This is a genomic window from Comamonas denitrificans (genome assembly GCF_017368815.1).
In the GTDB taxonomy this organism is placed as follows: domain Bacteria; phylum Pseudomonadota; class Gammaproteobacteria; order Burkholderiales; family Burkholderiaceae_C; genus Comamonas; species Comamonas denitrificans.
In genome coordinates this window covers 1-112,032 of sequence record NZ_JAFNME010000007.1, presented here as the reverse complement: position 1 = coordinate 112,032, position 112,032 = coordinate 1, and the positions used below count along the sequence as shown (strand labels likewise).

Genomic DNA, 112,032 nt, shown 5'->3' with positions numbered 1-112,032 from the left:
CGTCATCGACGATAAGCCGGGTTTCCTTGCCGGGTGGGTACATCGGGACGTGGCGGCACGGATTGGTGCCGTCAGGGCGCAGCCCCCACACTTCGGCCAGGTTGAACATCTTGCGCAGCACGCCGAAGGTGCGGTTGGCCTCGGCCTGCTTGTAGGCCAGCTTCTTCATCAGCGCGGCCACGTCCGGGCGCTTCACGTCCTGCACCTTCATCCGGCCCATGATCGGGATGATGCAGCGGTCAATGACGCCCTGATAGCCGCGCTGCGTGCTGGGCTTGTTGCGCTGCTTGGAGTAGTCCTCCATGAAGGTGTGGCAAAACTCCTTCATGGTCGGTGCCTTGCGGGCCGCGTTCTTGGCCGCGCTGGGATCGCCACCCTTGCGCACCTCGGCCAGCCATTCCTGCGCCATCGTGCGCGCCTGATCGACCGTCAGTTCCCCGTACTGGCCCAGCGCTGGCTTGCGGCGCTCGCCGGCATTCGTGCGGTACTGGAGCATGAACACCTTGCGGCCCGCTGGGGTGATCTTGCACAGGAAGCCGGGCACCACGGTATCCCGCAGTTCGATGGCCTTGTCTTGGGGTTGTGCCGCATCGACTGCGGACTTGGTGAGCTTGATCTTCGCCATGATGACTCCTCGGAAAGCCCGGTTTCCAAGAGCCGCATGGGAGCCACGCGAGGGGAAGCCGGGTCAAGTTTCGGAAAGCACCGGCATATGTTGAACTCGCCTAAGTGATTGATAAACCTGCTGTATCGAACCTTGGCGTAGTCCAGCGAATTGCGGTACTGGAGTCATCGTGAAACAAAAAAAGGCCGCTTCCATCAAGCGGCCTTTTTTAAATTTTTTACTTTATTGATAGCAGCTTGCGCTTAATCAATCAGTAAAACTTCAACGCGTCGTGCTTTATCGTTACTGCCATTGGCCAGAGTGTGCTCTGGTTTTACAAGCTCTAGCAACGCCTCGTCCACCCCCAATTTCAGCAACAGATCGCGCACAGCCACCGCGCGGCGTTTGGCCAGTTCGACATTCAACGCCGCATCGCCAGTGGCATCATGAAAGCCAGAAATGCGTATCCGCTGGCCCGCTTTGGCCCCTTCCAGCACGGTGGCCAAGGCTTCTTGCGCTCCAGGGGCCACGTCAGTTTTGCCCTTGGCAAAAAAGAACTTCACCTTATTGCCATCCACGCGCACGGCCGCTTGCTCGGTCAGCACCACGGCCGCCGGGGCCAGGGCAGCGGGCTCCAGCGGGGCGGGGGTCGCATCGACTGCGGCCGCTGTGGCAGAGGCAGGCACGGTGGTGGCCACCGCCAGCCCACTGCGCTGGGCCGCAAAGCCGACCACACTGGCAACTACCGCAGCCACCAAGGTAAACACCAAACCCAGGGCAAAGCGTTGTTGATCATCCCCATTGGCCGCCGGCATAAAAGCACTCCTTGAATAAAAATCGTGGGGCGCATTGTAGTAAAACACCTTGGTCGATTCTTCAAGATTTTTTGCACTCCGGTGCGTATTTCAGCAGCGCCCCTGCGCTGCGCCCAGGACCTTTTGCTGTATGTCTGACCTTCCCCACACCATCGCCCAGTTGCGCAAAAGTTATGGCCGCGCTGAATTAAATGAAGCCAGCACACCGGCCAATCCCTTAGAACTGTTTGCGCAATGGCTGCAAGAAGCCATCAACGCCCAGCTGCCCGAGCCCAATGCCATGACCCTGGCCACCGTGAGCAGTGCCATGCGCCCGAGCACGCGGGTGGTGCTGATCAAAGGTTTTGATGCGCGGGGCATCGTCTGGTACACCAATTACCAAAGCCGCAAAGCCCAAGAGCTGGCGGCAACCCCCTTTGCCGCGCTGCAATTTCATTGGGTTGAGCTAGAGCGTGTGGTGCGCATCGAAGGGCGCGTGGAAAAGGTCAGCGCCGAAGAAAGCGATGCTTACTTTCACAGCCGCCCCTTGGATTCGCGCATTGGTGCTTGGGCCAGCCCGCAAAGCCAGGTGATTGCCGGGCGCAGCGTGCTGGTCACCAACGCGGCCAAATACGGGGCGCAATTTTTGCTCAACCCTCCGCGCCCGCCACATTGGGGCGGCTACCGCCTGGTGCCCGAGCAATGGGAGTTTTGGCAAGGGCGCAAAAGCCGTTTGCATGACCGTTTGCGCTACCGCCCCGAGGAGAGCGCCCCTGCCGATGCCTGGGTGCGCGAGCGCCTGGCACCCTAGGCTTTAGGCTTTACTTGATCGACTGCAAGATGGTGCGAAAGTGCGGGTGCTCGCAATCGCGCAGCCACTCAAACAGCACCATTTCGGTGGTGACCAACTCAGCGCCCGCCCCTGCCAGGCGGTCAAATGCCGCATCGCGGTTGCGCTCGGTGCGCGAGCTGCAGGCATCGGTGACCACCCAGACATCCATTTCCTCGGTCAGTAAATCCAGCGCGGTTTGCAGCAGGCAGACATGGGTTTCACAGCCGGCCAGCACAATCGTGGGGCGCTCTGGTTCGGCCACTTCAGGTTTGCGCAAATGCTTGGGCAGGCTGCGGGCATTGCCCCCTGCTGGGCGAGCCGGTGGGCGCAAGGTGTCAAGCAATTCTGGGGTGGCCGCGCTGAAGCTCATCTTGTGCAGCGTTTTATCGGCCAGGGCCGCCAGAGCCGGCACATTGCCGCCCAGTTTCAACGGGTTTTGCTCGGTCGCCCAAATTGGCACCTCCAGCAGCCGCGCGGCTTGGGCCAAGCGCAAAGCGTTGGCCACCACCTGCTCGCCATCGCGCATGGCGGGCATCAGTTTTTCTTGGTAATCGACCAGCACCAACTGGCATTCATCCACATCCAAGAGCATTGCGATTTCCTTTTTAATTCACACGAGAAAGCTGGCATTTTTACCTTTTTTACTGGCTTCAAATGCTTCGCCTGAAAAAACAAACGTGTTACCCTTGCGGGATGCCTTTTTCACGCTGCCTTTTTGCCCTTACCCTGTTTGTCAGCTCAGCGCTCCAAGCGCAAACAGCACCCAGTCCGGACAACGCCGCATTAGTGCAAGCGTTTTCCTATGCGCTGGACGATGTGAGTACCTTTTCCGTACCGTCGGCGGCACTGGAGCTGGATACCGAGGCCTTGTCCATCACCGCCACACCCTCCCCTTCGGCAAGCAGCAACGCCGGTGATGCCGCCGAGCACGACTGGCTCCCCCAGATTACCCATGCTGGCGAGACTGTGGCCCACAACACCAAGCAGCTGATCAGCACCGCCATCCAATTCATGGGGGTCCCCTACCGCCGTGGTGGCAGCAATGCGGCCTCTGGCTTTGATTGCAGCGGCTTTGTGCGCAACGTGTATGCCGATGCCCTGGGCTTGGTGCTGCCACGCGTAGCCCGTGACCAAGCCAATGCCACCAAAAAGATTGAAAAGAAAGAATTGCGCCCCGGTGACCTGGTCTTTTTCAACACCATGCGCCGCACCTTCAGCCATGTCGGTATTTATCTGGGCGAAGGCAAGTTCATCCACTCCCCCCGCTCGGGCGCCAAGGTGCGCATTGAGAGCATGAATACCAAATACTGGAGCGCCCGCTTCAACGGTGCCCGCCGCGTGGCATCGGTAGCCAGCTTGAGCAGCACGGGTGCTGCCAATTACTCTTTGGCCCCTTAAGGAAAGCCTGCTTGCTGCCCGCTTTGAGCGTCACTTTCAAGCTTCTTGCCCCGTGCTTTTCATAGAAAAAGGCCTGCTCCACTCGGGCAGGCTTTTGAATTGACTCCTTATGCCCACCTCCGAAAAAGACCCTTCCAAAATCAACGTCGTGCGCTGGGCCATCGGTCTGCCCGTCGGTTTTTTTGCCGTGTTGATGCTCATCAGCAAGCTCTTGTTTACCACCTCCCCGGACACCGAGGCCCAGTGGATCGAGCGGGAAACCATTCGCCAATGCTGGAAAGAGTTGGAGCGCAAACCCGAAGACGACAAACCCAAGCACTTTGCTGGCAAAGAAGATTGCGAGCGGCTGGAGTTTGACTTCAAGGCCCGCTGGAATACCAATCCCTAATTACAGGATTACAACAAGGCCGCAACCGCCTGGGGCTGCAACTGCGCTTGCAGCTTGACCACATGGCCAATGATGATGAGCGCCGGGGCCTTGATATTTTCATCTTTGGCCAGTTGCGGCAGGTTCGCGACGGTGCCGGTCACGCAGCGCTGCTCGGGCAGGCTGGCTTTTTCGACCAACGCGGCCGGCGTATCTCCCGGCAAACCATGGGCCAGCAACTCGCGGCAAATGATGGGCAAGGTGCCAATGCCCATGTAAATCACCACCGTTTGGCGCGGGCGCGACAGGGCTTGCCAATCCAAGGCCACTTCGTTGGCCCCGCGCAAATGCCCCGTGGCCAGCACCAGGGTGGCCGAATAATCGCGGTGGGTCAGCGGAATGCCAGCACAAGCGCCCGCGCCTTGGGCAGCGGTAATACCGGGAACGACCTCAAAGGGAATGTCTTGCTCGGCCAGCACCTGGGCTTCTTCGCCGCCACGGCCAAAGATATAGCCATCGCCGCCTTTTAAGCGCACCAGATCGTGCCCGGCCTGGGCCAGGCGCACCATCAGATCAATGATGCTTTCCTGCGCCAGCGTGTGGTGCGAGGCCACTTTGCCCACATAAATCATCTCAGCCCCGGCGGGCACCAGCGCCAGCACATCTTTGCTGACCAGGTTGTCGTACAGCACCATCGTTGCCTGCTCCAGGGCGCGGGCCGCACGCACTGTGAGTAAATCGACGGCCCCCGGGCCGGCACCCACGAGCGTGACCTTGCCAGGGCGGCAGCCGTCTCCAACCGGGGTGAACCAGCGAGCTTGTTCGACGAAATCCATGTTCTTCCTTCATCAGTCATTGGTGGCGCTGCAACGCATTGTTCGAGGATTGGCGCAAAGCGTCCTTAAACCAGTTTAAGGATTATTCCCTATTGCCACGGCACGATTGTGGCTATGGATTGAACGCCTGAAGGACTGGTCATGACCAAGCATTTTTTTACGCGCTGGCCCTGGGGGCTGATCGCCACCCTGACCGCTGCCACGGTCAGCGCACAGCCCGTGCCAACACCCGCAGCGGCCCCGTTGATCCCTGCCCAGCGCATCGAGGCCCTGACCCACATGGTGCGCCAAGACTGTGGCTCCTGCCATGGCATGCGCTTAACGGGCGGCCTGGGCCCGGCCCTGACCGCTGAGGCATTAACCGCCAAACCCCCTGAATACCTGCAAGCCGTGATTTTGCATGGCATCCCTGGCACGCCCATGCCGCCCTGGAGCGCCATGCTCACCGCGCCCGAGGCGCAATGGATTGCGCAGCAATTGTTCCAAGGTTTTCCACTTGAGAAGTTAGAGAAATAAGGAGTCCCGCCCCATGTCCACATTGCACCGCCGCGCTTTACTTTCGCTGACTGCCGGGGCCGGCCTGTTGGCCGCTGGCTGCGCCAACACCACCAGCACGGCCACCACCCCTGCTGCCCCAGCCCTGCAAGGCACGGGCGACTTGGGCGTGGTGATTGAACGCGCCCTGGGCGCACTCACGCTGGTCAATACCTCCACGCGCCAAGCCATTGGCCGGGTCGAGGGTTTGGGAGACTTATCGCACGCATCCGTCGTATTTTCGCGCGATGGCCGCTATGCTTTTGTTTTTGGCCGCGATGGTGCCGCCACCCGCGTAGACATCCTGGCGCAAAAAATCACCCACCGCGTGATGCAGGCGGGCAACTCGATCGGTGGGGCCATCAGCGACGATGGCCGCTTGGTTGTGGCGCAAAACTACACCCCCGGTGGCATCAAGGTGTTTGATGCCGCCACGCTGGAGCTGTTGGCCGATGTGCCCGCCACCATGCCCAATGGCCAGCGCTCGCGCGTCGTTGGACTGGCCGATTTGCCGCAGCGGCGCTTTGTTTACAGCCTGTTTGATGCCGGGGCAATTTGCATTGCCGATTGCAGCGATCCGCGCCAGCCCAAAGTGACCACCCTGCCCAATATTGGCAAGCAGCCCTACGATGCCCTGCTCTCGCCCAATGGCCGCACCTACATTGCCGGCCTCTTTGGCGAAGATGGCCTGGCCATGGTCGATATGTGGGCACCCAAGCTGCAAGTGCGCCGCATTCTGGGCGGCTACGGGCGCGGCGAGCAACCGCTGCCGGTGTACAAAATGCCCCATTTGCGTGGCTGGGCCATTGCGGGCCAGCACGCCTATCTGCCCGCTGTGGGCCGGCACGAGGTGTTGGTGGTCGATACCACCACCTGGGAAGAAGTGGGCCGCATCCCCGTGGCCGGGCAACCCGTGTTTGTCATGGCCCGCCCGGATGGCCGCCAGGTGTGGGTGAATTTTTCGGTGCCCGATTACCACCGCGTGCAAGTCATCGACACCCCCAGCCAAACCATCATCGACACCCTGGAGCCGGGCAAAGCCGTGCTGCACATGGAGTTCACCCCCCGGGGCGAATCGGTGTGGATCAGCTGCCGCGACAGCCACCAGGTGCAGGTGTATGACACCCACACCCGCCAACTGCAGGCCAGCTTAAAAGTGGATGCGCCCAGCGGCATCTTCTTTACCGCCCGCGCCCAGCGCATGGGGTTTTAGGTGGTCAAGGCCATGCAGCACCCCCACAGCCCCACCGAGCTGGCCCTGCTCAACCACTGGCAGCGCGGCTTTCCCCTGGTTGATGCACCCTTTGCCACCATTGCCGCGCAAGAAGGCATGCCCCCGGCGCAGGTGCTGGCCACCTACGCCCAGCTGCAGCAGCGCGGGTCACTCAGCCGCATTGGCGCAGTTTTTGCCCCCGGCGCTGGCGGCGCATCGCTGCTGGCGGCCATGGCCGTGCCACCGCAGCAGCTGGAGGCCGTGGCTGCCATCGTCTCCCGCTTTGCCGGGGTCAATCACAACTACGAGCGCGAGCACCGGGTAAACCTGTGGTTTGTCGCCACCGGCAGCGATGCCGACCAGGTGGAGCAGCTGCTGCAAAGCATCGAGGCCGCCACCGCCCTGCCCGTGCTGCGCCTGCCCATGCTGCGCCCGTACCGCATCGACACCGGGTTTGACCTGCGCCAGGCGCAATCCACCACCAGCGGGGCCACCCACTGGGCCCCGGCCCCTATCGCTGCGCACGATAAGCCACTGGCCGCCCTGGCCGAGCAGGGCCTGCCTTTGGTCGATGCGCCTTTTGCCATGTGGGCCAAGGCCTTGCATACCGATGTCGATGCCGTGCTGCAGCGCCTACAAGCCTGGCTTGATGCCGGGCTGATGAGCCGCTTTGGCGTGGTCGTGCGCCACCACGAGCTGGGTTTTTCGGCCAACGCCATGACGGTGTTTGACGTGCCTGCCGCCCAGGTCGATGCCTGCGGGCTGGCCCTGGCCCAGGTGCCGGGGGTGACCCTGGCCTACCAGCGCAGCCGCGCCCCAGGGTGGGATTTCAACCTCTACTGCATGGTGCATGGGCGCGACCGTGCGGCGGTGCTGCACACCGTGGAGCACGCCATTGCCCACGCTGGCTTAAGCGGACTGCCCCGGGCCACCTTGTTCTCTTTGCGCCGCTTCAAGCAAACCGGGGGGCAACGGTTTAGCGCATCAAATACTAAATTGATAGCTGTTGCCGCTGATTAAATAAAGACTTGAAAGCACTTTATGCCTGAAAACATCCAATCCATTGCGGCACTAGCTGCGGAAGATGCCTTATTGATCAACCACCTGCACGGCGGTTTTCCTTTGGATGAGCGCCCCTTTGCCACCGTTGGGGCGCAACTGGGCTGGAGCGAAGAGCGCGTCATCGAGCGCCTGCACCAGCTGCTGGCGCGGGGCGTGCTCACCCGCTTTGGCCCCCTGTTCCAAATCGAACGCGCTGGGGGCCAGTTTGTGCTGGCAGCGATTGCCGTGCCCGAAGAGCGCTTTGATGTAGTCAATACTGTGGTCAATAGCTTCCCCGAGGTGGCGCACAACTACCGCCGCACCCACCGCTTGAATATGTGGTTTGTGGTGGCCGCCGAAACCCCGGCGCTGGCGCAAACCGCCATTGCGCGCATTGAAGAAGCCGTGGGCCTGCCCGTGTACGCCTTCCCCAAGGAAGAAGAATATTTTGTCGAGCTGCGCCTGCCCGCCCAGGCCAGCCAAGGAGCGCCCCATGGCCTTGACTGATTTTGACCGCGCCCTGATTGCCGCCACCCAAGGCGGCCTGCCCCTGGTGGCCCGCCCCTACGAGGCCGTTGGCGCGATGCTGGGCGTGAGTGGCGAACAGGTGCGCCAGCGCCTCTCCAGCATGCTGGACAGCGGCCTGATTCGCCGCATCGGCGCCGTGCCCAACCACTACCGCCTGGGCTACACCGCCAACGGCATGAGCGTGTGGGATGTCGAAGATGACCAAGTGCAAGCCCTGGGCCAGCGCATTGCCAAGCTGCCCGGTGTCTCGCACTGCTACCGCCGCCCGCGCCACCTGCCCGAGTGGCCGTACAACCTGTTTGCCATGCTGCACGGCACCAGCCGCGCAGCGGTAGAGCAGCAGGCCCAAGAGCTGGCCGCCATCTTGGGCGCTGCCTGCCGGGGCCACGACATTTTGTACTCCACCGCGATTTTGAAAAAAACCGGCCTGCGCTTGAAAAACTAAGCCACCACAAAGGAACCCTGCCCATGTTTCGTATCAGCCAATACATGCGCGAACTGGCGCACGCCGAGCAAACCGGCCACTACCCCGAGGTGCGCGAGCGCAAAGCCCGCGGCCCGGTGGTGATCTGGAACCTCATTCGCCGCTGCAACCTCACCTGCAAGCACTGCTACGCCCTGTCGGCCGACCACGATTACGTGGGCGAACTGACCCTGCCCGAAGTTTTTACCGTGATGGACGATTTAAAGGGCTTTGGCGTGCCCGCGCTGATTTTGTCCGGCGGCGAGCCACTCTTGCGGCCGGATATTTTTGAAATTTCCGCCCAGGCGCGAAAACTGGGCTTTTACACCGGCCTCTCGACCAACGGCACGCTGATTGACCGCCCGCTGGCCCAGCGCATCGCCCAGGAAGGCTTTGACTACGTAGGCATCAGCCTGGACGGCCTGAAACCCACGCACGATAAATTTCGCCGCCTGGACGGGGCCTTTGACCGCAGCCTGGCCGCCGTGCGCTTTTTGGCTGAATTTGGCGTGAAGGTGGGCCTGCGCTTCACCATGACGGCCATGAACGCCCACGACCTGCCCAACCTGCTGCAGTTGATGAAGGACGAAGGGGCGAACAAGTTCTACTTCTCGCACCTGAACTACGCCGGGCGCGGCAACATCCACCGCGATAAGGATGCCCACCACCTGGCAACACGCGATGCCATGAACCTGCTGTTTGACCGCGCCTGGGCGGATGCGCAGGCCGGCTGCATGGACGATTACGTCAGCGGCAACAACGATGCCGACGGCCCCTTCTTGCTGCACTGGGTGCGCCAGCACCTGCCGCAATGGGAAAGCGCCCTGACCGAGCGCCTGACCCGCTGGGGCGGCAACGCCAGCGGGCAAATGGTGGCCAATATCGACAACCTGGGCCACGTCCACCCCGACACCATGTGGTGGCACCACGACCTGGGCTGCGTGCGCGATCGGCCTTTCTCGGCCATCTGGAACGACACCTCCGACCCGCTCATGGCCGGGCTCAAGCAACACCCCCGCCCGGTGCAAGGCCGCTGCGCCGGGTGCAAGTACCTGGCCATTTGCAACGGCAACACCCGCGTGCGGGCACAGCAACTCACGGGCAACCCCTGGTTTGAAGACCCGGGCTGCTATTTGACCGATGACGAAGTGGGCGCGGCCAGCACCCCGTTGGAAGTGCCCGCAAAAACCAAAGCTTTCAATAGCATTCGCCGCAGTAAAGAGGCTGAAAATGCATAACATTTTGCAAAAATACCCAACAATTATAAGCGCAGCGTGCTTCTTTTTTGCAAGCAATGTGTTTGCACAAACACTGCCGACGGCCCCCACGCCGCCAAGCATCAACGCCGCTGCGCTGTACCAACAGCATTGCGCCAGCTGCCACGGTGAGCAGCGCACGGGCTTAATGGGCCCAGCCCTGTTGCCTGAAAGCCTGGAACGCACCCGCGCCCCCGAAGTGCTGCGCGTAATCAAAGAGGGCCGCCAGGCCACGCAGATGATGGGCTTTGGCGACCTGCTCTCGGGCGCTGAAATCCAGGCCCTGGCCGACTGGATTCGCACCCCGGTGGTGCCCGCCCCGCGCTGGACAGCGGCCGACATCACCGCCTCGCGCATCGCCACCCCCTTGCCCGCCGGAACGCCCAACACGCCGCTGTGGCAGGCCGATCCGATGAATTTGTTCGTCGTGGTGGAAGGCGGTGACCACCACATTTCCCTGCTCGATGGCGACAAGTTTGAAGTCATCAAGCGCTTTCCAAGCCGCTTTGCCCTGCACGGCGGGCCCAAATTCACCCAGGACGGGCGTTACGTGTTTTTTGGCTCGCGCGACGGCTGGATTACCAAGTACGACCTGTACCGCCTGCAGGTGGTGGCCGAGGTGCGCGCGGGCCTGAATATGCGCAACGTGGCCGTCAGTGCCGATGGCCAGTGGGTTATGGCGGCCAACTACCTGCCGCACACCCTGGCGCTGTTTGATGCCGATTTGAATCTGGTGAAAACCTACGACGCGGCCACCCAGGACGGCACAAGCAGCTCGCGCGCCTCGGCGGTGTACGACGCGACACCGCGCAACAGCTTTGTCGTGGCCCTGAAAGACATCCCGGAAATCTGGGAAATCTCGTACGACAAAAACGCCGAACCCATCTACGACGGCCTGGTGCACGACTACAAAATGAAAGAAGGCATCAGCAAACCGGGCTTTTTGAACGTGCGCCGCACCCCCCTGACCGAGCCGCTGGACGACTTCTTTTTCGACCAAAGCTACCAGCACGCCCTGGGAGCGACTCGCCCGCGCAAGGGCGATGGCAAGCCCAGCGCCCAGGTGGTAAACCTCAATGCCCGCGTCAAAGTGGCCGACCTGCCCATTGCCGGCATGCCGCATTTGGGCTCGGGCATCACCTTTGCTTATAAAGACACCACCGTGCTGGCCAGCCCCAACCTGGGCGGTGGGGCGATTGATGTGATCGACATGAAAAACTGGCAAACCGTGCGCACCATCCCCACGCCGGGGGCCGGCTTTTTCATGCGCAGCCATGAAAACACGCCCTACGCCTGGACCGATTCGATGATGAGCCCCACGGCCAAAGACACGCTGACCATCATCGACAAACGCACGCTGGAGCCCGTCGCCCAGGTGCGCGAGCCGGGCAAGACGCTGGCGCACATCGAATTCACCAAAGATGGCCGCTACGCCTTGGCCAGTGTGTGGGAAATGGATGGCGCTATCATTGTTTTAGATGCTCGCAGCTTTAAGGAGGTTAAGCGTCTGCCCATGGTCAAGCCCGTGGGGAAATACAACGTATGGAACAAAATCTCGCGCAGCGAGGGAACCTCGCACTAGCTGACAACGCACAGCTAAAAACATCGACAAAAAATCACCCTTCCCAAACCGCCGCCCCCCCCATGGCGGCGGCCACCTTGCCGGGAGACTTTGTTATCTGGCTGCTGGTGCTGCTGGAGATGACGACCTTTGCCATCCTCTTCATGGGATTTGCCGGTGCCAAGCTGGCCCAGCCCGAGGTGTTTGCCGCCGGACAGGCCAAGCTGGCCCTGTGGTCGGGGGCGGTCAATACGGTGCTGCTGGTCAGTGCCAGCGCCTGCGCTGCGTGGGCGCTGCATGCGGTGCGCACCCAGCGCAACCGCCAAGGCAGCCACTGGCTGCTGGGGGCGCTGGCTTTGGGTATCGGCTTTTTGGTGGTCAAAAGCATTGAATATTGGCAAAAGTGGCAGCTGGGCCTGGACTTTGCCAACAACACTTTTGACATGCTGTACGTGATGCTCACCGGCTTTCACTTCCTGCATGCCCTGGTCGGTTGCGTGCTGTTTGCCCTAGTGTGGGCCCCGACGCGCAGTGGCAAATACACGCCCGACAACTGCAGCACCCTTGAGACGGTGACCGTCTTTTGGCACATGGTCGATTTGCTGTGGATGATTTTGTTTCCGCTGGTGTACGTACTTCGCTAGCTCTTAGATCGTGAACACGTTCTTAAATTTATAGTCTTTTGCAGGAATTGCACCATGACCGATTTACGCCTGAACATCATCTGGAGCATCTTGCTCAGCGCCACCGCCCTCACCTGGTGGCTGGGCGAGGGCCAGGCCGATGGCCAATCGGCGCTGGTCACGGCGGGCATCGTGCTCAGCCTGTCGGTGGTCAAGGGCTGGTGCATCATTCAAGACTTCATGGAGCTGCGCCACGGCCCGCGCCTGTGGCGTTACCTGATGCTGGCCTGGATCATCGCCATGGCGGTGTTGCTTTTTGCGGCCTCTTTTTGGTACAGCGTGCGCGGCTAATGTGATGTTTTCTTGACTAAGTTCAAGGTTTTTCCTTTCTTAAAAGATGAAGATCAGAGTGTTCTTTTTAAGAAGGAGGGCTTGCACATGAGCCAAACACACAGCGGGTTTACCAAACAAATGGCCCGCAACATGTTCTTCGGAGGCACGGTCTTTTTCGGGCTGGTGTTCGCCGGGTTGATCTTTGACAGCGAACGGCGTATTCCAGAACGCTCCAACGCGCAAAACATCACCGAATCGGTGGTGCGCGGCAAGCACGTCTGGGAGACGAACAACTGCATCGGCTGCCACTCGCTGCTGGGTGAAGGGGCGTACTTTGCCCCTGAGCTGGGCAACGTGTACAAGCGCCGTGGCCCGGACTTCATCAAAACCTGGATTCGCGATATGTCCCCCTCGGGCGTACCGGGTCGCCGCCAGATGCCGCAGTTCAACCTGACCGAGCAGCAGCTGGACGACATGGTCGAGTTCTTGAAGTGGACCGGTGAGATCAACACCGAAAACTGGCCACCCAACATCGAAGGCTAAGCCAGGGAGCAACAACTATGACAAACCAAGTCTTGAAATACAAAAGCCAATCGGTCGCCAAGCTGTACTTCATCGGCGCCATGGCACTGTTTGCCGGCCAAATCATTTTTGGCATCACCCTGGGGTTGCAATACCTGATTGGGGATTTGTTCTTCCCCTACATCCCCTTCAACATCGCCCGCATGGTGCACACCAACTTACTGATTGTGTGGCTGTTGTTTGGCTTCATGGGCGCGGCCTACTACATGGTCCCGGAAGAGGCCGAGACCGAGCTGTACAGCCCCAAGCTGGCGATTGCGCTGTTTTGGATCTTCCTGATCGCAGGCGCGGCCACCATCCTGGGCTACCTGCTGGTGCCCTATGCACGCTTGGCCGAAGCCACGGGCAATAACATCCTGGCCACCATGGGACGGGAGTTCTTAGAGCAACCGCTGCCCACCAAGGTGGGGATCGTGGTGGTGGCCTTGGGCTTTTTGTTCAACATCAGCATGACCGTGCTCAAAGGCCGCAAAACCAGCATCTCCACCGTGCTGCTGATGGGGCTGTGGGGCCTGGCCATCTTCTTCCTGTTCAGCTTCGTGAACCCGGAAAACCTGGTGCGCGACAAGATGTACTGGTGGTTTGTGGTGCACCTGTGGGTTGAAGGCGTGTGGGAGCTGATCCTGGCCTCGCTGCTGGCCTACGTGCTGGTGAAAACCACGGGCGTGGACCGTGAAGTGATCGACAAGTGGATGTACTTGATCATCGCCTTTGCGCTGATGTCCGGCCTGCTCGGTACGGGCCACCACTACTTCTTCATCGGCATGCCTGGCTACTGGCTGTGGATCGGTTCGGTGTTCTCCGCCTTGGAGCCCATCCCCTTCTTCCTGCTGGTGCTGTTTGCCTACAACATGGTCGCGCAGCGCCGCCGCAACCACCCCAACCAGGCCGCCATTTTGTGGGCCAAGGGCACGGCGGTGGTGGGCTTCTTGGGTGCCGGTGTATGGGGCTTTATGCACACGCTCGCCCCGGTGAACTACTACACCCACGCCACCCAGCTGACCGCTGCCCACGGCCACTTGGCTTTCTACGGTGCGTATGTGCTGGTGGTGATCACCATCATCAGCTACGCCATGCCCCACCTGCGTGGTCGCCTGGCCAACAGCCCTGAAGCCCAATCCATGGAGAAAAAAAGCTTCTGGGTAATGACCATCGGCATGTGCGTCATGGTGCTGGCCCTGACCATCGCCGGGGTCATGCAATCCTACCTGCAGCGCTGGCTGCCTGAAGGCCAGGCCCTGTCCTACATGGCCACCCAAGACGAGCTGCGCGGTTACTACTGGCTGCGGGTCGTGGGCGGCGTGGTCTTCCTGATCGGCCAGTTCATGTACTTCGCCAGCTTCTTTATCGGTGGCAAACACGTCGAAAGCCACGCCGATGCCATGGCTTTGAAAGCTGCTTAAGCCTTAAAACCCTCGCAATTACGGAGAACCCACCCCATGGACCACAGCGATAGCCGCCACCTGCAGGCCCAGCAACAGACCCCCTACTACGCCGAACAAGGCGGCGAAGCGGCCCTGTTTGCCCATGCTTTCGAGCAAAAACTGCCGGTGCTCATCAAAGGGCCCACGGGGTGTGGCAAAACCCGTTTTGTCGAACACATGGCCGCCCGACTGGGCCGCCCGCTCATCACGGTGAGCTGCCATGACGATCTATCGGCCTCTGACCTGGTCGGTCGCCACCTATTAACCGATGGTGGCACCGTCTGGTCCGACGGCCCCTTAACCCGCGCCGTGCGCCAAGGCGCCATCTGCTACCTGGACGAGGTGGTCGAAGCGCGCAAAGACACCACCGTCGTGCTGCACCCGCTGGCCGACGACCGCCGCGTGCTGCCCATTGAGCGCACCGGTGAACAAATTAGTGCGGCCCCTGGCTTCATGCTGGTGGTCAGCTTCAACCCTGGCTACCAAAACGTGCTCAAAAGCCTGAAACCCAGCACACGCCAGCGGTTCATCGCCCTCAATTTCAACTACCCCGCCCCCGAGGTGGAGCTGCGCATCGTCGCGCACGAAGCCGGGGTCGATACCCTCACCGCCCAAAAACTGGTGGGCCTGGCCCAAGCCCTGCGCCGCCTGACCGAGCAAGACCTGGAAGAAACCGTCAGCACCCGCCTGCTGGTCATGGCCGGGCGCTTGGTGGCCAGCGGCATTGCCCTGCCCACCGCTTGCCAGGCCGCCGTGATCGATGCCCTGACCGATGATGCCGAGACCGCCGCCGCCCTGGCCGAAGTGGCCGCCGCCGTGTTGGGCGAAGCCTCGGCACCGTAATTTAAAAAATAAATAGCTGTTTGCGCTTATTTAACAAAGAATTCAAGATCAAAAACCTTGAATTTCTTATATACAAAGCGCTAACAGCTATTTTTTATGAGGAAAAAGCAGCATGGAAGAATGGGTTGGCATTCAATGGCACCGCTTCATCACCCGCGCCGCCGATGGCCGTGACAACCCCGGTGCCGTGCGCCTGGAAGCCGTGCAGCGCAGCATCGGCCTGATGTTTCGCGCCGGCGGCGGTGCCCAGGCCGTACGTTTGGCCCCAGCCAACACCACCCGCGTACACAACCAACGCAGCCTGCTGCAACGCATTGCCGGCAGCGCCACCCACGCCTACTTGGGCCAATGGCAGCCCGATGTGCTCTCGCTGCCCCCGGCCATCAGCGTGTTTAGCGATGCCCAGCAAAACCGCGCCCTGTACCTGTGGCTGGCCGCACTGGCCGCACAAACCCAAGCCAGCAGCGATTGGCTCACCAGCCAAATGCAGGCCACCCAGGCGGCACTGCAAACCTTTCCGGGCCTGACGAAAAACTACCACGCCCTGCGCCAGGCCCAGCTGGCCCAGCGCCCTGCCCTGGCCCGCCTCAAAGGCCGCGCCGCCCAGGCCGAGCACGCCGTGCAATGCGCCCTGCGTGGCGACGCGCTGCCCAAGGATCGCCCACTCGATCTTCACCAGGCCGATGTGGCCCCGGTGTGGTTGTGGCTCACCCAGCCGCCGCTGGCCGCCGAAGCCACCCGCAACATCAAAGACCAAGATGGTCAGCAAAATAACACGCAAAACTTAAGCGCCAACGACCGCCGCCGCCGCGCCGCCCAGGCCATCAAGGATGAACGCAACGAAGCGCCCTTCATCATGATGTTCCGCGCCGAATCGTTTATGTCGTGGACTGAATTTACCAAGGTCAATCGTGCTGACGACGATGACGATGACGGCAACCAGCTCAACGCCGCCAACAATATGGACGAACTGGCCATTGCCCCGGATGGCCAGTCCAGCGCCTCGCGCGTCAAGTTTGACCTCGATTTGCCCAGCGCTGCCCACGACGACCTGCCCCTGGGCCCCGGCCTGAAATACCCCGAATGGGATTTCAAGCGCCAGGCCCTGGTGCCCGAGCACTGCAGCGTGCAAATCTACACCGCCCGCGATGCCGAACCCGCCACCCCGCCCGTGGCCCTGCGCACCACCGCCCGGCGCATGCGCCGGCGCTTGGAGGCGCTGCGGGCCGACCCAGGCCGCGTGCGCGGGCAAACCGAAGGCGACGACATCGACCTGGATGCCTGGATTCGCTACCAGGCCGACCAGGGCCCACGCAGCAGCACCCCCCCCGTTTTTCAGCGGCGCGTGCGCACCGAGCGCAGCTTGGCCACCGTGCTGCTGGCCGACTTGTCGCTGTCCACCGATGCCCACGTGAATGACACCACCCGGGTGATTGAAGTAATTCGCGATGCGCTCTACGTGTTTGGTGAAGCGCTGCACGCCTGCGGCGACCCGTTTGCCATGCTGGGTTTTTCCTCGGTGCGCCGCACCAAGGTGCGCATCAACCACCTGAAAAACTTTGATGAAGCGTGGGACAAGGCCTGCATTGCCCGCATCCACGCCATCCGCCCCGGCTACTACACCCGCATGGGCGCGGCCATCCGCCACGCCACAGCGCAACTGAGCCAGCGCGGCGAGCACCAACGCCTGCTGCTCATCCTGACCGACGGCAAACCCAACGACCTGGACGTGTACGAAGGCCGCTACGGCCTGGAAGACACCCGCCAAGCCGTGCGCGAAGCCCGCCAAGCGGGCCTGACCCCGTTTTGCGTGACCATTGATGCCGATGCGCACGACTACCTGCCGCACCTGTTTGGCTCGCAAGGCTACGCCCTGGTCCACCGACCACAAGATTTGGTGCGCCGCCTGGCGGGGGCCTATGCCGGTTTAACGCGCTAAAGCAAGATCGTGACCAAGCCCTTCGCTGGTAAACTTGACTGCTATCAATTTTTAGTCTTTGGTTTGTGTCATGGATCTGCAGCAGTTCGATATTCCCCGTTACTTGGCCAATTTACCGCTGTTCGAAGAAATCGCCCCCGCCGATTTGCAGCGCTTGGCCCAGGGGTGTCGGTTGCGCAATTTCTCCCGTGGGGAAAACATTTTTAGCGTCGGCATGCCTTGCGAGGAATTTCACGTCACCGTCACTGGCCAAGTGAAACTGTTCGCCCTCTCGCCCAGCGGCCAAGAAAAAGTCATTGAACTGGCCGGCCCCGGCATCAGCTTTGCCGAAGCGCTGGTGTTCACCGGCAAGCCCTACATCATCAATGCCCAGGCCTTGAGTGAATCCATCGTGTTAAGCGTGGGCAAAGCGGCCGTGGTGCGCGAGATTGAAGACGACCCGCGCTTTGCCATGCACATGCTGGCGGGCATCTCGCGGCGGCTGCATGGGCTGGTGCACGATGTGCAGGCCTACTCGCTGCACAACGGCATGCAGCGCGTGATTGGCTATTTGCTGCACCCGCTGGAAGAAAATCCGGCCACCAGCACCGCACTCAAAGTATCGCTGCCGGTGAGCAAAGCCACCATCGCCTCGCGCCTGTCCATCACGCCAGAATACTTCTCGCGCGTGCTGCACGAGCTGGAAAGCGCCGGCCTGATCCGCGTGGACAAGCGCGAAATTCACATTCCCAACGCCGCCCGCCTGGCCAGCCACTGCGCTTAATCGAGTACCCCCGCGCTGCGCAAAAGCTGCGCCGTCTCAAACAGTGGCAAGCCCATGATGCCGCTGTAACTGCCCTCGATATGGGCAATAAACGCCGCCGCCGCCCCTTGAATGCCGTACGCCCCGGCTTTGCCCATGGGCTCACCACTGGCCACATAGGCGCTGATTTGTGCGGGAGTGAGCGGGGCAAACTGCACCTGGGAAATCGACAGCGCCGCCCAGCGCCCGGCCCCCGATGCCACGGCCACCGCGGTAAACACCTGGTGGGATTGGCCCGACAGCTGCGCCAGCATCTGCGCGGCATCGGCCCCGTTGTGGGGTTTGCCCAAAATCACCCCCTCCAAGGCCACGGTGGTGTCGGCACACACAATCGCCCCAGGCGGCAAACCACGCTGGGCGTGGCGCTGCACGGCCGCTTCAAGCTTCAAGCGGGTGACGCGTTGTACGTAATCCACGGGCGCTTCGCCTGGCAAGGCCAGCTCCAGGGCTTCGGCATCTTCCTGCGGCCCGGGCAAGAGCAGCGCATGGGCCACGCCAATTTGCGTGAGCAACTGGCTGCGCCGTGGGCTTTGGGAGGCGAGGTAAATCAAAGAATGCATAGCAGGTGCCGCTGAAACAAAGGCCGTTTCAAGCAATTTAAATGATGAAACCCACTGGTGGCAAGCGCAACGCGCTCTATTTAATTGGGTTTTTATTCGCGGTGGTAGGGGTGCCCGGCGTTCACCGACCAAGCGCGGTAGAGCTGCTCAATCAGCAGCACCCGCACCATGGCGTGCGGCAAGGTCAGGTCGGACAAGCGGATGCGCTCATGCGCAGCTTGCTTGAACTGGGGATCCAGCCCATCGGGCCCACCGATGATGAGGGCCACATCGTCCCCCTCGAGTTGCCAGTTTTTCAGCCGCTGCGCCAAGGCCGTGGTGCGCAGGGCCGTGCCGTGCTCGTCCAGCACCACGGTGCGGCTGCCCCGGGGGATGGCCGCTTCAATGCGCTTGCGCTCAGCGGCATACAGCGTGGCCAGGGTTTTGGAGCCGCGCGGCTCGGTCTTGACGGTTTTGAGCTCGACTTTGAGCTCCGGCGGAAACCGCTTGGCGTAATCATCGTAGGCCGTCTGCGCCCAATCGGGCACATGCTGGCCCACCGCCACAATCAACACACGCATGGGAACAAAGCCGCAGACAAGCGAGACGGCATCGCCAACTTAGACTTTCTTGGCGGCGGCGGCTTTGCGCACCGCACCGGGCTTTTTGGCCGCACCCCGGGCTGTGGTGGGCTTGACGACCACGGTCTTGATGGCCGCCTCGGCCTTGGGTGCCGCAGGCTTGCGGGCCGGGGCTTTTTTGACTGCGGCGGCCGCGCCACCGGCGACCTTGGTGGTCGTCATGGGCTTTTTCGCCGGGGCTTTTTTGGCGGCGCTGGCACTGGTAGTGGCACTGCTAGCGCTGCGGGTGCTGGCCGCACGCGGTTTGGTGGTGCTGGCTTTGGGTTCGGCTGCGGTTGTGCTGGCCGTTTTACGCACGCTGGGTTTTTTGGCGGGAGTGGCGGCCGGGGCTTCTTGGCTGGCATCTTCCGAGGCGGTGCGTTTGGAAACTTTGGCCCCGCCCAGTTTGACGCGCACGGGCTTTTCGCCCCAAATCTCTTCCAAGCGGTAGTACTGGCGAATGGCCGGTTGCATGATGTGCACCACCGCCTGGTTGCAATCGACAATGATCCATTCGCCGCTGGCTTCACCCTCGTGGCGCGGGGTGGCAAAACCGGCTTTTTTCACGGCATCGCGCACGCTGCTGGCAATGGCTTTGGTTTGGCGATTGGAGGTGCCGGTGGCCACAATTACGCGCTCAAACAGCGGGGATAAATGCTCGGTGTCGAACACCTGAATGTCTTGGGCCTTGACATCCTCCAGCCCATCGATGATGGCGCGTTGGAGTTTGGTCAGGTCTTTTTTAACGGCGGTGTTGGAAGTGGAGCTCATCAGGACGGGCAAATCGAAGTAAAGTAAAAAATGCCCCGACCGTTACAACAGCGGGGCAACAAAGGCAATTTCAAAAATTATAGGTTTAAGCGCTAATCCAGTCCCGGCGCACTAGGTATTTGGTGAGCAGCTCGGCTTCGGGGCTGCCCGGCGGGTCTTGGCGCTGGTAGCTCCAGTTGGCGTGCAAGGGCATGGACAACAAAATCGATTCGGTACGGCCGCCCGATTGCAGGCCAAAGTGCGTGCCCCGGTCCCACACCAAATTAAATTCGACGTAGCGGCCTCGGCGGTAGCGCTGAAAATCCACCTGCGCTTGCGTGTACGGCAGGGCCTGGCGTTTTTCGACAATGGGCAGGTAGGCCCCTAAAAACGCATCACCCACGCTTTGCAGCATGGCAAAGCTGTGCGCCTGGCCCAGCTCGGCAAAGTCATCAAAAAAGATGCCGCCAATGCCGCGCTGCTCTTGCCGATGTTTTAAATAGAAGTACTCATCGCACCAGGTCTTGAATCTTGGGTATAGATCAGCACCAAAAGGCGCTAAAGCATTACGGCAAGCGCTATGGAAATGTTGAGCATCTTCGTCAAACCCATACACCGGCGTTAAATCCATGCCGCCGCCAAACCAGCAAACAGCTTCTTGCCCTGCTGGCTGGGCAGAGATCATGCGCACATTCATGTGTACGGTGGGCACCAAAGGATTGACCGGGTGAAACACCAGCGACACGCCCATGGCCTCAAAGGGCGCACCGGCCAACTCGGGGCGGTGCTGGGTGGCCGAAGGCGGCAGCTGCGGCCCGCGCACGTGGGAAAAGCCGCAACCGGCCCGCTCCCAAATGCGGCCACCTTCCAAGATTTTGGTGATGCCATCGCCTTGCAGGCGCTCCTGCGGCCCCTTGGTCCAGGCATCGCGCACAAAGCGGGCTCCTTGCGGGCCTTCCACCTGCTCCAAAGCGCTGGTGATGCACTCTTGCAGGCCCAGGAGGTAATTGCGCACGCTGCTGCTGTCCACTGCCGTCATAGGGGCTGCCTTGTTTAGCTTTTGATAGCGCGATGGCCAATGTCGCGGCGGTATTGCATGCCATCGAAATGGATGCCCCGGGCCACGTCGTACACCCGCTGCTGGGCCTGGCGCACGCTGTCGGCCAGGGCAGTGACGCACAGGACGCGCCCGCCGCTGGTGCGGGGCTTGCCCTCGGCATCAAGCTCGCTGCCAGCGTGAAACACCATGGCATCGTCCGCTTCGGCCGGCAGGCCGCTGATCAGGTCGCCTTTGCGCGGCGACTCGGGGTAGCCTGCAGCGGCCATGACCACGCCCAGCGCGGTGCGCCGATCCCATTCCAGTTCGACCTGGTCCAAGCGCCCGTCGGTAGCCGCCAGCAGCACATCGACAAAGTCGGTTTTCAGGCGCATCAGAATGGGCTGGGTTTCCGGGTCGCCCATGCGGGTGTTGAATTCCAGCGTTTTGGGCTGGCCCTGGCCATCAATCATCAGCCCGGCGTACAAAAAGCCGGTGAACGGCACGCCGTCTTTTTCCATGCCGCGCACGGTGGGCAGGATGATTTCGCGCATGGCACGGCCATAGACATCGGCGGTAACCACCGGCGCGGGCGAATACGCGCCCATGCCGCCGGTATTGGGGCCTTCATCGCCGTCTTTCAGGCGCTTGTGGTCCTGGCTGGTGGCCAGGGCGCAGACGTTTTTACCATCGACCAGCACGATGAAGCTGGCTTCTTCGCCAGCAAGAAATTCCTCAATCACCACGCGGGCACCGCCCTCGTTGTGCTGCACGCCAAATTTGTTATCGACCAGCATGAAATCGACCGCAGCGTGGGCTTCCTCCAGCGTCATGGCGACCACCACACCCTTGCCGGCGGCCAGACCATCGGCCTTGATGACGATGGGAGCGCCCAGTTTGTCGATGTAGGCGTGCGCCGCCACCGGGTCGGTGAAGGTGTCGTAAGCAGCGGTGGGAATGCCATGGCGCTGCATAAACGCTTTGGAAAACGCTTTGGAGCTTTCCAGCTGCGCGGCGGCCTTGGTGGGCCCAAAAATCTTCAGGCCATGGGCGCGAAATTCATCGACCACCCCGGCGGCCAAGGGCGCTTCGGGGCCGACCACGGCCAGGCCGATTTTCTCGGCCTGCGCCCATTCGCGCAGAGCCACGGGGTCGGTGATGGGCAGGTTTTCGAGCTTGCCGCCGGCCAAGGCGGTGCCGCCATTGCCAGGGGCCACAAACACCTTGGTCGCTTTGGGCGACTGGGCCAACTTCCACGCCAGGGCGTGCTCGCGGCCACCGCCGCCAATAACGAGTATTTTCATAATTCTGCGTTGTGATAGACGTTTTGCACGTCGTCCAGGTCTTCCAGCACGTCGAGCAGCTTTTGCATGCGCTCGGCATCGTCGCCTTCCAGGGCGATGGTGTTTTCGGCGCGCATGGTGACCTCGGCCATTTCGGGGGTCAGACCTGCCGCTTGCAGCGCGTTTTTGACCGCCTCAAAGTCGCCGGGGGCGGTCAGCACCTCGATGGCGCCTTCTTCGTCGGTAATCACGTCTTCGGCCCCGGCTTCCAGGGCGATTTCCATCACCTGGTCTTCGTTGGTGCCGGGGGCAAAAATCAATTGGCCCTGGTGCTTGAACTGAAAGGCCACCGAGCCTTCGGTGCCCATGTTGCCGCCGTGCTTGTTAAAAGCATGGCGCACTTCAGCGACGGTGCGCACGCGGTTGTCGGTCATGGTGTCCACAATGATGGCCGCGCCGCCGATGCCGTAGCCCTCGTAGCGGATTTCTTCGTACACCACGCCTTCAAGGTTGCCGGTGGCTTTGTCGATATTGCGCTTGATATTGTCAGCCGGCATATTGGCCGCTTTGGCCTTCTCAACGGCCAAACGCAGGCGCGGATTGGCATCCAAATCGCCGCCGCCTTGGCGGGCTGCCACCATGATTTCACGAATAATGCGCGTCCAAATCCGGCCACGCTTTTCATCCTGGCGGCCTTTGCGGTGCTGGATGTTGGCCCATTTACTGTGTCCTGCCACAAGAATTCCTTTTATGTTGGTTTAATCTCGGGAACCTAAGATTCTACCTTTTGACTTGAAGCCCCCGAGAGGAAACCCCAATATGCCCACCCCTTTGTCGCTTTTGCCCATCGCCCAGAATGCCCAAGGCGCGTGTGCCTTGCATTTGTCGCTGGCCAATCGCCATGGTTTGATCACCGGTGCCACCGGAACGGGCAAAACCGTGACCCTGCAAAAAATGGCCGAAAGTCTGTCGCTGGCGGGCGTGCCCGTGTTCATGGCCGACATCAAGGGCGACCTGACCGGCATCAGCCAAAGCGGCAGCATTGGCGAAAAAATGGCCCGCATTCTGACCGAGCGCGGTATTGAAGTGCCCCCAGCGGTTGCCTGCCCCGCTCAGTTGTGGGATGTGTTTGGCCAGCAAGGCCACCCGGTGCGGGCCACTATTTCAGACATGGGCCCCCAGCTCATTGGCCGCATGCTGGGTTTGAATGACACGCAAATGGGGGTGCTCAACATCGTCTTTAAAGTGGCCGACGACAACGGCCTGCTGCTGCTGGATTTAAAAGACCTGCGCGCCATGCTGCAGTACGTGGGCGACAACGCCAAACAGTTCACAACCGACTACGGCAATGTCTCGGCCGCCAGCGTCGGGGCCATCCAGCGCGGCCTGCTGCAATTGGAAACCCAGGGCGGGGAGCAGTTTTTTGGCGAACCCATGCTCAACATCGACGACCTGATGCAAACCGACCCCCAGGGCCGGGGCATGGTCAATATCCTGGCCGCCGACCAGCTGATGCAATCGCCGCGCCTGTATTCGACCTTTTTGCTGTGGCTGCTCTCCGAGCTGTACGAGCGCCTGCCCGAGGTGGGCGACCTTGAAAAGCCGAAGCTGGCTTTTTTCTTTGACGAAGCCCACCTGCTGTTCAACGATGCGCCCAAGGTGCTGGTCGAGCGCATCGAGCTGGTGGTGCGCCTGATCCGCTCCAAGGGCGTGGGCGTGTACTTTGTCACCCAAGTGCCCACCGACATACCCGACAGTGTGCTTGCCCAACTGGGCAACCGCGTGCAGCACGCCCTGCGTGCCTTTACGCCCAAAGACCAAAAAGCCGTCAAAGCCACCGCCCAGACCATGCGCCCCAACCCGGCGCTCAATATTGAGGCTGCTATTACAGAACTAGCAGTTGGCGAGGCGTTGGTAAGCTTTTTGGATGAAAAAGGCCGCCCAAGCGTTACCCAGCGTGCGTACGTAGCTCCTCCTGGCAGCCAAATCGGCCCGATTGCCGATGCTCAGCGCCAAGCGCTGCTGACCAACTCGTTGGTGGCGGGGGTGTATGAAACGCCGCTGGACCGCGAATCGGCCTTTGAAATTTTGCGCGACCGCGCCAACGCGGCGGCCCAGCAAAGCGCCCAGGCACAAGAGGCTTCATCGGGCCTTGGCGGCGTACTGAACGACTTTTTGTTTGGCAGCACCGGCCCGCGCGGCGGCAAAAAAGACGGGCTGCTGCAAAGCGTGGCCAAGTCCCAGGCCCGCTCCATCGCCAACAAAGCCGCTGGCCAACTGCTGCGCGGCGTGCTGGGCAGCTTGCTGGGCGGGAAAAAATAGCCCTTCCTTGCGCCATCTCACCCCAGGTGACAGCACAGCGGCAGATCCGCTTTTAGAATCAGCCGGTTTGCGGGTGCTGCCCGCCCAGGTTTTTCCGAATTTTTTCACGATTATTTTTTCACGAGACACCCATGAGCTTGCCTTTAAACAGTCTGGTCGATGCCACCCAAGACACCTTGGCCCACACCCGCTACAACATGGTGGAGCAGCAAATCCGCCCTTGGAACGTCAGCGACAACACCGTTTTAGAAGTGCTGCACAGCCTGCGCCGTGAAGACTTTGTGCCCCCTGCGCACTACCAAAAAGCCTTTATGGACATCGAAATCCCCCTGCGCGACGATGCCTTTGCCATCGAGCGCGGCCATTGCATGCTGGCCCCAAAGATTGATGCCCGCATGGCCAACGACCTGCAACTACAGCCCCATGAGCGCGTGCTGGAGATCGGCACCGGCTCGGGCTACATGGCCGCCCTGCTCTCGCGCCTGTGCCAGGATGTGACCACGCTGGAAATTGACCCCGAACTGGCCGAAACCGCCCGCGAAAACCTGGCCACTGCCGAATGCCACAACGTCACCGTGCGCGTGGCCGATGGCAGCCAAGACAGCTTGAGCGATGGCCCGTTTGATGCCATCGTCTTGAGCGGCTCTGTGGCCCAAATCCCCGAAAAACTGCTGGCCCACCTCAAAGACGGGGGCCGCCTGATCGCCATCGTTGGCGACCTGCCCATGATGCGCGTGACCATCGTGCGCAAGCAAGGCGGGCAACTGACCACCACCACCCCCTGGGACACCGTCGCCCCGCGCCTGCAAGGCTTTGCGGACAAGTCCAAATTCGTGTTCTAAGCACGTTTTCAACGCACTGCGATCGGCCCCGGCATGTTTTACCAAGTTCGGCCCAAGCAAATGGACAGTTGGCTGGCCCAATTTGCCGGCCAGGCCCCATTACCCCTGGTGCTGGATGTGCGCGAGCCATGGGAATGCGAGGTCGTGCGCCTGCCTGAAGATGCCCGCTTTGCGCAAGCCTTCATCCCCATGGGCGACATCCCCGCCCGCTGGCAAGACGCACTCGACCCCCAACGCCCCATTGCCTGCCTGTGCCACCACGGTGCCCGCAGCATGCGGGTGGCGGCTTATTTGGCCCAGCAAGGCTTTGCGCATGTGGCCAACATCACCGGCGGTATTGATGCCTGGGCGCACGAGTGCGACCCCAGCATCGGCTACTACTAGCCCCCACGCCCCCTCCATCCACCCATCATGAATGAAGCACGAGCCGCTTGTGCGCCATCATTTTTGGTAAAAATCACTAAAAAATTCATGCGAATACAGCGCAAAACGCTATGCCTTTTGATTGTTCTGGGCCTCAGCTATAGCGTTAGCGCCCAGGCCCAAAGCCTGCTGGATGCGGCCCAAAGCGCCTTGGCCCACGATGCCCGCTGGCAAGCCCAAACCCTCGCCACCCAAGCGGCCGCCCACCGCAGCGCCCAGGGCCGCGCCTTGTTGCTACCGCAAATTGGCCTGCAAGCAGGCACCCAGCACAGCGACAGTGAAGTGCGCCTGAGCACCCCGCAGGGCCAGCAAACGCACCACTTGCCCGCCTGGGAGCGCAGTGCCGGCATTGCCCTGAGCCAGCCGCTGTACCGCCCCGCCAACCTGGCCCAATACCGCCAAGGCCAGCACGCCCTGGAGCTGGCCCAGGCCCAGGAAGCGGCCGCTGGGCAAAGCCTGTTGCTGCAAGTGGCCCAGGCCTATGTGAACGTCTTGCAAGCGCACGATGTATTGCAAGTGCAAACCACCCTGCGCCACACCGTGACCGAGCAAGCCGCCCTGGCCCAGCGCAATTTTGATGTGGGCCTGGTCACCATCACCGATGTGCGCGAGGCCCAAGCCCGCCTCGATGCCGTGCAAGCCCAATGGCTGGCCGCCCGCAACGAGGTGGACATGCACACCCTGGCGCTGCAAAAACTAACCGGCTGGGCCGCCCCCCAACCCTGGCGATTGCCCCCCACAGCCACCCTGCCCACGGTCACCAGCCAGCAGCGCGATGCCTGGCTGGCCGACCTGCCCAGCACCCACCCTGTGCTGCGCCAAGCCGAAAAAGCCCGCACCGTGGCCCAGTTAGAAGTCACCAAAGCCCAGGCGGGGCACTTGCCCACTGTCGATTTGCAAGCCAGCTACGGCCAGCAGCGCAACCCCGATGGCAGCTTGACCCAAGCGCTGCCGCACCGCACCACCGTTGGCACCATCGGTGTCAGCCTGCAACTGCCTTTGTTTGCCGGTTTTGCCACCCAAAACCGCCTGCGCGAAGCCACCACCTTGGCCGCCAAAACCCAGGCCGATTACGAAGAGGCCCAGCGCAGCCTGGAGCTGGCGGTGCGCCAAGCCTTCCTTGGCTGGCAATCGGCCCAAGAGCAAAGCGCAGCCCTGGCCACTGCCGTCACCTCGGCCAACACCGCTTTGCAAGCCACCCAAACGGGCTACGCAGTGGGGGTGCGCATCAATGCCGACGTGCTGGCCGCCCAAACCCAAGCTGCCAATGCCCAAAAAGACTGGCTGCAAGCCCGCTACCGGGTGGTGCTGGGCTATCTGCAGCTGCGCCATGCGGCAGGGGTGTTGAATTTGGACGATCTGGGCCAGGTCAGCGCCTTGTTTGCCGCTGCTGGCTAAGAACGTGTTCACGATCTAAGTTTGGTTTTTTAGCCTCTTAGCCTCTTACCGCCGCCGCGCCAGGCTTTTTTGCGCCAAAGCGCGCCGCTGCAGCGATGGGCTGCTGCTGCGCAAAGCGGGCGCATCTGGCAGCGGGCGCTGCTGCAGCTGAATTTTTAATTCCTCGATGCGTTCGTTGGCCAGGTGCAGGCTGTGCTGCGTGGTTGCCAAAACGCTTTGCGCCGCCAGGGCTTCGGTCTCCAGCTGCGCTTGGCGGCTGCGCATTTCGGCCACCAGCGCTTGGGCATCCTGGGCGGCCTGTTGCTGCTGTTTTTTCAGTTTTTCCACCTCTTGGCGGCTGCGGTCCAGCTCGCCCAGCCAGCGCTTTTCATTGCCAGAAAACTGCTCGGCCAAGCGCTGACGCTCTTGCGCCGCCGCTTCCAACGCCGTGCTGTGCTGGCGCCGCTCGGCATCGCGCTGTTGTTGCAGCTCGTCCCACTCCTGGCGCTGGGCTGTTAATTGGGCCTCGCGCTGCTCCAGCTGCTGCTGCATGGCCGCCAGGCGCTCCGACAAATCGGCCTGCTGGTCTTGCGCGAGTTTTAACGCCGCGTCCAAGCCCTGTTTTTGCTGCTGCAAGTTCAGCTCCCCTTGCTCCAAGCGCGCCTCACGCGCGGCCAGGGCCTCTTGGGCCTGCGCCAGCGCCGTGTGTTGATCTTGCAGCGCCGTTTGGGCAGCCACTTGCGCCTGTTTGAGCGCGGCTTGCCACAAAGCCAGCGCTGCCTCTTGCACCACCTGGGGCAAGAGGGCATCGCCTTGCGCTTCATTTTCTGCAGCACTCAAGCGTTGCCCCAAGCGGCCAAACCAGCTTTCCAGCATGGGCCCCACGGTATTGGGCGAGCCCCGCCCCATGTGCTGGCGCACGCGCTCAATGGTGGGACGCTCGCCCTGCAGCAGCACGGCATCGGCCGCGGCCCAAACATCTTGCTCTTGCACGCCACGGGTGGTTTTGGGGGTGATGTACGACATAGTGGATAATTTACTTTTGATAAGTGAAGCTTATCGTTAATTATAAGCCAAATTTATTAAATAACATTTGTATTACATATTATTTCATACAAACAAATGCAAAAAAAACACTATTCCTCGGAAAACGACAAAAACAAACCGATTTCGGGCCATTCGCCTGGGGCTTCACATGCCAAAACGCCGCTTGCCCAGCCCGAGCGCCTGGGGGCGGCATTCGAGAGCGCTGCGCCCACCGCTCGCGCGCCTTCGGCCTTGAGCAGCCTGAGCCAGGCCACCTTGCTTGCCCTGCAAGACCTGCTGCGCCAGGGCGAAGCGGAAAACACCCTGCGCAGCTACGCCAGCGCCATGCGCTACTGGGCCGGGTGGATGCAGCTGCGGCTGGGGCAGACCATTGCCCTGCCCTTGTCGATGGAGGTGGTGTTGCAATTCATCGCCGACCACGCCCCACGCCAAACATCGACGGGCGTGCGCGGGGAGCTGCCGCCCGAAGTCGATGCCGCCCTGGTGCAATCGGGCTGCAAGGCCAAACTGGGGCCACTGGCGCACACCACCTTGGTGCATCGGCTGGCGGTGCTCTCCAAAGCGCACCAAAGCCGCAACCTGCCCAATCCCTGCCAAGACCCCCGGGTGCGCGAAGTGCTCTCCCGCGCCCGCAAAACCTATGCGCGGCAAGGTGGGCGGGTGCAAAAAAAAGCAGCCTTGACCAAGGATGTGCTCCAGCAACTGCTGGCCACGTGTGACGACAGCTTGGTGGGCCTGCGCGATCGGGCGCTGCTGCTGTTTGCCTGGAGCAGCGGGGGCCGCCGCCGCTCAGAAGTGGCGCAGGCCGATATGCGGTTTTTGCGGCGCTTGGCACCGGGGCAGTTTGTGTATGAACTGCTGGTGAGCAAAACCAACCAAACCGGCCGCGCTACGCCTGACAGCAACAAGCCCGTGCTGGGCGCGGCCGGCGCGGCCCTGGAGGCCTGGCTGGCGGCCAGCGCGATTACTGAAGGGGCGATTTTTCGGCGCATCCGCAAAGGCGGTCACCTGGATACCAGCGCGAAAGCGGCGGCGGGCTTAAGCCCTGCGGCGGTGCGTTTGATCGTGCAAGAGCGCTGCCGCCTGGCCGGGGTGGAGGGCGATTTTTCCGCGCACTCCCTGCGCTCGGGCTTTGTGACGGAGGCGGGGCGGCGCAACATTCCCCTGGCCCAAACCATGGCGCTCACTGGCCACCAAAGCGTGCCTACCGTGCTGGGCTACTTCCGCGCCGAGGCGGCTATCCACAATCCGGCGGCTTATTTAATGGAAGAGGAAGAGAGCGGGAAAGACTGAATAAGTCAATAAGTGAAGCTGCTTGCGATTGAATTGCGCTAATTTCAGATTAAATAGATGATAAATCTTTATAAATAAAGCGTAACAAGCACCTTTATTTATAGCGTCGCCCGAAACGCATCGCTGGCCGCCGCCGCCTGCTCCAGCCGCCGGGCGATGCTGCCGCACACCAGGTCGCACAGCGCATCGACCGAATCATCCGCCAGCCGGTAGTACACGCTGGTGCCGCGCCCCTCGCGGCTGACCATGCCTTGTTTGGTCATGAGCGACAGATGGCGCGAGATATTGGCCGCCGTGTAGCCGCAGGCCTGGGCCAGCTCGCCCACGTTGTATTCGCGCTGGCGCAGCAGATTCAAGATCTGCAGGCGCGTGGGCTCGGCCAGCACTTGGAAATAGGCGGCAACTTGCTCCAAAGCTTGGGGGGGAAGGTCTTTTTTCATAACAGCAGCTATTTACAAATCAAAAGCACACGGGCCGGCACGGGCTACCACGGGCCCAGGGGTGGCAAAGCCAATAAAGCATGATACATTGTTGCTTATTTAATTGATTGCTTAAATAAGTAATAAAGGAATTGCTATGACCACCGTCTCTGCTCCTTTCCAACAGCGCCGGTTGTGCGCTCTGGGTGCGATCGCCCTGGCTGCGGCTGGCAGCCTGGGCGGCACAGCGTGGGCGCAACAACCCCGTCCACCGGCAAGCGCTTTGGCTTACCACACTGTGGCGGCGGCCACGCAAGCGGGCTGGCACAGCCACGAGGCCCAGGTCGAGGCGGTGCGCGATGCCCTGCTCTCGGCCCAAGTGCCTGGGGCCATTGTGGCGGTGCAGGTGCAGGCGGGGGATGCGGTGAAAAAGGGCCAGCCCCTGCTCAAAATTGATGGCCGCATGGCCCAGCAAGGCGCTGTGGCCAGCCAGGCCCAAGTCAGCGCCGCCCAGGCCCAACTGCACGTGGCCCGCAAAGAGTACGAGCGCCAGCAGCAGCTGTTTGCCAAACACTACATCAGCCAGGCCGCCCTAGACAGCGCCCAGGCCCAATGGCAGGCCGCTCAGGCGCAAGTCAAAGCATTGCAGGCCCAAGCCGGTGTGGCGGCCACGCAATCGGGCTTGCACACCATCACGGCCCCGTTTGACGGCATCGTGGCCCGCGTGCCGGTCACCGTGGGCGATATGGCCCTGCCCGGCACGCCCTTGATCGCGCTGTACGACCCCAGCGCCTTGCGCATTACGGCCCAGCTTGCCAACGCCCCCGCCCAGGCCCTGCGCCAGGCCGACGAAGTGCAGATTGAGTTGCCCAGCGCCGCACAGCGCTTGCGCCTTGCGGCCACGCAAGTGCAGGTGCTGCCCAGCGCCGATCCGCTGACCCACACGGTGACGGTGCGGGTGGCCTTGCCAGCGGATGCCACCAAACTTGTGCCCGGCCTGTTTGCCCGCCTGTGGGTGCCTGCCACGGCCCCCAGCGCGTCCGCAGACGGCGCTGCGGCACGCCTGCCCGTATGGATTCCGACCCAGGCCGTGGTGCGCCGCGCCGAGATGACCGGGGTGTATGTGCAAGCGACCAACGGCCAGCCGCAGCTGCGCCAGGTGCGCCTGGGGCCCGTGCAAGGCGACCAGATCGAGGTATTAAGCGGTCTGCGCCCCGGTGACCAGGTGGCCCTGGAGCCGCAAAAAGCCGCAAAGGGGCACTGATATGAAGCCAACACCTGCCACCATGGGCCTTTCCGGGCGCATTGCCGCCGCCTTCCAAAGTGCCCAAATCACCCCATTGCTGGCCCTGCTGGCCCTGCTGCTGGGCCTGTTTGCCGTGCTGGTCACCCCGCGCGAGGAAGAACCGCAGATCGACGTGACCATGGCCAACGTCATCGTGCCCTTCCCCGGTGCGTCGGTGCGCGATGTCGAGCAAATGATTGCCACGCCCGCCGAGCAGGTGCTGGCGCAAATGCTGGGCGTAGAGCATGTGATGAGCGTCTCGCGCCCCGGCATGGCGGTGCTGACGGTGCAATTTGCGGTGGGCGTGCCACGCACCGAGGCGTTGGTGCGCCTGCACGACACCCTGCGCAGCAACGCCGACTGGCTGCCGCGCGGCCTGGGGGCGCAAGAGCCCATCATCCGCCCCAAGGGCATTGACGATGTGCCGGTGGTCACCCTCACCCTGTACAGCGATGCCCCAGACAGCGGCCCCTTTGCCCTGGAGCGCGTGGCGCACAGCATCGAGGCCGAGCTGATGCGCGTGCCCGGTGCCCGCACCGTGACCACCCTCGGCGGCCCCGGCCGCGCCGTGCTGGTAGAACTGGATGCGGCCCGCATGGCCAGCAGCGCCATCACGGTGGACGATGTGCGCGCTGCCTTGCAATCGGCCAACCAGGGCCTGCCGCTGGGTGAGTTGCTGGGCGGCAACCAATCCGTCACGCTCGAGGCCGGGCCGCTGCTGGCCAGCGCCCAGGAGGTGGCCGACATCATGGTCGGCGCGCGCCAGGGCAAGCCGGTTTTTCTGAAAGACATCGCCACTGTGACCGATGGCCCCCGGCCTGCGCAGCGCTATGTCTGGCATGGGCAGGTGAGCGCTGGCCAAGCCACCGAATATCCGGCCGTCACCCTGGCGGTAACGAAAAAAGCCGGGGCCAACGCCATCGACGTGGCCCAGGCCGTGATGCAGCGCGTGGAAGAGCTGCGCAACACCGTCATCCCCGCTGAGGTGCAAGTGGCCGAAACACGCGACTACGGTGCCACGGCCAACGACAAGGCGCAAAAACTGATCCAGAAACTGCTGTTTGCCACCGCCAGCGTGGTGGCCCTGGTGTTTTTTGCCCTGGGCCGGCGCGAGGCGCTGATCGTTGGCGTGGCCGTGGGGCTGACGCTGGCGGCCACCTTGTTTGCCTCGTGGGCCTGGGGCTTTACGCTGAACCGCGTGTCGCTGTTTGCGCTGATTTTTTCGATTGGCATCCTGGTCGATGACGCGATTGTGGTGGTCGAAAACATCCACCGCCACCAGGCCCTGTACCCGGACAAAACCCTGCTGCAGCTCATCCCCGGTGCGGTCGATGAGGTGGGCGAGCCCACCATTTTGGCCACCTTCACCGTGATTGCCGCGCTGCTGCCCATGGCCTTTGTCAGCGGGCTGATGGGGCCGTACATGGCCCCCATCCCCATCAACGCCAGCATGGGCATGGTGATTTCGCTGGCCGTGGCGTTTACCGTCACGCCCTGGCTGGCGCGGTTGTGGATGAAAAACCATAGCGCCACCAACATATCCAGCAACGCGCAAAGCGGTATTTCAGCCAAAATCACGCCGCTGTTTGAGCGCATCTTTACCCCGCTGCTGGATGAACACACAGGGCGGCGCAACCGCCGCCTGCTGGGGCTGGCGGTGGTGGGCCTGATCGCACTGTCAATGCTGCTGCCGGTGCTGGGCTGGGTGCAACTGAAGATGCTGCCGTTTGACAACAAATCCGAATTTCAAGTCATCGTCGATATGCCCGCCGGCACCCCGCCCGAGGCCACCGCCGCCGTGCTGCACGAGCTGGCCGCCCACCTGGCCACCGTGCCGGAGGTGACCAACTACCAAGCCTACGCTGGCACGGCCGGGCCGATCAACTTCAACGGCCTGGTGCGCCAATACGACCTGCGCAGCGGCGGCGAGGTGAGCGACATCCAGGTAAACCTGAAAGACAAACACGAGCGCCAAGACCAAAGCCACGCCATCGCCATGCGCGAGCGCCCGGCGCTGCAAGCCATTGGCGCACGGTTTGGTGCCAATGTGAAAGTGGTCGAAGTGCCGCCCGGCCCGCCGGTGCTCTCGCCCATCGTGGCCGAAATCTACGGCCCTGAGGCCGAAGGCCGCCGCCAGGTGGCGCAGGCTGTGCGCCAGGCGCTTGCACAAACCACTGGCATTGTTGATCTGGACGATTCGGCCATTGCCAACGCGCCGCGCCAGCTGGTGCTGGTTGATCGCGCCAAAGCCATGCAAATGGAGGTGCCGCAAGCGGCCATCGTCAGCGCCCTGCACGCCGGTTTGATGGGCGAAGCGGCCACCTGGCTGCGCGATGCCCACAGCAAATACCCCACCCCCGTGCTGCTGCAACTGCCGCCAGAGCGCCACGGCGACCTGCCGGCCCTGCTGCAACTGCCAGTGCGCACCGCCGATGGCCGCACGGTGGCCATTGGCGAACTGGTCACCGTGACCGACACCCTGCGCGAGCAGCCCATCTACCACAAGGATTTGCTGCCCATGAACCTGGTGGTGGCCGACATGGCCGGCAAGGTCGATAGCCCGCTGTACGGCATGTTTGCCGCCCGCAGTGCAATTGCCACCATCGTTGCGCCCGATGGTGCGGGGCTGGAGGAATACTTCATCCGCCAGCCCAGCGACCCGTACCGGGGCTACGCCATCAAATGGGATGGCGAGTGGCAAATCACCTACGAGACCTTCCGCGACATGGGCGCCGCCTACGCCGTGGGGCTGCTGCTGATCTACCTGCTGGTGGTGGCGCACTTTGCCTCGTACCTCACGCCGCTGATCATCATGGCCCCCATTCCGCTGACCATCATCGGGGTCATGCCCGGCCACGCCCTGCTGGGGGCGCAATACACCGCCACCAGCATGATCGGCATGATTGCGCTGGCCGGCATCATCGTGCGCAACTCCATCTTGCTGGTGGACTTCATCCGCCTGCAGGTACAAGCCGGGCAAGACTTTAAGCAGGCCATCGTGCAATCGGCCATCACCCGCGCCCAGCCCATTGTGCTGACCGGGCTGGCGGCCATGCTGGGGGCGTTTTTCATCCTGGACGACCCCATCTTCAACGGCCTGGCGATCTCGCTGATCTTTGGCATCGCCGTCTCCACCGTGCTGACGCTGGTCGTCATCCCCCTGCTGTACTACATCGCCTACCGCCACCGCCTGGACGTGGTGCGCGGCCCGGCAGCTTCGCCAGCTGCCCCCTCGCAAGGAGCCGTTGAATGACTACGCTAACCATAGCTGCAAGCGCTTTACCCACAAGGGCTAAACACCGATTTCTTGTAAAACTTCACCCACTGGCTGTTGCCCTGACCGCTACCGCCTGCGCCCTGCTGACCGCCCTGCCAGCCCAGGCCACCGATTTGCTGCACGCCTGGCAGGCCGCACAAACCCACGACCCCCAATGGCTGGCCGCCCAGGCCGCCCACGGCAGCGCCCAGCCCCTGCGCCAGCAGGCCAAGGCGCTGTGGCGGCCCAGCCTGGGACTGAGCGCCAGCGCCGGGCGCGGCTATGGCGAAACGCAGATGCAAGGGGCGCAATTTTCCGCGCCCGGCATGGGCACCAGCAGCGGGGTGGACTTTGGCACCTCGGTCACCCACGGCAACGCCACCCAGATTGCGCTGCAGGCCAGCCAGCCCCTGTACAACCCCGAACGCCGCGCCCAGCAGCAGCAACTGAACGCCAGCGCCGACATTGGTGACCTGCAATGGCAAGCGGCCCGGCAGGCGGCCATGCTGCGCACCGCCCAGCAGTACCTGGACCTGGCCGTGGCGCAAGAAGCCCTGCGCGTGCTGGAGCAGCAACTGGCCGCCATCAACCGCACCCTGGCCGAAGCACAAGAGCGCTTTGACCTGGGGGCCGCCCCCATCACCGCCGTCCACGAAGCCCGCGCCCAGCAGGCCCAGCTACAAGCGCAGCACCTGGCCGCGCAAACCACGCTGGACGTGCAGCGCCGCCAGCTGCACGACACCACCGGCCTGCCAGCGGCCGACCTGGCCCCGCACCTGCCCGTCACCATCGCCCCCCTGGGCCAAGCGCTGGCGTGGTGGCAAGAGCATGCGGCCGCGCACAACTTCAGCATCCGCCTGCAGCAACGCGCCGTGGAGGCCGCCCAAGCCGAAGCCAGCAAGCACCGTGCCAGCGCCGCGCCCAAGCTCGACCTGGTCGCCCAGGCGCAGCAGCAGCGCCTATCGGGCCGGGGCGACTTTGGCCGCCACGCCCGCAACAAAGACACCCAGGCCCTGGTCGGCGTGCAGCTGACCGTGCCGCTGTACACCGGCGGCTACCGCTCGGCCAAGGCCGACGAAACCCAGGCCCAGGCCCAAGCCGCCCAGGCGCAACTGGCCGCCACGCAAACCCTGGTGGCCCAGCAAGTTCACGCCGCCTGGCTGGGCGAGCAAACCGGTGTGCAGCAAGTGCGCGCCCTGGAAGCGGCCCTGCAGGCCAGCGCCGCCCGCCAAGAAGCCACCCGCATTGGCCAAGCCACCGGCGAGCGCACCGTGCTGGATGTGCTGCACGCCGACAACGACCACGCCGCCGCCACCTTGGCCCTGGCCCAGGCCCGCAGCCGCCTGCTGCTGGCGCAATTGCAACTGGCCCAACTGGCAGGCACCTTGGATGAGGCCGCACTGCAGCAAGCCAACCAGGCGTTTGCACAGGCGCCAAAGCCATAAATGCATAGCTGCTTGCGCTGGATGCACAAGGAAATAAAGGATAAAAATAAAAAAACGCCCGTATAACGGGCGTTAAGCGCTATCTTTTAAGCGAGTCGCTTAGCGAATCAGCGGCACCCCTGTTTTGGACTGAATCTCTTCAAACGTCACATCCGGGGCCAGCTCGACCAGCTTCAAGCCTTCAGGGGTCACATCCATCACCCCCAGATCGGTAATGATGCGATCGACCACGCCTTTGCCGGTCAAGGGCAAGGTGCATTCGGGCAGGATTTTCAAATCCGTGGTGCCGTCTTTTTTGCGGGCCACATGCTCCATCAGCACGATCACGCGCTTGACTCCGGCCACCAAATCCATCGCGCCGCCCATGCCCTTGACCATCTTGCCCGGAATCATCCAGTTGGCCAGGTCACCGCTGGCGGTGACCTGCATGGCACCCAGAATAGACAGGTTGATCTTGCCGCCGCGAATCATGGCAAACGACTGGTCAGACCCAAAAATCGCCGAACCCGGCAAGGTGGTCACGGTCTGCTTGCCCGCGTTGATCAGGTCGGCATCAACCTGCTCTTCGGTGGGAAAGGGGCCAATGCCCAGCATGCCGTTTTCCGATTGCAGCCACACCTCTTTATCGCCCGTGTGGTTGGCCACCAGGGTCGGAATGCCGATGCCTAAGTTCACGTAAAAACCGTCTTCCAGTTCCTGCGCCGCACGCGCGGCCATTTGGTCTTGCGTCCAAGGCATATCAGTCTCCTTTTTTCTCGGTCAGGGTGCGTTTTTCGATGCGCTTTTCCGGGTTGGGGTTGTGCACGATGCGGTGTACATAAATGCCCGGCAGGTGAATATCGTCCGGCGCAATTTCGCCCACTTCCACAACTTCTTCCACTTCCACAATGCACACCTTGCCAGCGGTGGCCGCAGCGGGGTTGAAGTTACGCGCCGTCAGGCGAAATTGCAGGTTGCCGCTTTTGTCGGCACGGTAGGCCTTGACCAGCGACACATCGGTGACGATGGAGCGCTCCATCACATAGGTTTCGCCATCAAATTCTCGTAGCTCTTTGCCCTCTGCCACCAAGGTTCCTACGCCAGTTTTGGTGAAAAATGCCGGAATGCCTGCGCCACCTGCTCTTAATTTTTCTGCCAGCGTTCCTTGGGGGGTAAATTCCAACTCGAGTTCGCCGGCCAGAAACTGGCGCTCAAACTCTTTGTTTTCCCCCACATACGAGCTGACCATCTTCTTGATCTGGCGTGTCTCCAGCAGCTTGCCCAGGCCAAAACCATCCACACCGGCGTTGTTGGACACCACGGTGAGGTTTTTCACCCCGCTGTCGCGCAGGGCATCAATCAGCGCTTCGGGAATCCCGCACAAGCCAAAACCACCAACGGCCAACAACTGGCCATCGGCAACCACCCCTTGCAGCGCAGCGGCGGCGCTTGGATAGAGTTTTTTCACATTGCCTCCTTTGTTTGAACGAATGTCGCGTACGATACTACGTAATAAGCTACGTAGTATTTCCTAGCGAACTACCCTAGCACCTGCAAAGGCACTATTTATGACCTCTTTGAATTTGGATTACCGCCTGGCCTTTGAAATGGCCCCGGTGGGCTTGGTGATATCGCGCGATCGACGCATGATCAATTGCAATCAGCGCCTGTGTGAAATGTTTTGCGCATCCCCAGAATTGCTGATTGGCCAGTCCTTTTCACTGCTCTACCCCAGCTTGGAAGAGTACGAGCGCCAAGGCCAGCGCATGGCCCCGATTCTCAATGCCAAAGGTTTCTACAGCGACAACCGCATCATGAAACGTGCCAATGGCGAGACTTTTTGGTGCCATGTCACCGGTCGCGCGCTGGATCGCTGCAACCCCCATGCCAGCGGCATCTGGAGTTTTGAGGATTTAAGCCAGCAACGCCCCGTCAAGGCCGACCTGACCAGCCGCGAACGCGAAGTGGCCGCCCGCCTGCTCGACGGCATGACCTCCAAGGAAATTGGTCGCGTGCTGGGCATCAGCCACCGCACCGTAGAAATTTACCGTGCCCGTTTGATGCGCAAGTACGGGGCCAATACCACCGCCGATTTGGTGCACAAATTGGTGGGGGCAAGTTAAATCCACAAGCCAACGACGCTGCGGCCACGCAACAAGGGTTTATCCGAATAAATTGTCAGTAACGGGTAAGAATATTTACTCTTATGCTTGACGTTTCCGTAAACGTCAATTCAACCGCCATGACCACACCTGCTTCGCTCGGCCCCGCCCGCTACCCTTTTCCGGCCCTGGAAAATTTGCCGGAAGACATCCGCACGCGTATTTTGGAAATACAGGAAAAAGCCGGTTTCATTCCCAATGTTTTCCTCGGCCTGGCCCGCCGCCCGGCGGAATGGCGGGCATTTTTTGCCTACCATGATGCCCTCATGGCCAAAGAAGAAGGCAATTTGACCAAAGGCGAGCGCGAAATGATCGTCACCGCCACCAGCAGCGTCAATCAATGCTTGTACTGCGTGGTCGCCCACGGGGCGGTCTTGCGGATTTACGAAAAAAATCCCCTGATTGCCGACCAATTGGCGGTCAATTACCGCACGGCCGACATCACCCCACGCCAAAAAGCCATGCTCGACTTTGCCATGAAGGTCAATCAACGCAGCTACGAAATCAACGATGCGGATTTCGCCACCCTGCACGCCCATGGGTTTGACGACGAAGATATTTGGGACATTGCGGCCATTACCGCCTTCTTTGGCCTGTCCAACCGCTTGGTCAGTGCCACCGGCATGCAACCCAACCCCGAGTTCTACCTGATGGGCCGCATTCCCCGCGAGAAAACGCGCTAAGCCACACCACTAGGAAAGCACCCAAAGACTTGAGCGCGACCCAAGGGCATAGAATGCGCGGCAATTTTCGGCAATACAATAGAACGATCGTTCTATTTTTCCAACTTCAAGAGACATCCCTATGACCCACGAAGAAATCCTGGCCCAGTACGGCCCCCGCGAAGCCATGGAGTACGACATCGTCATCGTCGGCGGCGGGCCCGCTGGCCTATCGACAGCCATACGCCTCAAACAACTGGCGGCAGAAAAAGGCCAGGATGTCTCGGTCGTCGTGCTGGAAAAAGGTGCTGATGCGGGAGCCCATACCCTCTCTGGCGCCATCATGGACCCGCAGGCCCTGAGCGAGCTGATCCCCGACTGGAAGGCCAAGGGCGCGCCCCTGAACCAGCCCGTCACCCAAGATGCCATGGTTTTCCTGAGTGAGAACTCCTCGCTGCGCACCCCCAACTGGCTGCTGCCCCAGTGCTTTCACAACGAGGGCAATTACATCGTGCGCCTGGGCTTTGTCACCAAGTGGCTGGCCGAGCAGGCCGAAGCGCTGGGCGTAGAAATTTTCCCCGGCTTTGCCGCTGCCGAAGTGCTGTTCAACGACAACGGCAGCATCAAAGGCGTGGCCACCGGCAACATGGGCATTGGCAAGGATGGCGAGCCCACGGCTGAATTTCAGCTGGGCATGGAGCTGCACGGCAAGTACACCATCTTTGCCGAAGGGGCCCGTGGCCACCTGGGCAAGCAGTTGATCGCCCACTTCAAGCTCGATGCTGGCAAAGACCCGCAGGCCTACGGCATCGGCATCAAGGAGCTGTGGGAGATTGACCCGGCCCGCCACAAGCCGGGCACCGTGGTACACACCGCTGGCTGGCCGCTGCAGTCCGACACCTACGGCGGCGGCTTCCTGTACCACCTGGAGGACAACCTGGTCACCCTGGGCTTTATCACCGGGCTGGATTACGCCAACCCGTACATCTCGCCCTTTGAAGAGATGCAGCGCTGGAAAACCCACCAAAACATCCGCTGGTACCTTGAAGGCGATGAGTCCAAAGGCATCAAGTCGGCCAAGCGCCTGTCCTACGGGGCCCGGGCAATTACGGCGGGCGGTATTCTGAGCCTGCCCAAGTTTGTCTTCCCCGGTGGGGCGTTGGTCGGCTGCGAGGCCGGGTTCCTCAATGTCAGCCGCATCAAGGGCAGCCACGCCGCCATCAAGACCGGCATGATGGCCGCCGAAGCCGCCTACGAAGCGATTGTGGCTGGCCGCCAGGGCGACACCCTCACCGCCTACGAAACCGCGTTTGAAAACAGCTGGCTGTACGATGAACTGTACAAGGCACGCAACTTCAAAGCCTGGTTCAAAAAAGGCCTGTCCACTGCCACACTGATGAACGGCCTGGAGCAATTTCTGCTCAAGGGCAACATCCCCTGGACGCTGCACCGCGACAAGCCCGATCACCTGTACTTGAAACCTGCAGCCGAGTGCAAACCCATTGAGTACCCCAAGCCCGATGGCAAGCTGACGTTTGACCGCCTCTCCAGCGTCTTTATCAGCAGCACCAACCACAGCGAAGACCAGCCAGCGCACCTGACCTTGAAAGATGCCAGCGTGCCGGTGAACGTCAATCTGGCCAAGTACGCTGGTCCCGAAAGCCGCTACTGCCCGGCCGGGGTGTACGAGTTTGTGGACGATGAGGCCCGCCAAGGTGCCAAGCGCCTGCAGATCAACGCGCAAAACTGCGTGCACTGCAAGACCTGCGACATCAAAGACCCGACGCAAAACATCACCTGGGTCACGCCTGAAGGCGGCGGTGGGCCAACCTACGCAGGCATGTAAACCTGCGCAAAATTCATATTTCCTGCAAAAAATAGTCTATTTAATAGGCTATTTTTCATGAAAACGCACTTTTTCTAAATAAAAAAGCACGTTCGCTTGTTTTAAAGCAGGCGACGTGCAATGCACCTTTTGCCCTCGTGCAAACCCTGGGATTTCAAGCTTTTTGGCCACATTGGCTGACTTAGACTTGCCCCACCTCAAATTTACCCCCGGTAACTTTTTATTTTTCTACTGCTTCGCTGGAGACCACTTTATGCAACTCAAAGCCCTAGCATCTGCTGTCGCCCTGTCCCTGTTGAGCCTGAGCGCAGCGCACGCTGCCGAAGAAAAATCCGTGGCTGTCACCGCCATCGTGGAGCACCCCGCCCTGGATGCCGTGCGCGACGGCGTGCAAGCCGCCCTGAAGGACGCTGGCTACGAGGCAGGCAAAAACCTCAAGTGGCAGTACCAAAGCGCCCAGGGCAACACCGGCACCGCTGCACAAATTGCCCGCAAGTTCATCGGTGACAAGCCCGATGCGATTGTTGCCATCGCCACCCCTTCGGCCCAGGCCGCTGTGGCCGCAACGAAAAACGTGCCGGTGGTGTTCTCCGCGGTAACCGATCCGGTGGCCGCGAAACTGGTACCGGGCTGGGAGGCTTCCAAAATCAACGTGACCGGCGTATCGGACTTGCTGGTACTGGAAAAACAAATTGCATTGATCAAGGAAGTGGTGCCAACCGCCAAGCGCGTAGGCATGGTGTACAACCCCGGCGAAGCGAACTCGGTCGTGGTCGTCAAACAACTGCAAAAGCTGTTGCCTGAAGCGGGCCTGACCCTGGTTGAAGCCGCTGCCCCGCGCACCGTGGACGTGGGCAGCGCCGCCCGCAGCCTAGTAGGCAAGGTGGACGTGATTTATACAAATACGGACAACAACGTGGTGTCCGCCTACGAATCGCTGGTCAAGGTGGGCCAGGAAGCGAAGATTCCCCTGATCGCCTCGGACACCGATTCGGTCAAGCGCGGCGCGATTGCCGCCCTGGGCATCAACTACCGCGATTTGGGCGAGCAAACTGGCCGCATGGTGGTGCGCATTCTGAAGGGCGAGAAGCCCGGCGATATCAAGCCCGAAACCAGTGACAAGCTGGAGTTGTTCGTCAATCCCGGCGCGGCAGAGCAGCAAGGCGTGAAATTGCCCCAGGCACTGGTGGACAAAGCCGCCCAAGTCGTGCAGTAAGCGCTGCGGTGCAGACAACAGGCAGGTGCCAGTAGCGGCCCCTGCCTTTTTTCGTTCTTTTTTCCACTCCCCTTCTCACCCTTTCGATGGTGGCTCTCCCATGTCTTTGTTTTCCCTGCTTGGTGCTATTGAGATCGGCTTGATTTTTGCCTTGGTCGCGCTGGGCGTTTACATCTCTTTTCGCTTGCTGCGCTTTCCCGACTTAACCGTCGATGGCAGCTTCCCCCTGGGGGGGGCCGTCTGCGCTGTCATGATCGTTGCCGGTTTTAACCCGTGGATCGCCACCTTGGGGGCCACCCTGGCCGGGGCTGCCGCCGGGCTGGTAACGGGCTGGCTCAACGTCAAACTCAAAATCATGGATCTGCTGGCCTCGATCCTGATGATGACGGCGCTGTACTCCATCAATCTGCGCGTCATGAACGGCCCCAACGTGCCCCTGATTGCCGAACCCACCCTGTTCACCCAACTGCAGCCCGACAGCATGGCCGATTACGTACTGCGCCCCCTGGTGCTGCTGGTGATTGTGGTGCTGGCCAAACTGTTGCTGGACTGGTTTTTCGCCACCGAGCGCGGCCTGGCCATTCGCGCCACCGGCTCCAACGCCCGCATGGCCCGTGCCCAGGGCATCAACACCGGGGCGATGGTGCTACTGGGCATGGCCATCTCCAACGCGCTGGTGGGGCTGGCCGGTGCCTTGTTCGTGCAAACCCAGGGCGGGGCCGATATTTCGATGGGCATCGGCACCATCGTGATCGGTCTGGCTGCCGTGATCGTGGGCGAGTCCATCCTGCCGTCGCGGCGCATTATTTGGGCCACGCTGGCGGTGGTGCTGGGGGCCATCGTGTACCGCTTCTTTATCGCTGCGGCGCTCAACAGCGACTTTATTGGCCTGAAGGCGCAAGACCTGAACCTGATCACCGCCGTGCTGGTCACGCTGGCGCTGGTGCTGCCTCAGCTCAAGCGCAAACTCAACGCCCGCGTCTCGTAACGCTCACAACAAAGGAAGTTTTATGCTGAGTGCACAAGACCTGCGCTTGACCTTCAACCCCGGCACCCCGATCGAGACCAAAGCCTTGCGCGGCCTGTCGCTGGAGATTCCCACGGGGCAGTTCGTCACCGTGATCGGCTCCAACGGGGCGGGCAAATCGACGTTTTTGAACTCGGTCTCAGGCGACCAAAGTGTCGATAGCGGCACCATCAAAATCGATGGCTTGGATGTGACCAAAATGCCTGTCTGGGCCCGCTCTGAGCGCGTGGCCCGCGTCTTTCAAGACCCCATGGCCGGCACCTGCGAAGACCTGACCATCGAAGAAAACATGGCCCTGGCGCAATGCCGGGGCAGCTTTCGCAAGCTGACCCGCGCCGTCAAGACCGAAATGCGCGCGCTGTTTCGCGATCGGCTGGCCATGCTGGGCCTGGGGCTGGAAAACCGGCTGACCGACCGCATCGGCCTGCTCTCGGGCGGGCAACGCCAGGCCATCAGCCTGCTGATGGCGGCCTTGCAACCCTCGCGCATTCTGCTGCTGGACGAACACACCGCCGCGCTCGACCCCCGCACAGCCGATTTTGTGCTGCAGCTGACCTGCCGCATCGTGGAAGAATCCAAGCTCACCACCATGATGGTCACCCACAGCATGCGCCAGGCGCTGGACGTGGGCAGCCGCACCATCATGCTGCACCAAGGCCAGGTGGTGCTGGACGTGAGCGGCGAAGAGCGCAGCCGCATGGATGTGCCCGACCTGCTGCAAATGTTCGAGAAAGTGCGCGGCGAAAAACTCTCGGACGATGCGTTGCTGCTCAGCTAAGCGCATTAAAAACAAGAGCTGTTAGCGCTTATTTCATCGACAATTCAGGCTTTTAAGTCATTGAACTTGAGATTTATCCAGCGCAAACAGCTCTTTTTAAAATTAAACCCCCTGGCTTTCATTGCGCACACCGTCGGCAGAAAGCGTGTTTGTGAACGATAAAATCGCCCGAATGAGCCACTCCCCCGCCCCCCAATTTGGCGCCATCATCATTGGTGACGAAATTCTCTCTGGCAAACGCCAAGACAAGCACCTGCCCAAGCTGATCGAATTGCTCGCCGCCCGGGGCTGCACCCTGTCCTGGGCAGAGTACGTGGGCGATGAGCGCACCCGTTTAACCGAGGTGCTGCGCCGCGCAGTCGCGGGCAACGACATCGTCTTTAGCTTTGGCGGCATTGGTGCCACGCCGGACGATCACACCCGGCAATGCACGGCGGCCGCGTTGGGCGTGGCACTGCAACCGCACCCCCAGGCCCAGGCCTTGATTACCCAGCGCATGCAAGAGATGGCGGCTGAAAAAGGCGAGGCATTTGCGCCCCAGCACCCGGACAACGTGCAGCGCCTGCAAATGGGCGTGTTGCCCGCCGGGGCGCAGATTATTCCCAACCCGTTTAACCGCATCCCTGGCTTTAGCTGCCGGGGTGCGCGTGGAGCCTGGCTGCATTGCGTGCCGGGTTTTCCGGTGATGGCCTGGCCCATGGTGGCGTGGGCGCTGGATGCCCACCACCGTGATTTGCACCAGCAGCAGGCCTACACCGAGCGCTCGGTCATTTTGTTCAAAGCCCAAGAAGCGGCCCTGACCCCGCTGATGCAAGCCGTTGAGATGGCCCACCCCGGCATCAAAGTGTTTAGCCTGCCCAGCGTGGACCACCCCGAATACGGCCTGCACATTGAGCTGGGCGTGAAAGGAAAAACCGCGGCCATTGCCCCGGCTTGGCAGCAATTGACTGAGGGTTTACACCGCCTTGGGGCACAATTTGGCCCCGAATTGCAGCGCCAGATTTAATGATCGGGCCCCTTGGCCCGCCACCCAGCGCTTTTTTAAACGCATTCCCCCTTATTTCCCCCTACTACTTAACCAGGCACAAGCCGGAGCAATTGATGAGCAAAACCATCGCTGATGTGATGCAAATGGTCGAAGACTACGAAGTGAAATTCGTCGATCTGCGTTTTACCGATACCCGGGGCAAAGAGCAGCACGTCACGGTGCCCGTATCGCATTTTGATGAAGACAAATTCAGCGAAGGGCACGCCTTTGATGGTTCCTCCATGCCCGGCTGGAAGGGCATCGAAGCCTCGGACATGCAGCTCATGCCCGACCCCAATACGGCCAACATCGACCCCTTCTTTGAAGAAACCACCCTCTTTTTGCAGTGCGACGTGGTCGAGCCGGGCGACGGCAAGGCCTACGACCGCGACCCGCGCAGCATCGCCAAACGCGCCGAAGCGTATTTGAAAGCCTCGGGCCTGGGTGATACGGCCTTTTTCGGGCCCGAGCCAGAATTCTTTTTGTTTGACAACGTGCGCTGGGACAACCAGCCGGGCAACACCTTCTACACCATCGAAGAGTACGAAGCCCCCTGGAACAGCGGTGCCCAGCTCGATGGCAACAACAAGGGCCACCGCCCGCGCACCAAGGGCGGCTACTTTCCCGTGCCGCCCATCGACAGCACGCAAAACATCCGCGCCGAAATGGCCCTGCTGCTCGAATCCCTGGGCATCCCCGTCGAAGTGCTGCACCGCGAGGTGGGCGGTGCCGGCCAAAACGAACTGGGCACGCGCTTTTCCACCCTGGTGCAACGCGCCGACTGGACGCAGGTGCAAAAGTACGTGATCTGGAATGTGGCCAACAACTACGGCAAAACCGCCACCTTCATGCCCAAGCCCTACGCGGGCGACAACGGCTCGGGCATGCACGTGCACCAATCGGTCTGGAAAGACGGCAAAAACCTGTTTGCTGGCGACGGCTACGCCGGCCTGTCGGACTTTGCGCTGTACTACATCGGCGGCATCATCAAACACGCCCGCGCGCTCAACGCCATCACCAACCCCGGCACCAACAGCTACAAGCGCCTGGTGCCCGGCTATGAAGCGCCGGTCAAGCTGGCCTACTCGGCGAAAAACCGCTCGGCCTCCATCCGCATCCCCTACACCAGCAACCCCAAGGGCCGGCGCGTAGAGGCCCGCTTCCCCGATCCGCTGATGAACCCCTACCTGGGTTTTTCGGCCCTGCTGATGGCCGGTCTGGATGGTGTGGAAAACAAAATCCACCCCGGCGAAGCCGCCACCAAAGACCTGTACCACCTGCCGCCCGAGGAAGACCGCCTGGTGCCCACCGTCTGCCACAGCCTGGACCAGGCCCTGGAAGCGCTGGACCAAGACCGCGCCTTTTTGACCAAGGGCGGCGTGTTCTCCAACGACATGCTCGATGCCTACATCGCCCTGAAGATGGACGAGGTCACGCGCTTTCGCCAGGCCGTACACCCCATCGAGTACGACATGTACTATTCGCTCTAAAAAAAGTAGCTGCTTGCGCTTGAATTTATTCAATTTATTGCACTAAACAACTTAAATCACTTTATTTAAAAGCGCAACCAGCTCTTTTTATCAAAGCCCAGCATCAATGCCCAGCGCCGCAGTCGGTGGCTGGGCTTTTTTGCGTGCGCCCTGCTGCCGCGAAAGGTGGTGGGATAATTCGCCGCCATGAATATCACTTACAAAACCGCCGACGACATCGAACGCATGCGCGAAGCGGGGCGTTTGGCCTCGGAAGTGCTGGACTACATCACCCCCTTTATCCAGCCCGGCATCACCACCCTTGAAATCGACCGCCTCAGCGCCGAGTGCATGGCCCGCCAGGGCACCAAATCGGCCACCGTGGGCTACCAGCCCCCGGGCTACCCGCCCTACCCAGGGCATGTGTGTACCTCGGTCAATCACGTGGTTTGCCACGGCATCCCCAACGACAAGGTGCTGAAAAAAGGCGACATCCTGAACGTGGACGTGACCGTCATCACCAAAGACGGCTGGTTTGGCGACAACAGCCGCATGTTCTTGATTGGCGAGGCCACCATTGCCGGCAAACGCCTGTGCCAACTCACCTTTGAAGCCATGTGGAAAGGCATCGAACAGGTCAAGCCCGGCGCCACCCTGGGCGACGTGGGCCACGCCATCCAGACCTTTGCCGAAGGCCACCACCTGTCCGTGGTGCGCGAATACTGCGGCCACGGCATTGGGCAAAAATTCCACGAAGACCCCCAGGTGCTGCACTACGGCAAACCGGGCACCGGCGTAAAGCTGCAAGAAGGCATGGTGTTCACCATCGAGCCCATGCTCAACCTGGGCAAGCGCGATGTGAAAGAGCAAGGCAAAGACGGCTGGACCATCGTCACCAAAGACCGCAGCCTCTCGGCCCAGTGGGAGCTGATGATGGCCGTCACCGCCACCGGCTATGACATCCTCACTTGGTCAGACGGCTCGCCCACCCCGCCGCCGTTTATCCAGGGCATTCGCACCTAAAGCCTAAGGAGCAAGCCGGTGACCGCCCCCTCCCCCCTTGCTCCCGCGCTGGCTGCGCTGCGCCAGCGCTACCAGGCCGACAAAGCGCAGTTGCTGGCTCCTTTGCAGGCCCCAGGTGGCCCTGCGGTGCGCCTGCTGCTGCAGCGCCTGACCCAATTGGTCGATCAGCAACTGGTGGCCCTGGCCGCGGCCACGGGCTTGCCAGCGCAGGTGGCCATTGTGGCGGTGGGCGGTTATGGGCGCAGCCAGCTTTTTCCGTATTCGGATATTGACGTTCTGCTGCTGGTGCCGCCGGACAATGCCGCTTTGCGTCCAGCGCTGGAGGCTTTTGTCACCGCCTGCTGGGATACGGGGCTGGAGATTGGCTCCAGCGTGCGCACCGTCGATGAATGTTTGGCCCTGGCGCAGCAGGACATTACCGCGCAAACCTCGATGTTGGAAATGCGCCACATTGGCGGCAGCACAGAGCACTTTGCGCAATTGCTGGCCCAACTGCCCAGCACTTTCCATCCCCAGGAATTTTTTCTGGCCAAACACCTGGAGCTGCGCCAGCGCCATACCAAGTTTGAAAATGCGCCCTACGCACTGGAGCCCAACTGCAAAGAATCCCCCGGCGGCTTGCGCGACTTGCACACCATTTTGTGGGTGGCCAAAGCGGCCAATCTGGGGCACGACTGGCATGAACTGGCCCAGCACGGCATCCTCACCAACCTGGAAGCGCAGCAGCTCGAACGCAACGAAACCACCCTGTTCCAAATCCGCGCCCGCCTGCATGGGGTGGCGGGCCGCCACGAAGACCGCTTGCTGTTCGACTTGCAAACGGCGGTGGCGCTCAGCCTGGGCCTGAAAAACCACACCCCGCCCGGCCAAAACTACCCGGTACGCGCCAGCGAAGTGCTTATGCGCCGCTACTACTGGGCGGCCAAAGCGGTGATGCAGCTGCAGCAAATTGTGCTGCTCAATATCCAAGAGCGCCTGCACCCCAGCCAGGCCGCCCCCCTGCCCATCAACGACTGGTTTGCCGACAAAAACGGCCTGCTCGACGTGCGCGATGCCGCCCTTTACCAGCACCAGCCGCTGGCCATCCTGCCCAGCTTTCTCACCCTGCAAACCCACCCAGGGCTGCGCGATTTTTCTGCCCGCACCCTGCGCGCGCTGTACAACGCCCGCGACCGCATGGATGCCACCTGGCGCCACGACCCGGCCAACCGCGCCACCTTTATCCGCATCCTGCAGCAACCCAGCGGCATCTTGCGGGCGCTGCGCTTGATGAATGCCACCTCGGTGCTGGGGCGCTATTTGTGGTCGTTTCGGCGCATCGTCGGCAAGATGCAGCACGACTTGTTTCACGTCTATACCGTGGACCAGCACTCGCTCATGGTGCTGCGCAATATGCGTCGCTTTTTCATGCCCGAGTTCACGCACGAATACCCCTTGTGCTCAGAGCTGGCCAGCCAGTGGGCCCAGCCGTGGCTGCTGTACTTGGCCGCCCTGTTTCACGACATCGGCAAAGGCCGGGGGGGCGACCACAGCGCCGTGGGGGCGATTGAAGTGCGCCGCTTTGCCCGCCAGCACCAAATGGCCCCCGCCGATGCAGATTTGGTCGAGTTTCTGGTGCGCGAACACCTGCGCATGAGCACCGTGGCGCAAAAGCAAGACACCAATGATCCTGCCGTCGTCCGCGCCTTTGCCGATTGCGTGCAAACGCCCCAGCGCCTGGTCGGTCTGTACCTGCTGACCGTGGCCGATATTCGCGGCACCAGCCCCAAGGTGTGGAGCGCCTGGAAGGGCAAATTGCTGTCGGACCTGTTCCATGCCACCTTGCGCATGCTCGGCGGGCAAGCCCTGCAAGGCCAGGCCCTGACCCAGGCACGCCAGCAGCAAGCCCAGGTCTTGCTGCGCCAACGGGGCTGGCCCGCAGAAAGTGCCCAGCTGCTCTGGAATACGCTGGAGCCCGGCTACTTCCTGCGCCACGAGCCCGCCGACATCGCTTGGCACGCCCGGCAATTGATGCTGCACGTGGGCAGCCCACAGCCCATCGTGCGGGCACGCCCCTCGTTGGCCGGTGAAGGCGTGCAAGTGCTGGTCTATGCGCCGGATACGCAAGATTTGTTTGCCCGCATTTGCGGGTATTTTGACCAAGCCAACCTCTCCATCCTGCACGCCCGCATCTACACCAGCCCGCACGGCCATGCACTCGACACCTTTCAAGTGCTGCCCACGCAGCTGGAAATGGAGGCCCGCACCCTCTCCTCTTTCATCGAAGCGCGCCTGCCCCCTGCGCTGGCCGCTGCCACCCCTTTGCCCGAGCCAGTGCGCCGCCAGCCCTCGCGCCGCGCCCGCAGCTTTCCGATTCCCCCCCACGTGAGCCTGGAGCCTGATGAAAAAGCCCAGCGCTGGCTGTTGCACATCAGCGCCACCGACCGCGCCGGCCTGCTCTACAGCATCGCCCGCGTCCTGGCCCGCCACGGCCTGAGCGTGCAGCTGGCCAAAGTCATGACCCTGGGGGAACGGGTGGAGGACAGCTTTTTGCTGGAAGGCCCCCAACTGCAACACACCACCCGGCAATTGGATTTAGAGAAAGAGCTGACGCACATTTTGTCAGTGGAAACGACAACCCAACCCCACGCCCGCAGCACCACGGCCGTGCGCTAACTTTATGGACGCTGGCGGAAAATAGGCGCAAAGTAAAAAGCTTTCATCTTTGCATCTAAAAATAGGCTACAATCAGCGCTTCTCTTGATTTGCCAACAAAAACATCGCTCAATCAACAGAAACCAAATTACCGCGAGGTGGAGCAGCTTGGTAGCTCGTTGGGCTCATAACCCAAAGGTCGGTGGTTCAAATCCATCCCTCGCAACCAAACCAAAAAAACCAGCTAACTGCTGGTTTTTTTTCGTCCCTATTTTTTTGGACTGCAGTCTGCTGACAGCACTCTGAATAGGGCTTTGGGCTGCCAGCGCTGCGGAAAATCCCTAGAATCGGGGTTTTTCCGATTTCTTATTAATAAAAAAGACTGCCATGACACACGTCGTCACCGAGAACTGCATCAAATGTAAATACACCGATTGCGTGGATGTTTGCCCCGTGGATTGCTTCCGCGAAGGCCCGAACATGCTGGTCATTGATCCCGACGAGTGCATTGACTGCGCCGTTTGCATCCCCGAGTGCCCGGCCGACGCTATTTTTGCTGAAGAGGACACCCCCGCCGATCAGCTGCACTTCATCAAGCTCAATGCCGACCTGGCCTTTGCCAAGGGCTGGACAAGCATTACCAAGCGCAAAGCCGCCATGCCCGATGCCGACGAGTGGAATGGCAAGGACGGCAAGCTGGCCATGCTGGAGCGCTGAGCCTGCCTGTCGGCACCCACCCGCCCCCGTACCAGCAACAGCCCCCTAGGGGGCTGTTGGCGTTTGAGGCAGAGTGTTTCAGTGGGATGTAGCCAGGTGCTGCATTGACCCCCCAGCATTGTGGTTTTAAGCTGCCAGTTTTGCTGATTTTCTCGACTCAGGAGCTTGTATGAATACCAACGCCAGCCGCTTTTTGCCCACCGACCGTGAGGCACGGCTCAAGGAGCTGGATTTGGAAATTGTGCGCTTGGCCATCATCTGCAAAATCCGCCTGCTCGATCCCGGCATTGCCGAGCGGGTGCTGGCCAACGACACCAGCCTGTGCGACATCCAGCATTGCAACAACGCCTTCCGCACCCTGCGCGGTCTGCTGCTGATGCACTACAACGAGCTCAACGCCATCAACGCCGAAGCCGACCCGCAAACCATGCGCGTGGTGGCGCAAAACGTGCGCGATGCCCTTAAGGGCGTGATTGGCGGGCAACTGGGCGGGCACGGGGCGATGTAATCCCTCTTCGGGCAGGTATTTAGTGCTCCTGCCCTATTGCACCCGTCCGGTCGGTAGCCCCGGCACGGCCAAGTCACGCCAGGGCGAGGCCTGTACCTGGACGCGCCCCTCCCGCAAGGCCTGCACCAGTTGTGCCTGTTGCTGTTCCGTAGCCTGCGGCCAGCGCACTTCACCGACCTGCTGCCAATGCGCCTGCTCTCTCTGCGTGTCACGGGCAAACACCCGGCACATCAGGTTGTACCGGACCGTCGTGCACAGCAACTGCTGAGGCTGCTCGCTGGTGCTGTCCAGAGACGCTTGCAAGACCAGGCAAGAGGCCGTTTGCGGATCGGGGGATGGCTGCGCACCCGCTGTTGGGGCAGATTTTTGTCCCGCGCCCCGGCAGACACTGCCACTGGTGATTTCCTTATCGGCCAGCGCTTGCCACCAGTCCTCGGGCGGCTGGGCGTGGCCCGGAGCGATGGCCAGCCGACTGCGCCAATCGGCGGCCGACAGCGCGCTGGCCTGCCGGGGCAGGTAGCGCTTGGCTTCGGCACCCAGTATCTGGCGCACATCCTGCGCCACCTCCCCTTGGGCAAATGCGGGTAAACCTTGCAAGCGCTGCAGCGCTGGCAGCCCGTGGCGGCCATGGTCAAAGCGCAAATCCTGCAGGGCCTGCAGCGTCGGTGCCTGCATGCCGTCCGCCAAGCGCTGGTACTGGCTGGCCGCACCAATACGGTAAGGATCGAGCAAAGGGGTGTGCAACAGCACCAGCAGCGCCATGACCAGCCAGGACATGGCCGGATTGATACGGCCGATCCGTTGCAGCCACGCGGCGGCATCACGCTCCAGCGCCGCCCAGGCATAGCCCAAGGCATAGAGCATGAGCACGCCGGCGATGGCCACAGCCCAGATGCGCTCATGCGTCCAGCCGTATTGGCGCACGCGCAACGCCACGGCCCACAGGGCCAGAGCGGCCAGCACCGGCATCAGCGCCAGGGCGGCGGCAATCAAGGCCCGCAGCGCGGTGGGGTAAGGCGCTGCCTGGCGGCTGCCGTCTTGGTAAACGGCATTGACGAAAACCAACAGGCACAACAGCACCCCCATGAGCAACGGGGCCGCCTTGCGCGTTTCCCACAGCGGCTGCACGCCGGTGAAGGGCAAAAAAGCCACGAACAGCACCACCACCAGCGCCAATAGCGGCAGCAGCAGGCGGTACAGGGTGAGCACCAGTTGCAGCATCAGGCGCAAAGGCCGGGGCTGGCCACGTGCCAGCAGCACACCCAGACCGGCCATCAGCCCCGTGGCCATGTACACGAAAGCCGGGGCCGTAAAAGTATCGGCAAACAGCCGCACCTTGACCAAAGCAAACAGCCCGGCCCACAACCCCAGCACGGCCCAGCCCAGGGCAACAAATTGCAGGGCAAAGCCCAGCACCACGGCGTTGTTCCAGGCGTGGTCAAACAGCAGGGCATACGGCACGCGGCGCAGGCTGCGTTGTTGCTGCAGCGCCTGCATCCATGCCAGGGCGATAAACAGCAATGCCCCCTGACTCAGCAACCAGGGCACCCAGGCGCTGCCACTGCGTGCATCCTGGCTGCCCAGCAGCCACCAGACGCTGCCATGCAAGGCCACCAGCAGCAGCGCCAGCGCCGCCATGCCGCGCCACAGCAAGCGGTCGCCCAGCTGGCGCACGCACAGCACAAAAAAACCCGGCACCGCCAGCAGCAAAGAGAGGGCAATCAGCCGCAGCGGCCCGGCAGGGCCAAACCAGCCCTCCAGCAAAGCGTACACACCCGCACCTTGCACCAGGGTGGTGAGCACCATCACCTCCTTGGTCAAACGCGGCAGATCGGCGGTGGGGGCGAAGCGGTCAGTGGCCATGGCAAGGGTGATGGGGCAGGTATTTGTTCAGGCCGTCAATGCTGCAACTGCGCCCACACTTTGTCCAGGCGCTTGCTGCTCACCGGGTACGGCGTGCGCAGCTCTTGGGCGAAGAAGCTCACGCGCAGCTCTTCCAGCATCCAGCGGTATTCCTGCAGCCGCGCATCGTGTTGGCCTTTGCGCTGGGCCAGCAGGCGGGTATAGCGCTGCTGCAGCGGTTGCAGTTCCTTCAATTTGGCGGCATCGCGGGCCGGGTCGGCGCGGTATTTATCCAGGCGGATGGTGATGGCCTTCAGGTAGCGGGCAAAGTGCTGCAGCTGCGCCCAGGGGGTGCGGGCGATGAAGTCCTTGGGCATCAGATTGTGTAGCTGCTTGCCTGCGTCCTCTGTGGCCTCTTGGGCGTTTTTGGTGTCTTTGATCTTGCGCTGGGCGCTGGCGTATTCGGTCAAGATGGTGGCGGCCAAGCGGGCCACTTCCTGGGCGATCAGGGTCAGGCGGGCGCGGCCCTCTTGCACGCGCTGGGCGAACTGGGCGGCATCCTGGGGCAAGGGCTCTTGCACAAAAGCGCGGTCCAGCGCCACATCCAGAATCTGCGCCCGCAGCTCTTCTTGCGTGCCCAGCGGCATGTAGGCCACGGCCATTTTTTGCAGGTCGGGGATATTTTTTTCCAGGTATTTCAGCGCGTCTTTCACCTGCAAGGCGCACAGGCGGCGCAGGCCCTGGCGGTGGCGGGCGGCGGCAATGTCCGGCTCGTCAAACACTTCGATGGTGACGGCATCGCCCTGGTCGATGAGGGCGGGAAAGCCGATCAGCGTTTGCTTGCCCTGCTGGATTTCCATCAGCTCAGGCAAGCTGCCAAAGTCCCAGCTGGTGTGGCGTGCGCCTGCGGCATGGGGCGCAGCCGTTCCCGGGGAGTTATCTTTTTCAATAGCTGATTGCGCTTTTAAATTGGTGTTTTTAGGCTGTTTTGGCTCTGAAACAGCTTTATCTTCAGCGGAAGAAGCTATTTTTAATGAAGCCAGCGCCTGGAAGGCCCCCCGCGCCTTGCTGCCCCACTGGGCCTTGAGGGCGGCGATATTACGCCCTTGCGCCAGCTGGCGGCCATGCTCGTCGATGATGCGCAGGTTCATGAACAGGTGGGTGCCCAGCATGTCGGGCTTGAAGTCGGCACGTTTCACGTCCAGGCCGGTCTCTTGGCGCACCTGCTCCAGCAGGGCATCGATCAGCCCGCCCTGCCCCCAACGCTCGGGCTGGGTGAACAGCGCGGCCAGGCGCTCGGCGCTTTCGGGCAGCGGCACCAGGCGGCTGCGCGGGCGCTGGGGCAGGCTTTTCAGCAGGGCCTGGATTTTTTCTTTCAGCATTCCCGGCACCAGCCACTCGGCGCGGTCTTCGCTGACCTGGTTCAGGGCAAACAGCGGCACCGTCACCGTCAAACCATCGCGGGCATCCCCGGGGCTGTGCAAATAGCTGGCCGCGCAATCGACACCGCCCAGGCGCACCAGCTTGGGGAAGGCATCGGTGGTGATGCCCGCCGCCTCGTGGCGCATGAGTTCGTCTTTGGACAGGCGCAGCAGCTGGGGCTGCTCTTTGCTGGCCTGGCGGTACCACGCGTCAAAAGTCGCGCCGCTGAAAATGCCGTCGGGGATGTGCTGGTCGTAAAAGGCGTAGATCAGCGCATCGTCCACCAGCACGTCTTGGCGGCGGCTTTTGTGCTCCAGCTCTTCGACCTTGCGGATGGTTTTGTGGTTGGCAGCCAAAAATGGCCAGGTGGTTTCCCACTCGCCCTCGACCAGGGCGCGGCGGATGAACATTTGCCGCGCATCGTGCGGGTCTTTGCGGCCATAGCTCACGCCCCGGTTGTTATAGACCACCAGGCCGTAGAGCGTGGCGCGTTCAAAGGCGATCACGTCGGCGCGTTTCTTGCTCCAGTGCGGGTCGAGCAGTTGTTTTTTCAGCAGATGGGCACCGACTTCTTCCAGCCACTGCGGCTCAATCGCCGCAATGCCCCGGCCATACAGGCGCGAGGTTTCCACCTGCTCGGCGGCCACAATCCAGCGCCCCGGCTTTTTGCTCAAATGCGCCCCCGGATGCGGGTGGAACTTGATGCCGTGTGCGCCCAGGTAGGCCTCGCTCTCTTCACCCTTAAAGCCGATGTTGCCCAGCAGGCCGCACAGCATGGACAGGTGCACCGCCTCGTAGCTGGCGGGCTGGGTATTGATCTGCCACTGCTGCTCTTTCACCACGGTGAGCAGTTGCGAGTAAATATCGCGCCACTCGCGCACGCGGCGGATGTTGATGAAGTTTTGGCGCAGCAGCTGCTCCCACTGGCGGTTGCTGAGTTTGTGGGTGTCTTGCTCAGGTGCTATCGACTCAGTAGCTGCAGGCGCTTGCATACGCTGGGCTACAGGCAAGAAAGACTGATTTTTTTGCGCTGCCACCGGTGCCTTGTGCGCGGCCTGGGCCGCCATCTCCTTGCGGCTTTTGGCCACGGCCTTGCCGCCGCGGGCATCCTGCAGCCACTGCCACAGGCGCAGGTAGCCGGAGAACTCGCTTTTCTCGTCGTCAAACTTGGCGTGCTGCTGGTCGGCCTGGGCCTGCGCCTCTAGGGGGCGGTCGCGCACGTCCTGCACGCTCAGGGCGGCGGCAATGACCAGCACCTCGGCCAGCGCCCCGCGGCTGCGGGCCTCAACAATCATGCGGCCCACGCGCGGGTCCAGCGGCAGGCGCGACAGGGCTTTGCCCATGGGCAGCAGGCCGCCGCGCTCATCAACCGCGCCCAGCTCTTGCAAGAGCTGGTAGCCATCGGCAATCGCCCGGCCCGAGGGGGCTTGCAAAAAGGGGAAGTTCACCACATCGCCCAGCCCCAGCGCCTTCATGCGCAGGATGACCCCGGCCAGCGAAGAGCGCAAAATTTCCGGGTCGGTAAAGGCGTCGCGCTGGTTGAAATCGGCCTCGTCGTACAGGCGAATGCAGATGCCGTTGGCCACGCGCCCGCAGCGCCCGGCGCGTTGGTTGGCGGCGGCCTGGCTGATCGGCTCGACCAGCAATTGCTCCACCTTGCTTCTGAATGAATAGCGCTTAACGCGGGCTGTGCCTGCGTCAATCACGTATTTGATGCCAGGAACGGTGAGCGAAGTTTCCGCCACGTTGGTCGCCAGCACAATGCGCCGCTGACTGTGGCTGTCAAAAATGCGGTCTTGCTCGGCCTGCGACAGGCGCGAGAACAGGGGCAGCACCTCGCTGTTGCGCAGCGCTGGGTAGTGCTGCAGGTGCTGGCGCAAGTGGTCGGCGGCCTCGCGAATTTCGCGCTCGCCGGGCAGAAAAATCAAAATGTCGCCGCCCGCGCCGCCTTGCCACAGCTCGTCCACGCCATCGGCAATGGCCTCGTTCAGGCCGTAATCCTTTTTCTCTTCAAAGGGCCGCCAGCGCATTTCCACCGGGTAGGTGCGCCCGGACACCATGATCACCGGCGCGGCCTGCCCCTGGGCATCGGCAAAGTGCCGGGCAAAGCGCTCGGCATCAATCGTGGCCGAGGTCACCACCACCTTCAAATCGGGCCGCTGGGGCAGGATTTGCTTCAAATACCCAAGCAAAAAGTCGATGTTCAGGCTGCGCTCGTGCGCCTCGTCAATGATCAAGGTGTCGTAGGCCTTGAGCAGTGGATCGGTCTGCGTCTCGGCCAGCAAAATGCCGTCCGTCATCAGCTTGACCGACGCGCCTTTTTGCAGCGTGTCCTGAAAGCGCACCTTAAAACCCACCACCTCGCCCAGCGGCGTGTTCAGCTCTTGCGCAATGCGCTTGGCCACGCTGCTGGCGGCAATGCGCCGGGGCTGGGTGTGGCCAATCAGCCGCCCGCGCTGCCCTTGCGGCGCATTGCACACGCCCCGACCCAGCGCCAGGGCGATTTTGGGCAGCTGCGTGGTTTTGCCCGAGCCGGTTTCGCCGCAGACGATGATGACCTGGTGGGCCTGCAGCGCCTCGGCAATCTCTTGGCGACGGGCGGATACAGGAAGGGCTTCGGGGAAGGTGATCTGCAAGGAAGTTAGAGAAGGCATAAGGGGCGGGATTATCCCAGCAAGCTTTGTACCCGCGCCTGCAACACCGCCGGAGTGACCTCTGCCCCAGCCAAAGGGGTGCCAATGTTTAAACCCACCCGGTTGAACACCCCCCGGCGAAATGGGCGCTTCATGGCACCGTTGCTTTCGATGCGGCTGAAGAACGAGCCCCACAGCCCCGTCAGCGCCATGGGCACGGTGGGCACCTGCAGGCCTTCTTTTTGTGCCCGGCGCAGGATTTTCACCACCCCACCTTTAAACGGCTGCACCTGGCCATCGCCGGTAATGCCGCCTTCGGGGAAGATGCCCAGAACATCGCCCTCGGCCAGCACTTGCTGGGCCGTATCAAAGGCCCGTTCGTAAGCCTGCGGGTCTTCATGGTGCGGGGCAATCGGAATGCACTTGGCCAGGCGAAAAATCCAGCCCAGCACCGGTACTTTAAAAATCCGGTGGTCCATGATGAAGCGAATCGGCCGGGGGCTGGCCGCCATGAGCAGCACCGCATCGACAAAGCTGATGTGGTTGGCCACCAGCACGGCGGGCCCGGTGATGGGAATGTGTTCATCGCCCACCACCCGAAAGCGGTAAATCAGGCGCGAGAGCACCCAGGCAATAAAGCGCAAGACATATTCAGGCACCAGCATGAAGATGTGAAAACTCACCACCGCATTGGCCAGCCCCAGCAGCAAAAAAATCTGGGGAATGCTCCAGCCACGGCCCAGGAGCAGACCAACGATCAGGCTGCTGGCGACCATGAACAGGGCATTCAAAATATTGTTCGCGGCAATGATGCGGGCGCGGTGCGTGGGGGCGCTGCGCAGCTGAATCAGGGCATACATGGGCACGCTGTACAGGCCGACAAACAGGCTCACCAGCAGCAAATCGGCCAGCACGCGCCAGTGGGCTGGCTGGGTGATAAAGGCAGCCACCCCCATTTCAGCCTGTAGCGGCAAACTGCGCGTGGCAAAGTACAGGTCAATGGCAAACACCGTCATGCCAATTGCCCCCACCGGCACCAAGCCAATCTCGACATGGCGGTGCGAGAATTTTTCACACAGCAGCGACCCCACGCCCACGCCCACGGAAAACACCACCAGCAACAGAGAGGCCACCTGCTCATTGCCGTGCAACACCTCTTTGGCAAACGCGGGGAAATTGGCCAGAAACACCGCGCCAAAAAACCACATCCACGAAATGCCCAGCAGCGAGCGAAACACCACCACCTGCTGGCGGGCCAGTTGCAGGTTGCGCCAAGTCTCGGTGAAAGGGTTCCAATTGATATGCAACTGCGGCGTGGTCGCCGGCAGCACCGGCACCATCTGGGCGCTGATGCGCCCCAGCAGCGCCAGCCCCAGGCACGCCAGCGCCACGGCGGTGTGGCCAATCCCGGGCAGCGCCACCAGCAGGCCGCCCGCGACGTTGCCCAGCAAAATGGCCACAAACGTGCCCATCTCGATCATGCCGTTGCCACCGGTCAGCTCGCGCTCGCTCAGCACCTGGGGCAAATAGGCGTATTTCACCGGGCCAAACAAGGTCGAATGCAGGCCCATCAAAAACACACAGCCCAGCAACAGCGGCACCTGGCTGGCAAAAAAGCCCCAGGCGGCCAGCAGCATGATGGCAATCTCCAAATCCTTGACCAGCCGGATCAGGCTGGTCTTGGGGTACTTATCGGCCAGTTGCCCGCTGGTGGCGGAAAACAACAAGAACGGCAGGATAAACAGCGCCCCAATCACCAACCCGGCCTGGGCGGCGGGCAGCCAGCTGACCGACAGCTGGTAGGTGACCAAGACCGTAAACGCAAACTTGAACAGGTTGTCATTGGCCGCCCCGGCAAACTGCGTCCAGAAAAACGGCGCAAAGCGGCGCTGGCGCAGCAGGGCAAACTGGCTGGGAGGCGGGCTCGGCGGCAAAGAGGAACAGGAGGTGTTTTGGCGCATAGTGAAAACAAGAGCTGCTTGCGCTTAAAAACAATCTATTTAAAGAATAAATCTTTAAAAATTTGTTGTTTTATGAGCGCAAACAGCTCTTTTAAAAGTAGCAAAGAACGCTACGGTGCTGGCAGAACCGATGAACGATCAGTCCTTCAACGCCACCAGAGGGTGGCTGTGCGCGGGCCAGGGGCTGACAAAAAAGGCGCGCCATGCGTCCTCGGTCACCTCTTCGATGCGTGCTGGGTTCCAGCGCGGGGTTTGGTCTTTGTCGATGGCCAGGGCGCGGATGCCTTCCATCGTTTCGCTTTGCCCCGGGCGCAGGAAGAAGCAGTTGCGCACCAAATCGCGCTCCATGCGCAGGTCTTCGGCCATGGTCATGCTGCGGGCGCGGCGGATTTGCTCCAGGATGACGTGCAGCAGCAGCGGCGAGCGCTTGCGCAGGGCCGCGGCGGTGTGCTGCGCCCATGCGCTGGATGCGCTGCTGGTGTCGGCCTCCAGGGTGTCAATGATGGCCTGCACCGTGGGCAGGGCAAACACGCGATCAATCGCGCTGGTGTCGCGCACCGCCTCTGGCCCCTGGGGCTGGGTGCGGCTGGCGGCAAAGGCCTGCACGGCGGCGCTATCGGCAAAGCTTTGCGTGGCCAGCGCTTCCCACAGCCCAGCCTGCTCGGCAGCGGGCAGGTACGCATCGGCCCAGCCAAAGGCGATGGCTTCGCTGGCGGCCAGGCTCTCGCCGGCCAGGCCCAGCCATTCACCCACCCGCCCAGGGCAACGGGCCAAAAAGTAGCCGCCGCCCACATCGGGGAACAGGCCGATCAGCGCCTCAGGCATGGCCAGCTTGGATTTTTCGGTGACGATGCGCAGGCTGGCCCCTTGGCTGATGCCCATGCCGCCGCCCATGACCACGCCATCCATAAAGGCGATGTAGGGCTTGGGGTAGGTGAAGATGACGTGGTTGAGGGTGTATTCCTCGGTAAAAAAGTCCTCGATCTGCGGACTGCCCGCTTGCACCGTCTGGTGCAAAAAGCGGATGTCCCCACCGGCGCAGAAGTGGCCAAATACGCCCTCTTTGTGGCTGCCGCGAATGGCCACGGCCAGCACCGCCGGATCATCGCGCCAAGCCAGCAGCTGGGCCAGCAGGCCGCGCACCATGCCCAGCGACAGGGCGTTGAGCGCCTTGGGGCGGTTCAAAGTAATAAAGCCCACTTGGCCGCGCACTTCGCACAGCAGTTCGGTGGTTTGCGTCATGGTCTGGTGTCTCCTTGGATTGGCGCAAAGATTGGCGCAAAAAATGGCCACCATACCGCAAACCCAGGCGGGCCATGGTGCAAAAACTGTCTTTCAAGCTGCAAATAACGACACTCCCAACGCCTGCCCAAGGGCCAGAAAACCCGCGCACGCAGCGCATCGGCCGCACAGGCCGCTGGCGGCGCAAAGCGCGGGCATACTCGCGCCCCTGTTCGTTTTTTCTGTTGTTCTTTTCTGAAAGCGCTTTGTCCGTGCCGCCCCTGCCCACTCCCGCCGTTACGCTCAACCGCCACGCCATTTGGCGCGGTTTTCAGCAATTGCTGCCGATTTCGCTGTTCGTCGCCGTCTTTGGCCTGGCCTTTGGGCTGGCCGCCGTCCAAACCGGGCTGGGCGGCAGCGCCATTGTGCTGATGAGTGCCCTGGTGTTTACCGGGGCAGCGCAGTTTGCCACGCTGGATTTGTGGGGGGCACAGGTGCCGCTGGTGCCCCTGGCGGTCACGGTGTTTGCCATCAATGCCCGCCATCTGCTGATGGGGGCCACCCTCTACCCTTGGCTGCGCCATCTGCCGCCCGTGCAGCGCTATGCGGTGATGTTGGTGGCCTCGGATGCCAACTGGGCCCTGTCCATTCAGGCACTGGGCCAAAACGACACCAACCGGGGCCTGGGCCTGCTGCTGGGCGGGGGGCTGGCGCTGTGGCTGTTTTGGATTGTGGGCACTTGGCTGGGCTTGTACATGGGCAACGCCATTGCCGACCCGGTGCGCTGGGGGCTGGACATGGTGATGGGCTGCTTTTTGCTGACCATGGTGGTGGATGGACGCAAAGACCGGCGCCTGGTTGCCATTTGGGCCATGGCGGCCGGGGCATCGCTGCTGGCCTGGCGCTACCTGCCGGAAAACAGCCACGTGGTGGTGGGGGCCATCGCCGGCGGCCTGCTGGGCGCGTTCTGGCCCGAGGAGAACGCCGCATGAGCATCGCCACGACCGATCTGGGCACCTTGCTCATCATCCTCATCATGGCCCTCGTCACCCTGGCAACGCGCTGGGGCGGGGTGTTCATCATGGCGTTTGTGCCCATCAGCCGCCGGGTGCAGCAGTTCATCCGGGCCATGTCCGGCTCGGTGCTGATTGCCCTGTTGGCCCCCTTGGCCGCCCAGGGCGACGGCGGGGCCAAGCTGGCCCTGCTTGTCACCGCAGGGGTGGCCCTGGTGCTGAAAAAGCCCCTGCCCGCCATTAGCGCCGGGATTGTGGCGGCGGCGCTGTTTCGGCAGTTGGCACCGCTGCTGGGCGGGGCATAAAAAAGCCCGCCGCAGGAGCGCTCTGGCACCCCTGCGGCGGGCCGCTGTGCGGCGCAAACAGATTACAGCCGCTGTGCCACCCAGGCTTGCACGCTGGCCAGCGCTTGGGGCAGTGCGGCCGGTTGGGTGCCGCCGGCCATGGCCATGTCGGGCTTGCCGCCGCCTTTGCCGCCAACTTGTTGGGCAACAAAATTCACCAGCTCGCCAGCCTTGACCTTACCCAGGGTGTCGGGCGTGACACCAGCGGCCAGCTGCACTTTGTCGCCATCGACGGCGGCCAGCACGATGGCGGCGCTTTTGAGCTTGTCTTTGAGTTTGTCCAGGGTATCGCGCAGGGTTTTGGCATCGGCCCCTTCCAGTTGCGCAGCAAGGATTTTCACGCCCTGCACTTCCACGGCCTGCCCCAGCAGTTCATCGCCCTGGTTGGAGGCGAGCTTGCCTTTGAGCTGGGCCACTTCTTTTTCCAGGGTTTTGATCTGCTCCAGCGTGCTGACGATGCGGGTGGTCAGCTCGGCCGTGGGTGCTTTCAGGGTGCTGGCCGCCGCATCGACGGTGGCCTCCAAGCCTTGCAGGTAGGTCAGCGCGTTCAGGCCAGTGACGGCTTCGACGCGGCGCACGCCAGCGGCCACGCCGCTTTCGGCCACGATTTTGAACAGGCCGATATCCCCCGTGCGCTGCACGTGGGTGCCGCCGCACAGCTCGCGGCTGGTGCCAATGTCCAGCACGCGCACGGTTTCGCCGTATTTCTCGCCAAACAGCATCATCGCGCCAGTGGCTTTGGCCGCCTCGATGTCCATCACGCGGGCATCGGTGGCGGTGTTGGCCAAAATTTCAGCGTTCACCAGCGCTTCAATCTGCGCAATTTGCGCAGGCGTGACCGGGGCGTTGTGCGTGAAGTCAAAGCGCGTGCGCTCAGCATTCACCAAGCTGCCTTTTTGCTGCACATGCTCGCCCAGCACGGTGTGCAGCGCATGGTGCATGAGGTGGGTGACGGAGTGGTTGCGCATGGTGGCCGCGCGCAGATCGGTATCGACCTGGGCTTGCACGGCATCGCCCACTTTCAGGCTGCCCTCGGCCAGCACGCCGTGGTGGCCAAACACATCGGCTTTGATTTTTTGCGTGTCTTGCACGACAAAACGGCTGCTGCCAGCGCTGATCACGCCCTGGTCGCCCACTTGGCCGCCGCTTTCGGCATAAAAGGGAGTGCTTTCCAGCACGATTACGCCACTTTCACCAGCATTCAATACAGAAACTGGCGTACCTTCTGCGTAAAGAGCTACGATTTTTGTTGATTCGGCCAGCTGCGTGTAACCGGTAAACGCGTTGGCAGCGCCCTGGTAGTCCAGCAGTTTGTCCATCTTGAACTTGCCGGCGGCGCGGGCCGTTTCTTTTTGGTGCTGCATGGCGGCGTTAAAGCCAGCTTCATCCACGCTCAGGCCGCGCTCGCGGCAGACATCGTTGGTCAAATCCAGCGGGAAGCCGTAGGTGTCGTGCAGCTTGAAGGCCACCTCGCCAGGCAACTGCTGCTGGCCACCGGCCAGGGCGCTGTCCAAAATTTCCATGCCGTGGGCCAGGGTCTCGAAAAAGCGCTCTTCCTCGACTCGCAGCACCTCGGTAATGCGGGCTTCTTGTGCGGCCAGCTTGGGGTAGGCCGCGCCCATTTGCTGCACCAAATCTTGCACCAGCTTGTGGAAAAACGGCGTTTTCTGGCCCAGCTTGTAGCCGTGGCGAATAGCGCGGCGCACGATGCGGCGTTGCACATAGCCCCGGCCTTCGTTGCTGGGAATCACGCCATCGACAATCAAAAAGCTGGTGGCGCGGATGTGGTCGGCAATCACTTTGAGCGATGGGTTGGCCAGATCGGCACAGCCGGTTTCGCGTGCTGCGGCCTTGATGAGCGCATCGAACAGGTCGATTTCGTAGTTGCTGTGCACGTGCTGCAAGATGGCGGCCAGGCGCTCCAGCCCCATGCCGGTGTCCACACAAGGCGCGGGCAGCGGGGTGACGCTGCCGTCTTCGTGCATCTCGAACTGCATGAACACGTTGTTCCAGATTTCGATGAAGCGGTCGCCATCTTCATCGGGGCTGCCCGGAGGGCCGCCAGGGATGTGCGCCCCGTGGTCGTAGAAGATTTCGCTGCACGGGCCGCAGGGGCCGGTGTCGGCCATCATCCAGAAGTTGTCGCTCTTGTAGCGCCCGCCCTTGTTGTCGCCGATGCGAATCACGCGCTCGGGCGGCAGGCCGATTTCTTTCGTCCAGATGTCGTAGGCCTCGTCGTCCTCGGCGTACACGGTGGCCAGCAGCTTGTCGGCGGGCAATTTATACACTTCGGTGAGCAGCTCCCAGGCCCACTTCAGGCTTTCGCGCTTGAAGTAGTCGCCAAAGCTCCAGTTGCCCAGCATTTCAAAAAAGGTGTGGTGGCGGGCGGTGTAACCGACGTTTTCCAGGTCGTTGTGCTTGCCGCCGGCCCGCAGGCAGGCCTGCACCGACGTGGCGCGCTGGTACGAGCGCTTGTCGGTGCCCAAAAACACGTCCTTGAACTGCACCATGCCGCTGTTGGTGAACATCAGCGTGGGATCGTTGCCGGGGACCAGGGGGCTGGACTCGACGATGGTGTGGCCCTTGGAAGCAAAGAAGTCCAGAAACGTCTTCCGAATATCGGCAACGGTAAAAGCAGGTTGGCTCATGGGGGAAGGAAGAAAAAAGGTGTCAAAAAAAGAAACACCAAAGCGCCGCAAGCGGCGCTCTGTGATCGAAGCGGTCAGTATTTTAGAGCTGCCATTTTTTCAGCAGCTTGTCTGGCGTAAGACTGTCATAGCCTTCAAAGGGCTGGTGAATCCAGGGGTTGGTGGGCAAATCCTCGACCGAGTAATCGGCGCGGAAGGTGGAAATGCCCTTCGTCCAGAGCACCGCCGTGCGCAGCTCGGTGATCGGTGGGTAGCTCTCTTGCAGGCGCTTGACCACAGCGGTCAGCGTCACGCCCGAATCGGCCAAGTCATCAACCAGCAGCACGCGCCCGGCAATCTCGCCCTTGGGCGTGGCAATAAAGCGGCCAATATCGAGGTGGCCGCGCAAAGTGCCCGCCTCGGCCCGGTACGAGCTGGTGGACATGATGGCCAGCGGTTTGTCAAAAATGCGGCTCAGGATATCGCCTGGGCGCAGGCCCCCACGGGCCAGACACAAAATGGTGTCGAATTGCCAACCGGATTTGTGAATTTGCAGTGCCAGCTTTTCAATCAAACCGTGGTAATCGTCGTAACTTACGTACAAGTGTTTGCCGTCTTCCGTCAGCATAGGAAACATCCTTTATGGCCTTAAACGGCGCTATAGGGGTTATGAAGCAAGATGGTGTGATCGCGGTCCGGGCTGGTGGAGACCATCGCAATCGGCACACCGGTCACTTCCTGAATACGGTCCAGATAGCGGCGCGCATTGGCGGGCAGCTGGGCGTAATCGGTCACGCCCACGGTGGTATCCGTCCAGCCAGGCATGGTTTCATAAATGGGCTTGCAGCGCTCGATATCGTCCGCGCCCAGGGGCAGGATGTCGATGGTCTCGCCGTCCAATTCATACCCGACGCACAGTTGCAGCTCGGTCAGGCCATCGAGCACATCCAGCTTGGTAATGCACAGGCCCGACAAGCCATTGATCTGCGCCGAGCGCTTGAGCAGCGCCGCATCAAACCAGCCACAGCGCCGTGCGCGGCCCGTGGTCACGCCTTTTTCGGCACCGATGGTGCTCATGTGGTAGCCAGGGGTGCCCTCTTTTTCCCAATCTAACTCGGTCGGAAAGGGGCCGCTGCCCACGCGGGTGCAATACGCCTTGGTAATGCCCAGCACGTAATGCAGCATGCCCGGCCCCACACCCGCACCGGCCGAGGCATTGCCGGCTACGCAGTTGCTGGAGGTAACGTAGGGGTAAGTGCCGTGGTCCACGTCCAACAGTGTGCCCTGGGCCCCTTCAAACAGCAGGTTGCCACCCGCGTTGTAGGTTTCATGCAGCTCGCGCGAAACGTCGGCAATCATGGGTTTGAGCGCTTGGGCTTGCTCCATGGCTTCGTTGTACACCGCGTCAAACTGCACTTCGCCATTGACGATGTAGGGTTTGAGCGCTTCAGGAAATTCAAACGTGCGGCTGCCCAGCACCTCGACCAACACATGGTTGTGCAGCGCCAGCAAATCGCGCAGCTTGGCGGCAAAGCGCTCAGGGTGCTTCAAATCCTGCACGCGCAGGGCGCGGCGGGCAATTTTGTCTTCGTAAGTCGGGCCAATGCCTTTGCCAGTGGTGCCGATTTTTTGCTGGCCGCCTTGCTCGCGGGCGGCTTCGCGGGCCACATCCAGCGCTTGGTGAACCGGCAAAATCAGCGGGCACGCTTCCGAAATGCGCAAACGATTGCGCACCTGCACGCCCGCCTTTTCCAGGCCGGCAATTTCTTCAAACAACTTGCCCACCGACAACACCACCCCATTGCCAATAAAGCACTTCACCCCCGGGCGCATGATGCCGCTGGGAATCAGGTGCAAGGCGGTTTTTTGGCCATTGATCACCAAGGTGTGGCCAGCGTTGTGCCCGCCTTGGAAGCGGACCACCCCTTGGGCACTTTCGGTCAGCCAATCGACCAATTTGCCTTTGCCTTCGTCACCCCATTGAGTGCCAACGACCACCACGTTACGAGCTTTGTTTGCGTTCATCACGTTCACATCCATAAAAGAAGGAAAACTGTTTAAAGGGCTTGCACCGTCCACTGGCCATCGACTTGGGCCAGTTTTCGGTTGCAGCGAAATTCATCCACCCGGTCATCCTGCCCCGGCAGGGTGCAGACCACGGTTTCGCCCGCTTGGCGCAATTGGGCAATCAGCGCATGCAGCGCAGCATCGTGCGCCCAGGGCGCGCGGATGGCGGCTTTGAGCGGGCGCGCAGGCACAACGGCAACCAGCTGCTTGATATCCAAACTAAAGCCGGCCGCTGGGCGGTTGCGGCCAAACACGGCCCCCACTTCGTCGTAGCGCCCACCACGCACCAGCGCATCGCTGGCCTGGGGCACGTAAGCGGCAAAGCGCGTGCCGCTGTAGTAGGCGTACCCGCGCAAGTCGGCCAAATCGAAGGTGAAATTCACCCCGGTAAATTGCTCGGCCAGATATTGCAAATTTTGCAGCACTTGCCGCACGGCAGGTGTAGCTTTCAAGGCTTTTTCTGCTTCTTTTAAAACCTTTTCGTCCCCGTACAGCTGCAAAATTGCGAGCAACCCTTCGCGGGCAGGCGCAGGAAAGTTTTTGGTCAGCTGGGCCAGCTCGGTGGCATCTTTGGCAGCCAAAGCGGCATGCACCCGCTGCAACACGGCGGCATCCACCATCACGCCAGCGCACAGATGGCGCACGATGCGCACATCGGCCAAATCCACGCTGAAGTCTTTCACCCCCGCGCCGCGCAGGCAGTCCAGGGCCAGGGCCAGGGCCTCGACATCGGCCTCCATGCCGGCATGGCCGTAAATTTCAGCCCCAAACTGCAGCGGCTCGCGCGTGGCGCGGGGGCGGTCAGGCTGGGTGTGCAGCACCGGCCCGCAATAGCACAAGCGGGCAATGCCGGGACGGTTGAGCAAGTGCGCATCAATGCGGGCGGCTTGCTGGGTCGTATCGGCCCGCAGCCCCAGGGTGCGGCCCGAGAGTTGATCGACCAGTTTGAACGTTTGCAGATTGAGCGCTTCCCCTGCGCCGGTAAGCAGGGAGTCGAGGTATTCGAGCATCGGCGGCATGATCAATTCATACCCGTAGCTGCGGGCCGTATCCAAAAGACCACGGCGCAATTCCTCGATATGCCGCGCCTCAGAGGGCAAGACGTCGGCAATGTGATCCGGCAAGAGCCAGGCTGACATGAAGGAGAAAGAAAAAAGGGGGAGCTGTTAAAAACGTGATTCTATCGGGTCACAGGCCCGCCCCTTGGAAAAGGACTGGGCCTGCACTGCGATATCGACAGAAGCCGTGACAAGGGCGGCTCTGCAAGGGCGGCACCCACCGGCGGTGCCTGGGCCTTAGAACGTGTTCACGATCTCCTCATGGGTGTGCGGGCGCGGCTTCGGGCAGTCTGCGTCGTTGCAAATCCTCGCAATAGCCAAGCTATTGCTGTGGTTTGCGCCTCGCAACCCATCCCGAACCGCATCCCCCACACCTTCATTCGAGATCAGGAACACGTTCTTAGTTGGCTGCCGAAGCGCTGCCACCTTGGCGGTAGGGCTTGAAGAATTCGGTGCTGGCAGGATCGATGACCAAAACATCGCTCTTATTGGCAAAACTGGCCTTATAAGCCTCTAAGCTGCGATAAAACTTGGCAAATTGCGCATCTTGCCCAAAGGCCTCGGCATACAGCCGTGCGGCCTCCGCATCGCCCAAGCCTTTGACCTTTTGCGCATCCCGGTAGGCATTGGCCACAGTCACTTCACGCTGGCGATCGGCATCGGCACGAATTTTTTCGCCCTCGGCTGCGCCGGTGGAGCGCAACTCGTTGGCCACGCGCTTGCGCTCGGCTTCCATGCGGCGATAAACCGATTCGGTAATGGTCTCGGCGTAATCGACGCGCGTAATGCGCACGTCCACCACATCCATGCCCCAGGGCTTGCCCCGGCGAATGGCTTCAACCACTTCTTTCTTGACATCGGCCATCAAGGTTTCGCGCTTGGAAGACAACAGCTCGCGCACGGTGCGCCGGTTGATTTCTTCTTGGAAGGCGTTGCGCACCACACGATTGAGCTGCAGGGTGCCGGCGTTTTCATCGAGGCCGACGTTGCGGATGTATTCCGACGGATCGGTAATGCGCCAACGCACATACCAGTCAATCACTACGCGCTGCTTTTCCGCCGTGAGCATGGGCTCGGTGTCCGTGCTCTCCAGGGTTAGCAAGCGCTTGTCAATGTAACTGACGTTTTGAAACGGCGGCGGCAGCTTCCAGTTCAAACCCGGCTCAGTAATGACGGTTTTAATTTGCCCCAAGGCATAGACCACGCCAAATTGCCGCTGATCGACAACAAACAGCATGGAGCTGGCCAGCGCCAGCGCAACCAGGGCCGAGGTAGCGAAAAAAGCCAATCGATTCACTCTTTAACTCCTAAGCGTTTAACGCGATTAACGGGCACGCGAACGGTCGGCATCGCGAGCGCGGGTACTGCTGGCGGGGGGATTGGGCTCCAGCGCCGCAGCATTGCCGGAAGGGGCTGGCGCGCGGCTGGCGGCCTCGGCAGCGGCACGCGGATTGACCCCAGCGTTTTGCATGACTTTGTCCAATGGCAAATACAGCAAGCCTTGGCGCGAATCGACCAATACCTTGGTCACATTGCTGTAAACCTCTTCCAGCGCTTCGGTATAGAGGCGCTCACGCGTGACTTGCGGTGCTTTTTTGTATTCGGTCAGCAAATAGCTAAAGCGCTGGGCATCACCTTCGGCCTGGGCCACGATGCGGGCTTTGTACCCTTCGGCCTCTTGTGCCAAACGGGCCGCTGTACCTTTGGCCCGAGGAATCACATCGTTGGCGTAGGCTTCGGCCTCATTTTTAGCCCGTTCGCGCTCTTGGCCCGCTTTGAGCACATCATCAAACGCGGCTTGCACCTGCTCCGGCGGGCGCACACCGCCTTGCTGCAAGTTAATCCCGACGATTTCCACGCCCACGGCGTAGCGGTCCAGAATGGTTTGCATCAGTTCACGCACCCGAGGAGCAATTTGATCGCGCTCTTCGGCCAAAGCCGAATCCATCCGCATCTTGCCCACCACTTCGCGCACGGCCGATTCAGCTGCTTGCACCACCGCGATATCGGGGTTCTTGCTTTCAAACAGCCAGGCACGGGCATCGCTTAAGCGGTATTGCACGGCAAACTTGATTTCGACAATGTTTTCGTCTTCGGTCAGCATGGCCGATTCGCGCAGACCGGTGCTTTTAATCACGATATCGCGGCCAATATCCACCGAGCGAATTTGAGTGACAAACACCAACTCATGGCTTTGCACCGGATACGGTATGCGCCAGTTGATACCCGCCCCCACAGTGGAGTGGTAGCGACCAAACTGGGTGACCACGGCTTGCTGGCCCTCTTGCACAATGAAAAAGCCTGTACCCAGCCAAATCAAAGCCGCCAAACCGCTGATCAAACCGATGCCAATGCCGGTGCCTTTCATGTCCGGCGGCGTATTGTCCGGACGCAGACCGTCGCCACGTCCGCCCCCGCCTTTATTGCCCATCAAGCCCGACAGCTTGCGGTTTAAATCGCGCCACAGCTCATCCAAGTCCGGGGGTTGCCCGCCACCAGAGCCCTGGGGACCACGCCCCCGCGGTGGGGGTGGAGGGGGCGGAGGCGTTGGCCGATCATCCGAATCGGCCGGGCGCTGTTCGCCCCCCTCCTCACCCCGACCCCAACGCGGGTCATTTAAATTGAACATGCCGCGCAAACCAGGAAGTGCAAGTACCCAGCGAGGAAGGCGATGAGGAACATTCATGCGCAAAATCTCAATGAAAAGAAGGCGGTGTTTCCACCGTGATCAAAACAAGCTTTCGCCCTTATCAGGCTCAACAGAACAGATAGGGGGAAGATCCGAAAATTCCCGAGCAGCTGCGGTTGGTGCCTGCAATACCCGCTGGGTCAACAGCTCACGCAGCGCATCCAAGCCCTGGTTGGCTGCAGCACTGACAAAAATACGGGGCAGCATTTGGCCATCGACTTCGTAGTGGTCTTGCAACCGCAAGGGGCGCTGCGCAGGCTCTATGGCATCCAATTTATTGAACACCAACACTTGGGGAATGGCACTGGCACCAATTTCGGCCAGCACTTGCTGCACTTGGCCAATTTGCTCACGGTAATTGGGATTGGCCGCATCGACGACATGCAACAGCAAATCAGCATCAATGGCCTCTTGCAGCGTTGCTTGAAACGCATCAATCAGCCCGTGCGGTAAGGCACGGATAAAGCCCACCGTGTCCGAGAGCGACACCGAGGTTTGCGCCCCTTCCAGATACATCTGCCGTGTGGTGGTATCCAACGTGGCAAACAACTGGTCGGCAGCATAAGCCTGGGCTTTGACCAGGGTATTGAATAGCGTGGATTTACCCGCATTGGTGTAACCGACCAAAGAGACCGTAAACACCCCATGGCGCTGGCGTTGACGGCGCTGGGTACCGCGCTGTTTTTTCACCTTTTGCAGTTTCTCCTTGGTGCGCTTGATGGCTTCGCCAATCATGCGCTTATCCAATTCGATCTGTGTCTCGCCCGGGCCTCCGCGCTGGCCGATACCGCCTTGCTGGCGCTCCAAGTGGCTCCAGCGGCGCACCAGTCGGGTGCTCAAATACTGCAACCGCGCCAATTCGACCTGCAACTTACCCTCGTGGCTGCGGGCACGCTGGGCAAAAATCTCCAGAATCAACATCGTGCGGTCATTGACCGGGCACTGCAAAAAGCGCTCTAAATTGCGCTGTTGCGCAGGGCTTAAGGCCTGGTCAAACAGCACCTCCTTGGCCTGGTGCATATCGACCAAGAGTTTGAGCTCTTCGGCCTTGCCGCTGCCAATGAACAAGGCCGGATCAGGTGCTTTGCGCTTGCACACCAAATCGGCCACCGGCTGCATACCCGCCGTCTCGGCCAGCAAGCCCAGTTCTTGCAGCTCGCCATCAAAATGTGAAAAACCCAAATCCACCCCAACCAAAATAACTGGGGTGGATGCAGACAGAGAGGAAGATGATAAGGATGCGGTCATATAGCGCTAGCCTGCGCGAGTTCAGGCACCCACGCACCCCAGATTAATGGTCTCAAGCGGCCGCGCTGTCGTCAGCTTCAGTCACGCTGAAATTCACCGGGCGACCGGGAACGATGGTTGAGATGGCATGTTTGTAAACCATTTGCGTTACGGTGTTACGCAACAGCACGACATATTGGTCAAACGACTCAATTTGGCCTTGCAATTTAATGCCATTGACCAAGTAAATCGAAACTGGGACATGCTCACGGCGCAGGGCATTTAAAAACGGATCCTGCAAAAGTTGGCCTTTATTGCTCACGATATAACTCCGTGTTAGGGGTTGTTGTTGTAAACCGACACCTTACCACAGCAAAGAAAGACTTATGCGCTAAGGCAAGTGAGTTTCTTTACTGCGAAGGGGATTTTATTTCTTGTTCTTCTCAGCATAGGGGTTGTCTGCCGTTTTAAATTCAACGCGCAAGGGTGTCCCCACCAAATTGAATTCCTTGCGAAAGCGCCCTTCCAAAAAGCGCTTGTACGCATCGGTAACCAGATTGAGCGAATTGCCATGGATCACGATGATGGGCGGGTTCATCCCCCCTTGGTGGGCGTAGCGCATTTTCGGGCGGTAGGCGCCAACTTTTTTCGGGGTTTGGAATTGCAGCGACTCCAGCAGCACGCGGGTGAGCACCGGGGTGGACATTTTGCAGGTCGCCGCCTTGTGCGCCTGCGCAATGGAGGCCCACAGCGGTGCCAGACCTTGGCGTTTGATCGCAGAAATAAAGTGCAGATTGGCAAACTTTAAGAAGCCCAGGCGCGTTTCGATGGAGCGCTGCACCAGCTCGCGCTGATACTCATCAAGCGCATCCCATTTGTTCACAGCCAACACCACGGCGCGGCCACTTTCCAGGATGTAGCCGGCGATATGCGCATCTTGGTCGGTCACCCCTTCGGTGGCATCAATCAGCAGCAACACAACGTTGGCCGATTCAATGGCTTGCAGGGTTTTGACGACGGAGAACTTCTCAATCGCCTGAAACACCTTGCCTTTGCGCCGCAGCCCTGCCGTGTCAATCAGTTCAAACTTTTGCCCATTGCGCTCAAAGGGCACGCTGATGGCATCGCGCGTCGTGCCCGGCAAGTCAAAAGCGACCAAACGCTCTTCGCCCAGCCAGGTGTTGATGAGGGTGGATTTACCGGCATTGGGGCGACCGGCCAGGGCCAGTTTGATCGGGGCCACCTCGCCCTCTGCCAGCTCGGGCAAATCCTCTTCATCGGGCAGTTGCAAAGGGGCCAAGGCCAAATCGACCAGATCACGCACCCCTTGGCCATGGGCGGCGGAGACCGGATAGACCTCCCCCAGCCCCAGCTCATAAAACTCGGACAGTTGCGCACCGGCCTGCATGCCTTCGGCTTTGTTGGCCACCAGCAAGCACGGTTTGCTCAAGCGACGCAGGTAGTTAGCAATTTCGTGGTCCTGGGCCGACAAACCATCGCGGGCATCGACGACAAAGACCACCACATCGGCCTCGGTAACGGCTTGGCGGGTTTGCTTGGCCATCTCCCGAAAAATGCCTTGCGAAGCATCGGGCTCAAAGCCACCCGTATCAATCACGATGTATTCGCGCTTGCCCTGGCGGCCTTGGCCATAGTGGCGGTCGCGCGTCAGTCCGGCGTAGTCCGAAACGATGGCATCGCGCGACTTGGTCAGGCGATTAAACAAGGTGGATTTGCCCACATTGGGCCGCCCTACCAGGGCAATCACGGGTTTCATGTGAATTCTTAACTTTTTAATCAGGGCGGAAGCCGTACACCCCGCCATTGCGGGTCAGCACCACCAGGGTATCGGCCACCACCACGGGGGTGGCGGCAATGCCGCTGCTGTCGGTGGTCAAACGGTTGAGCGGGGTGCCATCGTCTTTAGAGAGCATATGCACTAAACCAGAGCTATCACCGACCACCACAGAACGACCTAAGGCCAAAGGAGCGGTCAATTGCCGCAGCTGCAAGCGCTGCGTGCTCCATTGTTTGCTGCCATCGCGGCGGCTCCAGGCCTGTACGGTGCCATTGCTTTCGCTGCCAAAGACCTGCTCGGCATTGCTGGCAATGCCAACCGCGCCGGTGGCTTTCGCCGTCCACATCAGCCGGGCTTGGCCGACATCAACGCAGCCTACGCTGGCTTGGTAGGCGCGGGCACAGACCACATCGTTGTTGCGGGTGGAGGGGCCAACCAAATCGACCAGGCGCTCCACATCATTGGTGCCCCGGGGCGCAGCCAAGGGCGCTTCCCACAGCACGGCACCGTTGTCCGGATCGATTGCCACCAGGCGGCCCGACAGGCCCGCCAACAAGGTATTGCCATGGGCGACCAACACGCCCTGCTGGCGCAGCACCAGGGGTTCGCCATCGCGCTGCAGCGTCCACAAGTGGGCACCGTCTTGGGCATCGTAGGCGCTCAAATGGCGGTCGGCGGTGAGCACAAACACCCGGCCACCGGCCACCAGCGGTGCGGTGTAGGCGGCCGCATTGAGCGGTTTGCTCCATTGCGTGCGGCCTTGGTCCAGCAGCACCAATTCATTGGCCACGGTGACCACCGCGGCCTGGGTGCCATCGCTGCCCACGCCGGTCAGCAAGGCTTTGCCGACCTGGCCGCGCCATTGTTCACGGCCCGTGGCTCCGTCCAGGCTCACCACGGTGCCATCGGCCGCAGCCAGCACCAGGCTTTGGCCCACCACTTGGGGGGCGATGCTGGCATTTTTCAAACTGGGAATGCTGCTGTGCCAGGCCTGGCGCACGGGCAGCAGGGGGATGTTGGGGCCCAAATCAGCAGGTTTCGGTGTTTTGGAGCCGCAAGCGGCCACCCCAAAAGCAAGGGCCAAAACCAAAGCGCTGCGCTGCGCCCAGCGGGGAAGAGGAGATGTTGTCATTACGAAGCCTGCGGTGTTGTAGTTGCCACGCCCAAGGCGTTGAGTTTGAAGCCCACCAGGGCGCGGTATTCCAAACGGGGATCGAGCTGCTGCCACGCTTGCTGGTAGGCGGCAATGGCCTCTTGCGTTTTGCCTTGCAGCTGCAGCACATCGCCCAGGCGATCTTGCACCAGGGCGTTGAATTCAGGGGCGATAGCGCCTTGCAGCACAGCAGCGGCGGCATCGTAGTCTTTGGCCTCGACGTGCAGGGCCGCCAGGCGCAATTTGGCCGCTGCTTGGTAGCCGGGGTCTTCAGCGTGGTCAGCGGCCCACTGCAAAGCGGCTTTGGCGGTATCAGATTTGTGGGCTGCTTCGGCCGATTTGGCCACCTGCAGCGCCGCTTGGCTGGCTTGCACGGTGCTGCCGTATTCATTTTTCAGGGCTTCAAAGGCCAGGGCCACGCGGCCTTGGTCTTGGCTTTCAATGGCAACAGTCACCGCATCGGCCAAGGCGGCGGCTTGCTCTGCCTGGCGTTGTTGCCACAGCTGCCAGCCGTTCCAAGCGGCAAAACTGCCCAGTACCACGACCAAAACACTGGTGATCGGGGTGCCCCACTGGTTCCAAAAATGCTTGAGCTGGTCAAGCTGTTCCTGTTCTTCTAAGTCCAAATGCGTTGCCATCGTGCTGTGCCTTCGCCAAAAATTTAAGCCCGTGATTGTAGGTGGTGCGCCCAGTCTGCGGCAGCGGCCAGCGGCTGGGTGGTTTGCGCCCCTTGGCCATCGCGCAGGGCTTTGACGGTGACCTCGCCCCGCGCCAGCTCGTCGCCGCCAAAAATCAGGGCAAAGTGGGCCCCACTGGCATCGGCTTTTTTAAATTGCGACTTCATGCTGCCCATGCCTTGCTCGGTGGCGGCGTGCATTTGCACGCGCACCCCGGCTTCGCGCAGCGCCGTCAGGGTGGTGAGCACCTGGGGCATGGCCCCCGCATCGGGAACGATGGCATAGGCATCGGGCTGGGGCGTGGGGATGTCGGTGCCCAGCTCTTTGACCAGCTCCAGCACGCGCTCCACGCCCAGCGCCCAGCCCACGGCCGGGGCCGGCTTGCCGCCAATTTGCTCGATCAGGTAGTCGTAGCGCCCGCCGGCGCAGATGGTGCCTTGGGCACCGAGCAGGTCGGTGACAAATTCAAACACCGTGAGGTTGTAGTAATCCAGGCCGCGCACCAGGCGGGGGTTGAGCGTCCAGGGCACGCCGTTGGCATCCAGGATGGCTTGCACGCCGCGCAGGTGCGCCAGGGACGCTTCGCCCAGGTAGTCAATCAGCTTGGGCGCAGCGTTCACCATGGCTTGCATGGCGGGGTTTTTGGTGTCCAGCACGCGCAAGGGGTTGCTGTACATGCGCCGCTTGGCTTCCTCGTCCAGCACATCTTGGTGCTGCTCCAGGTACGCAATCAGCGCGGTGCGGTGCGCCTGGCGCTCTGCGGGCTGGCCCAGGCTGTTGATTTCTAAGCGCCATTGCGACAGGCCCAGGCGCTTCCACAGGGCCACAGCCAGCAAGATCAATTCGGCATCGACATCCGGCCCGGCAAAGCCCAGGGCCTCGGCACCGATCTGGTGGAACTGGCGGTAGCGGCCGCGCTGGGGCCGCTCGTGGCGAAACATGGGGCCGATGTACCACATGCGCTTGCCGCCGTCGTAGAGCAGGTTGTGCTCGACCGTGGCGCGCACCAGGCTGGCGGTGCCTTCGGGGCGCAAGGTCAGGCGCTCGCCGTTCAACTTGTCTTCGAACGAGTACATCTCTTTTTCAACAATGTCGGTCACTTCACCGATACCGCGCACAAACAGCTGGGTGTGCTCCACGATGGGCGTGCGCACATTGCGGTAGGCATAGCCGTCCATCAAGTCGCGCACCTGCGCTTCGAGCCACTGCCAGCGCTCGGACTGGCCGGGCAGGATGTCGTTCATGCCTTTGACGGCGCTTAACTTTTCGGGTTTTGTCATCTTGTTTTAGATTTTTAAAAAGAGCTTCTACCGCTTTATTGATAAGAGTTTCAGGGCAATTTTTACCTGAAACTGTTTATAAAAAAGCGCAAACAGCTATTAATTTTTTCCGTACCGCTGCTGGACGTAATCCAGCACGATGCGCTGAAACTCTTGCGCAATGTGCTCACCGCGCAGCGTCAGGGCTTTTTCGCCGTCGATGTACACCGGGGCCGTGGGCGCTTCGCCGGTGCCAGGCAGGCTGATGCCGATATCGGCGTGCTTGCTCTCGCCGGGGCCATTGACGATGCAGCCCATGACGGCCACTTTCATGCTTTCCACGCCTGGATATTGCTTGCGCCACACGGGCATTTGCGCCCGCAGGAAGTCATCAATCTCTTTGGCCAGCTCTTGAAAAACAGTGCTGGTGGTGCGCCCACAGCCGGGGCAGGCGGTGACGCTGGGCACAAACGAGCGCATGCCCAGTGCCTGCACGATTTCGGCCGCTACCACCACCTCTTGCGTGCGTGCTTCGCCCGGCTGAGGCGTGAGCGAGACGCGAATCGTGTCGCCAATGCCCTCTTGCAGCAGGATGCCTAAGGCCACGCTGGACGACACCGTGCCGCGTGTGCCCATGCCAGCCTCGGTCAGGCCCAGGTGCAGGGCGTAGTCGCAGCGCCGTGCCAGCTCGCGGTACACGGCGATCAAATCCTGCACGCCACTGACTTTGCAGGACAGCAAGATGTTGTCGCCGTTCAGCCCAAGCGCTTGCGCGCGGCGTGCCGAGTCAATGGCCGAGGTGATCAGCGCCTCGTACATCACCTGCCGCGCATCCCAGGGCTGGGGGCGCTGGGCGTTCACATCCATCAATTGCGCGAGCAGCTCTTGGTCCAGGCTGCCCCAGTTCACGCCGATGCGCACCGCTTTGTCGTGGCGGGCGGCGATCTCGATCATCTGGGCAAACTGCTTGTCCTTTTTGTCGCCCTTGCCCACGTTACCGGGGTTGATGCGGTACTTGGACAGCGCCTGGGCGCAGTCCGGAAAGTCGGTCAGCAGCCGGTGGCCGTTGTAGTGAAAATCGCCCACCAGCGGCACATTGCAGCCCATGCGGTCGAGCTGCTCGCGGATGTAGGGCACGGCCTGGGCGGCCTCTGGGGTATTGACGGTAATGCGCACCAGCTCTGAGCCGGCCTGAGCCAGATCGCGCACCTGGATGGCGGTTTCCACCGCTTCCACGGTGTCGGTATTGGTCATGGACTGCAGGCGCACGGGGGCATCGCCGCCCACCGTCACCACATGACTGCCCCACACCACGCGGGCCTGGCGGCTGCGCCGAGGCAGGGGTGCGGCCAGCGCAATGGGGCTGGCGGCCAAACATTCAACAGACACTTGTTACTTCACCTCAAAGCGGGCCACGTTGCTGCGGGCCACAGCCTGCAGATCAAACGGGGCACCATTGACTTCCACCGTCGCCAGATCGGCCTTGCCCACCGCCACCGTCAGCGGCTTGGGGGCAGAGGTGGAGAACACCTCGCCGTCTTGCAAAATTTTCTCAATCAGCAGGCGCTGCTGGGCATCCAACACCTGCACCCAGGTGGCCCCCTTGGCGGTAATGCGCAGCACAGGACTCACGCTGGCCGCTGCTGGTGCCGCTGGTGCTGCTGCTGGCTCAGCCTGAGCAACTGGGGCCGGGGCCGGGGCTGCAAAGCCAGGCTGAGCGACCTCTTCCTCCTGCAAGGCAGGCTGCATCAAAGCCGCAGCTTGAACCGTAGGGACTTCGCCGGCCTGGGCCCCATCGCCTTCTTCGGGCCCGGCAGGGGAGAACAAGGGGCTGTCGCCTACCGGGTCGGACGGGGCAGGCACCGTGGTGGACACGCCACGCACCCACTCTGGCGCCATCCACTGCACCCCAAGGTAGCCGCCCCCGCCCAGGACAATCAGCAACAACACCACCCAAGGCCAAGGGGAGTGTTGGGTTTTGGTAGCCAGAATCGATGGCACGCCACGCTCGCGCATGGGGGCGTTGAGCCCGCCCTGCGGTGCCAGGGCCGTCACTTTTTGCTGCGGCAACAATGCCAGAACCGGCGCAGCCTCTAGGTGCAAAGTGCGGCAGATGGTTTGCGCCAAAGCACGCAAAAAGACCACATCGGGCAAGCGCTGCCAGTCTTCATCTTCGAGGGCTTGGAGTTTTTCGACCGGCACTTTTAACGTCGCCGCCAAATCCCCCAGCGCCACCCCCTGGGCTTGACGCGCTTGGCGCAGCAAGGCACCGGCAGATACCGCTGCGGCAGGTGCCACCTCCTGTGGCAACGTTGTTTCTGTCGCCGCTGACATCGAATCACTCATCAAACGTCCCTTGCTCAAACTTCTCACGCTCTGGCGAAGTGGGGAAGCGCTGCACCAGCTGGCCTGCCAATTGGCGCACAGCCACGCTGTCGCCCAGCTTGCGCTCAACCTTGATCCCCAGCCACAAAGAGGCGGCGCTGACCCCTTCACTGTTATTCAACCGCTGCACATAAAAACGCGCTTTTTGGGCATTGTCTTGGTCAAACAAGACTTGCGCATAGTTCAGCGCGATCGACGGATTGCCCGGGTTCAATTCATAGGCCTGGGCCATCAACGGCAGCAAATCTTCTTTGCTCCCCGCCTGGCGCAGGCACACCACCTTGGCCAACAAGGTGCGGGCACGGTCTTCGCTGGCAAAGCGGCTGGCAGCCAAGGCTGCATCAAAGTGCAGCTGGGCCATATCAAAATTCTTTTGCTGGCACTGCGACCAGCCTTGGTTGTAACGGGTGTTGGGGTCCCCCGGGCGCAGCCTGAGCGCACGGTCAAAGCTGGCATCGGCCTTGAGGTAATCGCGCTCGGCCATGTAAATCCAGCCCTGCAGGTTATGGGCATCGACATACTCCGGGTACACCTGCAAAGCGCGCATCACTTCGTTCAAAGCGATTTCATTGCGCCCTTCTTGAAAGTGCATGGCCCCCAGTTGCAATCGGGTGTTGGCCAGGCGATAAACCTCGGACTCGGTGTCGATTCCCGTGCTCACTGCACTTGCACTGTCGTACATCGCCCCCGTGGTAGTGCAACCGGCCATGGCTGCCGCCAGTATCCCAACGCTTAAGCCCCATTGCAATCGACGTGCAATAGCCAACACAGAGGGCAGCAACCGAGACGGGACAAACGCTGCAGACATGAAGATCCTTTCACTTTCAACAACCAAAAAACCCTAGTGGGTGCGGTGAATGCGAATAGTACGTTGCTTTGCCATCCGGTCAGCCGCTCCAGTGCGATCTTTTACGTCGCCGGCCAACTGGCCGCAGGCCGCATCAATATCGTCGCCGCGCGTCTTGCGCACGGTGGTGACAATGCCCGCCTGCGTGAGCAACTGGGCAAAGCGCTGCACTGCCGCATTGCTCGAGCGTTGCAACCCCGACTGGGGAAAGGGGTTAAACGGAATCAAATTGAGCTTGCACCAGGCCTTGCCGTTGCCGTACTGGCGTACCAAGTCAATCAGCTGTTGTGCGTGCTCAGGCTGGTCGTTCACGCCATCGAGCATGCAATATTCAAAGGTGACAAAGTCACGCGGGGCAAACTGCAAATAGTCCTCGCAGGTCTGGAGCAATTCGGCTAGCGGATACTTTTTATTGAGCGGCACCAAGTAATCACGCAACGCATCGTTGGGCGCGTGCAGCGATACCGCCAGCGCTACCGGGCAGTCCTGGCCCAGGCGCTCCATCATCGGCACCACGCCAGACGTGGATACGGTTACCCGCCGGCGCGACAGGCCGTAGCCATGGTCATCCAGCATGATTTTCAAGGCCGGCACCAAGGCCGAATAATTTTGTAGCGGCTCGCCCATGCCCATCATCACCACATTGGTGATTACACGCTCAGAAGTTTGTAAGTGCTGGCGCAGAAAATGCTCGGCAAACCACAGCTGGGCAATGATTTCGCCGCTGGTCAGATTCCGGCTAAAGCCCTGGTGTCCCGTGGAGCAAAAACGGCAGCCCACCGCGCACCCGGCCTGGGAAGAAACGCACAGCGTGCCGCGGTCGTCCTCAGGAATGAACACCGCCTCGACCGCATTGCCATCGCCCACATCAAACAGCCACTTGATCGTGCCGTCACGCGATTCCTGCTGGGTGAGGATTTTCAGGCCTTCAATGCGGGCCTGGGCGGTGAGCTTTTCGCGCAGCGACTTGGCCAGATCGGTCATCTGGGCAAAGTCGGTCGCCCCGCGCTGGTGAATCCAGCGAAACAGCTGCGTGGCGCGAAAAGGTTTTTCCCCCAGTTCCTGGCAATACGCAATCAGGCCTGGGAGATCAAAATTCAAAAGATTGGTCAAGGAAGTCGTGGTAGTAGTGGTCATGATGCCCATGCCAGCGCAAGTGCGCGCACCAAAAGGCAACGCCCCATGCAGCGCCAAGGCCGCATGGGGCTTTTTGCTGTTAGCGCAAAAAATTAACGTGCGTAAACGTTCATGCCGGGGAAGAAGAAGGCAATTTCCACAGCGGCAGTTTCCGCAGCGTCCGAGCCGTGTACGGCGTTGGCATCGATGCTGTCAGCAAAGTCAGCACGGATGGTGCCCGCTTCGGCTTTCTTGGGATCGGTAGCACCCATCAGTTCACGGTTTTTCAGGATGGCGCCTTCACCTTCCAGCACCTGGATCATCACGGGGCCGGAGACCATGAAGTCCACCAGATCTTTAAAGAAAGGGCGCTCTTTGTGCACGGCGTAGAACTGCTCGGCTTCGCCACGCGACAGGTGGGCCATTTTGGCAGCCGCAATCTTCAGGCCAGCAGCTTCAAAACGAGCGTAGATTTGACCGATCACGTTCTTGGCAACAGCGTCGGGTTTGATGATCGAGAGGGTACGTTCGAGGGCCATGAAATATTTTTCCTAGAGTAAAAAATCTTAAACATCTTTTTTGCAAGAACAACAAAAGCACTTAGGCCTAGTTGGCAAAACGGGCGATTTTATCCGAAATGATTACAAAAGCCCACACACCCTCCACCCGGCCACACATAAAAAAGGCTTCCCTGCGGAAGCCTTTTTTCGTTCCAGCTGCGCGGAGCACACTGATTACACGCGTTTGCGGTATTCGCCGGTGCGGGTATCCACTTCAATCTTGTCGCCCTGGTCCACAAACAAGGGGATGGCCACTTCAAAGCCGGTGGCAATTTTGGCGGGCTTGAGCACTTTGCCCGAGGTGTCGCCTTTGACAGCAGGCTCGGTCCAAGTCACTTCACGCACCACGATGGTGGGCAGCTCGACCGAAATGGCTTTGCCGTCATAGAACACGACTTCAGCGGTCATGCCATCTTCCAAGTAGTTCAGGGCATCGGCCATGTTTTCGGCTTCCACTTCGTACTGGTTGTACTCAGCGTCCATCCACACGTACATAGGATCGGCGAAGTAAGAGTAGGTGCACTCTTTCTTGTCGAGCACCACGTTGTCGATTTTGTCGTCGGCCTTGAACACCACCTCGGTGCCCATGTTGCCCAGCAAGGCTTTGAGCTTCATGCGCACCGTTGCCGCGCCACGGCCACCACGGGCGTATTCGGTTTTCAGAACAATCATTGGATCCTTGCCGTTCATGATGACGTTACCAGCGCGGATTTCTTGAGCGATTTTCATAATTTAACTAGAGAGGAAAAAAGGGAATAAAGAGAAAGAGCAACCGCACCGGCCAAAGACGTAAAAACATGCAAAGGCATGACCCACGGTCAGCAAAAGCTGCGGATTTTAACTTTTTTCAGCAATAAACATTTGCAGTTGATCAATAAGGCTGTTTTGCTCCAGCAAACGCTGGCGCGCGGCCACGGTGCAAGCGCGCCACTGCGCCAGCATGGCGTGGTCAAGCAACGGCAAGGTATCAGGGGCCGCCATGCCATTCCAGGCCCAGTGAAAGTCCCGCAAACTGGCCGGGGCTTGCAGCCAATCCAAAAACGCTTGCAGCTTGGCATGGTGGGCACCATCCTCTTGCGGGTAGATGTGCCACACCAACGGCTGGCCCGCCCACAGCGCCCGCACCAATGAATCTTCACCCCGCACCAAATTGAGGTCACAGGCCCAGAGCAAATGATCAAACTCAGCTTGGCTGCAGGGGTTTAAAAATAAGAGCTGCTTGCGCTTATCCATCAAGGGATGAGCAGCGTTTTTATCTAAATATTCTTGCACCGCTGCAGTTGCCCGCCCTGGGGTCACCAGCAACTGCCAATCGGGCTGGGCTGCGCACTGTTGCAACCATTCCGGCAAGGCCGCCGGTTCATAACAAAACAAAGAGATCGCCAAAGATTGAGCACGCACGCCCTGCTGCTGGCGCCAATGCTGGCGATCAAACGCCGCCTGGCGCTGCGGCAAATCAGGCTCGCGCAGCAAACCGCCGGTCATTGGCGTAAATCCAGGATAAAAAAACCAGCGCACCAAGCCCTGCCCCGAGCCTTGCAAAATCGGGGACGGCAGGCGGTGGCAGCGCTCCACATAGCCTTCAGCGCTTAAATATTCCAAATTAATGAGCGGCACCGGTCGCTGGGCCAAGGCGAGCAAGTGCGCAGGCGGAGCCTCACAGCCAAAGGCCTCAATGACCACATTGGGCGCTTGCGCATCGTCCCATGGCGCATCGTAGGGCAGCACCTGCACCCCATTGGCACCCTGCGGGGCCATCCAGGCCAAGGCAGCCGGATCATCCACCCGCAAACATACGGCATGACCACGCTGGGCCAAATCGGCCGCCAGCCGCCAGCAAACGCCGATATCGCCAAAATTATCAATAACTTGACAAAAAATAGCCCAACGCAGAACTGGATGATCCATAAAAAACAGGCAAAAAAAATCCCGCAATTTTTATTGCGGGATTTTTAATAATTTGGTAGGCGCGATTGGATTCGAACCAACGACCCCCACCATGTCAAGGTGGTGCTCTAACCAACTGAGCTACGCGCCTGTCGTTGCGAAGATCGAATTGTAGCACCACTTTTTCGATGATTTTTCAAAAATACCGATTTATTCATTTATCCGTGTTTACAGCCGATCTGCCCTGCGTTTATCGCCTGCGTGCAGAGCGCACACCAGGCACGCCCGCAACCAACGCCAGCACTTTGGCTAAGCGCACAGCATCCGAGACTTCGACGGTAAACGTCATCCACGCCACATTTTTGAGTGACTGGGTTTGCACACCAATGACATTGGTTTTCTCCCGGGCAAAGACCTCAGAGATATCTCGCAACAGGCCTTGGCGGTCGCTGGCTTGCACGGCCACATCCACGGGGTAAACAGCGGCTTTGCTGTCAGTGCTAGGGTTGCTTGCGCCCCATGCCACATCAATCACCCGCTCGTGGTTGCAGGCGGCCATTTGCCGAAAATTAGTGCAATCGGTGCGGTGCACACTCACGCCTTTGCCACGCGTGACAAAGCCGGCAATCGGATCTGGCGGTGCCGGGCGGCAGCATTTGGCCAACTGGGTCAATAAAGAATCCACCCCCACCACCAACACCCCTCCTTTGCTCCCTTGGTTGGTGCGGGGTTTGCGCACCAGCAATTGGGGGTCGGTGTCCGGCGCAGCCGACTCAGCGGGTCGCAGCAAGGTTTCAATATTGCGCAGTGAATACTCATCCTTGCCCACCACTTCAAACAAGGCATCGGCCGATTTAAAACCCAGCTGCAGTGCCAAGTCGTCCAGTTTGAGTGCTGTTTTACCTTCGCGCTGCAGGAGTTTTTCGACCGACTCGCGCCCGCGTGCCACCGTTTCGTGCGTGGCCTGGGCATTGAACCAAGCCCGCACCTTGGCCTTGGCGCGGTTGCTATGCAAATAACCTAAATCAGAATTGAGCCAATCGCGCGAAGGGCGGCCTTCTTTGACGGTGATGATCTCTACCGTCTGCCCGCTTTTCAGTGCTGCATTAAGCGGCACCATGTTGCCATCGACCCGCGCGCCCCGGCAGCGGTGGCCCAAATCCGTGTGCACGCTGTAGGCAAAATCTACCGGAGTGGCCCCTTCCGGCAACTCAATCACCGCTGCATCTGGGGTCAGCACATAGATGCGATCGTCAAACAGCCCTTTGTGCGCTGGGTCTTCGGACAAATCCTTGCCCCAGGCCAGCAGCTGGCGCAAGACAGCAATTTTTGCATCGTATTGCCCGGTCGCACTCACTCCGGCATAGCCCTTGGTCCCCGCCTCTTTGTAGGCCCAGTGCGCAGCCACTCCGTTTTCTGCATGCTCGTGCATGGCTTGAGAGCGAATTTGAATTTCAATGGCCTTGCCATTTTCATCGCGCACCACGGTATGCAACGACTGGTAGCCATTGGGTTTGGGACGGGCGATGTAGTCGTCAAACTCCGACTCGATCGGCTTGAAATGCTGGTGCACCCATGACAAGGTGGTGTAGCAATCTTTCACCGTGGGAACCACCACACGCAAGGCCCGAAGATCAAACAGCTGGTCAAAACTCAGGCGCTTGCCGCGCATTTTTTTGATAATGCTGTAGATGTGCTTAGGCCGCCCTTGCACGCTGGCACTGATGCTTGCCGCCCGCAATTGGGCCTCTAATTTATGGCGCAGCTGCTCCAGGTACACCTCGCGTTCAGCGCGTTTTTCATCCAGAAGCTTGGCAATTTCACGGTAAGTTTGTGGCTCCAAAAAGCGAAATGCTAAATCCTCAATCTCCCACTTGATTTGCCAAATACCCAAGCGATTGGCCAGGGGCGCAAACACATGCAAAGCCTCGTGCGCCATGGCCGGAGCGATGGTTTGCTTACTGGCCGCATACCAGCGCAAGGTTTGCAGGCGCGAGGCCAAGCGCAGCAACACCACCCGCACATCACGCGAAAAACCCAGCAGCATTTTGCGCACGGTCTCGGTTTGCAAGCCTGGGTTTTGCGCCTGGGCCACCAAGCGCTCGGCATTGCGCGATTGCTGCTGCACGCGCATGAGCTTGACAGTCTCCACCGCCAAAGAGGCAAAGTGCGGGCCAAACGCCTTGGTGAGCACCTCCAGGGGCTTATTCAAGTGCAAGCTGGCATACACCAGATACACCGCCGCCTGCATGGTCTCTGAGCCGCCAATGCCTTGCAAAATTGCCGCTACGGCATCGGCGTGGGCCAAGGTGCCTTCGCCAGTGGAAAGGGTTTCACCCGCCAACAAGGGCTCGGCAAAGGTACGCGCCCGCAGCAAAGCATTGACCTGTCCCGGAATTGAATTGGCCGTCGCCGCGATTAAATCTGGTACATCGGCCACGGGCTGAACCGGCTGGGCAAGCACATTGGGGGGTGTGACGTTTTCACCCACTGTGGGGGGCAAGGAAGTTACGCTGCGCATACACGCCCCGGGTGGATGCCAAAGTTACAACAGGGCATTTATTTACCTAAATAAGAATTCTTTCACCAGCGCCACTTGCTCTGGCTGCACCAAGGTGGGGGCATGCCCCACACCTTCAAGCGTCGCGCTGTGTGCTTTGGGGCCGCGTTGGGCCATTTCCTGCACCGTCTTAGCGGTCAGCAAATCCGATTTTGCACCACGCAGCACCAGCGTTTGCGCGGTGATCGCGTCATACAAATTCCAGAGCAAGGCTTCACCCTGCGCGACCTGCTCTTGGGTCATGCCTTGCATCGGCACGGCAATTTTTGGGTCGTAGTGCAGGACAAATCCGCCCTCAGGCCCAGGGCGCAGCATCGGCCCAGACAAGGCCAGCCACTGTGCATCGGTATGCGGCCCGAAATCGGCCGACTGCACCCGCAGCCAAGCGGCACCTTCCTCCACCGAGGCAAAGCGGGGCGACTCGCCCACATACGTGCCAATGCGTTGCAGCGCCGACCACTCCAAGCGCGGCCCAACATCATTGAGCAATAAACGCCGAATCGGCACCGGCAAGGCCAAGTCTGGGGTTCCAGCAACCGCCATACCAATCAAACCGCCCATGCTGGTACCCACCCAATCAAGCTGCGCGATGGGGTACTGGGCATGCACCTGCGTAAGCAACACCAGCATATCGAATGCATATTGCGGCACGCCATAGGCCATTGGATCGGCCAGCCAGTCGCTTTGGCCACGGCCTGCGATATCGGGGCAAATCACCCGGGCATGGTGGCTGAGCGCCTGCGCCAGCACATCAAAATCACGTCCTTGCCGTGTTAATCCATGGACACAAACAATGACATGCGGATGGTCCACCTGACCGGTTTGGTTCCACTCCCAATAGCCCACACGGTGCTGATTCACACCGTCTTCCCCGCCTGGGACGGCGCGGGCGGCACCGGGGCACATTACGTAGTTCAGCCTAGATTCAATCATGGTAGAAAACATGCCACGGGGCATTTGATAATGAATGCTTCATCGTAATTCATTCTGCTGCTATCAAAGAGAGGCAAAGTCATCATGCTCACAGGAAAAACTGCTTTAGTCACCGGCTCCACCAGCGGCATTGGCTTGGGGATTGCCCAAGCCTTGGCCGCCCAAGGTGCCAACATCGTCCTCAATGGCTTTGGTGAGACTGAAGGCCCCATCGCGGCCGTACGCCAAGCGGCCGGCCAGCGTGCCATCCAAGTCGAATACCACGGTGCCGACATGAGCAAAGCCGACGAAATTGCTGCCATGATGGCTTTTGCCGCTGAGCGCTTTGGCCGGGTGGATATTTTGGTAAACAACGCCGGCATTCAGCATGTGGCCCCGGTGCAAGACTTTCCGGTGGAAAAATGGGATGCGATTTTGGCCATCAACCTCTCCAGCGCCTTTCACACCACCCGCTTGGCCCTGCCTGCCATGCAGCAAGCCAACTGGGGGCGCATCATCAACGTTGCCTCCGTGCATGGCTTGGTCGGCTCTGCCCAAAAATCAGCCTACGTCGCCGCAAAGCACGGCATTGTGGGCCTGACCAAAGTCACGGCCTTGGAAAATGCCACCACAGGAGTCACCTGCAACGCCATCTGCCCCGGCTGGGTACTGACTCCCCTGGTGCAAAAGCAAGTAGATGCCAAAGCGGCTGAGCACAGCATCTCCAACGCCGAAGCCACCAAACTGCTCTTGGGTGAGAAAGAGCCCTCGATGCAATTTACCACCCCCGAAGAGCTGGGCGGCTTGGCCGTCTTCTTCTGCTCACCGGCCGCCAACAACGTGCGCGGTGTGGCGTGGAACATGGACGGTGGCTGGGCTGCGCAGTAAGCGCACGGCACACCCTTTTTGTCACTGCGCATAAAGGCCTGCACCAAAGTGCAGGCCTTCTTAGTATTTGGCAATTTATGTAACTTTTAGTCAGGCAAACAGAAAATAACAATTAGTAACCACAGAACCCGGCACAATTGGCGCATGTTACAGATGCTGCCCGTTTGAAAGGATTTTGAGATGTCTACCTCCCCCAGCCGCACCGACAAAATCATTGTGGTCGATGACGATGCACGCATCCGCGACCTGCTGCGCCGCTATCTGACCCAAGAAGGGTTTGAAGTCTCGATTGCCGAAGATGGCAAAGCCCTCAACCGCTTGCTGCTGCGTGAAAGTGCCGACTTGATCGTGCTGGACTTGATGATGCCTGGCGAAGATGGTCTGTCCATCTGCCGCCGCTTGCGTGCGGCCCACGACCGCACCCCCATCATCATGCTGACCGCCAAAAGCGAAGATGTCGATCGCATCGTCGGCCTGGAAGTCGGGGCCGATGACTACTTGGGCAAGCCTTTTAACCCCCGTGAATTGCTGGCCCGCATCCACGCCGTTTTGCGCCGCCGCCCACAGCCAGAAGCGCCAGGGGCCCCCAGCAGTGAGAATGAAGTGGTTAATTTTGGCCCCTTCTGCCTGGACTTGGGCACCCGCGTGTTACTGAAAAATAACGAAGAACAACCGCTCACCACCGGGGAATTTGCCATGCTCAAAGCCTTGGTGCGCCACCCCCGGCAACCCCTGTCACGCGAAAAACTGGCCTTGCTGGCCCGAGGACGTGAATTCGAGCCCTTTGACCGCAGCCTGGACGTGCAAGTCTCACGCCTGCGCAAACTGGTGGAAGAGGATGCGGCCAACCCGCGCTACATCCAAACCGTTTGGGGCGTGGGCTATGTGTTTGTTCCAGATGGTGCGCACTAATGCCCAATAAGCCCAGTTGGCGCAAAGTGGAGCTCAGCCTCTTTTGGCGCACCTTCTTTTTACTCGCCGTGCTGATGCTCTCCAGCACTGGCGGGTGGCTGCAAGCTTTGCGTGCCTTCAACGCCCAGCCCCATGATTTGCTGGCGGCAGAGCAAACGGCCTCGCTGGTCAATCTCAGCCGTGCCGCGCTGGAGCATGCTGATGGCATTACCCAGGTAGCCTTGCTTAAAACCCTGGCGGATCAAGAGGGGCTGCGCATTCGCGAACGCAAGCCTAGCGACAGCTTCAAGCCCATGGCATTGACCCATGACAACCAGTACTTGCACGAAATCATCCGCCAGCGCCTAGGCCCGGACACCATTTTGGCCAGCGATGTGAACGGACAAGCCGGAACCTGGATCGGCTTTGACATTCACGACCGCCCCCATTGGCTGTTGCTGGAGCAGCGCCCCCCTCCCGTTTTGCCCGAAGAAAAAACCTGGCTGCTGTGGCTGATGGTGGCCGTGGTGCTGTCTTTTGCTGGCGCGGCCATGATTGCCCGGCTCATTAACCAACCCCTCAAACAGCTGCGCTACGCAGCCACCAGGGTGCGTGAAGGTGATTTTCTCGATAGCCAACTGGATGAAGAGGCGGCCACCAGTGAAATCCGCGAAGTCAATATCGGCTTTAACCGCATGGCACAAAAACTTGCCAGCCTAGAACAAGACCGCGCCGTCATGCTGGCGGGCATCTCCCACGACCTGCGCACCCCTTTGGCCCGCCTGCGCCTGGAGACCGAAATGAGCGTGACCGACGATGTCGCGCGGGAGCACATGATTGCCGACATCGTCCAGCTGGATGCAACGATTGATAAGTTTCTGGACTACGCCCGCCCCGACCACGTCCATCTCACCCCCATCAATCTGCATCAAGTGGTTTCCTCTTGCATGTACGCCGTGCAAAACCACCATGAGCTGCAAATCACCATGGAGGTTCCAGAGGACTGCGCCGTCTTGGCCGACGAGGTCGAGCTGGCACGGGTGATCTCCAACCTTTTGGAAAACGCACGGCGCTACGGCAAGACACCGGACACCGATATTGCCCAGGTCAATATCTCGGTGGACATCCGCCGCCGCCACGTGCGCCTGAAAGTGCGCGACCACGGCAACGGTGTACCGCCCGCACAGTTAGCCAAGCTGATCGAGCCCTTTTTCCGCAGCGACACCGCCCGCACCGCCGCCGCCGGGGCGGGGCTTGGCCTCTCGATCGTCGATAAAACCGTGCAGCGCATGGGCGGCCATCTGACCCTGCAAAACGCCGAAGGGGGCGGGATGGAAGCACAAATTCACCTGCGCCGCGCCAGCGACCTGGGCCAAAAAACCGAGCAACGTCTGCAGCGGCCCGCCATCAAGCGCCAGCTTCCGCCCGGCGTAGAGGCGGACATTCAAAAACAATAGCTGCTTGCGCATATTTATCAATAAATTAAAGGGTTAAACCAATTAATTTGTTATAAATACTGCGCAAAACGCTCCTTTTATTTCACAGCCAGCCTGGCTTGCCTGCGCTCACGCCAAGCGCAACGTTGGTTGCACCGCAGGCAAGGCATAGGCCACATCGGCCAAATGAAAGCGCTGCACCAACCCGCGCAATTGCTCCGATTGCTGGTGCATGCTGCTGGCGGCGGCCGCGCTTTGCTCGACCAAGGCCGCATTTTGCAGCGTCATTTGATCCAAAGCACCCACCGCCGCATGCACCTGCCCCACGCTATCGCGCTGGGCCGCCACACTGGCATTGATACCGTGCATCACCGTGCTGGCGCTGTAAATTGCTTGCACCACTTCGCTCATGGTGCTGCCGGCCGTATCCACCAGCCGCCTCCCATCGGCCACACGCTGCACAGAATCCTGAATCAACTGTTTAATCTCCCGCGCTGCCTGGGCGCTGCGCTGGGCCAATTCGCGCACCTCGGCCGCAACCACGGCAAAACCACGCCCTTGCTCACCCGCCCGGGCCGCCTCAACCGCCGCATTCAAGGCCAGGATATTGGTTTGAAACGCAATGCTGTCAATCACGCTGGTGATGTCGGCAATTTTTTCACTATGGGCATGAATGTCCTGCATCGTCGCCACCACTTCCCCCACCACTGCCCCGCCACGCTGGGCCACACTGGACGCTTGGCCGGCCAACTCGGCCGCCTGCTGCGCCCCATCCGCCGTGGTTTGCAAGGTTTGCACCAGTGCCTGCACAGCCCCTGCCGCTTGCTGCAAATGGCTGGAGGTTTGCTCTGTGCGCAAAGACAAATCGTGGTTGCCACCCGCAATTTCCGCACTGGCCAAAGCAATCGTGTCGCCACTATCACGCACCTCACTGAGCATTTGCGCCAACGAGCCACTCATGCTTTGCATCGATTGCAGCAACTGGCCAAATTCGTCTTGGCGCTGCACCTGCACCGCCACAGCCAAATCCCCTGCAGCAATTTGCCCTGCCACCGCATTGGCCTGCAGCAAGTCGCGCCGGATGCCATTAATCAATTGGTAAGCACCCAGCGCAATGAAGGCCAACAAAACCAGCATGTTAATCACGGCACCGCGCACCACGCCTTGGCGGGCCGCTCCCATTTCTGAACGCAGTGCCGCTAGGCTTTGGCCGGTGTGCTGCACCAACCCCTCAATCCCCTGCAAATAAGCTTGCGCTGCAGGCAAATAGGTTTGCGCAATCTGACTGGTGGCATCGCCATCGGCAGCGAAGATTTTTTGGCGCTGCTGCAAGGCCTGCTCACGCAACTGCTGCACCTGTTGCAGCTGCAGTTTGTCTTGCGGTGTTTGCGCACTGGCTTGCAGCGCCTGGAGCAAACCCTCAATCTCCTGCCCAGTGGTAGCAATCCGCTGCGCAAACGGCTGGGCCTGCCCGCTGGCTTGCCCCAGCACCTGTGCCTGTGTGCGCACCATATTTACCTGTGCGAGCGACTGCCATTGCACGGCCTGGGCCAACCGGGTAGCGAGCACCTGCTCATGCGCTGTAAAGCTTTTTTGGTGCTGCGCCGATTGCACCCCCGCCATGCCCGCAATCACAATCGAGCCCACCACCATGGTGGCCACGCCCAGCCACAACTTTTGCGTCACGCTCAAATGGGGCATCCTGCCCTGCTTGTTTTTGGCCACCAGAATCTCTCCTCATCAGCAAAAGCACGACCGTGCTAAACAAGGCAACAGTGGACAATAACAACCCATCGGTCGCATTGGTGATTTCACCAATTGCGTACAAAAACGCCCACCAAGGGCATCGCGGCGGGCGTTTTAAATTTGCCACAGCATTCGACCATGTTTTCCCTAGCCCAGCCCCTCACGGCTTGGGTTTGCCCCAGCAAACTGGCATGATGGCGGGATTATTGATTCAGAGACAGCGATGACCGACACACCTATTTCCCTTGATAAAGCCATCACCCAGGGCCTGAGCGAAGTGACCCGCGAGCGCACACTGAGCACCCATGCCCAGCAGATGGGATCGGGCAATCCGAAAATCATTAATTTTCGGGGCGATATTGCTGAGAACTACCAATACGACAAAATCAAACCCCTGTCGTCCAAAGCCCAAGCCATGGGCAATGTGGTGATTATTCAAGGGGAAAGCCAAAAAACCGGACAAACCGCGCACTACCAAATTTTGGCCAATCAATGGGGCTTACTCGAAGCCTTGGCGCGCCTGGACTAAGGCTGCGCACTCTTGCCTGCCCGCGGCCCATTTCAGCCTTCGCGCTGGATGTGCCGCTCGACTTCCAAAGCGTTGGAATTGAACAACTGCATCGCCAGCACGGTTTCCCACAAAAAGCCGATCAGTGCCGCAATAAACGACACCACGCCAGCCAAAAAACTAAATATCGCCATGCGTTGGCCGTGCAGGCCCCACTCTTGCCCCAAGAACAGAAAAATAATCGTCAGGCCAATCAAAAAGCCACACAAGGTCAGCAGCCCAATCGAGGCATTGGACAACCGCCCGCGCAAGTGCAAGTAGCGCAACTCACGCAAATTTTTTTCGATTTCAGTGGTTTTACTGGCGTTTTCCAAAGCCAACTCCACCACCCGCGCACGATCGACGATGCGGGCCAACCGTCCTGCAACCACGGCAATCATGCCCGCCACAGCCGTTAAAAAAAAGACGGGAGCCAGTGCCAGCTGCACGTTTTGGGCAACGGTTGAAGTATCCATACCAAGATTCATACTAGGAACTGCACAGCAGAGGGGGAGCGATAGTAAGCAAATGCCACAGCAAAGCACAACTCTAGGGTCAATCCTAAATTTTGATATGCGTCAAACAAAAAACTACTGAGAGCATGGATATTTAGGGCACTACCAACTTAAACAAACCGAGGGTTGCTATGCAGATGCTGACTGATTTATTCTCCACCGACTATGGCCTGATGAGCTTGGCGGTCATCGTTTTTGTGATCGTCATGTGGATCTGGTTCACAATTTTGTTCCTCGGCAAAATCCGCTTGGGTGAAGATCCGGAAAAAACACAAACAAATTTGCCAAAGCCTTAAGTTTTCTCTGGCTTGCGCATGCAAGCAAAATTGAAAAAAAGAGCTTCTACCGCTGATAAAAAATGGAGTTCATGGTGTTTTTACCTTGAAATCCACGTATTTAAAGCGGTAGAAGCTCTTTTTTTATTTGATTTTTTTACTACCAGCAGCGTTTTTTCCCGCTTTCGCTGCCCCACTGGCGCGACTGGGCGATTTGCTTTTGCTGGCTTTGCTGGCCTTCACCGCTTGAGCGCCGCTGGCCTTGTGCGTGGACGCGGTTTTCGCGCCAGAGGGGATGCGCTGCTCAGCCTTGCCCACTTTTCCGAAGGCTAGGGCCTCATCAAAGCGTGTATCGGGGATGAATGCCCCCACCATCTCTTCCTGCTCTTGCTGCTGTAGCAAGGCCGCCGTGCGCCGCGCCGCCCGGCTGCGGCCCGGGCCACGTTGCGGCGGCGGTGCAGCGGCAAGGTCTTTGCCCTCTTTCCCCTCTTTGCTCTCTTCCTGCACCAGGCAAAAATCAATGCGCCGGGCATCCAGGTCCACCCGGCTGACCTGCACTTGCATGCGGGTTCCAATGGTATAGCGCACGCCGGTGCGCTCACCGCGCAGCTCTTGGCGCATCTCATCAAAGCGGTAGTAGTCCCCACCCAGCTCACTGATGTGCACCAAGCCTTCGACGTACATCGTCTCCAGCGTGACGAACAGCCCAAAGCTGGTGACCGCTGAGACCGTGCCCGAAAACTCTTCGCCCAAGTAATCGCGCATGTATTTGCATTTAAGCCAGGCCTCCACATCGCGGCTGGCTTCATCGGCGCGGCGCTCATTGGCACTGCAATGCAGGCCGGCGGCCTCCCAGCCTTGCATTTGCGCCTGAGCAACGCGGCTGCGGGTTGCCTGGGCGCTTTTGGGGGCCGTGACCCGCTCGGCCAAGCGTTTGGCCAGCTTGGCCTGCGCTTCGCCAGGGGTGGGCAGCGCAGGCAGGGTGTAGGGCTTGTCGGCCAGGATGGCTTTGATCACCCGGTGCAGCAGCAAGTCCGGGTAGCGGCGAATGGGGCTGGTGAAGTGGGTATAGGCCTCATACGCCAAGCCAAAGTGGCCAATATTTTCCGGGGTGTACATAGCCTGCATCATCGAGCGCAGCAGCATGGTGTGCACCTGCAACGCATCTGGGCGGTCGTGCGTGGCTTTGGCGATCGCTTGAAATTCAGCAGCAGTGGGATGGTCGCTGATACTGGCAGGGATGGCCAAGGCTTTCAGGTAAGCCCGCAGAATTTCTATCTTCTCGATGGATGGTTTTTCGTGCACTCGAAACAGCGCCAAACGCTGGTTGTGCAAGATGAAATCACCGGCGCTCACGTTGGCTGCCAGCATGCACTCTTCAATCAGCCGGTGCGCTTGGGTGCGCTGGCTTGGCACAATTTTTTCGATTCGCCCCGCCTCGTCGCTGACGATTTTCGTCTCCACCGTGTCAAAGTCCACGGCACCGCGCGCTTCGCGGGCTTTGAGCAAGGCGCTGTACACCCCGTGCAAATCCAGGAGGTGTGGGACTAAATCTGCACGTTGTGCCGCTTCTGGCCCCCGGGTATTACTCAAAATCGCGGCCACTTCGGTGTAGGTCAGCCGGGCATGGCTGTTCATCACCGCCGGGTAGAACTGGTAGGCATGCAAATCACCATCAGCGGTAATCAGCATATCGCACACCAGGCACAGACGATCAACTTTGGGGTTGAGTGAGCACAGGCCGTTGCTCAGCTTTTCCGGCAGCATGGGAATGACCCGACGCGGAAAGTACACGCTGGTGGCACGGTCGTAGGCATCCACGTCAATGGCGTTGCCGTTTTGCACATAGTGGCTGACATCAGCAATGGCCACGAGCAAGCGCCAGCCCTTGGCGCGGCCAATTTTGGCGCTTTCGCAGTACACGGCATCGTCAAAATCGCGGGCATCTTCGCCGTCAATGGTAACCAGCGGCACATCGCGCAGATCCACCCGGCCTTTGCGGTCTTTGGCCATGACCTTGTCGGGCAATGCTTCTGCTGCGGCCAAGCAGTCCGCAGAGAACACATGCGGCACGCTGTATTTACGCACGGCAATTTCAATTTCCATGCCCGGGTCATCGACCTCGCCCAGTACCTCAATCACTTTGCCAACGGGCTGGCCATACAGGGCAGGCGCTTCGGTCAAGGCAACAACAACGACTTGGCCCGATTTACCTTCCCCCGGCCCCTGCGGCAGCAGCACATCCTGGCCAAAGCGTTTGTCCTCCGGGGCGAGTAGCCAGACACCGCTTTCTTGCAGCAAGCGGCCAATGAGTTGTTTGACGGGCCGCTCAACAATTTCCAGCACATGGCCTTCCGGGCGGCCTTTGCGGTCTTGTCCGATGATGCGCACACGCACCTTGTCCTGGTGCAGCACGGCGCGCATTTCATTGGGCGGCAGATAGATGTCCGATTGCCCATCGCTGCGCAGCACGAAGCCATGGCCATCGCGGTGGCCTTGCACTTGTCCTTCAATTTCTTTTTGAAACTCGCGGGAATTATTGCGAGAGGTGTTTTTTTTAATATACAATTTGAGTCTTTCCTGAAATGCCCAGGTGGCGGAATTGGTAGACGCACTAGTTTCAGGTACTAGCGCTGAGAGGCGTGGAGGTTCGAGTCCTCTCCTGGGCACCAAGTTTAACGATATGCGGTGAAGCACTTCACCCAATTGTGAAAAGAATTCAGAGAAAAAAAGATTATTCAACGTGCTTTTAGCAAGAGCCCAGGTGGCGGAATTGGTAGACGCACTAGTTTCAGGTACTAGCGCTGCGAGGCGTGGAGGTTCGAGTCCTCTCCTGGGCACCAAAGCCGTTGATTGATTGTGAGTGATTAAAATTTTGCAGATAGTTTTGCTGAGTACTACCACACTCCTAAGAAAAAGCAAAACGATCAGCCCAGGTGGCGGAATTGGTAGACGCACTAGTTTCAGGTACTAGCGCTGCGAGGCGTGGAGGTTCGAGTCCTCTCCTGGGCACCACATAAAAAGCCGTTGTGTTTACACAGCGGCTTTTTTTTCGTGGGTGCGTTCATCCATAAAAAAACCCGGCCAAAGACCGGGTGGGCTATGAATAAAAAATAGCTTTATCCGCTTTGATCATAAGAATTTAAAGGCGTTAAACCCTTTAAACTCATAAAAATCAAGCGGATGAAGCTATATTTAATATAGCAATAACCGTTTAATTGCTGCCGGGCACCTTGCCCTCCACCCCTTGCACGAAGAAATTGACCCCGGCAAGGAAGCCATCGTCCGCCACTTCACCGTCTTTCAGCACGACTTCGCCGCGATTGTTCACAAGGGGGCCTTGCCAGATGTGCAGGCTGCCGTCTTTTAAGCCAGCCTTGGCGGCGGCCACTTTGTCTTTGACCTCTTGGGGGATGTCATCGGCCATCGAAACCAAGTCGATTGCGCCTTCTTTCACGCCCCACCAGGCTTTGCCTTCGGCCCAGGTGCCATTCAAGACATCGTTGATCGATTGGGTGTAGTACGGCACCCAATTAATCGCTGCCGAGCCCAGGTGCGCTTGCGGGCCGTAGTCTTTCATGTCCGAATCCCAGCCGAAAGCACGCACGCCTTTTTCTTGGGCGGTTTTCAGCACGGCCGGGGAATCGGTGTTTTGGAACAACACATCCACGCCGCTGTTGATGAGGCTGGTGGCGGCCTCGGTTTCTTTGGGCGGGCTGAACCATTCATTCACCCACACCACCTTGGTGCTGATGTTGGGATTGACGCTTTGCGCCCCCAGGGTGAAGCTGTTGAGGTTGCGCAGCACCTCGGGAATCGGCACCGAGCCCACCACCCCCAGCTGGTTGCTTTTGGTCATGCTGCCAGCGACGATGCCGGCCAGGTAAGCGCCTTCGTAGGTGCGGGTGTCGTAGGTGCGCACGTTGGCCGCCGTTTTGTAGCCGGTGGCGTGCTCCCATTTCACATCGGGAAAATCAGCGGCCAGCTTTTGGATGGTGTCCATGTAGCCAAAGGTGGTGCCAAAAATCAGCGTGTTGCCCTGGGTGGCCAGGTCGCGCAGCACGCGTTCGGCATCGGCCCCTTCCGGCACGCTTTCAACAAAAGTGGTTTCAATCTTGTCGCCAAACTGCGCCTCTAGTTGCTTGCGTGCTTGGTCGTGGGCAAACGTCCAACCACCATCGCCGACCGGGCCAATGTAGGCAAAACCGATTTTTAAGGGGCCGGTTGGGGTGGCGGCCGGGGCTTCTTGCGCCGTGGGCGCGGCCGCTGGGGCTTGTGCTTGGGGCGGTGTTTTTTCACCACAGGCGCTCAAGCCCAAAACAGCGGCGGCAGAAACCGCTGCAAGTTGGAAAAATTGGCGTTTTTGCATGGTCTTCCTCGCGAAGTTTTAAAAATTTAGGGGGTGCCGGGCACTTGGCCTTCAATGCCTTGGACAAAGAAGTTAATCCCGCGCAAGAAAGCATCGTCGGCCACTTGGCCAGCGGCCAGCACCTCTTGGCCTTGGTTGTTGCGGATCGGGCCAGTCCAGACAGCAAAGCTGCCATCCTTTAAGCCCGCTTTGGCGGCGGCCACTTTGGCATGAATCTCCTGGGGGACGATCTCGGGCACTTTGATCAAGTCCATCGCGCCTTCTTTCACTCCCCACCAGTAATTGCCGCCTTGCCATTGGCCATCCAGCGTGTCTTGCACCACTTTGGTGTAGTAGGGCTCCCAATTGATGACCGCCGAACCCAGGTGCGCTTTGGGTGCAAAGGCGCTCATGTCGCCATCTTTGCCAAAGGCGTAAGCACCGCGCTCTTCGGCCGTTTTCAGCACGGCTGGCGAATTGGTGTTTTGGTACATCACGTCCACGCCGCCATTGAGCAGGCTGCTGGCCGCTTCGGCCTCTTTGGGAGGGTTGAACCATTCGTTCACCCACACCACTTTGGCCTGAATGGCAGGGTTCACACTTTGCGCCCCCAGCACAAAGCTATTGACGTTGCGCACCACCTCCGGAATGGGCACCGAGGCGACCACGCCCACGGTATTCGTCTTGGTCATGCCCCCGGCAACGATGCCTGCCAGGTAGGCACCTTCAAAGGTTTTGCTGTCGTACACGGCCACGTTGTTGGCCTGTTTGTACCCGGTGGCGTGCTCAAATTTGACGTTGGCAAAATCGCCAGCGGCTTTTTGCACGTATTCCTGAAAGCCAAAGCTGGTGGCAAAAATCAGCTGTGTGCCTTGGCCCGCCATGTCGCGCAAAACGCGCTCAGCATCGGGGCCTTCGGGCACGCTTTCGATAAAACTGGTTTGTACCTTGTCACCAAACTTGGCCTGCACAGCTTGGCGGCCCAGCTCATGCTGGTAGGTCCACCCTCCATCGCCAATGGGGCTGACGTACATAAAGCCGATTTTCAAGGGGCCAGCGGCCTGGGCCGACTCAGGGGCCGGGGCCGCTTGCGGTGGTGGCGCTTCTTTTTCGCCACAGGCGGCCAAAGCGACGGCGGCCAAAATGGACAGCGCCAAGGTTTTGCCCCCAACAGGGCGTTGTGCAAATAAAGTCATAAAGCAAACACACAGTATGAAAAAAGGCGAGCCCAATGCGCTCGCCTGAAGCCCATATTGACGATTGCCGCCCAGGTAGGCAACAGCGGCCACCTGTGCGCAAAGCGCCAACACGTTCCAAGGAAAAAATGCTCAATTGCCCGGATAAAAAGGCTTACCCAACGAGGCGGGCATGTTCGCACGAATCCAAGTGGGGTTGCGCGAAATCAACACCAAAACAACGATGGTTGCCACATAAGGCAGCATCGACAACAGCTGGCTGGCCACCTGCACCCCTGAGGCTTGTAAGTGAAACTGCAGCATGGTCACCCCACCAAACAAATACGCGCCCAGCAGCACCCGCACAGGTCGCCAGGTGGCAAAGGTAGTCAGGGCCAGGGCAATCCAGCCCCGGCCGGCAACCATGCCTTCGACCCACAGGGGGGTATAGACGGTGGAGATATACGCCCCGGCCAAGCCACACAAAGCGCCCCCGGCCATCACCGCCAGCAAGCGGATGCGGCGCACGGGATAGCCCAGGGCGTGTGCCGAATCGGGCGATTCGCCCACCGCCCGCAGCACCAAGCCGGTGCGAGAGCGGTCCAGCCACCACATCAGCCCCAGCGCCAGCACCACGGCCAGGTACACCAACGGGTGGTGGTTAAACAGGGCCGGGCCGATCAGCGGAATATCGGACAAGCCCGGGATGCTGTACTTGGGCAAGGTCGGCATCTTGGCCTGGACGAAATTCAAGCCGGCAAAGGCAGAGAAACCCGCACCAAACAAACTTAACGCCAGCCCCGTGGCGTACTGGTTGGTGTTAAGCCAAATCACCAGCACCCCAAAAATACCGGCCAGCACAGCACCTGCGGCCATGCCTGCGGCAAACCCCAGCCCCGTGCTGCCGGTGGCCACCACGGTGGCAAAACCGGCCAAGGCGGCGCACAGCATCATGCCTTCGGCACCTAAATTAACGATGCCGACCTTTTCATTGATCAGCAAGCCCAGCGAAGCCAGGGCCAATACCGTGCCCGCGCTCAGCGTTGAGGCAAAGAGTAAAGCGTAGGCATCCATGCTCAGCGCCCTCCTTGTGCAACGGCCAGCGCTTGGGCGCGGCTTCTCCAGCGCACGCGGTAAGCGATCAAGGTATCGCAGGCCAACAGGCTAAACAACAGCAACCCCTGGAACACGCCTGACAAGGCCTTGGGCAGCCCCAAACGGGATTGGGCCAACTCCCCCCCGATGTAAAACATACTCATCAAAATCGCCGAAAAAATCATGCCCACCGGGTGCAAGCGCCCCACAAAGGCCACGATGATGGCCGCAAAACCGTAGCCCGCTGGCACATACGGCGTGAGCTGGCCGATGGGGCCCGCCACCTCCAATGCCCCGGCCAAACCGGCAGTAGCCCCAGAGACCAACAGCGCCGTCCACAGCGCACGGCGCGAAGAAAATCCCGCATACCGCGCTGCGGCCGGGGCCAAGCCACCCACCTGCAGCGCAAAGCCAGCGCGGGTGCGAAACAAAAACACCGACAGCAGCGCAGCAGCGCCCAAAGCCAGGAAAACGCCGATGTTCAAACGGCTTCCAGCTATTAATTTAGGTATTTGTGTGACCGGCTCAAACAGCTTCGATTGCGGAAAGTTGTAGCCGGCCGGGTCTTTCCACGGGCCATACACCAAGTAACTCAGTACCAAGGTGGCGATGTACACCAGCATCAGGCTGACCAAGATCTCATTGGCATTAAAACGGTCACGCAGCAAGGCCACAATGGCCGCCCAGGCCATGCCACCCAGCACCCCGGCGAGCAAGATGACCGGAATAATCCAGCCCCCCGTGCTCTTGTCCGCCAGCAGCGCCACGCCACCGGCGGCCACCGCACCGATGACAAATTGCCCCTCGGCCCCGATGTTCCAGATATTGGAGCGAAAGCACACGGCCAGCCCCAAGGCAATCAGCAGCAGGGGCGTGGCCTTCATGGCCAACTCGCCCAGTGCGTAGGCGGATTTGATCGGCTCCCAAAAAAAAGCTTGCAAGCCTTTCACCGGGTCTTTGCCCAGCAAAATAAAGAGCAGCACGCCAATGCCCACGGTCACCGCCAAGGCCAACAGCGGCGCCGCATAAGTCCACAGCTTGGATGGCTGCGGGCGTTGTTCCAACTTAAACATGCTGCGGCCCCTTCACCAGGGCATTTGCCTGCGCGGCTTCGCTGCTGGGCAGCACCTGCTCCATATCGGCCAAATGCTGTTGCACGTCGGCATTCCACAAGCCACTCATCCATTCCCCTACTTGCTGGACCGTGGCATCGGCACGGGCCACGCTGGGGCTTAAATGCCCTTTGGCCAGTACGTACAAACGGTCGCTTAACTCAAACAATTCATCCAGTTCTTCGCTCACGATGAGCACGGCACACCCGGCATCGCGCAGCGCCAAAATCTCGGCGTGAATTTGCGCGGCCGCCCCCACATCCACGCCCCAGGTGGGCTGGGCAATGATGATGAGCTTGGGCTGGGCGGCAATCTCGCGCCCGACAATGAATTTCTGTAAATTCCCCCCGGAAAGCGAGCGCGCTGGCGCATCGGCCCCCCCCGCTTTCACACCAAAACGCTCAATGATGGCCCGGGCCTGCTCCTTCAGTTGCCCCAGGTGCAACCAGCCCATGGCCCCCACCGCATCGTTGCGCGTAAGCAGCAGGTTGTGCGCCAACCCCATGGTGGGCACCGCCCCCCGACCCAGGCGCTCTTCGGGCACAAAGTGCAGGCCCAGCACCCGGCGCTGTTGGGGGCCCAAGCGGGCCACGTCTTGGCCGGTGACCTGCACCATCGCGGGCTGCGCCCGGGTGTCTTCGCCGGACAAGGCCCGCAGCAGTTCTTGCTGGCCGTTGCCCGAGACACCGGCAATCCCCACCACTTCGCCACTGCGCACCTGCAGGCTCACATCGATTAAATCTACGCCAAACGCATCTTGGCGCGGCAGCAGCAAATCGCGCACTTGCAATACCACGTCGCCGGCCTGCGCCGGGCGGTGCTCTAGCGCCGCAGGCTCGGCCCCAATCATCAGGCGCGAGAGCGAGGCGTTGCTCTCGTTTTGCGGCTGGCACACGCCCGTGACCTTGCCGCCACGCAGCACCGTGCACGCGGTACACAGGGCACGAATTTCGTGCAGCTTGTGGCTGATATACAGAATAGAGCAGCCTTCGCTGACCAGCTGGCGCAAAACGACAAATAACTGCTCCACCGCCTGGGGCGTGAGCACCGAGGTGGGCTCATCCAAAATCAGCAAACGGGGATTGGCCAACAGCGCCCGCACAATTTCCACCCGCTGCATCTCCCCCACCGAGAGGGTGTGCACGGGCCGCTGCGGATCGAGCTCCAAACCGTACTGGCGGCCTTTGTCGATCATGCGCTGCGTGACTTCGGCCAGGCTCAAGCTTTTGTCCAAGCCCAGCCACACATTCTGTGCCACGGTCAAGGTGTCAAACAAACTAAAGTGTTGGAACACCATGGCAATGCCCAACTGGCGGGCCTGCTGGGGATTGCGAATTTGCACCGGCTGACCATCAAACAGCACCTGACCGGCATCGGGCTGGGTGCTGCCGTAGATAATTTTCATCAGGGTTGATTTACCCGCACCGTTCTCACCCAAGATGGCATGGGCTTGGCCTGGTTGCACGCTTAGACTGACCGCATCATTGGCCACCACAGCAGGATACCGTTTGGTAATACCCACCAACTGCAAACGCGGCGCACTGGCGGTTGCAGGTGACATTGGGGAGGAAGAATTCATGGCGGGCGATTTTCGCTGAAGTTGCGAGGCTTGCTGCCAAAGATACGCAGGAAGGCTTAAACGATTGACGGGCTATTTTTTATTTTTTTATAGCTATTTGCACTTTATTTGCCGATATTTTAAATACTTTTATTTCTAATGTTCAATAAAAATGACCCGAAAGTGCTCCCATTAAAAAATGGGGTCAAACCCAGCTGCGTGGTGCTGCCCAGCCAAGGCCAGGGCTTGGCCTTGGATTTTTTGTGCCAACGTCTGCCTGCCGTCTCGCGCAGCGACTGGCTGCAGCGCATGGCTGCCCACGAAGTGGTCGATGAGCGGGGCCGCCCCGTAACCCCAGAAACCCCATTTTTAACCGGCCTGCGCATCTACTACTACCGCCAAACAGCGCACGAGCCGCCCATGCCTTTTCGGGCCCAGGTGCTGTACCAAGATGCCCACCTGGTCGTGGCCGACAAGCCGCACTTTCTGCCCGTCACCCCCGGCGGCAGCTACATCCAGCACACCTTGCTGGTGCAACTGAAAAATCAGCTGGGCCTGCCCGACCTGTCCCCCATCCACCGCATTGACCGCGACACGGCCGGGCTGGTACTGCTGTCCACCCAGCGCAGTGACCGGGGGGCGTACCAGGCGCTGTTTCGCGAGCAGCGTGTGCACAAAACCTACCAAGCCATCGCGCCTTACCGGCCCGAGCTTGGCTTCCCGCGCGAACACCACAGCCGCATGCAGGAAAGCGGCCACTTCATTCGCATGCACGAAGTGGCCGGCCCGCCCAATAGCCACACCCGCCTGACGCTGCTAGAGCACAACACCCACTGGGCCCGTTACCAATTGGAGCCCATCAGCGGCAAACGCCACCAACTGCGCGTACACATGGCGGCCCTGGGCATCGGCATCTTGGGCGATGGCCTCTACCCCGAGGTGAACGATGCACCGGAAGGCGACTTTTCTCGCCCGCTGCGGCTATTGGCACAAGCGATTGCCTTCACCGACCCCCTAACCCAGCAACAGCGCCACTTTCACAGCCAGTACACCCTGGGCGCATTGCCACCAGCGCCAGAGCCAGCCCCGTCCGGCCAGCAGACCTGGCAAGGCCTGCCTGCAAATGCATAAAAACCAGATTCCTTATAACCAAATAAGAAAAAATTCCAATCCACGCCCACCAACCACCCCTAGACTATGCAACTTCTCACCCCACGGCCCATGGCAATCGCAACCGCACCGCGACCCCCAAGGCCCTGGACACCCCACAACCTGCTTGTTTTCTTGTTTGATTGACCACCATGTTGAAAAAAACCCTGACTGCCGTTGCCATCGCCACCCTGGCCTTCACCGCCCAAGCCGCTGACGTGCTCAAAGTGGCCGCCACGGCCGTGCCGCACGCGGAAATCCTGAACTTCATCAAGCCCCAACTCAAGGCCGCTGGCATTGAGCTGCAAGTCAAAGAATTCAGCGACTACGTACAGCCCAACGCTGCCGTGCAAGACAAGCAGCTCGATGCCAACTTCTTCCAGCACCAGCCCTACCTGGACAGCTACAACAAAGACCGCCAAAGCAGCCTGGTCACCGTGCCCAATGGCAAGGTTCACGTCGAGCCGTTTGGCGCCTACTCCAGCAAAATCAAAAACGTGGCCGAACTCAAAGACGGTGCCTTGATCGCCATCCCCAACGACCCCTCCAACGGCGGCCGTGCGCTGATCTTGCTGGCCAAGCAGGGCCTGATTGAACTCAAAGACCCCGCCAGCCTGACCCCCACCCCGCTGGACATTGTGAAAAACCCCAAAAAACTGAAATTCAAAGAGCTTGAAGCCCCCCTGCTGCCCCGCGCTTTGGCCGATGTGGATTTGGCCCTGATCAATACCAACTACGCCATCGAAGCCAAACTCAACCCCACCAAAGATGCGCTGTTCATTGAAGGGGCTGACTCGCCTTACACCAACATCGTGGCCGCCCGCAAAGACCGCGCTGACGGTGCCGACATTGCCAAGCTGATGAAAGCCCTGCACAGCCCAGAGACCAAACAGTTCATCCTGGACAAATACCAAGGCGCGGTCGTACCGGCGTTCTAAGCGCGGCTCGCCGACCAACGGCAATCATCATCCCCCTACCACGCCAGTGCAACACGCTTGTTTTGTTGCACTGGCGTAATGGTTTCAGGGGCTTGAAGGGGCTTAAAAGGGCAGAGAACCCGTGTGACAAAGGCTAGTTTTACAGCAATGAATGATTCAAATAATGAATTAAAACAAAAAGTTAAAGATTACCCACGCCTCTCCGTTGCGCCCATGCTCGATTGGACGGATCGGCACTGCCGCTATCTGCACCGTCTGCTCTCACGCCATGCGCTGCTCTACACCGAGATGGTCACCACCGGCGCCCTGCTGCACGGCGATGTGGCGCGGCATTTGCGCTTGAATGCTGAAGAGCACCCCTTGGCCTTGCAACTGGGCGGCAGTGAACCGGCGGATTTGGCCCAGGCCGCCCGCTTGGGGCAGGAATGGGGGTATGACGAGATCAACCTGAACTGCGGCTGCCCCAGCGAACGGGTGCAGCGCGGCGCGTTTGGGGCCTGCCTGATGCGCGAGCCAGCGCTGGTGGCCGACGGTGTCAAAGCCATGCGCGATGCGGTGACGATTCCGGTAACAGTCAAACACCGCATTGGCATTGACCAGGACGAGAGCTATGGCTTTGTGCGCGATTTTGTCGGCACGGTGGCCGATGCGGGCTGCGAGGTGTTCATCGTGCACGCCCGCAACGCCTGGCTCAAAGGCCTATCGCCCAAGGAGAACCGCGATATTCCCCCGCTGCGCTATGGCGTGGTGGCGCAGCTCAAACGTGATTTTCCGCAGCTGACGATTGCCATCAACGGCGGCATCAAAGACAGCGCCACCGTGGCCGAGCAGCTGACCCTGGTCGATGGTGTCATGGTCGGACGCGAGGCTTACCACAACCCTTGGTGGCTGACGACCTGGGATGAGCAATTTTTTGGCGCAGCGCCTTTTGCCCTGAGCCACCGCGAGATCGAAGCACACATGGTGGCCTACATGCAACGCGAGGCGGCAGAGCACGGCACCCACTGGTATGCCATTGCCCGGCACATGCTGGGCCTGCGCCACGGGCTGCCTGGGGCGCGGCATTGGCGCCAAGTGTGGAGCAACCACCGCTTGAAAGACCTGCCAGCCAGCGACGTTTCGCATATCGCCAACACCAAGCAAGATAAAAATGATAGCTTCTAACGCTTTCTACAATTGAAAAAATAAGAATCTTTAATAAAAATAGAAAAGTTAAAAACCCTGATTTGTATTGCGCGGGGAAAGGGCTTTTTGCTATATTTGCTGCACCGCAACATTTTAAGTTTTTCCTGATGCTGTACCACATTTACGAAGCGCAACGCTCCCTGCTTGAGCCCTTTGCCGATTTTGCGCAGGCCACCGCCAAGCTTTACAGCAACCCATTGTTGCCCCTATCCAAATCGTTCACCACCCAGCGCACGGTGGCGGCGTTTGACCTGTTCTACCGCCTGGCCAAAGACTACGAGAAGCCGCAATTTGGCATTCAATCGGTGCAGGTCAATGGGGTGGACGTAACCATTCGCGAGCGCGTGGAAATCGACAAGCCCTTTTGCGAGCTGCGCCGCTTCAAGCGCTTTTCTGACCACCCCGCCACGCTGGACACCCTGCTGGGCCAGCCCCCGGTGCTGATCGTTGCCCCCCTGTCCGGCCACTACGCCACCTTGCTGCGCGATACCGTGCGCAGCATGCTGGGCGACCACAAGGTCTATATCACCGACTGGAAAAACGCCCGCATGATTCCCCTGTCTGAGGGCGAATTTCACCTGGACGACTACATCAACTACGTGCAGGAATTCATTCGCCACCTGCAGGCGCGCTATGGCAACTGCCACGTCATCAGCGTATGCCAACCCACCGTGCCGGTGCTGGCGGCCGTCTCGCTCATGGCCAGCCGGGGCGAAAAAACTCCGCTGTCCATGACCATGATGGGGGGGCCCATCAACGCCCAGCGTTCGCCCACCTCGGTGAACAACCTGGCCATGCAGCGCAGCTTTGAATGGTTTGAGAACAACGTCATCCACCGCGTGCCCGACAACTACCCCGGTGCCGGTCGGCGCGTGTACCCCGGCTTTTTGCAGCACACCGGCTTTGTGGCCATGAACCCCGACCGCCACACCAGCAGCCACTACGATTACTTCAAGAGCCTGACGCGCGGCGACGAGGCCAGCGCCGAGCAGCACCGCAAGTTCTACGACGAGTACAACGCCGTGCTCGACCTAGATGCGCCCTACTACCTGCAAACCATCCGCGTGGTGTTCCAAGACTTCAGCTTGGTGCGCGGCACCTGGGATATCCGCAACCCCGAGGGCCAGTTGGAGCGTGTGCGCCCGCAAGACATCAAGGACACCGCACTCTTGACTATTGAGGGTGAGCTGGACGATATCTCGGGCATCGGCCAAACCCAAGCCGCCCACGATTTGTGCACCAGCATTGCCCCAGATGCCCGCCAGCACCTGGAAATTGCCGGTGCGGGCCACTACGGCATCTTCAGCGGCAGCCGCTGGCGCAAAGTGGTGTATCCGCAGGTGCGTGAATTCATCTTGCGCCACCACCCCAAACCATCGGTGCCAGCACAAGAGCCTGTCGAAAAAGTAGCGCCACCCGCTGAAAAGACAACGGTTTCTGAGCAAAAACAGTTTGAAATCATTATCAACACTGCGCAAACAGCTCCTGAAAACGCCAATCCTGCTACGGTGCAGGCTCCTGCCCTGCCCGCTGCCCCGGCGCCCACAGCCGCCGCCCCGGCCACGCCTGCTGCCCCCGCCATCGTGGTGAATGCCCAGCCGGCCGGAAAACGCAAAGAAACCGGGCGTAAAGCCAAGCGCTAAGCCAAAGGGTTGCGTCCAACGCTAAACTCGGCGGCCATGACTGCAGCTTTTGCCACCAAGCCAGCCTTATCCGGGCTGGCTTTTTTGATTGACCAAGCCCTGCCGCAAACCCAGTGCACGCGCTGCGGCTACCCCGATTGCGCCAGCTACGCCAGCGCCATTGCTGCGGGCGAGGCCCCCATCAACCAATGCCCCCCCGGCGGGCAAGAAGGCGTGCAGCGCTTGGCCGCGCTGACGGGCCAGCCTGCGCAGCCCCTGAACCCACAATTTGGCATTGAAGGGCCGCTGACCGTGGCCCGCATTGACGAGGCCTGGTGCATTGGCTGCACCCTGTGCATCAAGGCCTGCCCGGTCGATGCCATCTTGGGGGCCAATAAATTCATGCACACCGTGGTGGCCGAGCACTGCACCGGCTGCGAGCTGTGCATTCCGGCCTGCCCGGTCGATTGCATTGAGCTGGATGTGGTCACCCCCCATGCCAGCGGCTGGCAAGCCTGGAGCCCGCAGCAAGCCGCCCAGGCCCGCCAGCGCTACACCCAGCACCAGGCGCGTTTGAGTGCTGCTGCCCCCACTGCCAGCGCCACCAGCACGGCGCACGATGAAAAAAGCGCCAAGGCCTCGGCCATTGCCCAAGCGCTGGCCAAAGCCCGGGCACTGCGCCAGTCCGGGGCATGAGCCGATAAGCCGATGCCCAGGGCCAGCCCTAGCCGTTGAATTTTTTGTACACGCCACAGCCCAAATAGCCATCATCGAGCTTGCGCACGTACGACATTTTGGCTTGCACCTGCCCGGTCACTGGGTTGGTGAAGTCGTACTCCACCCAACCTGGCCCTTGCTCTGATTGGTTCACGATGGCGTTGAGCAAGCCCTGCCCATCCACCCCCGGCAGCTGGTGCACACTGGTGCCGACCTTGGCCGGGTTGCCACCAAACACAATGTAATTGCCCAGCGCATCGAGGATAAAAACATACATATCCTTGTAAAACAAGCGCTGCTGCGGGTCGGTTAAAAAATTCCAAAACTGCGGCCCCCAGGTGTGGGAGCGGCGCAACTGCACAACACGATCGACCAGCTCGATGGCCTCTTGGGGCTTGCCTTGTTGCAAATGAAACCCTTGCACCGATTCCCCCAAAGTGCGGGCACGCAGCTCCAGGCTTTGCGCCTGGTGTAGGGCATCGCGCACCATGTGGGCGTTGTTTTGGGTCAGTTGGTCAATGTGGTGTATGGCCTGGCCAATCTGCGCCAAGCCATGGCCTTGTTCGCTGGAGGATTGGGCAATCGCCTCAACGTGCCCGGCCACATCGTGAATGCCCCGGGCCACCTGGCGCATATCCTGCCCGGCTTGGCGAATCAGCCGGGTGCTGTCGGTGACTTGGCGCACCGAATCCTCAATCAGACCGCGAATTTCCTTGGCCGCATCGCCCGAGCGCTGTGCCAAAGTGCGCACCTCGGAGGCCACCACCGCAAACCCGCGCCCTTGCTCGCCTGCGCGCGCGGCCTCTACGGCGGCATTGAGCGCCAGGATATTGGTTTGAAAAGCAATTGCATCAATCGTGCCAATGATCTCGGACATGCGCCCGGCGCTGCTCTCAATGGATTCGACAGAATTGACAGCCTTGTCCATCACCACCACGCCCGCATCCATGCTGGAGCGCACGTGTTGTGTCTGCTGCTGGGCGGCGGTGGCAGCCTGGGCATTGTTTTGCACGGCGGCGGTGATTTGCTCCACGCTGGTCACGGTTTGCACCACATTGCTGGCCTGCTGGTCGGTGCGTTCGGCCAGCAATTGATTGTCTTGCAGCAAAGTGGCTCCCGTGTGCGACACCAGGGCGGCATTGCTGAGCACATCGGCCACCATGCTGGACAGGGCAATCACCATTTTGTCCAGCAGCTGCGCCATCTGCGCCAGCTCATCGCGCCCCTGGGCCTCGACCCGCACCGTCAAGTCGCCCGCCGTGGCTTGGGCCATGGCCTGGGACAACTGCCCCAGTTGCTGCATCAGCACCGCTTGAAAAGCCCAGACCACATACAAAAAAAGTGCCCCTGCGCCCAGCACCACCCCCAGGGCCGGCAGCGTCGGCAGCGCTTGGACGGCCCATCCAGCGCCCGCCATGCTGCCCAACCCCAGCACGCTGACCAACGCAAACTTGCCACGCAAGCCCAAACGCTTTAACACCCACATGGCTGGCGCCGTCATAAACACGTTTTTGACTCCTTTGCAAGCTTGTTTCACCTAGATGTGAACCATGTTATTGCGAAAAATATAGCAGCCTGGTTAGTGATTTCGACAATAGAGAAAACTGAACAACGTCAGCCCTTCGTCAGGATCTTCTGCATAACGGTAAAAAATCGTCTTTAAGCAACAACGGCGCGCAGGCCTCCAGCACAATCGCCGTTTATCGGTGTAGCCTTGCTGGCTTGACATTCTTGAGAGGTATCTATGAGTACGATGGAACGCATCCTGCGTTTAATGGCCGATAAAAAAGCTTCTGACGTTTACTTGGCAGTCAACTCCCCCGTCCTCATAAAAATCAACGGCGAATGCATTCCCATCAATAGCCAATTGCTGCCTGTCGATGGCCCGCGCTCGTTGCTGGCCGAGATCGTCACGCCGCGCGATATGGAAACCCTCCAGGAAACGGGCGAGCTCAACATCGGCGTACCCCTGCAAGGCGTGGGGCGGTTTCGTATCAGTGCCATGCACCAACGCGGCTCCATCGCCGTGGTCATTCGCTTTATTTCGCAGCACGTGCCCAGTCTGGCATCGCTGCAGCTGCCAGAAATTTTGGGCGACTTGATTTTGCAAAAGCGCGGCCTGCTGCTGGTCGTCGGCTCCACCGGCTCCGGCAAAAGCACCACGCTGGCAGCCATGATCGACCGGCGCAGCGAAAGCATGAGCGGCCACATCCTGACGATTGAAGACCCGATCGAGTTTCAATTTCGCAACAAAAAATCCATCGTTAATCAGCGTGAAGTCGGCACCGATACCCAATCCATGCAAATCGCCCTGAAAAACGCCCTGCGCCAAGCGCCCGACGTGATTTTGATTGGCGAAATTCGCGACCGCGAAACCATGTCGGCGGCCATCGCCTACGCCCAATCGGGCCACCTGTGCCTGGCCACCCTGCACGGCAACAACAGCTACCACGCGTTGAACCGCATCTTGAGTTTCTACCCCGTCGAGGTGCGCCCCACCCTGCTGGGCGATTTGTCCTCGTCCCTCAAAGCGGTCATTACCCAGCGCCTGGTGCGCACCGTCGAAGGCGGGCGCATTGCTGCGGCCGAGGTGCTGCTCAACACCAAGCTGGTGTCCGAATTGATCGAAAAAGGCGACTTCTCCGGCGTGCGCGACTACATGGAAAAATCCATGGCCGAAGGCTCGCAAACCTTTGAAGAAGACCTGTGCCGCTTGATCCAAAGCGGCAAAATCTCGCGCGATGAAGGCCTGAGCAATGCCGATTCGCCCACCAACCTCACTTGGCGGCTGCAAAACGCCGCCCATGCAGCGGCCAAGCCCAACGCCGAAAAGCCCAAGCCCAATGCCATCCCGGAAATATCGGATGCTTCATTCAACGGCTTTCTCCTGGATGCCGAAGCCGAAAGCAAGGCGTAACGAGGCCTTGAGCTGCCCCTGTTTAGGCCCTCAACAGGCCTGACAAGATCGCTAAACTTCGGTGCATGACACACCAACCCTTTTCAACCACTTTGCCCCACGGCACCACCACCGTGGGGCAACTTATTCATAGCGCCACTCAGCGCCTGGAACAAGCCCAAGTCGGCTTTGGCCACGGCACGCAAAATGCGCAGCAAGAAGCCACCTGGCTCATCCTGTGGAGCCTGGGCCATCCCCTCGACAGCGCACTGGGCACAGAAGAAAATTCAATAGAAAATCACCCTGTAACGCCCGACCAGCAAGCGCAAGCAGCTACGCTTATTGAAGAACGCATTCGCACCCGCAAGCCCGCCGCTTACCTCACAAATGAAGCCTGGCTGATGGGCGTGCCCTTTTACGTGGACGAACGCGCCATCGTGCCGCGCAGCTTTATCGCCGAGCTGCTGGCCGATGGCAGCATCGACGGCTGGCTCTCGGACACCACGCGCAACGTCCTGGATTTGTGTACCGGCAATGGCTCGTTGGCCTGCCTGGCCGCCATGGCCTACCCCGATATCCACGTCACCGGCGCTGACATCAGCCCCGATGCCCTGGCCGTGGCCCGCATCAACGTAGAGAAACACCAGTTGCAAGAGCGCATCACCCTGGTGCACTCGGATGGCTTGGCGCAAACCCCCGGCCCCTGGGACCTGATCCTGTGCAACCCGCCCTACGTAAACAGCACCAGCATGGACCAGCTGCCCAGCGAATACCGCGCCGAGCCTGCGCTGGCCCTGGCCGGCGGCAGCGATGGCATGGACTTCATCCGCCAGCTGCTGCGCGATGCCTCCGCCTGCATGACAGAAAACGCCGTGCTGGTACTGGAAATCGGCAACGAACGACCCTTTTTTGAAGCCGCCTTCCCCAGCCTGCCGGTGTTCTGGCTGGACACCAGCGCCGGCGAAGATGCCGTGCTGCTGATCACCCGGCAGGCACTTATAAAAACCGCTTGATGACACACAGCCTCAACCGTACGCAAACCGTCAGTGGCTCAGCAGAGAGTTTCAAGTGTTTTTGGCCTATAGCGCTTATGCAGAAAGCGTTAGAAGCTACTATTTTAATAGTGCCACCACCCACTAATGAGCACGCCACATCAACGTATCATTGCCTACTGTAATTTTTAATACGCTAATTTACACTCTCTGACATGGACAAGTTCTACAACCGCGAGCAACAGCTCCAGCAGCTGCGCGCCATCACGGCCCACATCGAACGCAGCAAGGGGCAGCTCTCGGTCGTGGTGGGCAGGCGGCGGGTAGGCAAAACCCGCTTGCTCAAAGAGGCCTTTGCGCACACGGCGCAGCCCTATCTGTACCTGTTCATCAGCCGCAAGAACGAAAAAGCTCTGGTGGAAGAGTTTGCCAACATCATTGGCCAGCAATTGAATGCCAAATTCTTCCATCCAAAAAATCTGCTGGATATTTTTGAATTTTTATTCGACTACGCCCAAGGGCAGGCACTGACTTTGGTGGTCGATGAATTTCAAGACATTGATCGCTTAGATAGCAGCATTTTTTCCGGCCTGCAAAACCTATGTGTCGCATCCCGGACGATTGCATAGATAAAAATCGCTATCCGCTGTTTATGGCGCGATCCGTGCTGCGGGAGTTGATAGAGTCCCTGCCATCAACCAGGAGCCTGTAATGCAAATCTCTCTGCACAA

101 protein-coding genes and 5 tRNA genes are annotated in these 112,032 nt (G+C 60.4%); 57 read left to right on the top strand and 49 right to left on the bottom strand.

What is annotated here, in order from left to right:
• Nucleotides 1-625: integrase arm-type DNA-binding domain-containing protein (locus tag J1777_RS04995; protein ID WP_207574739.1), on the bottom strand; the 625-nt coding region annotated here is incomplete at its 3' end.
• Between the two features lie 242 nt (nt 626-867).
• Nucleotides 868-1,419, bottom strand: coding sequence for an OmpA family protein (locus J1777_RS04990; RefSeq protein ID WP_207574738.1), 552 nt, complete (start codon nt 1,417-1,419; stop codon nt 868-870).
• Nucleotides 1,420-1,549: 130 nt separating this feature from the next.
• Between J1777_RS04990 and pdxH the strand changes: the two genes are divergently transcribed.
• Nucleotides 1,550-2,209: a pyridoxamine 5'-phosphate oxidase gene (gene pdxH / locus J1777_RS04985; RefSeq protein WP_207574737.1), complete on the top strand. Its 660-nt coding sequence runs from the start codon at nt 1,550-1,552 to the stop codon at nt 2,207-2,209.
• Between the two features lie 10 nt (nt 2,210-2,219).
• Here the strand turns inward: pdxH and J1777_RS04980 are convergent, their stop codons facing one another.
• Nucleotides 2,220-2,822 (bottom strand): isochorismatase family protein, encoded by a 603-nt coding sequence (locus J1777_RS04980; RefSeq protein WP_207574736.1) that lies wholly within the window; start codon nt 2,820-2,822, stop codon nt 2,220-2,222.
• Nucleotides 2,823-3,046: 224 nt separating this feature from the next.
• Here J1777_RS04980 and J1777_RS04975 point away from each other — a divergent pair, with 224 nt between their 5' ends.
• A complete protein-coding gene (locus J1777_RS04975; RefSeq protein ID WP_341352932.1) occupies nt 3,047-3,628 on the top strand; it encodes a C40 family peptidase in 582 nt (193 codons plus the stop codon).
• Between the two features lie 109 nt (nt 3,629-3,737).
• Nucleotides 3,738-4,016, top strand: coding sequence for a hypothetical protein (locus J1777_RS04970; protein ID WP_207574735.1), 279 nt, complete (start codon nt 3,738-3,740; stop codon nt 4,014-4,016).
• 8 nt (nt 4,017-4,024) lie between these two features.
• On the opposite strand, the gene cobA is transcribed toward J1777_RS04970, so the two are convergent.
• Nucleotides 4,025-4,831 (bottom strand): uroporphyrinogen-III C-methyltransferase, encoded by an 807-nt coding sequence (gene cobA, locus J1777_RS04965; RefSeq protein ID WP_207574734.1) that lies wholly within the window; start codon nt 4,829-4,831, stop codon nt 4,025-4,027.
• Between the two features lie 141 nt (nt 4,832-4,972).
• On the opposite strand from cobA, the gene J1777_RS14310 reads away from it, so the two are divergent.
• From J1777_RS14310 to J1777_RS04900, 14 genes are all read left to right on the top strand, one after another.
• Nucleotides 4,973-5,347, top strand: coding sequence for a c-type cytochrome (locus tag J1777_RS14310; RefSeq protein ID WP_242700392.1), 375 nt, complete (start codon nt 4,973-4,975; stop codon nt 5,345-5,347).
• A 22-nt stretch (nt 5,348-5,369) separates the two neighbouring features.
• Nucleotides 5,370-6,578: a cytochrome D1 domain-containing protein gene (locus tag J1777_RS04955; RefSeq protein WP_242700398.1), complete on the top strand. Its 1,209-nt coding sequence runs from the start codon at nt 5,370-5,372 to the stop codon at nt 6,576-6,578.
• Nucleotides 6,579-6,590: 12 nt separating this feature from the next.
• Complete coding sequence (gene ahbB, locus J1777_RS04950) at nt 6,591-7,598, top strand: siroheme decarboxylase subunit beta (RefSeq protein WP_242700391.1); 1,008 nt, start codon at nt 6,591-6,593, stop codon at nt 7,596-7,598.
• Nucleotides 7,599-7,619: 21 nt separating this feature from the next.
• A complete protein-coding gene (locus J1777_RS14305) occupies nt 7,620-8,126 on the top strand; it encodes an Lrp/AsnC family transcriptional regulator (protein ID WP_242700390.1) in 507 nt (168 codons plus the stop codon).
• Nucleotides 8,113-8,592, top strand: a complete 480-nt coding sequence (ahbB, locus tag J1777_RS04945) for a siroheme decarboxylase subunit beta (protein ID WP_207574732.1) — start codon at nt 8,113-8,115, stop codon at nt 8,590-8,592. Before J1777_RS14305 ends, ahbB (J1777_RS04945) begins: the two co-directional genes overlap by 14 nt.
• 23 nt (nt 8,593-8,615) lie before the next feature.
• Nucleotides 8,616-9,848 carry a heme d1 biosynthesis radical SAM protein NirJ gene (nirJ, locus tag J1777_RS04940; RefSeq protein WP_207574731.1) on the top strand — a complete coding sequence of 411 codons (1,233 nt, stop codon included), beginning with the start codon at nt 8,616-8,618 and terminating at the stop codon, nt 9,846-9,848.
• On the top strand, nt 9,841-11,448 hold the full coding sequence (locus J1777_RS04935) for a nitrite reductase (RefSeq protein ID WP_207574730.1): 1,608 nt from the start codon (nt 9,841-9,843) through the stop codon (nt 11,446-11,448). Before nirJ ends, J1777_RS04935 begins: the two co-directional genes overlap by 8 nt.
• 62 nt (nt 11,449-11,510) lie before the next feature.
• On the top strand, nt 11,511-12,071 hold the full coding sequence (locus J1777_RS04930) for a cytochrome c oxidase subunit 3 (protein ID WP_242700389.1): 561 nt from the start codon (nt 11,511-11,513) through the stop codon (nt 12,069-12,071).
• 54 nt (nt 12,072-12,125) lie between these two features.
• On the top strand, nt 12,126-12,401 hold the full coding sequence (locus J1777_RS04925; protein ID WP_207574728.1) for a cytochrome C oxidase subunit IV family protein: 276 nt from the start codon (nt 12,126-12,128) through the stop codon (nt 12,399-12,401).
• 87 nt (nt 12,402-12,488) lie between these two features.
• Nucleotides 12,489-12,926: a c-type cytochrome gene (locus tag J1777_RS04920; protein WP_207574727.1), complete on the top strand. Its 438-nt coding sequence runs from the start codon at nt 12,489-12,491 to the stop codon at nt 12,924-12,926.
• A 17-nt stretch (nt 12,927-12,943) separates the two neighbouring features.
• Nucleotides 12,944-14,368 (top strand): cbb3-type cytochrome c oxidase subunit I, encoded by a 1,425-nt coding sequence (locus J1777_RS04915; RefSeq protein WP_207574726.1) that lies wholly within the window; start codon nt 12,944-12,946, stop codon nt 14,366-14,368.
• A gap of 36 nt (nt 14,369-14,404) precedes the next feature.
• On the top strand, nt 14,405-15,232 hold the full coding sequence (locus tag J1777_RS04910; RefSeq protein ID WP_207574725.1) for a CbbQ/NirQ/NorQ/GpvN family protein: 828 nt from the start codon (nt 14,405-14,407) through the stop codon (nt 15,230-15,232).
• Nucleotides 15,233-15,344: 112 nt separating this feature from the next.
• Nucleotides 15,345-17,171: a nitric oxide reductase activation protein NorD gene (locus J1777_RS04905; protein ID WP_207574724.1), complete on the top strand. Its 1,827-nt coding sequence runs from the start codon at nt 15,345-15,347 to the stop codon at nt 17,169-17,171.
• 70 nt (nt 17,172-17,241) lie between these two features.
• A complete protein-coding gene (locus tag J1777_RS04900) occupies nt 17,242-17,934 on the top strand; it encodes a Crp/Fnr family transcriptional regulator (protein ID WP_207574723.1) in 693 nt (230 codons plus the stop codon).
• Here the strand turns inward: J1777_RS04900 and J1777_RS04895 are convergent.
• The 6 genes from J1777_RS04895 to J1777_RS04870 form a co-directional block, all read right to left on the bottom strand.
• On the bottom strand, nt 17,931-18,533 hold the full coding sequence (locus J1777_RS04895) for a Maf family protein (protein ID WP_207574722.1): 603 nt from the start codon (nt 18,531-18,533) through the stop codon (nt 17,931-17,933). The genes J1777_RS04900 and J1777_RS04895 overlap by 4 nt on opposite strands.
• A gap of 92 nt (nt 18,534-18,625) precedes the next feature.
• A complete protein-coding gene (gene rlmH, locus J1777_RS04890) occupies nt 18,626-19,093 on the bottom strand; it encodes a 23S rRNA (pseudouridine(1915)-N(3))-methyltransferase RlmH (RefSeq protein WP_207574721.1) in 468 nt (155 codons plus the stop codon).
• Between the two features lie 39 nt (nt 19,094-19,132).
• Nucleotides 19,133-19,903, bottom strand: coding sequence for a ribosome silencing factor (rsfS, locus tag J1777_RS04885; RefSeq protein ID WP_207574720.1), 771 nt, complete (start codon nt 19,901-19,903; stop codon nt 19,133-19,135).
• Nucleotides 19,904-19,988: 85 nt separating this feature from the next.
• Entirely contained in the window at nt 19,989-20,921 is a 933-nt protein-coding gene (hemF, locus tag J1777_RS04880; protein ID WP_207574719.1) for an oxygen-dependent coproporphyrinogen oxidase, read from the bottom strand.
• 14 nt (nt 20,922-20,935) lie between these two features.
• Entirely contained in the window at nt 20,936-22,222 is a 1,287-nt protein-coding gene (gene purD / locus J1777_RS04875; RefSeq protein WP_207574718.1) for a phosphoribosylamine--glycine ligase, read from the bottom strand.
• The gene (locus tag J1777_RS04870) at nt 22,219-22,938 is read right to left on the bottom strand and encodes a YebC/PmpR family DNA-binding transcriptional regulator (protein WP_207574717.1); all 720 of its coding nucleotides are present in this window, start codon (nt 22,936-22,938) and stop codon (nt 22,219-22,221) included. The genes purD and J1777_RS04870 overlap by 4 nt, the downstream gene beginning before the upstream one ends.
• Before the next feature lie 82 nt (nt 22,939-23,020).
• On the opposite strand from J1777_RS04870, the gene J1777_RS04865 reads away from it, so the two are divergent.
• The 4 genes from J1777_RS04865 to J1777_RS04850 all read left to right on the top strand — a co-directional run bounded on the left by J1777_RS04865 (nt 23,021) and on the right by J1777_RS04850 (nt 27,186).
• Nucleotides 23,021-24,523, top strand: a complete 1,503-nt coding sequence (locus J1777_RS04865) for a helicase HerA-like domain-containing protein (protein WP_207574716.1) — start codon at nt 23,021-23,023, stop codon at nt 24,521-24,523.
• 131 nt (nt 24,524-24,654) lie between these two features.
• A complete protein-coding gene (locus tag J1777_RS04860; RefSeq protein WP_207574715.1) occupies nt 24,655-25,365 on the top strand; it encodes a protein-L-isoaspartate O-methyltransferase family protein in 711 nt (236 codons plus the stop codon).
• A 33-nt stretch (nt 25,366-25,398) separates the two neighbouring features.
• The gene (locus tag J1777_RS04855) at nt 25,399-25,749 is read left to right on the top strand and encodes a rhodanese-like domain-containing protein (RefSeq protein WP_207574714.1); all 351 of its coding nucleotides are present in this window, start codon (nt 25,399-25,401) and stop codon (nt 25,747-25,749) included.
• Nucleotides 25,750-25,866: 117 nt separating this feature from the next.
• Nucleotides 25,867-27,186, top strand: coding sequence for a TolC family outer membrane protein (locus J1777_RS04850; RefSeq protein ID WP_207574713.1), 1,320 nt, complete (start codon nt 25,867-25,869; stop codon nt 27,184-27,186).
• Between the two features lie 45 nt (nt 27,187-27,231).
• Here the strand turns inward: J1777_RS04850 and J1777_RS04845 are convergent, their stop codons facing one another.
• Nucleotides 27,232-28,191 (bottom strand): DNA-binding protein, encoded by a 960-nt coding sequence (locus J1777_RS04845; RefSeq protein WP_207574712.1) that lies wholly within the window; start codon nt 28,189-28,191, stop codon nt 27,232-27,234.
• 96 nt (nt 28,192-28,287) lie between these two features.
• On the opposite strand from J1777_RS04845, the gene J1777_RS04840 reads away from it, so the two are divergent.
• Nucleotides 28,288-29,505 (top strand): tyrosine-type recombinase/integrase, encoded by a 1,218-nt coding sequence (locus J1777_RS04840; protein WP_207574711.1) that lies wholly within the window; start codon nt 28,288-28,290, stop codon nt 29,503-29,505.
• A gap of 98 nt (nt 29,506-29,603) precedes the next feature.
• On the opposite strand, the gene J1777_RS04835 is transcribed toward J1777_RS04840, so the two are convergent.
• Nucleotides 29,604-29,945 carry an ArsR/SmtB family transcription factor gene (locus J1777_RS04835; RefSeq protein ID WP_207574710.1) on the bottom strand — a complete coding sequence of 114 codons (342 nt, stop codon included), beginning with the start codon at nt 29,943-29,945 and terminating at the stop codon, nt 29,604-29,606.
• A gap of 136 nt (nt 29,946-30,081) precedes the next feature.
• On the opposite strand from J1777_RS04835, the gene J1777_RS04830 reads away from it, so the two are divergent.
• The 3 genes from J1777_RS04830 to J1777_RS04820 are packed head-to-tail and all read left to right on the top strand — an operon-like array spanning nt 30,082 to nt 35,910.
• Nucleotides 30,082-31,188: an efflux RND transporter periplasmic adaptor subunit gene (locus J1777_RS04830; protein ID WP_207574709.1), complete on the top strand. Its 1,107-nt coding sequence runs from the start codon at nt 30,082-30,084 to the stop codon at nt 31,186-31,188.
• Between the two features lies 1 nt (nt 31,189).
• Nucleotides 31,190-34,462: an efflux RND transporter permease subunit gene (locus J1777_RS04825; protein WP_242700388.1), complete on the top strand. Its 3,273-nt coding sequence runs from the start codon at nt 31,190-31,192 to the stop codon at nt 34,460-34,462.
• The gene (locus J1777_RS04820) at nt 34,459-35,910 is read left to right on the top strand and encodes a TolC family protein (protein WP_207574708.1); all 1,452 of its coding nucleotides are present in this window, start codon (nt 34,459-34,461) and stop codon (nt 35,908-35,910) included. The genes J1777_RS04825 and J1777_RS04820 overlap by 4 nt, the downstream gene beginning before the upstream one ends.
• A gap of 99 nt (nt 35,911-36,009) precedes the next feature.
• On the opposite strand, the gene J1777_RS04815 is transcribed toward J1777_RS04820, so the two are convergent.
• Together J1777_RS04815 and J1777_RS04810 are read right to left on the bottom strand one after the other, a co-directional pair.
• Nucleotides 36,010-36,648, bottom strand: coding sequence for a 3-oxoacid CoA-transferase subunit B (locus tag J1777_RS04815; RefSeq protein ID WP_207574707.1), 639 nt, complete (start codon nt 36,646-36,648; stop codon nt 36,010-36,012).
• Between the two features lies 1 nt (nt 36,649).
• Nucleotides 36,650-37,357, bottom strand: coding sequence for a 3-oxoacid CoA-transferase subunit A (locus J1777_RS04810; RefSeq protein WP_207574706.1), 708 nt, complete (start codon nt 37,355-37,357; stop codon nt 36,650-36,652).
• A 109-nt stretch (nt 37,358-37,466) separates the two neighbouring features.
• On the opposite strand from J1777_RS04810, the gene J1777_RS04805 reads away from it, so the two are divergent.
• From J1777_RS04805 to J1777_RS04745, 13 genes are all read left to right on the top strand, one after another.
• Nucleotides 37,467-38,012, top strand: a complete 546-nt coding sequence (locus tag J1777_RS04805; protein WP_207574742.1) for a PAS and helix-turn-helix domain-containing protein — start codon at nt 37,467-37,469, stop codon at nt 38,010-38,012.
• A 119-nt stretch (nt 38,013-38,131) separates the two neighbouring features.
• Nucleotides 38,132-38,734 (top strand): peroxidase-related enzyme, encoded by a 603-nt coding sequence (locus J1777_RS04800; RefSeq protein WP_207574741.1) that lies wholly within the window; start codon nt 38,132-38,134, stop codon nt 38,732-38,734.
• 121 nt (nt 38,735-38,855) lie between these two features.
• The gene (locus J1777_RS04795; protein WP_207574705.1) at nt 38,856-40,559 is read left to right on the top strand and encodes an electron transfer flavoprotein-ubiquinone oxidoreductase; all 1,704 of its coding nucleotides are present in this window, start codon (nt 38,856-38,858) and stop codon (nt 40,557-40,559) included.
• A gap of 253 nt (nt 40,560-40,812) precedes the next feature.
• Complete coding sequence (locus tag J1777_RS04790; protein WP_207574704.1) at nt 40,813-41,775, top strand: ABC transporter substrate-binding protein; 963 nt, start codon at nt 40,813-40,815, stop codon at nt 41,773-41,775.
• 100 nt (nt 41,776-41,875) lie between these two features.
• The gene (locus J1777_RS04785) at nt 41,876-42,763 is read left to right on the top strand and encodes an ABC transporter permease (protein WP_207574703.1); all 888 of its coding nucleotides are present in this window, start codon (nt 41,876-41,878) and stop codon (nt 42,761-42,763) included.
• Nucleotides 42,764-42,785: 22 nt separating this feature from the next.
• Nucleotides 42,786-43,580: an ABC transporter ATP-binding protein gene (locus J1777_RS04780; protein ID WP_207574702.1), complete on the top strand. Its 795-nt coding sequence runs from the start codon at nt 42,786-42,788 to the stop codon at nt 43,578-43,580.
• 172 nt (nt 43,581-43,752) lie between these two features.
• The gene (locus J1777_RS04775) at nt 43,753-44,586 is read left to right on the top strand and encodes a competence/damage-inducible protein A (protein ID WP_207574701.1); all 834 of its coding nucleotides are present in this window, start codon (nt 43,753-43,755) and stop codon (nt 44,584-44,586) included.
• A gap of 95 nt (nt 44,587-44,681) precedes the next feature.
• Entirely contained in the window at nt 44,682-46,097 is a 1,416-nt protein-coding gene (gene glnA / locus J1777_RS04770) for a type I glutamate--ammonia ligase (protein WP_207574700.1), read from the top strand.
• Nucleotides 46,098-46,283: 186 nt separating this feature from the next.
• A complete protein-coding gene (map, locus tag J1777_RS04765) occupies nt 46,284-47,099 on the top strand; it encodes a type I methionyl aminopeptidase (RefSeq protein ID WP_207574699.1) in 816 nt (271 codons plus the stop codon).
• A gap of 18 nt (nt 47,100-47,117) precedes the next feature.
• The gene (locus tag J1777_RS04760) at nt 47,118-49,754 is read left to right on the top strand and encodes a [protein-PII] uridylyltransferase (protein ID WP_207574698.1); all 2,637 of its coding nucleotides are present in this window, start codon (nt 47,118-47,120) and stop codon (nt 49,752-49,754) included.
• Nucleotides 49,755-49,885: 131 nt separating this feature from the next.
• Nucleotides 49,886-49,962 (top strand) — tRNA-Met (locus tag J1777_RS04755).
• Nucleotides 49,963-50,120: 158 nt separating this feature from the next.
• Nucleotides 50,121-50,450, top strand: coding sequence for a ferredoxin FdxA (gene fdxA, locus J1777_RS04750; protein ID WP_207574697.1), 330 nt, complete (start codon nt 50,121-50,123; stop codon nt 50,448-50,450).
• A 169-nt stretch (nt 50,451-50,619) separates the two neighbouring features.
• Nucleotides 50,620-50,958 carry a hypothetical protein gene (locus J1777_RS04745; RefSeq protein WP_207574696.1) on the top strand — a complete coding sequence of 113 codons (339 nt, stop codon included), beginning with the start codon at nt 50,620-50,622 and terminating at the stop codon, nt 50,956-50,958.
• A gap of 33 nt (nt 50,959-50,991) precedes the next feature.
• Here J1777_RS04745 and J1777_RS04740 read toward each other — a convergent pair whose 3' ends face one another.
• From J1777_RS04740 to J1777_RS04725, 4 genes are all read right to left on the bottom strand, one after another.
• Complete coding sequence (locus J1777_RS04740) at nt 50,992-52,821, bottom strand: DUF4153 domain-containing protein (RefSeq protein ID WP_207574695.1); 1,830 nt, start codon at nt 52,819-52,821, stop codon at nt 50,992-50,994.
• A 35-nt stretch (nt 52,822-52,856) separates the two neighbouring features.
• On the bottom strand, nt 52,857-56,876 hold the full coding sequence (gene hrpA, locus J1777_RS04735) for an ATP-dependent RNA helicase HrpA (protein ID WP_207574694.1): 4,020 nt from the start codon (nt 56,874-56,876) through the stop codon (nt 52,857-52,859).
• Nucleotides 56,877-56,887: 11 nt separating this feature from the next.
• Nucleotides 56,888-58,816 carry an MFS transporter gene (locus tag J1777_RS04730; protein ID WP_207574693.1) on the bottom strand — a complete coding sequence of 643 codons (1,929 nt, stop codon included), beginning with the start codon at nt 58,814-58,816 and terminating at the stop codon, nt 56,888-56,890.
• A 138-nt stretch (nt 58,817-58,954) separates the two neighbouring features.
• Nucleotides 58,955-60,058 carry an enoyl-CoA hydratase/isomerase family protein gene (locus tag J1777_RS04725; RefSeq protein WP_207574692.1) on the bottom strand — a complete coding sequence of 368 codons (1,104 nt, stop codon included), beginning with the start codon at nt 60,056-60,058 and terminating at the stop codon, nt 58,955-58,957.
• Nucleotides 60,059-60,132: 74 nt separating this feature from the next.
• Between J1777_RS04725 and J1777_RS04720 the strand changes: the two genes are divergently transcribed.
• The gene (locus J1777_RS04720) at nt 60,133-61,029 is read left to right on the top strand and encodes an AzlC family ABC transporter permease (protein WP_207574691.1); all 897 of its coding nucleotides are present in this window, start codon (nt 60,133-60,135) and stop codon (nt 61,027-61,029) included.
• Nucleotides 61,026-61,355, top strand: coding sequence for an AzlD family protein (locus J1777_RS04715; RefSeq protein ID WP_207574690.1), 330 nt, complete (start codon nt 61,026-61,028; stop codon nt 61,353-61,355). The genes J1777_RS04720 and J1777_RS04715 overlap by 4 nt, the downstream gene beginning before the upstream one ends.
• Nucleotides 61,356-61,417: 62 nt before the next feature.
• Here the strand turns inward: J1777_RS04715 and alaS are convergent, their stop codons facing one another.
• The 19 genes from alaS to earP all read right to left on the bottom strand — a co-directional run bounded on the left by alaS (nt 61,418) and on the right by earP (nt 82,705).
• Nucleotides 61,418-64,042 (bottom strand): alanine--tRNA ligase, encoded by a 2,625-nt coding sequence (gene alaS / locus J1777_RS04710; protein WP_207574689.1) that lies wholly within the window; start codon nt 64,040-64,042, stop codon nt 61,418-61,420.
• An 82-nt stretch (nt 64,043-64,124) separates the two neighbouring features.
• A complete protein-coding gene (locus tag J1777_RS04705) occupies nt 64,125-64,649 on the bottom strand; it encodes a phosphoribosyltransferase (protein ID WP_207574688.1) in 525 nt (174 codons plus the stop codon).
• Between the two features lie 20 nt (nt 64,650-64,669).
• A complete protein-coding gene (locus J1777_RS04700) occupies nt 64,670-66,046 on the bottom strand; it encodes an adenylosuccinate synthase (protein WP_207574687.1) in 1,377 nt (458 codons plus the stop codon).
• 32 nt (nt 66,047-66,078) lie between these two features.
• A complete protein-coding gene (locus J1777_RS04695) occupies nt 66,079-67,227 on the bottom strand; it encodes an ATP phosphoribosyltransferase regulatory subunit (RefSeq protein ID WP_207574686.1) in 1,149 nt (382 codons plus the stop codon).
• Nucleotides 67,228-67,546: 319 nt separating this feature from the next.
• On the bottom strand, nt 67,547-68,443 hold the full coding sequence (hflC, locus tag J1777_RS04690; RefSeq protein WP_207574685.1) for an SPFH domain-containing protein: 897 nt from the start codon (nt 68,441-68,443) through the stop codon (nt 67,547-67,549).
• 27 nt (nt 68,444-68,470) lie between these two features.
• Nucleotides 68,471-69,832: an FtsH protease activity modulator HflK gene (gene hflK, locus J1777_RS04685; RefSeq protein ID WP_207574684.1), complete on the bottom strand. Its 1,362-nt coding sequence runs from the start codon at nt 69,830-69,832 to the stop codon at nt 68,471-68,473.
• 42 nt (nt 69,833-69,874) lie between these two features.
• Nucleotides 69,875-71,083 (bottom strand): GTPase HflX, encoded by a 1,209-nt coding sequence (gene hflX / locus J1777_RS04680; RefSeq protein ID WP_207574683.1) that lies wholly within the window; start codon nt 71,081-71,083, stop codon nt 69,875-69,877.
• A gap of 52 nt (nt 71,084-71,135) precedes the next feature.
• Nucleotides 71,136-71,384, bottom strand: a complete 249-nt coding sequence (gene hfq, locus J1777_RS04675; protein ID WP_207574682.1) for an RNA chaperone Hfq — start codon at nt 71,382-71,384, stop codon at nt 71,136-71,138.
• A 105-nt stretch (nt 71,385-71,489) separates the two neighbouring features.
• On the bottom strand, nt 71,490-72,839 hold the full coding sequence (gene der / locus J1777_RS04670) for a ribosome biogenesis GTPase Der (protein WP_207574681.1): 1,350 nt from the start codon (nt 72,837-72,839) through the stop codon (nt 71,490-71,492).
• A 16-nt stretch (nt 72,840-72,855) separates the two neighbouring features.
• Complete coding sequence (gene bamB / locus J1777_RS04665) at nt 72,856-73,992, bottom strand: outer membrane protein assembly factor BamB (RefSeq protein WP_207574680.1); 1,137 nt, start codon at nt 73,990-73,992, stop codon at nt 72,856-72,858.
• The gene (locus J1777_RS04660; protein ID WP_207574679.1) at nt 73,992-74,651 is read right to left on the bottom strand and encodes a YfgM family protein; all 660 of its coding nucleotides are present in this window, start codon (nt 74,649-74,651) and stop codon (nt 73,992-73,994) included. The genes bamB and J1777_RS04660 overlap by 1 nt, the downstream gene beginning before the upstream one ends.
• 23 nt (nt 74,652-74,674) lie before the next feature.
• Nucleotides 74,675-75,970, bottom strand: a complete 1,296-nt coding sequence (hisS, locus tag J1777_RS04655) for a histidine--tRNA ligase (RefSeq protein WP_207574678.1) — start codon at nt 75,968-75,970, stop codon at nt 74,675-74,677.
• A 99-nt stretch (nt 75,971-76,069) separates the two neighbouring features.
• A complete protein-coding gene (gene ispG, locus J1777_RS04650; RefSeq protein ID WP_207574677.1) occupies nt 76,070-77,338 on the bottom strand; it encodes a flavodoxin-dependent (E)-4-hydroxy-3-methylbut-2-enyl-diphosphate synthase in 1,269 nt (422 codons plus the stop codon).
• A 3-nt stretch (nt 77,339-77,341) separates the two neighbouring features.
• Nucleotides 77,342-78,295, bottom strand: coding sequence for a helix-turn-helix domain-containing protein (locus tag J1777_RS04645; protein ID WP_207574676.1), 954 nt, complete (start codon nt 78,293-78,295; stop codon nt 77,342-77,344).
• The gene (locus tag J1777_RS04640; RefSeq protein ID WP_207574675.1) at nt 78,288-79,043 is read right to left on the bottom strand and encodes a tetratricopeptide repeat protein; all 756 of its coding nucleotides are present in this window, start codon (nt 79,041-79,043) and stop codon (nt 78,288-78,290) included. The genes J1777_RS04645 and J1777_RS04640 overlap by 8 nt, the downstream gene beginning before the upstream one ends.
• A 132-nt stretch (nt 79,044-79,175) precedes the next feature.
• Nucleotides 79,176-80,318, bottom strand: coding sequence for a dual-specificity RNA methyltransferase RlmN (rlmN, locus tag J1777_RS04635; protein ID WP_207574674.1), 1,143 nt, complete (start codon nt 80,316-80,318; stop codon nt 79,176-79,178).
• A 92-nt stretch (nt 80,319-80,410) separates the two neighbouring features.
• The gene (ndk, locus tag J1777_RS04630; protein WP_207574673.1) at nt 80,411-80,836 is read right to left on the bottom strand and encodes a nucleoside-diphosphate kinase; all 426 of its coding nucleotides are present in this window, start codon (nt 80,834-80,836) and stop codon (nt 80,411-80,413) included.
• 195 nt (nt 80,837-81,031) lie between these two features.
• Nucleotides 81,032-81,586 carry an elongation factor P gene (gene efp / locus J1777_RS04625; protein ID WP_207574672.1) on the bottom strand — a complete coding sequence of 185 codons (555 nt, stop codon included), beginning with the start codon at nt 81,584-81,586 and terminating at the stop codon, nt 81,032-81,034.
• Nucleotides 81,587-81,694: 108 nt separating this feature from the next.
• The gene (gene earP / locus J1777_RS04620) at nt 81,695-82,705 is read right to left on the bottom strand and encodes an elongation factor P maturation arginine rhamnosyltransferase EarP (protein ID WP_341352933.1); all 1,011 of its coding nucleotides are present in this window, start codon (nt 82,703-82,705) and stop codon (nt 81,695-81,697) included.
• Between earP and J1777_RS14495 the strand changes: the two genes are divergently transcribed.
• Nucleotides 82,658-82,813 carry a hypothetical protein gene (locus tag J1777_RS14495; RefSeq protein ID WP_341352934.1) on the top strand — a complete coding sequence of 52 codons (156 nt, stop codon included), beginning with the start codon at nt 82,658-82,660 and terminating at the stop codon, nt 82,811-82,813. The genes earP and J1777_RS14495 overlap by 48 nt on opposite strands.
• Before the next feature lie 5 nt (nt 82,814-82,818).
• Here J1777_RS14495 and J1777_RS04615 read toward each other — a convergent pair.
• The 3 genes from J1777_RS04615 to J1777_RS04605 form a co-directional block, all read right to left on the bottom strand.
• Nucleotides 82,819-82,895, bottom strand: a tRNA-Val gene (locus J1777_RS04615).
• 99 nt (nt 82,896-82,994) lie between these two features.
• Nucleotides 82,995-85,265: a RelA/SpoT family protein gene (locus J1777_RS04610; RefSeq protein ID WP_207574670.1), complete on the bottom strand. Its 2,271-nt coding sequence runs from the start codon at nt 85,263-85,265 to the stop codon at nt 82,995-82,997.
• Nucleotides 85,266-85,307: 42 nt separating this feature from the next.
• Nucleotides 85,308-86,237: an alpha/beta fold hydrolase gene (locus tag J1777_RS04605; protein WP_207574669.1), complete on the bottom strand. Its 930-nt coding sequence runs from the start codon at nt 86,235-86,237 to the stop codon at nt 85,308-85,310.
• An 84-nt stretch (nt 86,238-86,321) separates the two neighbouring features.
• Here J1777_RS04605 and J1777_RS04600 point away from each other — a divergent pair, with 84 nt between their 5' ends.
• The 3 genes from J1777_RS04600 to J1777_RS04590 all read left to right on the top strand — a co-directional run bounded on the left by J1777_RS04600 (nt 86,322) and on the right by J1777_RS04590 (nt 89,452).
• Entirely contained in the window at nt 86,322-87,104 is a 783-nt protein-coding gene (locus tag J1777_RS04600; RefSeq protein ID WP_242700387.1) for a 3-hydroxybutyrate dehydrogenase, read from the top strand.
• Between the two features lie 180 nt (nt 87,105-87,284).
• Nucleotides 87,285-88,016, top strand: coding sequence for an osmolarity response regulator transcription factor OmpR (gene ompR / locus J1777_RS04595; RefSeq protein ID WP_207574668.1), 732 nt, complete (start codon nt 87,285-87,287; stop codon nt 88,014-88,016).
• The gene (locus J1777_RS04590) at nt 88,016-89,452 is read left to right on the top strand and encodes an ATP-binding protein (RefSeq protein WP_207574667.1); all 1,437 of its coding nucleotides are present in this window, start codon (nt 88,016-88,018) and stop codon (nt 89,450-89,452) included. Before ompR ends, J1777_RS04590 begins: the two co-directional genes overlap by 1 nt.
• Before the next feature lie 108 nt (nt 89,453-89,560).
• Here the strand turns inward: J1777_RS04590 and J1777_RS04585 are convergent, their stop codons facing one another.
• Nucleotides 89,561-91,132, bottom strand: a complete 1,572-nt coding sequence (locus J1777_RS04585) for a methyl-accepting chemotaxis protein (protein WP_207574666.1) — start codon at nt 91,130-91,132, stop codon at nt 89,561-89,563.
• A gap of 268 nt (nt 91,133-91,400) precedes the next feature.
• On the opposite strand from J1777_RS04585, the gene J1777_RS04580 reads away from it, so the two are divergent.
• On the top strand, nt 91,401-91,706 hold the full coding sequence (locus J1777_RS04580; RefSeq protein WP_207574665.1) for a hypothetical protein: 306 nt from the start codon (nt 91,401-91,403) through the stop codon (nt 91,704-91,706).
• A gap of 32 nt (nt 91,707-91,738) precedes the next feature.
• Here J1777_RS04580 and J1777_RS04575 read toward each other — a convergent pair whose 3' ends face one another.
• A complete protein-coding gene (locus J1777_RS04575) occupies nt 91,739-92,200 on the bottom strand; it encodes a DUF2721 domain-containing protein (RefSeq protein ID WP_242700386.1) in 462 nt (153 codons plus the stop codon).
• 170 nt (nt 92,201-92,370) lie between these two features.
• Here J1777_RS04575 and J1777_RS04570 point away from each other — a divergent pair, with 170 nt between their 5' ends.
• Nucleotides 92,371-92,535: a DUF3149 domain-containing protein gene (locus J1777_RS04570; protein ID WP_207574663.1), complete on the top strand. Its 165-nt coding sequence runs from the start codon at nt 92,371-92,373 to the stop codon at nt 92,533-92,535.
• A gap of 123 nt (nt 92,536-92,658) precedes the next feature.
• On the opposite strand, the gene rnr is transcribed toward J1777_RS04570, so the two are convergent.
• On the bottom strand, nt 92,659-95,082 hold the full coding sequence (gene rnr / locus J1777_RS04565; protein WP_207574662.1) for a ribonuclease R: 2,424 nt from the start codon (nt 95,080-95,082) through the stop codon (nt 92,659-92,661).
• 19 nt (nt 95,083-95,101) lie between these two features.
• Here rnr and J1777_RS04560 point away from each other — a divergent pair.
• From J1777_RS04560 to J1777_RS04550, 3 genes are all read left to right on the top strand, one after another.
• A tRNA-Leu gene (locus tag J1777_RS04560) sits at nt 95,102-95,186 on the top strand.
• Nucleotides 95,187-95,272: 86 nt separating this feature from the next.
• Nucleotides 95,273-95,357: transfer RNA gene (locus J1777_RS04555), tRNA-Leu, on the top strand.
• Between the two features lie 87 nt (nt 95,358-95,444).
• A tRNA-Leu gene (locus J1777_RS04550) sits at nt 95,445-95,529 on the top strand.
• A 199-nt stretch (nt 95,530-95,728) separates the two neighbouring features.
• On the opposite strand, the gene J1777_RS04545 is transcribed toward J1777_RS04550, so the two are convergent.
• The 5 genes from J1777_RS04545 to J1777_RS04525 all read right to left on the bottom strand — a co-directional run bounded on the left by J1777_RS04545 (nt 95,729) and on the right by J1777_RS04525 (nt 101,823).
• A complete protein-coding gene (locus J1777_RS04545; RefSeq protein WP_207574661.1) occupies nt 95,729-96,883 on the bottom strand; it encodes a BMP family ABC transporter substrate-binding protein in 1,155 nt (384 codons plus the stop codon).
• Nucleotides 96,884-96,909: 26 nt separating this feature from the next.
• Nucleotides 96,910-98,058 (bottom strand): BMP family ABC transporter substrate-binding protein, encoded by a 1,149-nt coding sequence (locus tag J1777_RS04540; protein ID WP_207574660.1) that lies wholly within the window; start codon nt 98,056-98,058, stop codon nt 96,910-96,912.
• 132 nt (nt 98,059-98,190) lie between these two features.
• Nucleotides 98,191-99,111: an ABC transporter permease gene (locus J1777_RS04535; protein ID WP_207574659.1), complete on the bottom strand. Its 921-nt coding sequence runs from the start codon at nt 99,109-99,111 to the stop codon at nt 98,191-98,193.
• Between the two features lie 2 nt (nt 99,112-99,113).
• Entirely contained in the window at nt 99,114-100,205 is a 1,092-nt protein-coding gene (locus tag J1777_RS04530) for an ABC transporter permease (protein WP_207574658.1), read from the bottom strand.
• Nucleotides 100,198-101,823: an ABC transporter ATP-binding protein gene (locus tag J1777_RS04525; protein ID WP_207574657.1), complete on the bottom strand. Its 1,626-nt coding sequence runs from the start codon at nt 101,821-101,823 to the stop codon at nt 100,198-100,200. The genes J1777_RS04530 and J1777_RS04525 overlap by 8 nt, the downstream gene beginning before the upstream one ends.
• 138 nt (nt 101,824-101,961) lie before the next feature.
• Between J1777_RS04525 and J1777_RS04520 the strand changes: the two genes are divergently transcribed.
• From J1777_RS04520 to J1777_RS04500, 5 genes are all read left to right on the top strand, one after another.
• Nucleotides 101,962-102,933, top strand: a complete 972-nt coding sequence (locus J1777_RS04520; RefSeq protein ID WP_207574656.1) for a pseudouridine synthase — start codon at nt 101,962-101,964, stop codon at nt 102,931-102,933.
• A gap of 170 nt (nt 102,934-103,103) precedes the next feature.
• Entirely contained in the window at nt 103,104-103,889 is a 786-nt protein-coding gene (locus J1777_RS04515; protein ID WP_207574655.1) for a MetQ/NlpA family ABC transporter substrate-binding protein, read from the top strand.
• A gap of 147 nt (nt 103,890-104,036) precedes the next feature.
• On the top strand, nt 104,037-105,053 hold the full coding sequence (gene dusA, locus J1777_RS04510) for a tRNA dihydrouridine(20/20a) synthase DusA (RefSeq protein ID WP_207574654.1): 1,017 nt from the start codon (nt 104,037-104,039) through the stop codon (nt 105,051-105,053).
• 128 nt (nt 105,054-105,181) lie between these two features.
• Nucleotides 105,182-106,717 (top strand): polyhydroxyalkanoate depolymerase, encoded by a 1,536-nt coding sequence (locus J1777_RS04505; RefSeq protein ID WP_207574653.1) that lies wholly within the window; start codon nt 105,182-105,184, stop codon nt 106,715-106,717.
• Between the two features lie 36 nt (nt 106,718-106,753).
• Complete coding sequence (locus J1777_RS04500; RefSeq protein ID WP_207574652.1) at nt 106,754-107,392, top strand: RnfABCDGE type electron transport complex subunit B; 639 nt, start codon at nt 106,754-106,756, stop codon at nt 107,390-107,392.
• A gap of 28 nt (nt 107,393-107,420) precedes the next feature.
• Here J1777_RS04500 and J1777_RS04495 read toward each other — a convergent pair whose 3' ends face one another.
• Nucleotides 107,421-108,914 (bottom strand): methyl-accepting chemotaxis protein, encoded by a 1,494-nt coding sequence (locus J1777_RS04495; protein ID WP_207574651.1) that lies wholly within the window; start codon nt 108,912-108,914, stop codon nt 107,421-107,423.
• A 243-nt stretch (nt 108,915-109,157) separates the two neighbouring features.
• On the opposite strand from J1777_RS04495, the gene J1777_RS04490 reads away from it, so the two are divergent.
• From J1777_RS04490 to J1777_RS04480, 3 genes are all read left to right on the top strand, one after another.
• Complete coding sequence (locus tag J1777_RS04490) at nt 109,158-110,330, top strand: PilT/PilU family type 4a pilus ATPase (RefSeq protein WP_207574650.1); 1,173 nt, start codon at nt 109,158-109,160, stop codon at nt 110,328-110,330.
• A 65-nt stretch (nt 110,331-110,395) separates the two neighbouring features.
• Nucleotides 110,396-111,322 (top strand): 50S ribosomal protein L3 N(5)-glutamine methyltransferase, encoded by a 927-nt coding sequence (prmB, locus tag J1777_RS04485; protein WP_207574649.1) that lies wholly within the window; start codon nt 110,396-110,398, stop codon nt 111,320-111,322.
• Between the two features lie 194 nt (nt 111,323-111,516).
• Nucleotides 111,517-111,930: an AAA family ATPase gene (locus J1777_RS04480; RefSeq protein WP_207574648.1), complete on the top strand. Its 414-nt coding sequence runs from the start codon at nt 111,517-111,519 to the stop codon at nt 111,928-111,930.
• Nucleotides 111,931-112,032 lie beyond the last annotated feature (102 nt).

Bases quoted from the DNA above. Each gene is read 5' to 3' on its own strand.
- J1777_RS04990 (WP_207574738.1), bottom strand. From the start codon at position 1,419: ATGCCGGCGGCCAATGGGGATGATCAACAACGCTTTGCCCTGGGTTTG.
- pdxH (WP_207574737.1), top strand. From the start codon at position 1,550: ATGTCTGACCTTCCCCACACCATCGCCCAGTTGCGCAAAAGTTATGGC.
- J1777_RS04980 (WP_207574736.1), bottom strand. From the start codon at position 2,822: ATGCTCTTGGATGTGGATGAATGCCAGTTGGTGCTGGTCGATTACCAA.
- J1777_RS04970 (WP_207574735.1), top strand. From the start codon at position 3,738: ATGCCCACCTCCGAAAAAGACCCTTCCAAAATCAACGTCGTGCGCTGG.
- cobA (WP_207574734.1), bottom strand. From the start codon at position 4,831: ATGGATTTCGTCGAACAAGCTCGCTGGTTCACCCCGGTTGGAGACGGC.
- J1777_RS14310 (WP_242700392.1), top strand. From the start codon at position 4,973: ATGACCAAGCATTTTTTTACGCGCTGGCCCTGGGGGCTGATCGCCACC.
- ahbB (WP_242700391.1), top strand. From the start codon at position 6,591: ATGCAGCACCCCCACAGCCCCACCGAGCTGGCCCTGCTCAACCACTGG.
- J1777_RS14305 (WP_242700390.1), top strand. From the start codon at position 7,620: ATGCCTGAAAACATCCAATCCATTGCGGCACTAGCTGCGGAAGATGCC.
- ahbB (WP_207574732.1), top strand. From the start codon at position 8,113: ATGGCCTTGACTGATTTTGACCGCGCCCTGATTGCCGCCACCCAAGGC.
- nirJ (WP_207574731.1), top strand. From the start codon at position 8,616: ATGTTTCGTATCAGCCAATACATGCGCGAACTGGCGCACGCCGAGCAA.
- J1777_RS04935 (WP_207574730.1), top strand. From the start codon at position 9,841: ATGCATAACATTTTGCAAAAATACCCAACAATTATAAGCGCAGCGTGC.
- J1777_RS04930 (WP_242700389.1), top strand. From the start codon at position 11,511: ATGGCGGCGGCCACCTTGCCGGGAGACTTTGTTATCTGGCTGCTGGTG.
- J1777_RS04925 (WP_207574728.1), top strand. From the start codon at position 12,126: ATGACCGATTTACGCCTGAACATCATCTGGAGCATCTTGCTCAGCGCC.
- J1777_RS04920 (WP_207574727.1), top strand. From the start codon at position 12,489: ATGAGCCAAACACACAGCGGGTTTACCAAACAAATGGCCCGCAACATG.
- J1777_RS04915 (WP_207574726.1), top strand. From the start codon at position 12,944: ATGACAAACCAAGTCTTGAAATACAAAAGCCAATCGGTCGCCAAGCTG.
- J1777_RS04910 (WP_207574725.1), top strand. From the start codon at position 14,405: ATGGACCACAGCGATAGCCGCCACCTGCAGGCCCAGCAACAGACCCCC.
- J1777_RS04905 (WP_207574724.1), top strand. From the start codon at position 15,345: ATGGAAGAATGGGTTGGCATTCAATGGCACCGCTTCATCACCCGCGCC.
- J1777_RS04900 (WP_207574723.1), top strand. From the start codon at position 17,242: ATGGATCTGCAGCAGTTCGATATTCCCCGTTACTTGGCCAATTTACCG.
- J1777_RS04895 (WP_207574722.1), bottom strand. From the start codon at position 18,533: ATGCATTCTTTGATTTACCTCGCCTCCCAAAGCCCACGGCGCAGCCAG.
- rlmH (WP_207574721.1), bottom strand. From the start codon at position 19,093: ATGCGTGTGTTGATTGTGGCGGTGGGCCAGCATGTGCCCGATTGGGCG.
- rsfS (WP_207574720.1), bottom strand. From the start codon at position 19,903: ATGAGCTCCACTTCCAACACCGCCGTTAAAAAAGACCTGACCAAACTC.
- hemF (WP_207574719.1), bottom strand. From the start codon at position 20,921: ATGACGGCAGTGGACAGCAGCAGCGTGCGCAATTACCTCCTGGGCCTG.
- purD (WP_207574718.1), bottom strand. From the start codon at position 22,222: ATGAAAATACTCGTTATTGGCGGCGGTGGCCGCGAGCACGCCCTGGCG.
- J1777_RS04865 (WP_207574716.1), top strand. From the start codon at position 23,021: ATGCCCACCCCTTTGTCGCTTTTGCCCATCGCCCAGAATGCCCAAGGC.
- J1777_RS04860 (WP_207574715.1), top strand. From the start codon at position 24,655: ATGAGCTTGCCTTTAAACAGTCTGGTCGATGCCACCCAAGACACCTTG.
- J1777_RS04855 (WP_207574714.1), top strand. From the start codon at position 25,399: ATGTTTTACCAAGTTCGGCCCAAGCAAATGGACAGTTGGCTGGCCCAA.
- J1777_RS04845 (WP_207574712.1), bottom strand. From the start codon at position 28,191: ATGTCGTACATCACCCCCAAAACCACCCGTGGCGTGCAAGAGCAAGAT.
- J1777_RS04840 (WP_207574711.1), top strand. From the start codon at position 28,288: ATGCAAAAAAAACACTATTCCTCGGAAAACGACAAAAACAAACCGATT.
- J1777_RS04835 (WP_207574710.1), bottom strand. From the start codon at position 29,945: ATGAAAAAAGACCTTCCCCCCCAAGCTTTGGAGCAAGTTGCCGCCTAT.
- J1777_RS04830 (WP_207574709.1), top strand. From the start codon at position 30,082: ATGACCACCGTCTCTGCTCCTTTCCAACAGCGCCGGTTGTGCGCTCTG.
- J1777_RS04825 (WP_242700388.1), top strand. From the start codon at position 31,190: ATGAAGCCAACACCTGCCACCATGGGCCTTTCCGGGCGCATTGCCGCC.
- J1777_RS04820 (WP_207574708.1), top strand. From the start codon at position 34,459: ATGACTACGCTAACCATAGCTGCAAGCGCTTTACCCACAAGGGCTAAA.
- J1777_RS04815 (WP_207574707.1), bottom strand. From the start codon at position 36,648: ATGCCTTGGACGCAAGACCAAATGGCCGCGCGTGCGGCGCAGGAACTG.
- J1777_RS04800 (WP_207574741.1), top strand. From the start codon at position 38,132: ATGACCACACCTGCTTCGCTCGGCCCCGCCCGCTACCCTTTTCCGGCC.
- J1777_RS04795 (WP_207574705.1), top strand. From the start codon at position 38,856: ATGACCCACGAAGAAATCCTGGCCCAGTACGGCCCCCGCGAAGCCATG.
- J1777_RS04790 (WP_207574704.1), top strand. From the start codon at position 40,813: ATGCAACTCAAAGCCCTAGCATCTGCTGTCGCCCTGTCCCTGTTGAGC.
- J1777_RS04785 (WP_207574703.1), top strand. From the start codon at position 41,876: ATGTCTTTGTTTTCCCTGCTTGGTGCTATTGAGATCGGCTTGATTTTT.
- J1777_RS04780 (WP_207574702.1), top strand. From the start codon at position 42,786: ATGCTGAGTGCACAAGACCTGCGCTTGACCTTCAACCCCGGCACCCCG.
- J1777_RS04775 (WP_207574701.1), top strand. From the start codon at position 43,753: ATGAGCCACTCCCCCGCCCCCCAATTTGGCGCCATCATCATTGGTGAC.
- glnA (WP_207574700.1), top strand. From the start codon at position 44,682: ATGAGCAAAACCATCGCTGATGTGATGCAAATGGTCGAAGACTACGAA.
- map (WP_207574699.1), top strand. From the start codon at position 46,284: ATGAATATCACTTACAAAACCGCCGACGACATCGAACGCATGCGCGAA.
- fdxA (WP_207574697.1), top strand. From the start codon at position 50,121: ATGACACACGTCGTCACCGAGAACTGCATCAAATGTAAATACACCGAT.
- J1777_RS04745 (WP_207574696.1), top strand. From the start codon at position 50,620: ATGAATACCAACGCCAGCCGCTTTTTGCCCACCGACCGTGAGGCACGG.
- J1777_RS04740 (WP_207574695.1), bottom strand. From the start codon at position 52,821: ATGGCCACTGACCGCTTCGCCCCCACCGCCGATCTGCCGCGTTTGACC.
- hrpA (WP_207574694.1), bottom strand. From the start codon at position 56,876: ATGCCTTCTCTAACTTCCTTGCAGATCACCTTCCCCGAAGCCCTTCCT.
- J1777_RS04730 (WP_207574693.1), bottom strand. From the start codon at position 58,816: ATGCGCCAAAACACCTCCTGTTCCTCTTTGCCGCCGAGCCCGCCTCCC.
- J1777_RS04725 (WP_207574692.1), bottom strand. From the start codon at position 60,058: ATGACGCAAACCACCGAACTGCTGTGCGAAGTGCGCGGCCAAGTGGGC.
- J1777_RS04720 (WP_207574691.1), top strand. From the start codon at position 60,133: ATGGTGCAAAAACTGTCTTTCAAGCTGCAAATAACGACACTCCCAACG.
- J1777_RS04715 (WP_207574690.1), top strand. From the start codon at position 61,026: ATGAGCATCGCCACGACCGATCTGGGCACCTTGCTCATCATCCTCATC.
- alaS (WP_207574689.1), bottom strand. From the start codon at position 64,042: ATGAGCCAACCTGCTTTTACCGTTGCCGATATTCGGAAGACGTTTCTG.
- J1777_RS04705 (WP_207574688.1), bottom strand. From the start codon at position 64,649: ATGCTGACGGAAGACGGCAAACACTTGTACGTAAGTTACGACGATTAC.
- J1777_RS04700 (WP_207574687.1), bottom strand. From the start codon at position 66,046: ATGAACGCAAACAAAGCTCGTAACGTGGTGGTCGTTGGCACTCAATGG.
- J1777_RS04695 (WP_207574686.1), bottom strand. From the start codon at position 67,227: ATGTCAGCCTGGCTCTTGCCGGATCACATTGCCGACGTCTTGCCCTCT.
- hflK (WP_207574684.1), bottom strand. From the start codon at position 69,832: ATGAATGTTCCTCATCGCCTTCCTCGCTGGGTACTTGCACTTCCTGGT.
- hflX (WP_207574683.1), bottom strand. From the start codon at position 71,083: ATGACCGCATCCTTATCATCTTCCTCTCTGTCTGCATCCACCCCAGTT.
- der (WP_207574681.1), bottom strand. From the start codon at position 72,839: ATGAAACCCGTGATTGCCCTGGTAGGGCGGCCCAATGTGGGCAAATCC.
- bamB (WP_207574680.1), bottom strand. From the start codon at position 73,992: ATGACAACATCTCCTCTTCCCCGCTGGGCGCAGCGCAGCGCTTTGGTT.
- J1777_RS04660 (WP_207574679.1), bottom strand. From the start codon at position 74,651: ATGGCAACGCATTTGGACTTAGAAGAACAGGAACAGCTTGACCAGCTC.
- hisS (WP_207574678.1), bottom strand. From the start codon at position 75,970: ATGACAAAACCCGAAAAGTTAAGCGCCGTCAAAGGCATGAACGACATC.
- J1777_RS04645 (WP_207574676.1), bottom strand. From the start codon at position 78,295: ATGAGTGATTCGATGTCAGCGGCGACAGAAACAACGTTGCCACAGGAG.
- J1777_RS04640 (WP_207574675.1), bottom strand. From the start codon at position 79,043: ATGGCCGGTTGCACTACCACGGGGGCGATGTACGACAGTGCAAGTGCA.
- rlmN (WP_207574674.1), bottom strand. From the start codon at position 80,318: ATGACCACTACTACCACGACTTCCTTGACCAATCTTTTGAATTTTGAT.
- ndk (WP_207574673.1), bottom strand. From the start codon at position 80,836: ATGGCCCTCGAACGTACCCTCTCGATCATCAAACCCGACGCTGTTGCC.
- efp (WP_207574672.1), bottom strand. From the start codon at position 81,586: ATGAAAATCGCTCAAGAAATCCGCGCTGGTAACGTCATCATGAACGGC.
- J1777_RS14495 (WP_341352934.1), top strand. From the start codon at position 82,658: ATGACCACGCTGGGCCAAATCGGCCGCCAGCCGCCAGCAAACGCCGAT.
- J1777_RS04610 (WP_207574670.1), bottom strand. From the start codon at position 85,265: ATGCGCAGCGTAACTTCCTTGCCCCCCACAGTGGGTGAAAACGTCACA.
- J1777_RS04605 (WP_207574669.1), bottom strand. From the start codon at position 86,237: ATGATTGAATCTAGGCTGAACTACGTAATGTGCCCCGGTGCCGCCCGC.
- J1777_RS04600 (WP_242700387.1), top strand. From the start codon at position 86,322: ATGCTCACAGGAAAAACTGCTTTAGTCACCGGCTCCACCAGCGGCATT.
- ompR (WP_207574668.1), top strand. From the start codon at position 87,285: ATGTCTACCTCCCCCAGCCGCACCGACAAAATCATTGTGGTCGATGAC.
- J1777_RS04590 (WP_207574667.1), top strand. From the start codon at position 88,016: ATGCCCAATAAGCCCAGTTGGCGCAAAGTGGAGCTCAGCCTCTTTTGG.
- J1777_RS04585 (WP_207574666.1), bottom strand. From the start codon at position 91,132: ATGCCCCATTTGAGCGTGACGCAAAAGTTGTGGCTGGGCGTGGCCACC.
- J1777_RS04580 (WP_207574665.1), top strand. From the start codon at position 91,401: ATGACCGACACACCTATTTCCCTTGATAAAGCCATCACCCAGGGCCTG.
- J1777_RS04575 (WP_242700386.1), bottom strand. From the start codon at position 92,200: ATGGATACTTCAACCGTTGCCCAAAACGTGCAGCTGGCACTGGCTCCC.
- J1777_RS04570 (WP_207574663.1), top strand. From the start codon at position 92,371: ATGCAGATGCTGACTGATTTATTCTCCACCGACTATGGCCTGATGAGC.
- J1777_RS04545 (WP_207574661.1), bottom strand. From the start codon at position 96,883: ATGCAAAAACGCCAATTTTTCCAACTTGCAGCGGTTTCTGCCGCCGCT.
- J1777_RS04540 (WP_207574660.1), bottom strand. From the start codon at position 98,058: ATGACTTTATTTGCACAACGCCCTGTTGGGGGCAAAACCTTGGCGCTG.
- J1777_RS04535 (WP_207574659.1), bottom strand. From the start codon at position 99,111: ATGGATGCCTACGCTTTACTCTTTGCCTCAACGCTGAGCGCGGGCACG.
- J1777_RS04530 (WP_207574658.1), bottom strand. From the start codon at position 100,205: ATGTTTAAGTTGGAACAACGCCCGCAGCCATCCAAGCTGTGGACTTAT.
- J1777_RS04525 (WP_207574657.1), bottom strand. From the start codon at position 101,823: ATGAATTCTTCCTCCCCAATGTCACCTGCAACCGCCAGTGCGCCGCGT.
- J1777_RS04520 (WP_207574656.1), top strand. From the start codon at position 101,962: ATGTTCAATAAAAATGACCCGAAAGTGCTCCCATTAAAAAATGGGGTC.
- J1777_RS04515 (WP_207574655.1), top strand. From the start codon at position 103,104: ATGTTGAAAAAAACCCTGACTGCCGTTGCCATCGCCACCCTGGCCTTC.
- dusA (WP_207574654.1), top strand. From the start codon at position 104,037: ATGAATGATTCAAATAATGAATTAAAACAAAAAGTTAAAGATTACCCA.
- J1777_RS04505 (WP_207574653.1), top strand. From the start codon at position 105,182: ATGCTGTACCACATTTACGAAGCGCAACGCTCCCTGCTTGAGCCCTTT.
- J1777_RS04500 (WP_207574652.1), top strand. From the start codon at position 106,754: ATGACTGCAGCTTTTGCCACCAAGCCAGCCTTATCCGGGCTGGCTTTT.
- J1777_RS04495 (WP_207574651.1), bottom strand. From the start codon at position 108,914: ATGACGGCGCCAGCCATGTGGGTGTTAAAGCGTTTGGGCTTGCGTGGC.
- J1777_RS04490 (WP_207574650.1), top strand. From the start codon at position 109,158: ATGAGTACGATGGAACGCATCCTGCGTTTAATGGCCGATAAAAAAGCT.
- prmB (WP_207574649.1), top strand. From the start codon at position 110,396: ATGACACACCAACCCTTTTCAACCACTTTGCCCCACGGCACCACCACC.
- J1777_RS04480 (WP_207574648.1), top strand. From the start codon at position 111,517: ATGGACAAGTTCTACAACCGCGAGCAACAGCTCCAGCAGCTGCGCGCC.